The sequence below is a fragment of the Arthrobacter sp. ZGTC131 genome (genome assembly GCF_002929275.1).
Taxonomy (GTDB): Bacteria; Actinomycetota; Actinomycetes; order Actinomycetales; family Micrococcaceae; genus Arthrobacter.
In genome coordinates this window covers 1-115,343 of the sequence record NZ_PJIK01000004.1, presented here as the reverse complement: position 1 = coordinate 115,343, position 115,343 = coordinate 1, and the positions used below count along the sequence as shown (strand labels likewise).

Genomic DNA, 115,343 nt, shown 5'->3' with positions numbered 1-115,343 from the left:
CATTGAGGTTGGTCCCTGCAGGGGCGGTGATCTTGCCGCTGATGGTGCCGCCCTTGATCAGGGTTGCGTCAATGGCGGTCACGTCCTGGCCTTCGGTGACCGGCACCGTGGTGGCGGTGTCAATGGAGGAGGCGTTCTTGTACCACTGCGGCAGTGCTCCGGTGCCGAAGGCACTGAAGGAGATCTTGTAGTTCCCCGGCAACAGGCCGCGGAGTGAGTAAGTGCCATCGGCATTCGCCCAAGTGGAGCCGGCCATTGAGTTGTCGCTGGCCTTGTAGGCAGTGATGTAGGCCTCCGAGGAGTATCCGGCTGCCGGCAGCGTGACCTTGCCGCTGATGGCGGCACCCTTGGCAAGAGTGGCGTCAACGGCCGTCCGGTCCTCGCCCAACGTGAGCGTGATGGGCGTGGCCTCCGCCGCGGTCTGGACGTTGTTGTACCACTCGTCCAGGGCCCCGGAGTTGTAGCTTGAGAACTTTACTTTGTAGGTTCCCGCGACAAGTCCTTTGATCGCGTACGTGCCATCCGCGTTCACCTGCCCATACGTGCCGTTGGCGCTTCCCTCTGCGGTGGCGGAGACGTTTACCATCGTCAGGTCGACGCCGGCGGGAACCGTGATCTTGCCCGTGATGGACGCGCCCTTAGTCAGAGTCGCGTCGATGCCGGTGAGATCCTGGCCTGCGGTGAGGGGCAGCAGCGTGGCGGTTTCCATGGTGGTTCCGCTCGCATACCACTGGGTCAGCGCGCCCGTGTCATAGCCCGAGAACTGGACCTTGTAGTTTCCGGCGCGGAGGCCCGTGACCCTGTACGTGCCGTCGGCCCGAACCTGGGCGGTCACGGCGGATGCCCTGAAGTTGTCTGCGTTGTACACGCGCGCCGTAACCGCGGAGAGGTTGACCCCAGCCGGAGCTGTGACATTACCGCTGATGGTGGCGCCCTTGACGAGGGGCGTGTCGCTCAGAGCCAGGTCCTGGCTGTCCGATACGGGGACGGTTGTGGCCGCACTGTGCGACAGACCGCCGTACCACTGGTCGAGTGCCCCCGAGGTTCCCGCTGCGAACTGGACCTTATAGGACCCGGCTGCCAGGCCGGCAAAGTTGTAGGAGCCGTCGGCGGCGACGTCGACGGAGGCTGCAAATGAGTAGTAGCTGTCCGATGTGTACAGATAGGCCTGCACTCCGGACAGGTTGATGCCGGCCGGTGCGGTGACCTTGCCGGAGATTGACGCGCCCTTGACGAGGGTGGCGTTGATGTCAACATGATCCTGACCCGCTGTCAGGGTGACGGGCGTGGCGGCCTCAAACGATGCGGCGCCGGCGTACCACTGCACCAGCGCGCCCGTGTTGTACCCGGCGAACTGCACCTTGTAGCTGCCTGACGGGAGACCGGCCACCTTGTACGTGCCGTCGTCGTTGACGGAGGAGGAGGCTACGTAATTGGGGTTCGTTCCGCCGGCCTGGTAGACCGTGGCCTGGATGGAGGCCGGATTCACTCCCGCCGGTGCAGTTACCTTTCCGCTGATCGACGCGCCCTTGACGAGGATGGCGTCGATCCCGGTACGGTCCTCGCCCGCGGCGAGCGTCACGGGCGTGGCCGTGGCTTCGGAAGAGGCGCCTGCGTACCACTGGTCCAACGAGCCGCCACTGTTCCCGGAAAACTGCACCTTGTACGTGCCCGCAGGAAGGCCCGTTACCTTGTAGGCGCCGTCGGCACCGATTTGCACCGAATTTTCCCAGTTCCCGTCCGGCAGGACGAAGTTTACCTGGCCGGCATTAGGGTCTAGACCCGCAGGTGCAGTAACCGTGCCGCTGATGGAGGCGCCCATGGCCAGGGTAGGACTGATGCCCGTGAGGTCCTGGCCCGCCCCGAGGACGACGGGGGTGGCGGCAGAGGACGTTGCGCCCCCGCCGTACCACTGGCTTGCCGCACCCGAGTTGTTTCCGGTGAACTGGACCTTGTAGGGTCCCGCCGCAAGTCCGCGGAGTGTGTACGTGCCGTCCGCATTCACGCGGCCGTAGCCGTTTTGCCACGGGCTCTCCGTGGCGAGGGCCATGACACCAACGCCTGTGACGTCGGCACCAGCCGGCACCGTGACCTTGCCGCTGATAGAAGCGCCCTTGACCAGGACCACGTCGATGCCCGTGAGGCCTTGGCCGGATGTGAGGGTGACGGGTGTGGCTGCGTCGAAGGACGTTGCGCCGGCGTACCACTGATCGACGCCTCCGGAGTTGTTTCCGGTGAATTGGACCTTGTAGGAACCAGCCGGAAGTCCGGTGACGGTGTAGCTGCCGTCATCATTGAGCTGGCCGTGGCCAGCGCCCGAATACCCATCGGCGGTGTAGGCGTAGACATTTGTAGCGGTGAGATTGACGCCAGCAGGGGCCGTCACCTTGCCGCTGATGGAAGCATCCGACAAGTCTGCTGCGTTGGCCGGCGCAAGGCCGAACAGCACCAGCGCTGACAGAACCGATAATAAAACGGCTAACCGGAAACGGAATCGCCTGCTCAAAGTGAGCATTTTTACCCCCCATGGGTCATGCAGCGGCTGGGCCGCATCATTTTTTTGATTGTCAAAGAACGCCTCAGTGTAACTGTTTAAATCCGAATTCAATGCCGGGATTTTCATTATTTCCGCTGTATGTCCAATTGAGTTAGTAACCGGTAGCGGGTGTCTGTCAAAATAGCAGCGTGCCTAAGCGCCATGGCCATAGTGAAGTAACTTTGGGTGAAAGGTCACCAGCCCCGCATGAAGCAAGCGATTACCCGGCTGCCCGCGCTCTGCATCATCCTGATGGCAGGGTCAATCCTGGTCTTTCAACCCGGAGGCCTGTTCAGGTTCGTCTGGATCAAACTCGCGGTGGTGATACTTGCTGTCCTCGCCGGCCTGCTGTCTCCGCTGAAGGCACGGATTCCTCTTCTGGTGCAGACGGCGACCGCCGCCTGCTTGGTGTGGATCGCCGTCGCCATGTTCTTGTCTGATACTCCGCTGGCCAGCATGGCCGGACGCTGGCCGCGCTACGAGGGCCTTCTGACGCTGGGCGTGTATGTGGCCGTATTTCCGGTGGGCGCGAAGGTGCTGGGCGGGGATTCTTCCGGCCCGCGCTGGCGGATTCTGCGCCTGGCGCTGGCCGCGGCTGCCGTGGTCCTGTTCGTGGTTTCCCTCCTCGAAGGCACGGGGTTGCGGCCGCTGGGTGGCGCCACCGACGTGCGGCCAGGGGCGACGCTGGGCAACGCCACGGACCAGGGCCTCATCGGCTTTGTCATCGCAGGTGTGCTGTCCGCCGGCGGTAGCCCGGAGCGTGGGTGGCAGGTGTGGCTGCACCGGGCCGGCCTGATCGCCGCTGCCGCGGTGGCGATCCTTTCCGGCTCCCGGGCGGCGCTGGCCGGGCTGCTGATCGTGGCATTGTTTGCTTCCTTCATGTGGATGAGGAGCCGGTCCTGGACCCGCCTCAAAATCGTGGCGGGCGCATTGCTGGCTGCGGCGGGCGTTGCCGCGGGAGTCCTGCTGGTGCCGGCCGCCCGCGACCGGCTGCTTTCCGCCGGGACCGTGGACGGGCGATGGCTGCTATGGGACCGGAGCCTCCGCCTGATCGACGCCGATCCGGTCTTCGGCGTCGGCCCGAGCGGCTTCGTTGATGCGCTGCCGGCGTATCTGAACGAGGAGTGGGCCCGATCCGTGGGCGACAGTTTCGCCGCCGATTCGCCCCACAGCTGGCCGCTGCAGGCACTCTCGGCAGGCGGCGTTCCGCTGCTGTTGCTCGTTCTGGCGCTTGCTGCGGTGGCGTTGTTGGCAGTGATTCGGCGGATCCGGGGTGCGGAGAGTTCCGACGAACGGCGCTACCTTGCGGTGGTGCTGGTGACGGTGGCCGCGTACGGAATCGCCCTGCTCACCCATTTCACGTCCATCGGCACCACGGCCCTGGTGGCATTCCTCTGCGGGGGACTGGTGGGCCGTGACGGCGCGGTCCTGCCGGGTTCCCGCGCCGGCATGACGGCCACGTCGGCTGCGGGCAAGCTCCGCTCGGCTGCCCCGCGGGCAGCGGGCCTGGTCCTGGCCGCCGCGGGCCTCGCAATCACCGTGCCCGCAGCAACGGCGGAATGGCCGATGGGCGCCGGGGTCAGGGCCCTGGAATCGGGCGAGATTGCCTCGGCGGAGCGGTCCTTCCAGCAGGCGCGCCAGCTCAGGCCGTGGGACGGCGACACCGCACTTCTAGCGGCCCAGGCGTTTGCCGGCCCGGCGACGGCGGGGGACCAGCAGGCGGCGCAGCATGCCATTGAGTGGGGGAGCCTCGCGCGCGAACGTTCGCCGCGCTCGCAGGAGGCGGGGACGGCGCTCGCCATCGGTTACCTCTACAGCGGGGATCCGGGCGCGGCCAAAAAACTGCTGGACGGGCTGGTCAGGGAGGCGCCGTACTCCACCGGGCTCTATGTTCACCGGGGCGTGGCACAGTTCGGTCTGGGGCAGGCCGCCGGGGGGATCGCGGACCTGGAGCGTGCGGCAGCCCTGGATCCTGGCCTGGAAACGCCCTGGCGCATCCTGTCGAACATCCATCAGCGATTGGGCAATGCCGAAGCCGCCCAGGCCGCGAGGCAGCGCGCAGACAAGTTGTCAGGAGGCTAGCTCAGGGGAATTCCGGGCGACCTCGATCCGGGACGCACAAGTTCCCTGTCCGAGTGCAAATTCACGGACAATAAACTGAACTCTTCATAAACATTCCGAAATGAGAAGTTGTTTTCCTGAGAATGCCGCAAGATTAGATAAAGTTAAGCGCAGTTTTCCGGGAAAGGCCCTAGATAATATCCGGCGGTGTTATTGTTCGGCGGTTGGCGGTTCCTAGGTGGTGCGGTATTGCGCCCCGTCCGGAAACAGCGCAGACACACAAGGAGCACTTTCTCGAAACCCTGTAGAAAACTTCATGCGGCAGGCTGGCTGTATTGAGCCGGACCGTGGAAGGGGACACAACAATGGCTGCAGATGAGGACCTTGAGGTGCATTCGTGCGCGGAGCTCTCGGCGGGGGAAGTGATCGAGGCCTGGCACCGGGACCGCCTGGTACACCGGGGGACCGTGAGCAGCACGTTAGAGGAGATCGACCTGTTCTGGATCATCGATTCCCGGACCGGTGCACGCCGGCTGCTGGATCTTGAGCAGCTCAGCATCAAGCGCGTACCGGTGGGAAAGCCAGCCGCCGCCGTCGCGATGACGAAAGAGGCCGCCGTCGGGAAGCTGTTGCCGGCCGCCACGCGGAAGCGGGAGCCGGCGTCCGCCGTCGGGAATCGGAAGCCAGCGGCCGCCGTCGCAGAACGGAAGCCTGCCGTTTCCGTGAAACCGAAGCCTCCCGCCAGCCTGCGGCAGGTCGCCTTCATAGAGGCGGGGTGACGCCCGTCAGGTGAGGTTGCTGAATCTCTCTGCCTGGGTTTTGCTGCCCTGGACAATGATCTGGTCCTCCTCGTAGAGGACGGTCTGGGCCGTGGTGTGGCCCCAGATCCCGCCGGGGCGTTTGACGGCCACGATGGTGATCCCGTACTTGTCCCGGAGCCCCAGCACGCCGAGCGGGCGGTCCTGGGCTTCCCTCGGCGGGCTGGTGCGGATCATCACGAAGTCGTCCTCGAACTCCACGTAGTCGAGCAGGGAGCCCCGGACCAGGTGGGCCACGCGTTTGCCCATGTCGTGCTCGGGCCGGATCACGTGGTCCACGCCGAGCTGCGCCAGGATCTCGGCATGCGGTTCGCTGATGGCCTTGGCCCAGATCTGGGGTTTTTTGAAGGTGAGGAGTCGGGACGTGGTGAGGATGCTGGCCTCGATGTCCGTGCCGATGCCCACCACGGCCCGGTCGAACTCGTGCACCGAGAGCTGGCGCAGCACCTCTTCCTTGGTGGAGTCCGCCCGGACCACGTGGGTCAGGCGGCCGTTGTAGGACTGGACGATCTCTTCGCTCGCGTCGATCCCGAGGACTTCGGTGCCCTGCGCCTCCAGCTCGAGTGCCAGCGCGCCGCCGAAGCGGCCCAGCCCGATCACGACGACGGAGTCCGCCTGCGCCGCGCTGCCGGCCGGGCGGGAGAAAATGTTCTTAGCCAATGAGGGGCCTTTCCTTCGGGTATTCGTAGAGCGGCGGGCGTTCCCGCAGTGCGAGGGCGGCGCCCAGGGTGACCGGGCCGAGGCGTCCGATGAACATGAGCAGGATCAGCACCACCTGGCCGGCCGGCGGCATGGCCGCGGTGATCCCGGTGGAGAGTCCCACCGTGGCAAACGCGGAAACGACCTCGAACAGGATCCGTTCCTGCCCGAAGTCCGTGATCATCATGAGGAACATGGTGGAGCCCACCACCAGGGCGATGGCCAGCAGAACCACGGTGATGGCCTGCCGGTGCACGGCCCGTGAGAGGCGCTTGCCGAAGATGTTCACGGCCGTCCCGCCCTGGAGCTCCGTGGCCAGGATGAAGAACAGCACGCCGAACGTGGTGATTTTCAGGCCGCCCGCGGTTCCGGCAGGACCGCCGCCGATGAGCATCAGGATGTCCATACCCATCCAGGACACGGGGTACATCTGCCCGATGTCGATGCTGTTGAATCCCGCCGTGCGCGTGATGACTGACTGGAAGAAGCCGGCCAGGACGCGCTCGCCGGGCCTGAGGCCTCCCAGCGTTGCGGGGTTGGACCATTCGACGGCGGTGAGGAAGACGGTGCCGCCGGCAAGGAGCACGGCGGTGCCCACCAGGACCAGCTTGGTGTTCATGCTCCAGTGGATGGGCTTGCGGTACTGCCGGCCGAGTTCGAACAGCACCGGGAAACCGAGGCCGCCGATGATCACCGCCGCGGCGATGGGCAGGCAGATCCAGGGGTCGCCGGCGAACCCGATCAGGCTGTCTGTGTACAGGGCGAAGCCGGCGTTATTGAATGAGGACACCGAGTGGAACACGCCGTGCCAGAGCGCACGGCCGGGCGCGTACCCGTACCCGGCCACGAACCGCGCGGCGAGGATCCCGGCGAGGATGACCTCGACGGTCAGGCTGATGGCGAGCACGCCCAGAAGGACCCTGCGAACGTCGCCGAAGCCGGTGCTTTTGGTCTCGGCGGCCGCCGAGAGGCGCGAGCGGAGGCCCAGCCTGCGGGCCATCAGCACGCCGAGCAGGGTTCCGAAGGACATTACGCCGAACCCGCCCACCTGGATCAGGGCCAGAATGACCACCTTGCCGAAGCCGCTCCAGTACACCGGCGTATCAACGGTGATCAGGCCGGTCACACACACCGATGAGGTGGCGGTGAACAGGGCGTCCAAGAAGGGGGCGCCCTCCGGCCCGTTCCGCGAAACGGGCAGCATCAGCAGCAGGGTTCCCACGGCAACCGCCGCGGCGAAGCCCAGCACGATCACCTGGGCAGGGTGCTGGGGCGACAGCACGTTCAGGATGACCGGAAACGCCTTCGACGCGCGATGCCAGTGGCCGTGGCGGACTCCGCCGGAGGCGTCTTGCCGCTTTTGGGCACCCGGGACGTCGCGCATAAGCGTCACGCTACCACCGCGAATCCACCGCGGATGGCCGGAACGAGGTGGCCGTTAAGAAAGCGTTAAGATCCCGGGTTCCGGCCCGATGCGGGATGTGGCCGGTGCTACGCTCCCGTGGTCATCAGCAAAGTTTCCACTCGAATCGAAGGGCCCCGTGGCCACCACAAGCGCGAAAGCGGCGACCGGCCATGTTCGCTGATTACGCCCCCTTGCTCCTGCTAATTCTGGGCTGCGCCGTGACCGGCTACATGATCTACCGGTTCATTAGGGCAACCAAGTAGCCCCCGCCGTCGCCCGCTCCCAGCCTGAACCGACGCAACCGGAACCCCAGAAAGACTCTTCATGACCGCACCAACCCAGTATTCCGTTCCTGCCAGCGTTCCCAATCCGGAGCGGGAGGCCGGCCCCGGCAGCCCCCTGACGCGGTGGCTGCTGGAGCACAAGGTGCACCAGCCGACGGGGCCGGAAGTGGCCGAGGCCGGGGCGCACGAGCAGCCCTGGTGGAAGGTGATGTGCCTGACCGGCGTGGACTATTTCTCGACGCTGTCCTACCTTCCCGGCATCGCCGCGCTGGCCGCCGGGGCACTGTCACCGCTGGCCACCCTGCTGATCGTGGCCCTGACGCTGCTGGGCATGCTGCCCATGTACCGGCGGGTGGCCCATGAAAGCCCGCACGGGCAGGGCTCCGTGGCGATGCTGGAGAACCTGCTGTCATTCTGGAAGGGCAAGGTCTTCGTCCTGATCCTGCTGGGGTTCGTGGCCACGTCCTGGATCATCACCATCACCCTGTCCGCCGCGGACGCCACGGTCCACATGCTGGAGAACCCCTACCTGCCGCCCTTCCTGGAGGGACAGGCAGTCCTCATCACCGTGGTGCTGCTCCTGATCCTGGGCGGCGTGTTCCTGCTCGGCTTCTCCGAGGCGGTGGCCGTCGCCATCCCCCTGGTGGCCGTCTTCCTGCTGCTGAATGCCGTCATTATCGGCGCCGGAATTTTCGACGCCGTCACCCAGCCGGGTGCCATGGCCGCCTGGACCGATGCGCTCACCGCTTCCGGCGGCGGCTTCGGCAGCATCGCCGGCCCCGCCCTGCTGGCGTTCCCCCTGCTGGTGCTGGGGCTCTCCGGCTTCGAAACGGGCGTCAGCATGATGCCGCTCGTGGCAGTCAAGGGTGCCACTCCCGCGGAGCGGCTGGCCTCGAAGATCAGGAACACGCGCAAGCTCCTGACCACGGCTGCCGTGATCATGAGCGTATACCTGCTCGGCAGCAGCTTTGTGACCACGGTGCTGATCCCGGCCGAGGCATTCCAGGAGGGCGGCGAGGCCAACGGCCGCGCCCTGGCCTACCTGGCCCATGAACGCCTGGGCAACGGCTTCGGCTCCGTCTATGACGTCAGCAGCATCCTGATCCTCTGGTTCGCCGGCGCCTCCGCCATGGCCGGGCTTATTAACATCGTTCCGCGCTACCTCCCGTCCTACGGGATGGCCCCGGACTGGTCCCGGGCGGTGCGGCCGGTGGTCCTGGTCTACACGGCCATCAGCATCCTGATCACCATCGGCTTCAACGCCGACGTCAACGCCCAGGCCGGCGCCTATGCCACCGGCATCCTGGCCGTGATGGTCTCCGGCGCCCTGGCCGTGAGCATTTCCGCCGCCCGGAGCAAGAGGAGCAGGGCCGCCGTCGGCTTCTCCGTCCTGACCCTGATCCTGCTGTACGCGCTGGCCGCCAACGTGATCGAAAAGCCGGACGGACTGGCCATCTCCGGGTTCTTCATCCTGGGCATCGTGGTTGTCTCGCTGGTCTCCCGGGTGAGCCGGACCACCGAACTGCGCGTGGACAAGATCGAGTTCGACGAGACCGCCCGCCGGTTCATCACCGACACGCTTGAGTTCGACGGGCGGATAAACCTCATCGCCAACCGCCCCCAGGCCCGCGACGCCGCCGAGTACATGGACAAGGAGGCCGTGCAGCGGGAAAACAACCCCGTGCCCGGCACTGCCGACGTCATATTCCTGGAGATCGATATCACGGACCCCTCCGGGTTCAGCGAGGTGCTGGAGGTCCGGGGCGTGGAGGTGGACGGGCACCGGGTGCTGCGCGCGGACAGCCCGGCGGCGCCCAACGCCATCGCCGCGATCCTCCTGGCCCTGCGCGATGCCACCGGAGTCCGGCCGCACGCGTACTTTGAGTGGGCTGAGGGCAATCCGCTGGCGCACCTGATGCGTTACCTGCTGCTGGGCCGCGGGGACACGGCGCCGGTGGTCCGCGAGATCATCCGCGAGAACGAGCCTGACCCCGAACGCCGGCCTGGCATCCACGTGGGCTGACCCGCCCGGACGCTCTCTCACTTGCGGTCGCTTCTTTCCTGACGCTCTCTCACTTGCGGTCGGGTTTTTCCTGACGCTCTCTCGCGTGGATTCGCTCACTCCTTGACACATGCCGACTTCAGCAGCCTGCGCCAGGAGCTGCCGGCGTCATGCGCCGGGGACTGGGATAGGCTCGCTTGGGACCGGAACAAGCATTGATTCCAACTGTGAGGGCGGGGAATTCCTTGGATCTACTGGGCGGCATGAGCCGCGACGACCTCCGCATCTTTACCTGGGTTGCGGCCACCGTCTTCGCGCTTGTGGCCGGCGTCTGGCGGCCGCGAAGACTTCATTGGACTGCGCTTGGTTCAGTCCTGCTCTTCGCGGCCCTCAACGCGGGTGCCGGGATCTACGTCCTGAACCATTTCCGTGATTCGCGCTGGTCTGCAGGGGGAGAACCGCCGCTGAGCGCCCCATCACTTTCCGGAACGCCTATCGTGGGGCAGTTTCTGGGCCCCCTAGACTCCGCTATGAACGGAGTGGTGGGCGGGGTGAACGAGTTCCTGGCATTCAAGCAGGCGCTTCCCGTAGCGCTGGACTTCCTTGCCGCGTCCGGCTGGGCCCTGCTTGTGGCGTTCCCGCTTGCCATTCTCGCCGCCGGCATCAGTTACGCCGTGGCTCGGCGCCGAACGGCGGAGTTCGAAAAATACCGTGCCACCGTCGACCTGCTCAAAGATGAGCTCGAGCAGGTCAAGCGGCAGATCTCGTCCGCGGCGTGACGTCGGACTCCTTACCTGCTTCAACGGAATACCGAGGAGCCCAAGGGCCTTGTTCTAACTGGGCGCCGAACGACCGGCTGCCTCGTGAAAGGACCTCTTGCCCTCTTTTATCCCGTTCAACATGCGCGCTACGGTCCGCGAAGACCACAAGCGCTCCTTCCGCACCGATATTGAACGCCTCACTTCCGGCCACCGTGGTTGGGCGCCCCTGGACGTGGTCAAGTCCACGAACACCCAGGCGCTGCTGCGCGGAGCGGTCCCGGAAAGCGTTCACACCGCCACCGACGCGAGTCTTGCCCGTTACCTCCAGGACCGCCTTGTGGCCGACGACGATATCCACGTGGACCTCACCGTCATCATCGAGCGCTAAAACGCGGCCCACGCGAGCCCCGGACCTCTCAGGTCCGGGGCTTTTTCCATGGCCGTTCACCGTGGCGTCAGCCTCCGGTGGGGCAGCGTTAGCAAGCGCGGGGCAGTGTGGTGGGGCACGCCGTCGGGCCTTCCCATCAGGGAGGCGGGCGGCGACCCATCCCCGCACTGAAGGAGAACCCTGTGCTGATCAAAAGCACCGTCACCGCACTCGTTGCCCTCACGGCCCTGGCCGGCATTGCCGCCCCGTCCTCGGCGGCGCCGGCGACCGAGGTCGTCCTGGGGCAGCCGCACGCCGCAGCCCACGCGCACAACGACTACGAGCATGGCCGTCCGTTGCTGGACGCCCTGGAGCATGGCTTTACCAGCGTGGAGGCGGACGTCTGGCTGGTGGACGGTGAACTCCGCGTTGCCCACGACCTCGTGGATGCCAAGGCCGGCGTCACCCTGGAGAGCCTGTACCTCGACCCGCTGGACGAGCTGGTCCGCCAAGAGGGCCACAGCGTCTACCCCGGCTGGGACGGTAGCCTGCAGCTGCTGATCGACATCAAGAGTGAAGGCGAGGCCACGTACGCCGCAGTGGAGAAGGAACTGGCAGAACACCCGGCCATCATGAGCCGGTTCGCCAACGGCAAGGTATCCACCGGACCGGTCACGGCCGTCATCAGCGGCAACCGCCCGCTGGCCACCATGAAGGCCCAGACCAAGCGGTACGGTTTCTACGACGGCCGCTCGGACGACCTCGCCTCCGGCATGCCGGCCGGGCTGATGCCGCTGGTCAGCGACAACTGGACCAAGCTCTTCACCTGGCAGGGCGTCGGCCCGATGCCGGAGGCCGAGCGGACCAAGCTGCGCGCCTACGTGGAAACCGCCCACGCCAACGGTTACCGCGTCCGCTTCTGGGCCACCCCGGACCAGGCGGGCCCGGCACGCGACGCCATGTGGACCGAGCTGCACAACGCCGGTGTTGACCACATCAACACGGACGACCTCCCCGCGCTCGAAAAGTTCCTGAGCGCCCGCGGATAGTAGGTTCCTGCTCCCGCCGCCACGCAACGCAATTGACCCTCCCGCATGCCAATTGCGGGAGGGCCAATCGGTGTTTGCGCGGTGGCGCGTGGGACAGACGTGCACCCGTTTTGGCAGGTCATGTTCGAAAAACTGAGCCTCTTCTATAGCCGCGGCTGTCAGGCGGGGCTAGGCTTCAGGCTCAAGACGGTGCTTCAGCCTGAGGGTGCCGGCGTGACATGAGAGTTACACTCTCGGACGCTGTAGGGGGACCAATGGCTGCAGAACGGCATGATGATTTGGTCATGCAGTCGCTGCTGCTCGATGAGATCGGGCAATCGGTCATCGGGATGGACAGTGAGTGGCGGATCACGTACTGGAACCGTGCCTCTGAGCGGTTGTATGGGTTCAGCCCGGGCCAGGTTTTGGGGATGACAATCGCGGACCTCGGAATCATCGGCGGCGCTGAGTCGCCCGGGCCGGATGCCACCGACCAGGAGATAGCGGACAGGCTGGCGCATGGCCGGGACTGGGCCGGCGAGCTCTGGATGCGACACCGCACCGGCAGGGAGTTTCCGGTCCACGCCACGGTCAGCCCAATCCGTGGCCGGCACACAGTGCCCGTCGCGGTCGTAGCGATCTCCAAGGACATCACCGACCGAAAACACAGCGAGGCCATTCTGCGCCGGCTCTCAGCCATGGTGGAATCCTCCGGGGATGCGATCATTGGCGCCGACCTGACCGGGAAGATTTCCAGTTGGAATGCAGGCGCTACCCGGATGTTCGGTTGGAGCTCACGGGAAGCTATCGGGCAGAGCTATCGCCTGCTGACCACCCCTGACGCAGCGGACTACGACAAGGAAGTCACAGCGCGCATAGGAAGCGGCAGCTTCGCGGCCGGAGTGGAAGCGCGGTGGCGTTGCAAGGACGGGTCAGTGATCGACGTTGAGCTGACCGTATCCCCGGTCTACGGTCAAGACGGCGCGCAGGTGGGATCGTCCGCCATCGCCAGGGACATCACGGAGATCCAGCGGCTGAAAGCAGCGGCCGGCGCCGAGCGGGAGCGGCTTCTGGCTGCCCAGGAGATGGCCCATGTCGGAAGCGTCGAATACACGGTCGCGACCGGGGAGACCTGGCATTCGGAAGAGTTCGCCCGGATTCTGGGTCTGGCGGCCGGTGCAGCTGCGACGAGGGATTCGTTGCTCGAGCTGACGCATCTGCAGGACCGCGACCTGGTCCGTCGGGTATGGAAGAGCCTGGAGGACGGGCAGGGATTCGCGGATTTCGAATACCGGATTATCCGCCCCGGTGGGGAGCAACGATGGCTGCATTCACGAATCCGGAGCATCAGCGGCCCGGACGGGAAACCGCTGAGGTTCCTTGACACGGTCTTGGACGTCACCGAACGCAAGAACGCCGAACAGGTTCTGGAGTGGCAGGCGCGTCATGACGCGCTGACCGGTCTGCCGAACAGATATATGATCACCGAAGTGCTCCAGGGATGCCTTGACCGGGCCTCCCGGCCGGTGGTGATGTTCGTCGACGTCGACCGGTTTAAATTGATCAACGACGGGATCGGCCATGGAGCCGGTGACACAATTCTGGTTCTCCTGGGGGAGCGGCTGAGGACCGCGGTCAGGGCCGGCGATACAGTCGCCCGGTTCGGCGGCGATGAGTTCGTCGTGGTCTGCGAGGACCTGCTCAGACGAGGAGCCAAGACGCTGGCCGAACGGATCAGGGATGCCACCCGAAATCCCTTTGAAGTCGACGGGCGCAAGATCTACCTGAACGTCAGCGTCGGCATCGCTCTGGCGGGCCCTGATGACACGGCCGAGTCGATGCTCAGCGGTGCGGACGCTGCCATGTACCGCGCCAAATCGGCCGGAGGCGATTCATCGGCCGTTCATGACGCTCGCCTCACCGGCCGGGCAGCGGGCCGGCTGAACTTGGAATCGGACCTCAGGCTGGCCCTGGACCGCGGAGAGCTTTCCCTGAATTACCAGCCGGTCATTGACATCACCACGGAACGCACCGTCGGCTTCGAGGCGCTGTTGCGGTGGCGCCATCACGAACACGGCCTGATCATGCCGAACACGTTCATTCCAATCGCCGAGGAAACGGGCCTCATCCTTCCTATCGGCGGCTGGGTTCTCCATGAAGCGCTGCGCCAGGTGCAGCGGTGGCGAATCCAGCTTCCAGGTGCGGAAAGCCTCTCGGCAGCAGTGAACATCTCGGGGCGACAGCTCGTGGCGGGTGACTTTCCCGACGTCGTGGAAGCAGCAATTCTCAACTCCGGCATCGATCCAGCCGCTGTCCACTTGGAAGTTACCGAAACTGTACTCATGGATCAGCCCGACCTGCCCAAGGAAACCCTGCAACGGCTCTCCCATTTGGGCGTGGGACTTTCTATCGATGACTTCGGCACCGGCTACTCATCCCTGAGCTACCTGAAGTGGCTCTCGGCCCGGACCTTGAAAATCGACCGCAGCTTCGTACAAGAGCTCGGTAGCGATCCTCACGGTGCGACGATCATCGAACTCGTCATGGGCATGGCTGGCAGCCTGAATCTCGACGTCGTTGCCGAAGGCGTGGAAACCACGGCCCAGCTCAACGAACTCCGGCGCCTGGGCGTACGCCACGCCCAAGGCTACCTGTGGAGCAAACCGTTACCTGCGGAGACCATCCCGGGGTGGCTCGCTGCCCTCCCGGCCGGCCCTTACGGGCGAGTAACGACCAAGGAACTGGCGTGACAGACCACCGGGCCCAGCCGGAGTGCCTACCCCAGGAGGAACAGCCGATGTCCAAGGACGAGTCGTCGCTTCCGGCAGCCGCCGGCGCAGAATCCAGTCCGGGGCCCGGGGGCCAGGACTCACCGCCACAGGACGCGGAGGGGCCTACTCTCCGCTGCCAAGTACTGGAGCTGATCAACGATGTCCTGACGGATACGGCCCCGGAGGGGGAGTGGGCCAGAGCTCAGCTGCGGCGCTTGCTGACGGCGAACCCGGACGAGCCGGAACGTGCGCTGTTGCAGCACCTGATCACCGTGACGACCACGGACCTCACAGACTCCCCGGCTGATGATGCTGCACCACACCAGGGACTCCGCCCGGGCCAGGACTCGATGGTGCCGGTGAACCCCCGGGACCTTCCCGCGTCCCGTGACCGGCGTGGCACAAAACGCATCAGAGCTGTCTTGGGGAGCAGGATGCTGCTGACCGCTTTCCAACCCATCAGGGAGTTGCCGGTCGGAAACGTGGCCGGGTTCGAGGCGTTGGCACGGTTCGTCAGCCGGGACGGGGCCAGCGCTGACACTTGGTTTCGGGAAGCGGCGGCCATCGGTTTGGGTGCGGACTTGGAAATCGCTGCCCTGCACAGCGCGCTGTCGGCGGCCCGGGAGATTCCAGCTCACCTGTTCGTTGCCTTCAATCTCAGCCCGGCAACTTGCATGGACCCGCGCGTTCAGGCGCTGCTGGAGAGCGGGCAGGTCGCTCTGGACAGGATCGTCATCGAGCTGGCGGGCCGTGTAGTAGGCCCGGAGCTAGATGGATTGATGCGGGCGTTGGGGCCGCTGCGTCAGCGGGGTCTGCGCCTGGCGGTTGACGGCTCCGGTGCCGGTGCCGCGTCGCGGGACCAAATCCTGCAGCTAGTCCCCGACATCATAAAACTCGACCGCAATTTCATCAAGGGACTCATTGACCCGGGGGAGGCGCAGTCGCTCGGTGTGGATGTGGTTGAGCTTGCGGAGCAAACCGGGGCGGCGCTGTCGGCCGAAGGCATCGAAAGCCAGGCAGAACTGGCCGCCGTCACGCGGGCTGGCATGGCCGTGGGGCAGGGCTATCTGCTGGGCAGGCCCTCCGTGCATCCCCTTGACTGGTCCGCGTGGATCATTGAGGCAGCTACTGCCGACGTCCAGGGCTCGGCCGGATACGGGAATCCTGGACGACCTTGATCCGATCCTGAGATTTTGTTGCCGGATTATTGACGGGGATGACGGAAAGTAATCTGGAGCGCAGAGAAGGAAGCTGCGCTGCTCTGTTTGACCAGATGAAAGAAGCCGCCGCAAGCATGTAGTTAATCCCCCGACCTGCCGGTGATTTAGAAACCTCAAGACAAACTGCCCGAGTCCTGTCCTAATCCTTGCTTAAACCTGAAGTTAATCCTGAGATTCGGTTGACAAGGTTGGGACTTCGCGCACAAAGCCGCGGACCTAATACTTTTAGTCTCAGGGGGACTTTCACATGAACAAGGCAATCAAGGGCGCAGTCGCCGCCGGCGCAGCGGGCATTCTTCTTCTCGGTGGGGCTGGAACGTTCGCGTTGTGGAATGAGTCTCAGAATGTCAACGCCGGTCCGGTCTCCACGGGTGTGCTCGACCTAGAGCTGGGCTCCGGAGCTTGGTCCGATGAGACGGCGACTTCGGCTCCGATCAGCGATATTTCGACCTTCAACATCGTGCCCGGCGACACCCTGGTCTACACCACCTCCGCCACGATCCACGCCCAAGGTGACAACCTCGCCGGCACCCTGACAATCGCCGAGAGCGGGTTCACCCTGCCCACCGGCGCCACCGCCGTGATCGCCACGACGGAGGCCGAAGACGACCTCCTCAAGGTCGGCAACGTCCTCACCTTCGCCACGGCCGGCGAGTACACGGTCGACATCACCCTCACCGTGACGTTCGCCGCCGACGCCCAGGTCAGCCAGAACACGTCCATTGACCTTGACGGGATGGCACTGACCCTGCAGCAGACCGCCTGATACCACCGTTAACAGGAACGCCGTGAAGAATCGGCTGTGGCCGGTTCTGGCCGCCGGGGTGGGACTGGTCGTCATGATGGCGGCCAGTCCCACCGGCGCGCTCTGGCGCGACGAGGCCCTCACAGACCCGGGGGACATTAGCACCGGGATCCTGCGGCTGACGGCAGGGGGACAGGAAGACTACGTGTTCGACGCCCTCAGCACCGCGAATCTGGTCCCAGGCCAGTCAGTACGGGCCCCGTTGGCGGTCAGCAATGCCGGGTCCACGGAAATGCTGTACGGCCTCACCGGAGCAGCGGCAACCGCCGGAACTGCAGCCGATCACGTCTTCGCGGCGGGATTACTGCTGCGGGTGACTGACGACACCGCCTGCGGCCACTCCGAGAGCGGAGGAGCGGTCACCCTGTACGAAGGGCCGCTGGGACCGATGGCGACATTCACCGGCAGGGAGCTGCCGCCGTCGGGTTCCGAAACGCTGTGCATCACCGTCACGCTGAACAGCAGCACCCCGGCGACGGCTGCCGCCGGCACCACGCAGGTAGTTTTCAATTTCAGGGGGGATCAGTGGCTGTGATGAGGGCCAGGGGACGACGCAAAGCGTCACGGACAGGTGCCGGGTGGTGGGTCCGCCAGACCGTTTCATGGTTTGTCCTGTTCTCCGTCCTTGGCGTGTTGCTCGCTGCCGTGGTTGTGCCGCGCCTGACCGGGTCATCGGCCTACACGGTGCTGACCACGTCGATGCGTCCGTCCCTGTCCCCAGGAACACTCGTGATCACCAAACCCGTCGCGCCCGAAGACCTGAAGGTCGGCGATGCCGTCACCTATCAGATCCGCTCCGGGGCACCGGACGTGGTGACACACCGGATCACCTCTGTGTCCCCGACGCTGGGTGCGGAGCTGCTCTTCACAACCCAGGGGGACGCGAACCCTGCTGCGGACGAAAAGCCGGTGAAGGCCGGCCAGATCCGCGGCGCCGTCTGGTACAGCATCCCCCTGGTCGGATTCGTCAACAGCTGGCTCTCGGGCGAGCAAAGAATCTGGGCGGTGGGCATTGCGGCGGCAGCGCTCCTTGGTTACTCGGCCTTCATGTGCATCGGGGCGGTCGCCGAAGCGACTCAGAAGAGACGCCGTGGCGTGGCCCGGCCGACGGCGGAGGCGCCATGACCCGCCGGGGTGCTGCCGCCGTCGGCATGGGATTGGTGCTCGCTTATTCCACGGCCTTACCCGCCGCGGCGACCGACGGACTGCTGTTCAGCGCGGACGGGCAGACCTGGGACGGGGGGCTGAGCCAGCCGCTTTTCGGCCGGCCCACTCTCGTTCCCGGCGATCAGGTCAGCGGGACCTTCTGGGTTCGCAACGGAAGCCGCGACCGGGCTGACCTTTCCGTCTCGGTGATCGGCAGCGACCCCGCCCCTGTTACGGCAGGGCAGGACCTGTGGATCTCGGCCACATCGGAACCGGCACCGTCACAGCAGACCGGTGCAGACGGCGCCGTCGTGTTGCGTGTGCCGCGGATGGAAGCGACCGAAAGCAGAAAAGTCACCATCACCGTCGGCCTGAACAAAGACGCAACCAACGCACTGCAGGGCCAGTCCAGGGCTGTGGCTTTCCAGGTCAGGATGAGCCACTCCGTCATCCCGGGCGCCTCTGTGGGTCCCGGTGATCCGAAGGCCTTGCCAGACAACCCCGACCAGGCCGGCCTTGCCTACACCGGACTCGCCGGGTTCTGGCCGGTCATACCGGCACTGGCGATGATCGCCGGAGGAACACTAGCGGTCCTGCGGGTACGGGCGAACAAGAAAGCGACAGAGGAGAATCATGGGACGCCGTAATGCCATCCGCCCCAAGGGCCTTTCCAGCCCCCGGGGAGTACGCATCAGGGCGCTGCTGTGCATTGGAACAGTCCTCGGCCTCGGAGCCGTGGGAACACTCGCCGCCTGGACAGACGAGGCTACGGCCACAGCCACCTTCAGTGCCGGTACCTTGGCCCTCAAGCTCGCCGCCGTCCCCGGCGGAACCCTCGCAGACAGCGTGGCGGTCACCTCCATGAACATGACAGGCATGTACCCGGGTGTTAGCCGTGCAGGCATGGTCGAGGTCGCGAATTCCGGTACGGTCCCGCTGGCCTACCTGCTGGCCGGAACAGCGTCCAACGGCGCAGGCGGTCTGGGCGGTGACCTCGGCAGCGCGCTGACGGTGAGCATCTATACCGGCGGCACGGCCACGAACAACGGGCTGGCCGGCACGTGCTCCGGAACCTTGATCGGAACGGCAAACATCCCGCTCGCCGGGCCGCTGCTCGCCACCGCACGCCCACTCGCACCGGCAACCACCGAAGCGCTGTGCTTGCTCGTGGCACTGCCCGCCGCCGCGGCCACCGAGCTACAGGGGACAACCACCACTGCCACCTTTACCTTCACCGGAAGCATCGGAAGCTGACCTGCGATGCGGACGCTCACCCGAACCCAAAACTTCCTGCTCACCGTCGGTGCTACGTTGGGAACGCTCTGCCTGCTGACGGCCCTTGCAGGGATCCTCCTCGGCGCGAAACCCCTGATCTTCCGGTCCGGGTCCATGGAACCGGCCATCGCCACCGGTTCCCTCGCGCTCAGCCTTCCCGTCGATGCAACCAGCATCCGGCCCGGGGACGTAGTCAGCGTGACGAACGCGGCAGGTGTCAGGATCACCCACCGCGTGCTCGACTCCGTTCCGGCGGGGGATTCAGCGCGGTTGAAGCTCAAGGGAGACGCCAACACCGTCGCAGACACCGAGCCATACACCGTCACCGCCGCCGACAAGGTGGTCTTTTCCGCACCGCTGCTGGGCTATGGCGTCTCCTGGCTGAGCAGCCCCGCCGCCACATTCCTCGCCGGGATCGTCACCGCCTACCTGCTCTACGTTTCCTTCCGGTACGGGCGGGGCCAAAAGTCCCGGGGCGGCCGCAGGGCAGTGCCCTCGCCACCGGCGCCGCCGCCTCCGCCTGCCGAAGGCGGTCGGCCACGGGCTTCCGGCGGCCGGCCACGGGCTTCCGGCGGTCGACGCAGCAAAGGCGCCCGCGGCGTGGCGGGCCTGACAGTTCTTGCTCTGGCAGGGACGACTTCGGTCGCGCTCACGCACGCGCCAGAGGCCCGGGCTGCGTTTACCGACGCCGAGAACATGGCCACGGCAACGTTCACAGCCGCAACGCTTCCCGCGCCTACGCTCGGGTGTACTCAGAACACAGTTCTTTTGCTGCCGGACAACAGCACCGTGGACCTCGCCTGGTCTCACAACAACGGCTCCACCGGAGCCACCGGATACCGGTTCACCACGCAAACCGGAAACGGCCCCGAGTCGTCCCCGATCGAACTCGGCGCGGCAACAACAGCCAGATCGGTCACTGCCAACGAGACCTCCTCCGCAGTGCAGGTTGTCGTCACGTTCAGAATCTACTCGAAGTACCAGTTGTGGAGATCGCCCTTGGCGTCGTCAACCGCGAGGTACACGCCCTCGGCACTCGGGGGACTCATCCCGGCCACCCTCACTTGCTGAACCAGTTGGGCTCACGGTGCGGCGTCGCTAAAGGCTCACTCCTCGATCTGCCCGCCCATAGCGCGGAGGTGCTGGCGGAAGGTTATCTTTGCATCGGAACTCCGGGCCGCGAGGTACTCGTCAAAGTTTGCCTGGCTTCTGAGCGAGGTGCCCATGTGCATCCGGGCGGCTTGGGCGCGTTCGGTGTCGCGGATGGTGGCGGCTACCTCTGCTACATCGGCAGCGCGGTTCAGGGAAATAAAGGAGGACGCCAGCGTCGTCGCCCAGAACGAAGTCGTCGGCGGTGACCTGTACGGACCACACATGGCGGATGCGAGGGCAACCGCAGCCTGCGCGCGTTGGAGCAGTCCGGCGCCATCAGCGGCTACCAGGCCCAGCTCGACGCCGAGGCCCTGGGCCTCATGTTCGACGCGCCGTCTTCGTGACGATGCGGAACGCAGACAGGGACACCGTCGAGGCCTTTGAACAGGCTGTCGCCACGATTCCTAACGTTCTGACCGCTCAGCGGCCTTTCAGCGATCCCGACTACCACCTGCAGGTCGTCGCCCGCGACCTGCGCGCTTTCCAAAAGCTCTACGACGAGCGGATCTCCACCCTCTCTGACCGGTTCTACGGGAGGGTTCGTTGTTTCGCTGAAGGAAGTGCGAGAGGGTGCGTTGTTTCGCTGCAGGAGGTGGAAGGGGGTTGGCCGTTGACACGCGGGAGGTGGGAGAGGGTTGGTGGTTTCGCTGCAGGAAGTGGAGCAGGCCCGGGCTACCGGCCGGCGGGGGACGCCGTGACCACCACGTTCTTGCCCCACGGGTCCTCGGTGTAGCAGCTGATGAGCACGATCCTGTTGGGCACCACGTTCCAGATGTCGCTGTCCTTGAGGGTGTCCTTGCGGTGCGTGGTTACCGAATCCACCACGTAGTCCAGGGTTCCCTTGGCCGTGGTCACCCGGACTGCCTTGCCCACGAGGGACTGGTCGCTCAGCCGGTTGAAGGGTGCGTCCTTGCCGTCCCAGCTGTGCCCTGCGATGTACGTGGTGTTCGCGGAGCCCGATCCCGGCACCCCGTAGTTGGTCAGCCAGTAGGCATCGAGCGTGAGCGGCGGGACGAGGGACTCGGCGGAGAGTTCGTCCGCGCTGGGCGTCAGCGGACGCACCCTCACATCGATGTCCGCGGCCTTGATGGCGATCCGGGTGGGCGCGGCTGCGGCCGGTCCGGCAGGTTTCGCCGCCCGGACGGCGGGGGCACTCGGACCCGGCGCGGTGGTCGCTGCGCTCGCGGCGGGGGAGCCTGACTGCCCGACGGCGGGGCTGCCGCCGTCTGTGGGCGGAGCCAGGAGCAGGACGGCCGCCAGCCCGGCGGCGGCCACGGCGGGCACCGCAAGCCAGCGCCGGCGGAATGGCCGGCGCTGGGCTGCGGTGTTGTTCGGGTCCATGGACGTGCGGGCTAGCTGCGGGTCCGCTCCAGGCGGCGCATCCTCAGCGCCACGACGGCGGGGACCGCAATGCCGGCAGTCAGCAGCCCGGCCAGCAGCGCCAGGCCCGGGTGAACGCCGGGTTCGGCCGCGGCCGCAGTCTGCACGTTCAGGCCCTTGTTCGTGGCCACCACCCCAGCGGCGTTGCCGGCCCCCGCGGGTGCTGCCGTGACCGGCTTGGCGACTACCGGCGTCGTGCTTCCGGGCGAGGTGACAACGGGGTCAACGACGACGGCGTCCTCGTTGCAGGCCGCAAGGAACGCATCGAAGAGGCCCGAGAGCTCCGCGGCGGTGGCGTCGTCGAGCGAGACGGCGGCGAGGGCGTTCTCGAAGTTGGCGACTGCGGTGTCCATCGCGCCCTGGGCGTCAAGGATTGGCTGGGTGCTGATGGCGGCGTTGTAGGCGGCCTCGAGATCCAGCACCGCCTGTTCAGCGGCATCCTCGGCGGTCTCGGCCGCGTCCTTTGCGATCTCGGCTTCCTCGATGGCGGTCGCGTCGCCGGAAACCAGGGCATCTTCGAGTGCGTCCTCGGCGGCATCCTGTGCGGCGCTGGCAGCTGCCAGCCCGGCCGTAGCCTCGTCCAGGGCAGCCCTGGGTCCCGCGGCTGCCGCCTCGAACAGCGCCAGGTAGGCGGCTTCGGCTTCAGCCGCGGCCCGGGAGGAGGCTTCGAGCAGAGCAACGGAGGCCTCGGTGATGCCCGCGGCGGACAGCGCTGCCTCGAACTGCGACGACGCCTGCAGGCATACGGCATCCCCGGGCGCGGCGACGGCCGCCGGTGCGCCAAGAAAGAGTCCCCCGGCAAGAACAGCCGCTGACGAACCAGCGGCAACCCATTTCGATACTGCGCTCATAATGTGTGCATCTCCTGAAACACGAAGCTGGCCGCCGGGACAGCCCCGGCGGTTTCAGCGCGCAGTCGAGGGCTCATTGTGGTTTCGTCCATTGACCCCGGATGATCCAAGCAGGAGACACACTCGTACTGCTGATCATCCGGTAAGACGGCGAGACCTCAGAATTACCTGAATGCCGTCCGAAAGATCGCTGTGAGAGCTAAAAATACAGAGCAAACGGGATTGTGGCAAGCATTACGCCTAGGGCTTTTCCGGAACCCGGACCACTTCGAAGGCCAGGGGATCCAGCAGCTTCCGGGTCCCGGTCCTCGAGTCGAGGATCCAGAACATGTCGAGGACCGGTACCGTCTCCGTGACCTTCCCCTGGTAGTACATGAGTCCGTTGTAGCGCGCCTCGACGACGTCGCCGGGGGAGAGGTCACCGCAGTGGGTGATCCTTCGCGTCGATACCTCGTTCATGGCGGGCTCCATCCTGGCGTTTCTGGCGCGTTGACTCTGCGCCCCTCGATCCCTGCGCGCCCTGACCCTTGGCGTCCGGTGGCGCTCCGCGCCGATCGGCGTCTCTTCAGGATGGGGCCTCCACATTGCCGCGCCGTTTCGGCCAGGTGATTTCCCCGTGTCCAGTTTCCGCGTGTCCTACTTCTTCATACGGCACACCCAGCGCGCAGAGCTCCTGCCCTTCAACATTACGCGCGCGGCGGGCTCCCTGCACGCCCCGAACCGCGGGTTCCCCGCGCGCGTCGCGGCCGCCGTGCAGGCACGGCCCCGGGAGCCGCCGCCGGCGCTATCCCAGGTGCTGCCGCCGCCTCTGACCCAGGCGCTTCACCAGGGGCCGACGCCGGTTCCGTCCCCGCCGCGGGGTTGCGGACCTGCGCCAGCACGGCCAGGGAGGGTGCGATGGACAGGTTGGGCTCGTGCCGCGTCAGGTCGCGGGCGCGGAGCACCGTCATGGACCGCGCGGCGACTTTGAGCACCGAGCCGGCCACCAGGGGCGTGCGCTCCACCCCGTTCCCGGCGGTGTTGATCACCATGTCCCAGGACGCGGCGAACTCGCCGGCCGGAAGCGTGAACTTAATGTCGTCGTCGTGCGCGTTGAAGTAGAGCAGGAAGTTCACGTCCGTGATCTGGCGGCCGCGGTCGTCCCGGCCCTGGATCCCGTCGCCGTTCAGGAACGCGCCGATGGTCCGGCCGAACCCGCGCCCCCAGTCCTCGGGCAGCATCTCCGCGCCGTCCTCGTTCAGCCACACGATGTCCGGCAGCTTGTCGTCCTTGCCGAGGCGGCGCACCGGCCGGCCGTCGAAGAAGGTGCTGCGGCGGAACGTGGGGTGCGCGGCGCGGAGCCTGCTCACCGCCGCCGTGAACTCCATGAGCGGCTGGTCAATCTCATCCCACTTCACCCAGCTCAGTTCCGAGTCCTGGCAGTACACATTGTTGTTGCCCTGCTGCGACCGGCCCAGCTCATCGCCGTGCGCGATCATGGGCACGCCCTGCGAGAGCAGCATGGTGGCGATGAAGTTCCGCTGCTGCCGGGCCCGCAGGTTCAGGATTTCCGGGTCCTCCGTGGGCCCCTCCGCGCCGCAGTTCCACGACCGGTTGTGCGATTCGCCGTCCCGGTTGTCCTCCCCGTTCGCCGCGTTGTGCTTCCAGTTGTAGGAGACCAGGTCCCGCAGGGTGAAACCGTCGTGCGCGGTGACGAAGTTGATGGACGCCACCGGCCGCCGCCCCGAGCGTTCATAGAGGTCCGACGAGCCCGTCAGGCGCGACGCGAACTCGCCCAGCGTGGCCGGCTCGCCCCGCCAGAAATCCCGCACGGTGTCCCGGTACTTGCCGTTCCATTCCGTCCACTGCGGCGGGAAATTGCCCACCTGGTAGCCTCCCGGACCCACGTCCCACGGCTCGGCAATCAGCTTGGCCTGCGACACGATGGGGTCCTGCTGGACCAGTTCGAAGAAGGTAGAGAGCCGCTCGACGTCGTAAAACTCCCGGGCCAGCGCCGCGGCGAGGTCGAAGCGGAAGCCGTCCACGTGCATCTCCGTGACCCAATACCGCAGCGAATCCATGAGCAGCTGCAGCGAATGCGGGTGCCGCACGTTGAGCGTGTTCCCGGTGCCGGTATAGTCCATGTAATGTTGCCTGGCGCCGTCCACCAGCCGGTAATAGGCCGCGTTGTCGATGCCCCGGAAACTCAGTGTGGGCCCCAGATGGTTCCCTTCCGCCGTGTGGTTATAGACGACGTCGAGAATCACCTCGATGCCCGCACGGTGCAGTGACCGGACCATCGACTTGAAGTCCTGCACCTGCTGGCCCATCTCGCCGATGGAGCTGTACGTGTTCTGCGGAGCGAAGAACCCGATGGTGTTGTAGCCCCAGTAATTGCCGAGGCCCTTCTCCCGCAGCGCGCCGTCGTTCACGAACTGGTGCACCGGCATCAGCTCGATCGCGGTGGCCCCCAGCAGCTGCAGGTGCGCTATGACGGCGGGATGCGCGACGGCGGCAAACGTGCCGCGCTGCTCTTCGGGGACCTCCGGATGCAGCTGGGTCAGCCCCTTGACGTGGGCCTCGTAGATGACGGAGCGGTGGTATGGGGTCCGGGGCGGATGGTCCCCGGCCCAGTCAAAGAACGGGTTGATCACCACACCCAGCATGGTGTGCGCGGCAGAGTCCTGGTCATTGCGGGAGGCGGGATCACCGGCGTTGAACGAGTACAGCGACGGGTGCCAGTCCACCTCCCCGGCGATGGCCTTCGCGTAGGGGTCCAGCAGCAGCTTGTTCGGGTTGCAGCGCTGGCCCTTGGACGGATCATAGGGGCCGAACACCCGGTACCCGTACTTCTGTCCGGGCTGGACCTGCGGGAGGTAACAGTGCCAGACGTAACCGTCCACTTCGACGAGGTCCACACGGGACTCCGTGCCGTCGTCGGCCATCAAACACAGCTGGACGGCCTTGGCCGCCTCGCTGAACAGGGCGAAGTTGGTCCCCGCTCCGTCGAAGGTTGCACCCAGCGGATACGCGCGGCCCGGCCAGACTTCCATGGTCACTCCTGTGGCTTCAGTTTTCCCATATCCGGCCGGGTTCCGCGTGCCACGCCCTGAGACAATGCTAAGCAGACTTAGTAGATTCGCCAAGCGTTTTTGCCGGTCCGGGCGGAGGGAAGTGATTCCCGACTCTCCGGCCGTCCGCTTCCGGGGAGTCCGCGGGGCCCTCCCCGGGCGGCCTGCCTAGGATGAGGGGGATGACTCCGCCAGACAGACCGCCGCCCTTCAGCCTCCGCAGCATTGCTGTTCCGGCGTTCGGGCCGGCGCTCCTGTTCAACATCGGCGAAGGCGCGGTGCTGCCCGTGGTGGCACTGTCCGCCCGCGAACTGGGCGCCTCCGTGGCCGTGGCTGCCCTGATCGTCACGCTGATCGGCCTGGGCTCGTGGTTCTTCAACCTGCCGGCGTCCCTCATCACGCTGAAGTTCGGCGAGCGGTGGTCCATCGTGGGCGCCGCGGCTGCCGGCGCGTTGGCGCTGCTGGCCGCGGGGGTGTCCCTGATGATTCCGGACGGACTGTGGCTGCTCGCCGTGGCGATGGCCGTGGTGGGAATGGCCGCGAGCGTGTTCAGCCTGGCCCGGCAGAAGTACCTGACCGAGGCCGTGCCGGTGGAGTTCCGGGCCCGGGCCCTGTCCACGCTGGGCGGCGTGAACCGGATCGGCATCTTCATCGGCCCGTTCGTGGGTGCCGCGGTGATGCACTTCGCCGGCATCAGCGGCGCCTACTGGGTGGGCGTGGCCGGGATGGCGGCGGCGGCCGTGCTGGCCGTGACCATCCCGGACCTGGTGGTGGCGCCGTCGTCCTCTGCGGCCGGGCCGGAGCCCACGCTGCGGGGCGTGGCCGTGTCACACGCCGGCGTCTTCCTGACCGTCGGCGCCGGGATCCTGCTGCTCAGCGCCCTGCGCGCATCCCGCCAGGTGGTCATCCCGCTGTGGGCCGACCACGTGGGCCTCGACGCGACGCAGGCCTCCTTGCTGTACGGGCTTTCCGGGGCGATCGACATGCTGGTCTTCTACCCTGCGGGCAAGGTGATGGACCGGCGGGGGCGGCTCTGGGTGGCCATTCCGTCGACGCTCATCATGGGCGCCGCGCTGATGCTGATACCGCTCACCACGGGGTTCACCGGCCTGCTGCTCGTGGCCCTGCTGATCGGCTTCGGCAACGGCATCAGCTCCGGGCTGGTGATGACGCTGGGTGCCGACTTCTCGCCCGACCGAGGCCGCGGGCAGTTCCTGGGCCTGTGGCGGTTCATTGCCGACGCCGGCTCCACGGGCGGCCCCGTGCTCCTCTCCGCGGTCACGGCCGTTTCTTCCCTTGCCGCAGGCGTGACGGCCACGGGCGTACTGGGGTTCGCGGCGGCAGCCGTGTTCGCCGTCGTCCTCCCCAAACTGAAGCACCGCCGGAACTACTGACTTTCACCCAACTGACACGCAGTTGTGGCCGTTCTGGGCGCCCAAAAGGGCACCTATCAGTCAGTTGGGCGGTTCTGCCCGGCGCGTTCCATCGCTGCCCGGAAGTGGGGCAGGCTGCCCTCCACCATGTCCTCGCTGGCAGTGAGGGAAATCCGGAAGAATCCGGGCGTCTCGAACAGTGCACCGGGCAGCACGAACACGTCCTCCTGGGAGAGCGCCTCCGTGAACGCTTCATCGTCCGGGATGGGACAGTGGACGAACAGGTAGAACGAGCCCTCCGACGGGCGGAGCCGGTAGCCCATCGCACCCAGCTCCCGCACGAGCCGGTCGCGTTTGCGCTGTAGCTGGTGCACATCGATGGTGAACCGCTCCAGCCGGGGCAGCGCATACTGCAGCACACCGTTGGGGTAGATCCAGCCCATCGCCACCTGGAGTGCGCCGATGGCCAGCCCCAGCGCCCTGCGGTCCGGCATGGTCGGCGGCAGGGCCAGGTAGCCGATCCGCTCACCCGGGGCGAGATGGGTCTTGCCGTACGAGTAGGCCAGCAGTGTGTAGGGATAGAACTCCACCGGGCTGTGGAACCGGGCGCCGTCAAACACGATCCGGTTGTACGGCTCGTCGGACACCAGGTAGATGCGCCGGCCGTTGCGGGCGGACGCCTCGTCGAGCAGTTCCGCCAGGCTCTGCAGCAGTTCCGGCGGGTAGATCCTGCCGGTGGGGTTGTTCGGGGTATTGATGATGACCACCCGGGTGCGCGGCGTGATGGCGGCGGCGATGGCGTCCAGGTCCAGGTCAAAGGTCTCCGCGTTGACCCGCACCTTCACCGGCACCAGCCCGGCCTCGACCACGAGCGGCTCATAGAGGAACCACGGCGGCAGGCTGTAAATCACCTCGTCGCCCGGATCGGCCACCGCCTTGAGCGCCAGCGCGAGGGCGGTGAAGCCGCCCGTGGTGAGGTAGAGGTCCTCGGCTTCGAAGGGCACGTCCAGCAGCCGGCTAAGTGAGTCCGTTGCTGCCTCCCGGGCGTCCGCTTGGTTCGTCTTGTAGGCGAACCACTGGTCGTCGCGCGGAGTGACCGCGGACTGGAGCGCCTGCACATAGGCGTCCTGCGGCATCTGGTGGGGGTTGCCCAGCGTGAAGTCACAGATGCCGGGTTGGTACTGGCGGCGGGAGTACGTGGAGTTGCCGAGGAAGTCGTTGACCCGCCTTAGTGACGGGATGGACGCCACCTCCAGGGCACGACGAGAAGCTGGCGAGGGGCCGCCGGGAGGTTCCGTCACTGCCCGGCCTTGGCGTTGTTTCCGCTGCGCACCTTCTTGCCCGTGAGCAGCAGGTACTCCCAGTCCATCTGTGCCGGGGCATCGCCGTGCGCGTCGCTGAAGGCGTCTGCGAGCTCCGTGAGGGCCTTGTCCAGGGCTTTCACCTTGTCTTCGTCGCCGGCGAGGGACTTGTAGACGGAGATGGTGGGGCCGTAGTGGGACTTGAAGTAGCGCAGAAAGTCGTCCGGCTGGTGGAAGCTGCTGACGGTGACTCTCTGCTTGCGTGCCTGGATGTCCGTCACGCGGTCACCTAACAACTCGCGGACGTGGTCCTCGCTGCCCCACAGCGGCGGCGGCTCCGCGCCCGGCGGCGGCGGGGGAGCGAACGGCTTCATGGTCTTGAACATCTGTCCGATGAAGCCCTCAGGCGTCCAGCTCAGCAGCCCGATGGTCCCGCCCGGCTTGCACACCCGGACCAGTTCGTCAGCGCCCGCCTGGTGGTGCGGGGCGAACATGACGCCAAGGCAGGAGATCACGGCGTCGAACTCGTTGTCCGGGAACGGAAGGGCCTCGGCGTCGCCTTCGACCCATTCCAGCTCGACGCCGCGATCGGCTGCCTGGCGACGGCCGGCGTCGAACATCTCCGGGGTCAGGTCGCTGGCCACCACCTCGGAACCCATCATGGCCGCGGGAATTGCCGCGTTGCCCGCGCCGGCGCCGACGTCCAGCACCCGCTGGCGCGGTTTGAGCCGGCACGCCTCCACCAGAATGGCCCCGAGGTCCGGAATGAGCTCGTTGGCCAGTGCGGGGTAGTCGCCCTGCGCCCACATGGCCCGGTGCTTCTCCTTCAGGACGCGGTCCGCATCGGCCTGATCAGCCTGATCGTTCATGTCGGCACCCCTCTGCTCGTGCAGGATTCGGTGACAGCGCGCTGCTCCAGTGGAGGCTGTGGTGCGACTTATTGTGGGCGCCGCCGCAGGGGATGTAAAGACGGTGCGGCTACCACTCCTGTCAGCCCCGCCGTCCGGCCGCGTGCGCGAACAGCGACGTCGTGGCCACGGTGGCCAGATACCCGGCGATCACGATCAGCGAAATGCCGGCCCAGAAGTAGTTGGTGGTGCTGCCCTCCTGGCTCAGGCCCGGGGCGATCTTGATCAGCGAGTACACGGCCACCGCGGCCGACGCCAGCCCCAGCAGCACGGGCAGCGCGATCCACAGCCGCGCCGAGGCCCAGTGCCCGTTAAAGCCGTCCCAGACGCTCCATTCGTGGCTGTCGTTGCGAATGATCAGCCAGCCCGCCGGGATCATGAAGCAGCCCACCAGCAGGAACGCCGCCACCACGTCCGCCGGCCGGTGCCACTGGTTGACCAGGGTGGACATCCCCGACGCAATCGCGAAGCTGCCGCCCACGAAACCCGCCAGCGGCCGCCATCGCGGCGAAGCCATCAGGAACACGGCCGCAGCCGCCGAGGCCGCCAGGGTGGTGTGCCCGGACGGCAGCGAGTTCAGCTCCAGCGTCTCAACGCCGCGGTACGGCCTCGCCGGCAGCAGGTCCTTGAGCACCTGCGTGGCGATGTTCGCCGCCACGCAAGCCGTCACCGCAATGCCCGCGGCCCGCCATCGGCGGTGAATCACCGTCACCAACAGAACCACGACGGCGGCCATCACCAGTGAGATGGTGGGCAGCCAGTCCAGGAACCGGGTGGTGACCTTGCCCGCAGGCCCGTGGATGTCCACAGCCTCCACCAGCGCGGACTCGTCGATGAACTGCCCGGTGGTGGTGCGGACAAAGTAGTAATAGGTGGCCGCGAGCCCGGTGGCACAGGCCAGGGTGGCCACGGCAAAGAGGAAGCCGGTGCCCCTGGCGAGGCGAGTCCGGCCCGCTGCCTGCTTGCGTTGGGGATCCCTGAGCTGGAAAGTCATCGTAACAAGGGTGTCACAGTTTGCTGGGAGCTGCCTGTCCGCCGGGTGGGTGCACGGAGTGCCTGTCCCTTCCCGCGGCCTGGTGCCCAGGACGGCCCATTCGGCGCCGGCTGGCCGATAGAGTTGGAGCATGGCCGGACTGGTGGATGCGCTGGGGCCCATCCTGGAATTGATGACGTGGGTGGGGTTTGTTCCCGGTGTGCCGCTGCTCGTCTGGGGCCTCATCATTGCCCGGCGGCGCTGCGCCTGGACCACCACCACGGGCGAGGTCTACACGGCCGGCGGATTTACCGGATTCCGCTGGACCGACCAGGAGGACGTGCCGCGCCAGACCCTCGTGGACGCCGACGTCGCCCGGGGACTCGTGGCGGGCAACGAGGTGGAACTCCACTACGACCTCTGCCACCCCTCCCGCTGGGGCCTGGGCCCGCCCAAGCATGACAACACCGTCCTGATCCTGGGCTGGATCCTCACCTCAGTGGGCATTCTGTGCACGGTGGGGGGCTTTGTGCTGCTGCTGTTCTGACTGCTGGTGGGCTGTAATGGCTTGGGTATGCGGGGTTCCGCTAGGCGGGAATGGCTTGCGCTATGCGGGTTCCGCTAGGCGTGCGGATCCAGGCTCGGGCCGCGCCCGCCAGCGCGTGACCGCCCGCCGCGGCGGTTCCTGTCCCGCAGATGATCCAGGAGCGCCTGCTCCGGATGACCCGGATTCTCCGCCAGGTGGCGCAGCAGCCGGCGCCGAACCTCGGACCGGGCGTCAGTGGTGGCCAGCACACTCTGGATGATGTCCAGTACCTGCTGATGGAGTTCCGAATCATCGACAGTCACGGTGGACGGCTGGCCGAGTTGACCCGCGCCGGCATGACCCCATCGCTCCGGCGGAATCGGTTCGTACAGATCGCGAAAGTCGGTGTGCATCACGGGCTCCTTCGTGAGAGGGGAATCTGCTTCAGGCTTCCGCCGCGGGCTCTTAGTCATTGCTGCCACCTCCGGTGCCTTTGTTTCCGGAGAGGCCGCCTTTGTCATCGGGGATGGTGCCCGACGTCGAGTCATCGAGGTTGCTGGACGACTTCGAGTCATTTCTTGACGTTGAGTCGTCGGTGGGGGCCACCGCGGGGGAGGTGACCTGCGCAGGTTCCACGCGCTCCACGATGACCGAATCGTCCGGAGCTGAGTTGCCGGCGTCCGGCGCCTCGGTGGCCTTTGAGGCGGGCGAGGTCGCGGGGCTGAGCGGCTCCGACTTGAGCGAGGGTGATTTTGGCTTGGGCGTGGCAAGAGGGGCCACGCCGGGGCGCTTGGTGAAGCCGTCAATGTTGAGGACGGAGTCCCGCGGGGAGGGTTCGCGCACAACCACGCCGGAGAACTGGTCAGCCGGGGCGCCGGCGACGGCCTGTGCCCAGACCGAAACGCTGGCAAGTCCGAGCAACGGAATGCTCAGCAGGGACCACTTCTTCATCGGCTTGCCTCCCCTCATTCGTGTCTCCACTCTGAGGGGCGAAGGTGAGGCAAGGATTAGACGCGGATGAGAGTCTTCTCATCCACCGCCTACACGGCGGCAGGCTCCTGTCCGTTGGGGTCGCCGTTGCGGTCCCGGCTATCGGGCTGGTCGCCCGGCTGGTCCGAGGGCCAGTCGCCGGGCCGGTCGCCGGAGCCCTCAGCGCCGCGTGGGCCGCCGGCGGCGCCGGGCGCGGTGCCCCCGGCGCCGCCGGACGCTTCGCTGCCGGGCGTTTCGCCGGCCACCTTTCCCGCCTCCGGGGCGGGCGTGCACATGAGGCGATAGCCCACGCCCCGGATGGTCTGGATGCGTTCGGCGCCCAGCTTGTGCCGCAGGTACCGGACATAAACGTCAACGACGTTTGAGGAACCCTCAAAGTGGTAGCCCCACACGCGGCTAAGGAGCTGTTCGCGGCTCAGCACCCGGCCCGCGTTCTCCATGAAGGTCCGCGCCATGACGAACTCCCGTGCGGACAGGTCGATCACGCGGCCGCCGATTTCCGCGGTGCGCAGGTTCACGTCCAAGGTCAGGTCGCCGCAAACGAGGGAGGGTGTGGCGGTCACGCCTTGGGTCCCGCGCAGCCGGAGCTTGACGCGGGAGAGGAGCTCTTCGAACCTGAAGGGCTTGGTCATGTAGTCGTCCGCCCCGCCGTCGAGCGCGGCCACCGTGTTTTCCAGGCTGTCGGCAGCGGTCAGCACGATCACCGGAACGGTGGACTGCATGGCGCGGAGGTTCCTGAGGACCGCCAGGCCGTCCATCCGTGGCATCCCGATGTCCAGGATGATCAGGTCGAACTCGCCGGAGGTGGCGTAGTCCAGCGCCTTCACGCCGTCGAACACCTGGGTGGTGGTGTAACCGGCGGCCGTAAGGCCCTTGGCGAGGAAGGCAGCAATGCGAGGCTCGTCGTCGGCGATCAGAATCCGCGTCACGGCGTGCCCCCGGCCTGGGTCAGGATCTCAGTGCCCGACGACGGCCCCCTCACCTGCAGATGGACGACGTCGTCAGCGGCGCTGTCCGCCTCACCGGTGCTTTCTTCGCCGCTGCTGTCACCACCTCCCGACGGAATGATCAGCACGAAGCGGCTCCCCTGGCCCTCCTCGGATTCGAGCCGGACCCTGCCGCCGTGGGCCTCGGCTATGGCTTTCACGATCGACAGGCCCAGGCCCGAGCCTTCGGTGCCGGCGGAATTCCTGCCCTTCCCGAAGCGCTCGAAAATGCGCTCGTGATCCTCGGCGGGTATGCCGGTGCCAGTGTCCGCCACCCAGATCTCCAGGTTCTTCGCAAGGCCAGGCCGTGCGCCCGGCGGTGTGTCGCCGTCGTCGTTCTCCGCCCAAGCAGCTCCGACCGAAATCCGGTCCGCCTCCGACGTGTGCTTCACGGCGTTCGCCGCGAGCTGCTCTACGGCCTGGGTCAGCCGCCGGCGGTCCGCGCGGAACAGGCCGCCGGGCGTGGCGTCCAGCTGCCAGCGGCGCTCGCCGAGGACCTTGACGCGGTTCATGACGCCTACCAGGAAGTCATCGGTTTCGATCCAGTCCGGGGAAATGAAGTCGGGACGTCCGCTACGGGCGAGGATCAGCAGGTCATCCACCAGCTCCTGCATCCGGTCCAGCTCGTCCAGCAGCAACACCCGGGTCTGGTCGACGTCGGCCGGATCCCCGGCGCGGAGCAGTTCCAGGTAGCCGCGGATGATGGTCATGGGAGTCCGGAGTTCATGGCTGGCATCGTGCACGAAGCGGCCCTGGTTCTCGAAGCCGGACTCCAGCCGCTCCAGCATGTGGTTGAAGTTCATGGCCAGCTGAGCGACGTCGTCCGTGCTCGCCGGCACCTCGACGCGCTTGGTGAGGTCCTCGAACGTGGTGCTCTGGGTGGCCTCCCGCAGCCGCCGGATGGGACTCAGCAGCCGGCCGGTGACCAGGTACCCCACCACACCCGCCAGTGCCAGCGTTGCCAGGGAAGCCAGGCCGTAGATCCACATGGACTGGATGATTTCCGCGCGCTGGACCCCGATCTCGTTGGAAACCACCAACAGCCCCTGGTCAGGCCGGCCCTCCAGGGAGACAGAGGTGATGGCGAGCCGGACCTGCCTGCCGTCAATCTGCGTGTCCCTCAGCACCGTCTGGCCGGCAACCCGCCAGTCCCAGACACGCTGGATGACCTCACGAGAACCCAGATTGGTGCGCTGTTGCTCGATGGGCAGGATGATGTTGCCACCCCGGACCAAGGTCATGACCGACTCGTAACCTCCGGGCGAGCCGCCGCGCAGGTAGGTGGTAAAGAGCTCCTCCAGCGAGGTGTAGCCCGCGCCGCCGGAGTTTGGCCGGCCCCGCTGGGCCAAGGCGTCCAGGTTCTTGCTGGGTACCTGGAGTTCCGTGTTGACGTAGTCATTGAGGGTTTTCAGTTGCGCGGCGTGGGTGAAGGCGCCGGATACGAAAAGCCCCACGGCCATGAACACCAGCAGCGTGGCCAGCACCCGGAAGCGGACGGAGTGGATCTCCGCGCCCAGCGCGCTGGACGGGTTCACTGGTCTGCCTGTGGATGTCGGAGTGGTGCCGGCAGGGCTACATTTGCCGCTATCTGTTGCCTGATTACCTGCCGGTAGTTTTGCGGCAAACACGAAATGGCCCGTTCAGCAAAAAATTTTTGACCGCAGAAGTCGCCCGGGACGCCCCTCAACGCCGGGTACTTGGAATACTTGGTTGTACCCGCCACGGCCATGTTCCGCGTCATTGGATCACCCATTTCATGGTTATTTGGCGGTCCTCCGGGGGCCAGGATCGCCTAATTACCGCTGGAACTGCGGTAATACAAAACTAACCCCGTGTGCTTGGGAAAAACTTGGTGTTTCCGCACCCCCACGGACGCCCTACCCCAAGTCCTCAGGGGGTCCCCGGGCAGGCAGCAGGCAAGTGGTCGCCCCCGGCCGCAAGAGCATCCAAGTAGTCCTGCCGGCAAAAATCGAGTACTCGCTACTCGTGCCCCTACTTGGCCGAGTGACAAGTATGAGGACAAGCCATTCATGGGGAATGCAGTTCATGGGGATAGTAGGTGCACAGATGGTTCAGACAGTTGCAGAAGACACTCGCTGGTCGGGCAGAGTCGCTCACGAAGACGAGTACCTTCCACCGACTTTGGCAGGTGGGCAGTCAGCACGACTGTCCATAAACATCCTGGGTCCGCTCCGGGTCCGCCGCGGCGACGTGGTGATCGGATCGCATGAGCTGGGCGGACCCAAACCCCGGCAGGTGCTGGAGCTCCTGTTGCTCAAGCTGGGCACACCGGTGTCCAAGAACCACCTGATCGACGTCCTGTGGAACGGGCAGCCTCCGGCCGAGGCCCTGTCCACCCTTGAAAGCTATGTCAGTGTCCTGCGGCGCCACCTGCAGCCGGGCTCCGGCAAGGGCGGCGCGCTCCGCACGGTCACCGGCGGCTACATGATTGACCGCACCATGGTGGACCTTGACCTGGACCGGTTCGATGACCTCCTGAAGCAGGCCGGACATGCCGGCTCGGAGGAATCCTTCCGGCTGCTCGAGAAGGCACTGGAGATCGCCTCGGTGCCGCTGCTCGGAGATGAGCTCCTGGCAGGCTGGGCGGAAGAGGAACGCACACTGCACTCGGCGCGGGTGGCCAGCATCAAGGCCCGTGCCGCCGAAGCCGCCGTCACCGTGGGCCAGCCCGAACGTGCCGTGGCGCTCGCCAGCGAACTGCTGCTGGATGATCCCATCAACGAGCGGGCCTGGACCGCGCTGGTCCTGGGGCTGGAGGAATCCGGACAGTACATGGAAGCGCTGCGGGCCTACGGCCGCTGCCGCCGGGTCATGGACCAGGAGATCGGCTGCCTGCCGGGGCGTGCCCTCCGCGACGCGCACGCCAGGCTGCTGCAGGCAACCGCCGCCACTGACGAGGACACCTCTGAGATGGCCGACGGCGACGCACCGCTGCCGGCACTGTCCGTGCAGAACGCCCGGGAAATCAGCATCCTGACGATCGACGACCACAGCACGTTCACCGAGCTGCTGACCGCCGCCCTGGACCGCGAGCCGGACCTCCGCAGCGTCGCGTCGGCCACCACCGCCAAGAGCGGCGTGGAGCAGAGCATGGCGCTCAAGCCCGACGTCGTCATCATGGACTACCACCTGCCCGACGGCGACGGCCTCACCGCCGCTGCCCGCATCCTGGCCGATGCGCCGAACACCCGGATCGTGATGCTGACCGGCGACCCGACGCCGGATGCGCTGCGGACCGCCGCTTCGATGGGCATCTGCGCCTTCCTGCCCAAGGGTGGTTCGCTCTCCACGCTGCTGGATACGCTCCGGTATGCGCGGGCCGGGAACATGGTGGTCCACCCGTCCCTGGTGGCCCAGCTGGGCATGAGCACGCCGAAGCCGGCTCCGGCCGTACGGACGGTGGAACTGGGAGGTCCGGTGCTGACGCCCCGCGAGCTTGATGTCCTCCGGCTGATGGCAGGCGGGCACGGCTCCAAGGAGGTGGCCAGCAAGCTGGACATCTCACTGAACACCTGCCGCGGCTACGTGAAGGCCATCTTCGCCAAGCTGGGCACCCATTCGCAGCTCGAATCGGTAATGGAAGCGTCACGGCGCGGCATGCTTGAGCAGCCGTCCCATGGCTAGGCCCTCCCTTCGAAAGCCTGCCCTGTTCCGCCCGTTTGAATCGCCGGCGTCCGAGAATTCAGAGGTCTTCAAGGCCGTCCGGCGGTTCCTGCTCATGGGCCTGGTTGCCCTCGTCATCGTCACCACTCCGGTAGCTTTCTGGATCTGGTCCGAGGCCGAACACCATGCCCTGCAGAACTCGAAGCAGGCCACCGAGCACCTGGCGAGCAACGTCGTGGGGCCGCTCCTGGACGAAGAAGTCCTGGCGGGGAACCCGACGGCGGTGGAGCGCCTTGACGAGCGGCTCCGCCCCTGGATGGGGGATACATCGGTTTTCGAGATCAAGCTATGGGACAAGGATGGGCGCATTGTCTATTCGGACGACCTTAAGCTGATCGGCCAGAAGTTCGGCCTTCCGCACGAGGCAGCGGAGGTGTTGGCCGGAGGCCTCGTGCCGCCGAATCTGGAGATGCAGAAGGACGAGGTGAACACCCCCAATGCGGCTCCGGAGGAGCTGGTGGAGGTTTACGTCCCTGTCATCGCCCCGGACGGCCAGAAGCTCGTGTTCGAGGCCTACTACGACGACGACGAAGTGCGTGCGGAGCAGTCTGCGGTCTTGTTTGGCATGGCACCGCCGTTCCTCCTGGCCCTCGGCGTGCTGCAGCTGGCACAGCTTTTCCCGGCCGTAAGGCTGGCCCGCAGGATCCAGGCACATGAGGCGGCACGGAGCCGCCTGCTCCGCCGGGCGATCGAGGCCTCCGAACTGGAGCGCCAGCGCATTGCCCGGGATCTTCACGATGAAGTGATCCAGGAACTTTCGGGCCTGTCCTATGTGCTGGAATCCGAAGAGCGCCACGGCCCCGAGGCGCAGCGCGCGCTCTTCGGCGATGCGCGCAGGATCCTGCAGGACAACGTCCGGAGCCTCCGGGCAATGACCACCGAACTCTATCCGCCGGACCTCAACAGGCTGGGGCTCAACGGTGCCCTGGCGAGGCTGGGGGATCCGCTCGAGGAGCGCGGGATCAGCCTCGAACTCGAGCTGCCGCCCGAGTGCGAGCTGGACCGGGACCGCGCCGCGCTTTTCTACCGTGTGGCCCGGGAGGCCCTGGCCAATACGGCCAAGCATTCCAAGGCGGCCACAGCCCAGCTACGGCTCAGCCAGGACGGCAACCGGGCGGAAATCCGCATCCACGACGACGGCTGCGGCTTCGACCAGAGCCTGGGGTCCCCGGAAGGCCACTTCGGCCTGCGCATCATGGAGGACACCATCGGCGAGGCCGGCGGAACCCTGCAGGTGATGTCGGCTCCAGGGCGCGGGACCACCGTGATCGCGCGCTTCGGAGCCGAAAATGATGCCATCGTGCGTGGCATCCCGCAGCCGGTGTCATAGCGCCGGCCCCACAAGCCGCCGGCCCCTCCAAAGGCGTAGGGGCCGGCGTAACACCCGGAAAGAAATTTGATGTCCCCGAAACCGCCCGAAGGGCCTGCCGGACTGCAACACACACGGTTCGCGCGCGCTTACGCGAGGGCCGTCGTCGGCATGAACCGGCGCGGCGGCACAGCCCACCGGCGCCGGCTGCTGGCCGGCCTGAGCGGGAGCGTCATCGAGATCGGCGCGGGGGAGGGGTCCTCGTTCGGGCTGTACCCGCGAGAGGTTACTGACGTGCTGGCACTCGAACCCAACGACTACCTGAGGAACCTGGCCCGGCCGCGTGCCGTGTCCGCTTCCGTGCCGGTGGTCCTGGTGGCCGGAGTGGCGGAGCAGATCCCCGCCCCCGATGCGGGCGCGGACGCGGTGGTCACGAGCCTGGTCCTATGCAGCGTGGCGGACCAGGCCAAGGCGCTGGCGGAAATCCGCCGGGTGCTGCGTCCGGGCGGAACGCTGGCCTACTACGAGCACGTCCGGTCTGTTCACCCTTTCCTGGCCGCGGCTGAGGACCTGCTGACCCCGGCCTGGCAGCGGATGGCGGGCGGCTGCCATCCAAACCGGGACACCCTCGCGGCCATCACGGCCGCCGGTTTCCGGGTCCAGGACAATGAGCGCTTCGGCTTCGGCGGCCATCCGCTGGCGCCGAAGATTGCCCACATCCTGGGCCACGCGACGAGCCCGGATGCGTAGGGGCGCTGGGGCTTGAGGGCTGCGGCCCGTTGAGGGCCGCGGCCGGAGATGCCTCATCCGGTGCTTGTCCGAGGTTGTCCACATAGCAGCATCGGGGCCGAGGGGGCGGCCGGGCCCACCGGTACAGTGAATTCATGCCTGCCGCATCGCCTCCAGGGGCCCCCAAGTTTCCGCCGTTCCGAGCGTCTGCGCTGCCGTCGCGGGGCGGAATGCCGCCGCTTGAGGAACTGCTCGGCAGCGCCCGCGTGGTGGCGCTCCCCATGCGCGTGAAGTTCCGCGGCATCCTGGAACGCGAAACGCTGCTGCTGCGAGGACCGGCGGGCTGGGGCGAGTTCGGCGCCTTCCCCGAGTATGGCGATGCCGAGGCCTCCCGTTGGCTCGCATCAGCCATCGAAGCCGGGTGGCACGGCTTCCCGGAGCCGCTGCGGGCCAGCATCCCGGTGAATGCCACCGTGCCGGCCGTTCCTGCCGAGCGTGTGCCGGACATCCTGGCCCGGTTCGGCCGCGTGGACGCCGTCAAGGTCAAGGTTGCCGAACCCGGCCAGTCCCTAGACGACGACGCCGCCCGGGTTGCCGCCGTCCGTGCCGAGCTGCCGGAGGCCGCCATTCGGGTGGATGCCAACGGAAGCTGGGACGTGCCCGGGGCAGTGGAGGCGCTGACCCGGCTCGCCGCCGTCGGGCTGGAGTACGCCGAACAGCCCGTGCCTGACATCGAGGGCCTGGCCGAGGTGCGGCGCCGGCTCCGCGCGGCCGGCGTGCCGGTGCTGATCGCCGCCGACGAAAGCGTCCGCAAGGAGGAAGATCCGCTCAAGGTGGCCCGCGCCGGGGCTGCCGACCTGATCGTGGTGAAGGTGGCGCCGCTGGGGGGAGTGCGGCGCGCGCTGGACCTCGTGGCGCAGGCCGGCATGCCCGCCGTCGTGAGTTCGGCGCTGGACACTTCAGTGGGGATCCGCGCCGGGCTGGCGCTCGCCGCCGCGCTGCCGGAACTGCCGTACGCCTGCGGACTGGGGACGGTCTCGCTGCTCGCCGCTGACGTCTCCACGGATCCCTTGGTGGCCGACGACGGCGCCATCCGCCTCCGCGACGTGGTCGCCGACGAGGAGCTGCTGGAGCACTACGCCGCGGGACCCGAGCGGAGGGAGTGGTGGCTCGCGCGGCTGCGCCGTGCCTATGCGGAGATCGCCTGAACCGGGCAGCCTTTCACGCGGATGGACTCGACCGCGCTGAACCCTTGACGAATATACCCCCTGGGGGTATATTCATCGTGTTGTCAGTGAAGTGGTTTGTCCAGGCCTGCGGACAGCAGGCCGTTACAGCCGTTCAACCCCAGCATCCACATAGCCTCTTTCCTTGAAGGAATGAACTGACATGTCTGGATCAGAAGTAACAGCCCGATCTGAATCAACACCTCGGTCAGAATCACCAGCTCGGCCTCCCGAACGCGGAATACCGGCTCGCCGCGGCGCTCACGGCGCCGACACCCCGGGCGGGGCGGGGCACGGAGTCCACGGGTCGCCGTCGGCCGGGGCGCACGCCGAACATCTTGACGACGACCACACAGTGCACGCGCACGGCCAGCACGCCGGCCACAGCACGGCCATGTTCAAGAACAGGTTCTGGCTCACGCTTGCCCTGTCCCTTCCCGTTGTTTATTTCAGCCCCATGTTCGGACACCTCCTGGGATACATGCCGCCCGTGTTCCCCGGTTCCGCGTGGATTCCGCCGGTGCTCGGAACGGTGATCTTCCTCTACGGCGGCCAGCCGTTCCTCAAAGGCGGCCTCTCTGAGCTCAGGGCCCGGCGCCCGGGCATGATGCTGTTGATCGGAATGGCCATCAGCGTCGCATTCGCCGCATCCTGGGTCACGAGCCTCGGTATCGGCGGCTTTGACCTGGACTTCTGGTGGGAGCTGGCCCTGCTTGTGACCATCATGCTGCTCGGCCACTGGATCGAAATGCGCGCCCTCGGTTCTGCCCGGGGAGCTCTTGACGCACTCGCCGCGCTGCTGCCGGACGAAGCCGAGCGGATCACCGGCGGCGTTACGGAAGTTGTCAGGGTCTCGGACCTCCAGCCAGGCGACACGGTGCTGATCCGCTCGGGTGGACGGATGCCCGCGGACGGCACAGTCATCACGGGCGCGGCCGAGTTCGACGAATCCATGATCACGGGTGAGTCCAAAACGGTTCTCCGTTCTGCTGGTGACCGCGTGGTGGCCGGGACCGTGGCAACGGATAATTCGCTGCGCGTCCGCGTCACGGCCGTCGGTGGTGACACAGCGCTGGCAGGGATCCAGCGGCTTGTCGCGGAGGCGCAGGCGTCATCGTCGAGAGCACAGGCTCTGGCCGACAGGGCAGCGGCATTCCTCTTCTATTTCGCGGCCGGCGCCGGGGTTGTCACGTTCATTGCCTGGACGTTGCTTGGCAGCATTCCCGACGCGGTCACGCGCACCGTCACCGTGCTGGTGATCGCCTGCCCACACGCTTTGGGCCTGGCCATACCGCTCGTGATCGCCATCTCCACCGAGCAGGCGGCCCGGGCCGGGGTGCTCATCAAGAACCGGATGGCGCTGGAGCGCATGCGGACCATCGACGTCGTGCTGTTCGACAAGACGGGGACGCTCACCAAGGGCGAACCCGAGCTGAGGGCCCTCGCCGCTTCGGGCCCCACCGGCCTCACCGAGCTACTGGTGCTTGCTGCCGCAGCGGAATCGGACAGCGAGCACCCCGTTGCCCGTGCAATTGTCCGGGCCGCGCGGGACCAAGGCCTGAAGCTTCCGCCGGCCACGGACTTCACGTCCCTGACGGGCCGGGGGATCCGCGCCACCGTCAGCGGCAGGCGCATCCACGTTGGCGGTCCTGCACTGCTCAGGGAGCTTGGCCTCGCTGAACCGGCTGAATCCGCCACGGCGGCTGAATCCCCTGCGCTCGCTGAAGCTGCTGCTACAGCTGAGTCTGCTGCTCCGGCTGAGTCTGCTGGACTGGCTGAGAAGACACGGGAGTGGGCTGAACGCGGTGCGGCGGTCCTCTACGTCGTGGAGGACGGCAGGCTCCTTGGAGCGTTGAGCCTGGAGGATGCAGTCCGGGAAGAATCGAGGCAAGCTGTCGCCGCCCTGCGGAACCGCGGCATCAAGGTGGCAATGGTTACCGGTGACGCCCGGCCGGTTGCCCGTGCCGTGGCCGCCGAGCTGGGCATCGACGAAGTGTTCGCCGAGGTCCTGCCTGCGGACAAGGACAAGAAAGTGGCGGAGCTGCAGGGCCGCGGGCTGAAGGTGGCGATGGTCGGGGACGGTGTCAATGATTCCCCGGCACTGGCGAGGGCCGAGGTGGGCATTGCGATCGGCGCCGGCACGGACGTGGCCGTGGAGTCGGCCGGCGTGGTCCTAGCCGGAAACGATCCAAGGGCCGTGCTCTCCATGGTGGACCTTTCCCGCGCGAGCTACCGCAAGATGTGGCAGAACCTCGTGTGGGCCACGGGCTACAACATTATTTCGGTTCCCCTGGCCGCAGGTGTGCTGGCCTTTGCGGGCGTCGTTCTCTCGCCAGCGGCGGGCGCTGTGCTGATGTCGGTTTCCACGATCGTCGTCGCCCTCAACGCACAGCTGCTGCGGCGGCTGAAACTGAACCCGGCCACCGTCCGTTGACCAGGCCATTGACCACTGGGGACGAGGTTGTCCACCCGTCCGTAGCCGCGGAACCCCGTGGTTGCCCCCCGCCCCGAATCGATGATCGAAGGACCCGAATTCCATGAACAAGAAGTTTCTGACCATCGGCGCTGCCGCCTTTGCGGCTGCCATCGCTCTCGCCGGCTGCGCAACTCCCGGAGCCGGCAGCGGCAGCACGCCCGGAAGCACCCACGGCAGCCCAGGAATGGACCACGGCACACCCGCCGCTTCCGAACACACCGCCCCCGGCAGCAGCGCGCCTGCCGCCACGGAGCACAATGCGGCCGACACCGTGTTCGCCCAGTCGATGATCCCGCATCACGCCCAGGCCGTTGAGATGAGCGGCATCGTGCTCGCCAAGAAGGAGCTGCCCGCGGCGGTGAGGTCATTGGCCGAGCGCATCAAGGCTGCCCAGGCCCCGGAAATAGAGGTCATGACCGGCTGGCTCAAAGACTGGAACGAGCCGGTCCCCAGCAGCACGGGCATGAGCGGCCATGACATGGGCGGAGGCAGCTCCGCCATGGCGGGCATGATGTCCGAGGCCGACCTGGACAAACTCAAGGCCGCGCAGGGAACCGAGGCAGCCCGGCTATTCCTGACCCAGATGATTGCCCACCACGAAGGCGCGGTGACCATGGCCAAAGCCGAGGCCGCAGGCGGGTCAAATCCGGGCGCCATCAAACTCAGCCAAGGCATCGCTGCGACCCAGCAGGGTGAGATCCAGGAGATGAGGAAACTCCTGGCCGCGCTCTGATCTGACATCCGGAGCCGCACCGATCCAGCTGGAAGGGATCGGTGCGGCTCCTTCGCCGCCTCCGTTTGTGTACAGAGTGGCCAGTGATGTTCACCGGCTCGTAACCAGAGTGTCCTCTCATCTTTGGTTATCGCTGACAGGGTGGGCGGGACCGCATCTCACCCCTTGGCGGGTAGGCGGGATCGCATCTCACCCCTTGGAAGGTCTCTCTCCATGTCTGAAATCTCCGGACGCAAGTTTGCCCTGCTGCCCATGCTCGGCCACACCAAAGGCAAGCGCAGCCCTGTTACCTGTGCGCTCAAGTGCGACAACGCCTGCGCGGGCGACGTCTGCAACACCAGCTCCAACAGCTACTTCCGTGACATTGCCTCCACCACGCTGTCGCGCCGCGCCGCCCTGGGCTTCGGCGCCGCCGGAGCGCTCGCCGTCGTACTCGGAGGTGCCCTGACCTCGTCCGAAACCGCAGTGGCCGACGGCGGGTCCCGCCTTTCGCCCGCCGCGAAAAACGGTTACCCCGGGGGCGCCTCCAAGCTGCAGTTCACTGCCATCCCCTCCATCAAGGCCGACGTCGACGCAGTGACCGTTCCGGCGGGCTTCACCTGGCAGCCGGTCATCCGGTGGGGCGATCCGATCTTCAACGACGCCCCGTCCTTCGATCTCGAAAAGCAGACTGCCGCGGCCCAGGAGCGCCAGTTCGGCTACAACAACGACTACTCGGACATCCTCGAGATCCCGGGCAGCAAGGGACGCCGCGCGGTCCTGTTCGCAAACCACGAGTACACGAACGAGAACATCATGTTCCCGGCCACCATGCCGGCCGCCGAGATGCGGGCCGTTGGCGCCGCCGCCCACGGCCTCACCGTGGTGGAACTGGAGCGCGCCAACAAGACCACGCCGTGGAGCTACGTCAAGGGTGCCCGCCTGAACCGCCGCTACCTTAACAGCACCCGCTACGAGCTGACCGGTCCCGCTGCGGGATCGGCCCTTGTCAAGACCACGGCCGACCCCGCAGGCCGCTGGATCAAGGGCACACTCGGCAACTGCGCCGGCGGCACCACCCCCTGGGGCACCATCCTCTCCGGTGAAGAGAACTTCAACGGCTACTTCGTGGCCCCCGGCACGTCCGCCTCTGACAAGCGCTACGGCCTCACCAACAAGCCCACCGCACGCCGGTGGGAACTGGACGATCAGCGCTTCAACACCAACAACCCCGGCTACGAGAACGAGGCCAACCGCTTCGGCTGGATCGTCGAGATCGACCCGTTCGACCCCACGTCCACGCCGAAGAAGCACTCCTCCCTGGGCCGCTTCAAGCACGAGGGTGCCAACGTGATCGTGGCGAAGTCCGGGCACGTCGTGGCGTACTCCGGCGACGACGAGCGTTTCGACTACCTCTACAAGTTCGTCTCGAAGGGCAAGTACCGCGAGGGCGACCGCAAGCACAACATGACGCTCCTCTCCGAGGGTGACCTGTATGTGGCCAGGTTCAGCGGCGATTCCCCCGCTGCCGAGATCGACGGCAAGGGCACGGTACCGGCTGACGGTTCGTTCGACGGCCGGGGCGAATGGCTGCCCCTCGTGGTCGGCGGCAAGTCGAAGGTCGCCGGCATGACGGTCGAGGAAGTCCTCGTGTACACCCGTCTGGCCGCCGACAAGGTGGGCCCCACCAAGATGGACCGTTGCGAGGACGTCGAGCCGAGCCTGCACACGGGCAAGGTCTACGTGGCCTGCACCAACAACTCGGACCGCGGCAATCCCGGCAAGGAAGGCGCCACGGAGGTCAACCCGCGCAACCAAAACCGCGACGGCCACATCGTGGAAATCACCGAGACCGGCGACCAGACCTCAAGGAAGTTCACCTGGAACCTCCTGATGGTCTGTGGCGATCCGGCCCAGGGCGACGTCACCTACTTCTCGGGCTTCCCCGTGGACCAGGTCTCGCCGATCTCCTGCCCGGACAACCTCGCCTTCGACTCCGTGGGCAACCTCTGGATCTCCACCGACGGCGCCCCCTCGGGCATCGGCCGCGCGGACGGCCTGTTCAAGGTGACGCTGGATGGTGCAGAGCGCGGACGCGTCGAGCAGTTCCTGGCTGTGCCCCGCGACGGTGAAACCTGCGGACCCATCATCCACGACGACGAAGGCCACGTGTTCGTCTCCGTCCAGCACCCGGGCGAGGACGGCACCTTCGCGGCGCCAAACTCGTACTTCCCGGACTACGTGCCGGCCGGTGCGTCGGTGAAGCCCGGCCAGGCCCGTGCCCCCCGCCCGTCCGTGATCCAGGTTTACCGCACCGACGCGTAGCGGTTCCTGCCCCTCAGGGACGCGCTATCACTTCCTGCGGGTTTTCGGCCGATCCTCTTGCACTTCCTGCGGGTTTTCGGCCAACGCTCCCGCACCTCCCGCTGCTTCCGCGGCTGGAGGTGCGGGAGCGTTGTGCGTTGTGCGACGCTCTCGCACTTCCTGCGGGGTTTTGGGTGACGCTCTCTCACCTCCCGTGGGGTTTTGGGATACGACCGCACATGACGGCAGGGATGAGAGAGCGTTTCTCCTTCTTGGTGCAGGAAGTGAGAGAGCGTGCGGCCCGCGTTCGCGCCGTAGTGCCGCACCCCGCAACGTGATGCTTGACACGTGTTAGGTCGGTCCTCTACTGTTCCTAACACGTGTTAGGAAGGAAATTGACATGACCGGAGCCACAGACGGGCACCTGCGGGAAATCACCCGCCGTACCGCCCTCGGGGCCCTCGGCGCGGGAATTATCGGAGCGACCGCGGCATCGTGGCCGCGTCTCTCCGGGACGGACATTCCGGGCCGCGGGGACAACAGCCTCAGCATCGCCATCATGGGCACCGCCGCGGACGCCGCCGCCCGCCAGCGCGCCATCGACGCTTTCACCCGACTCCACCCGGAGATCAAGGTCAAGGTCCAGGCCATCCAGGCCGTGGACTGGAAAGACTTCTTCACCAAGATCCTTACCATGGTGGCCGCGGGCACGCCGCCGGATGTTGTCTACGTGGCTACCGAAGGCGCCCAGCTGTTCGCGGAAAAGCTCGCCCACCCGCTCGACGAGTACGTGCGCCGCGACGCCGCGGACATGACCGAGTTCTTCGACGACGTCCACCCCAGCCTGGTGGAGGCCTTCATGTACAAGGGCAGCCTGTACCAGCTCCCCATGGACTGGAACGCGGCCAACATGTACTACAACACCACCGCGTTCGCGCAGTCTGGGCTGGAGCGCCCGGCGGATGACTGGACCCACGTCGACTTCCGCAACAGCCTGGCTGCCATGCGCAAGGCCCGCACCTCGGACTTCACCCCGTACTACTGGACCAACCGGCTCTTCGGCGGTGTGGTGCCGTGGCTCTACGCGAACGACACCAGCTTCCTGAAGGAGACCAAGTCCACCGGCGGGGAGTGGCTTTGGGACGGCTTCTACGCCAACGATCCCTCCCGCGGCCTCCGTTCGGGCGGCTACCAGTGGCTGGAGCCCAACGCCAATGACGACCGAGTGTTCGAGACCTTCGACTACCTCCGCGGCCTGGTCAAGGACGGGCTCGGTGTCCGTCCGGAGGAAGGCGGCGGCAGTTCGCTCGTCGGGCTGTTCGCGTCCAACCGCATCGGGACGACGCCGGCCGGCGGCTACTGGGTGCAGGGCCTGCACGAGGCCGGGATGGGCGAACGCGATTTCGACGTCCAGTTCTTCCCGCGCTGGAAGACCCAGCGCCACCAGTTCGGCACCGCCGGCTACGCGATCATGAAGACCGCCAAGGACAAGGACGCCGCCTGGGAGTGGATCAAGTTCAGCTCCAGCCGCGAGGCGATGGAACTGATCTTCCCCAACCCCATCACCACCCCGGCGCGGCGCTCCATGGTCAACGAGCAGCTCTATTCCGGCAAGGGGCCCGCCAATTGGAAGGTCTTCTACGACACCCTGGACAGGTTCCCCACCACCGGCCCCATTCCGGCCCCACCGCAGCAGGCCGCCGTCGAAACGGCCCTGATGAAGAACGTATCGCTGGCTGTCAGCGGAGACGAGCGCCAGCTCAAGCAGGCCCTCGCCTCCATGCAGCGTGACCTTGAACTGGCCCTGAGGAGGCAGCCATGAGCACCACCACCCCCCGCCTGGCAGGGGAGTCCGGGAAGAGGCAGTCCGGCAAGGGGGCAGCCGGCGGCGTAACGACGCCGCCTGACGCCAACGCCCCGGCCCAGCACCAACCCACCGCCAAGTCGCGGCACAGCCAACGCTGGCTGGCCTGGATCTTTCTGGCCCCCACCATCCTCGGCATGGGTCTGTTCACCCTGGTCCCGATCGTGGCCTCCGTGGTCCTTGCCTTCTTCCGTTGGGACATTATTTCGGCTCCGACTTTCGTGGGCTTCGACAACTTCTCAGAGGTGGTCCAGGACCCCACCGTCCGGGTGTCCTTCCTGAACACCATCTTGTTCGTGGTAGTGGCCGTGGCCTTCCAGCTGGGGCTAGCCCTGGCGCTGGCCGTCATGGTGCAGGAGAAGATGCCGGCCTGGCTGCGCGTGTTCTTCCGCTCGGCCTTCTTCTTCCCGCTGATCCTGTCCGCGGCCTCGGTCTCCATCTTCATGCGGTACCTCTTCAACGAACAGTTCGGCGTGGTCAACTGGTTCCTGTCCCTCGTGGGCATCCCCGCAGTGCCGTGGCTAACCACTCCGGGCGGGTCCGCCGCCGTCGTGATCCTTGTCTATGTGTGGCAGAACTTCGGCTTCTCCTTCCTGCTGTTCATCGGCGGCCTGGCCTCCATTCCCGTTGAGACGTACGAAGCCGCATCGATCGATGGCGCCACCGGCTGGCGCAAACACCTGTACGTGACGCTGCCCCTGCTGAGCCCCACCACACTGGTGGCCTCGGTGATGGCCATCATCAGCGCCCTGCAGGTGTTCGACCAGCCTTACGTGCTGACCCGCGGCGGCCCCGGCGATTCCACCCGCACCGCCGTCATGGTCATCTTTGAATCGGCCTTCCAGCGCCTCGAGTTCGGTCAGGCCTCCGCCATCGGCGTGCTTCTCACCCTGATCATCATGGCCATCACGGCCGCGCAGTTCCGACTCAGCAAGCGATTCGTTTTCTACCAGTAAGGCCAGCCATGACAACCGCAACAGACCAGGGCCTGGCTGGGCATTCACCCCGGCTCTCCGAAGGCCTCCCGGAAACGTCACCCAACCGGCGCAGGTTCAGCTGGAACTTCGCCCTCCGCATCGTCCTGCTGCTGATCGCGGCCGCGCTGACGCTGGGCCCGGTGCTGTGGACCCTGTCCACGTCGCTGCGGTCGCCGTCGGAATCCTTCAAGCTGCCGCCGTCGTTCTTCCCGTGGAACCCGGACTTCACGTCCTACGGTGAAGTATTCCAGCAGCTGAATATCTTCCTCCTCGTCCTCAACAGCGCCTTGGTAACCGGACTGATCGCGGTAGGCCAGATGGTGACCGCGGCGATGGCCGGCTACGCGTTCGCGCACCTGAAGTTCCGCGGCCGGGGCGCACTCTTCTCGATCGTGCTGGCCACGATGATGGTGCCGGTGCAGGTCACGATCGTGCCCGTCTTTATGCTGATCCGCGGCATGGGCCTCTCCGACACGCTGCTGGCACTGATCCTGCCTGCCATTCCGACGGCGTTCGGCACCTTCCTGATGCGCCAGTACTTCATGGGGCTCCCCGCCGAGCTGGCCGAGGCCGCCTCGATCGACGGCGCTTCGCCCTGGCGGACGTTCCGTTCCGTATATGCGCCGCTGGCGATGCCCGGCATGGCGATCGTGGGAATCCTCGCGTTCAACTTCCACTGGAACGAGTTCTTCCGCCCGCTCATCCTGACCATCTCCGAGCAAAACTTCACGCTCCCGCTGGGACTTGTCTCGCTCCAGGGCAACCTGGGAACCGGCAGCATCTCCGTGGTGCTCGCGGGCGTGGTCCTGTCCATGATCCCGGCGCTCGTGGTTTTTATGTTCGGTCAGCGCGCACTCCAGGACGGTCTCACGGCCGGCACCGGAAAATAAACCTCCTCACGGAAAGGCCCCCGCCATGCCCTCCCCGGACCTCGCCGCCGTCCACTTCGACGACGTCGCCGCCAGTCACGCCGACCCCGCCTTCCCGCGGTTCCACCCCCGCCCCGCGCAGGGCTGGATCAACGACCCCAACGGGGTCAGCCTCATCAACGGCCGTTACCACGTGTTCTTTCAGTACAACCCGGACTCGGCCCGGCACCACCGGATCGCCTGGGGCCACGTCAGCTCCGCCGACCTGGTGCGCTGGGAGGAACACCCGGTGGCGCTGCGCCCGCAGCCCGGCGGGCCGGATGAGTACGGCTGCTGGACCGGTGTGGTGACGGACGACGGCGGTGTTCCCACCGCGGCGTACTCGGGCGTCCGCGGCGACGGGGGCCACTCACAGGTGGTCATCGCCCAAGGCTCTTCCGATTTGGTCACCTGGGAACAGACGGGTCACGTGGCTGCCACCATGCCCGACGACGGACAGGTCACCGCTGTGCGCGACCCGTTCATCTTCCGCTTCAACGGCAAGCGGTACGCCATGCAGGGCGCCGGCCTCGCCAACGGGCACGCCGCACTGCTCCTCTACACGGTGGAGGACATGTCCGACTGGAAGTACCAGGGCATCTGGCTGACCTCGGAGAACCCGGTGGCCGCAGAATCTACTCCGGCCGAGATTTGGGAATGCCCGCAGCTGGTCCGGGTGCCCGATTCCTCCGGGGACTCCGGGTCCGGGCCGGCAAGCGACTCCGGAACCTGGCTGATGATGTTTTCGCTCTGGCTCTCAGGTGACGCGCACGAACACGCCAACGGAGTCGGACACCTTGTCGGCTCTCTGACCGAGGACCCGGAGACCGGGTTGCCGGTCTTCACGCCGCGCGGCGGCGGGAAGTCCGACCTCGGGCGCGACTTCTATGCGCCCCAGATCGTAGCGCTCAAGGACCGGGCCCTGCTGTGGGGCTGGGCCAATGAGGGACCGGGCCGCGACGGACGCCGCGGCCGTAGCCAGGACGAAATTGACGCCGCCGGCTGGGCAGGTGTCCTGACCTTTCCGCGTGAGCTCTCGGTGGTCGACGGTGCCCTTGCCGTCAGCCCCGCCCCCGAAATCAACGCCTACCGTGGAGCGCCGACCGCCAGCCAGGCGGGCGGATCCGTTGTGCTGCCGGCGTATGCCGAAGCCGTGGTGACTGCTGGGGAGGTTGGTTCTGCTGGTGGGGCGGGTGCTGGCGGCGGGGACAACGCCGTCGAACTCCTGCTCGTGGGAGACGGCGGCCGGCAGACAGTGTTCACCGGAACTATCGAGCCGGGGGAGGAGCTGCGGGTCTTCGTGGATGCCTCTCTGGTGGAGGTCTACCGGGCCGGCTCCGTGGCCACGACGCTGCGCGCGTACCCGGCCGCGGGGGAGGAATGGCAGCTACTCCTTCCGGCCGGCGCCACGGCGGAGGTCTGGGAACTGGAGCAGCCCTCGGCGTAGGGCCGAGAGGTCTGAGGCCCCGGGTGCACCCGCCTGTTTAGGCGAGTCGCCCGGGGCGCCTTGCTGTTGGCGGGGTCTTGGAGCCGTCCGGGCGTCAGCGCCCGGACGGGACGGGGCCCGTGGATTCCCGGACCACCAGCCGGCACGGAACCATCGTCTCAGCGCTGGTCGCGGGCTCAGCGCTGGCCGCGGGGTCAGCGCCGGCACCCGAGCCGCCGTCGTCGTTCTTCCCGTTCGGAGTGGCCTCCACCTCGGCGAGCAGCGCGGTCATGGCCGCGGCACCCATCTCCCGGAGCGGAAGGGCCATGGTGGTGAGCGCGGGGACCATGGCCTTGGCGACGCGGAATTCGTCGTCGTAGCCCATCACGGAAACATCCTGCGGGACGTTCAGCCCGAGCCGGTAGCAGGCCAGCACGACGCCTATGGCCAGACGGTCGTTGGCGCACAGGATCGCGGTGGGGCGGGTGGACGGTTCCACGCCGTCGAGGAGCTTCATGGCGCCGTGGAAGCCGGTGTCGATGTCCCAGCCCACCTGGATGACCCGGTCCTCGTTCACCGGCAGGCCCGCGGCATTGAAGGCATCGCGGTAGCCTTCGATCCGGCGGGGCGCGGCGGGAGTCAGGGAGTCACCGGCGAGGAAGGCGATGTCCCTGTGGCCGAGGGCCATCACGTGTTCCGCGGCTTCCCGCCCGCCCCGGACCTCGTCCGGGATGACGGCCGGAAGGCCTGCATCGGGGCGGTCATCGAAGCAGTTGGCCAGGATCGACGGGACCCGGGCCATGTTCGGCGGCACGTTCAGGGGACGCAGCCCCACCGTCACGTACATGAGCCCGTCCACCTGCCGGTCCAGCAGGGTTTCCACGGCACCTTCGTCCCGGGACTCGTCGTGCTCCGTATCCATCACCACGGTGACAAAGCCGTGCGACCGCGCCACGGCATCCGCGCCGGCGATGATGTTGCCGTCGAACGGGCTGGTGACCACCTGGTCCGACACGATGCCGATGACCCGCGACTGCTGGTTCCGCAGGCTCAGGGCAATCTTGTTGGGCGAATAATTGAGCGCGGCTGCGGCTTCCCGGATCCGCTGCTGGCTTTCGAGGGCAACGTTGCCGTCCCCCCGCCCGTTGAGCACGAGCGACACAGCGCTACGCGAGACACCCGCCAGCTTGGCGACGTCCAGTGCGGTGGCCTTGCGGTTCATGGGTTGTTCCTCTGCCTGCGAAATCACTGCTTTGCTGCAGTTTACCTAACTCGTGTGAGCTAGCACGGATGATCTGCCACTCCCTGCGGTTTGCTTGAGACTCTCTCTCACCTTCAGCGTCTGAGGTGCAAGACGCGAGAAAGCGTCCCGGTTTTCGGCGACAGGATGTGATGGAGGGTTGTGGGTTGGGCGGCGGGATGTGATGGAGGGTTGTGGGTTGGGCGGCGGGATGTGATGGAGGGTTGTGGGTTGGGCGGCGGGATGTGGTGGAGGGTTGTGGGTTGGGCGGCGGGAGGGGATGGAGGGTTGTGGGTTAGTGGCAGACTGGTTCGGTGACTTCCGAGGACCAGACCGAGCCTTCCGCCGCCCCCGTAAACCCTGCTGTGCACCCTGCTGCAGACCCCGCCCTGCACCCTGCTGCGAATCCTGCAGACCCCGCCCTGCACCCTGGTGCCAAGACTGCTGCAAACACCGGTGGGAACCCCGAGGCCGGCCCGCAGCACACGCTGACCTCGCTCGGCGCGGCCCGGATCGCCGTCGCGGCACTGCTCGACGGCGGCGTCCGCTCAGTTGTGGTTTCGCCGGGGTCGCGCTCCGCGCCCATGGCGTACGCGCTGGCCGAGGCGTCGGCGGCCGGGAAGGTGGAGCTGCTGGTCCGGATCGACGAGCGCTCGGCCGCCTTCACCGCACTGGGCCTTGCCCTGGCGACCGGAGCTCCGGTGGCCGTGCTGACCACCTCGGGGACCGCCGTCGGAAATCTCCTGCCGGCAGTCATGGAGGCTAACCACGCCGCGGTGCCGCTCGTGGTGGTTTCGGCCGACCGGCCGGAAGAGCTCCGCGGAACCGGTGCCAACCAGACCACCGTCCAGCTGGACCTTTTCGGCGAGCACGTGCGTTTCGCCGTCGACATTCCCGCCGGCGACAACCCGCAGCGCGCCGTCGACACGGCCCTGGCCGCGGCCACTGGGGCCTTCGAGGACACGCCGCCCGGGCCCGTCCAGCTCAATCTCGCCTTCCGGGATCCGTTGGTTCCCGAGGCGGGGGAGCGGCTGCCGGAGCAGCACAGCCGCGGCACGTTCCGGGTAGCCACCGAGCCGCTCACCATGACGCTGACCCACACCACGGCCGACCTTCCGGAGCTGCGCACCGTGGTCCTCGCCGGGCACGACGCCGGGCCCGTCGCCGAGGCCTTCGCCCGCGCCCACGGCCTGCCGCTTCTTGCCGAGCCGTCGTCCAACTCACGCTTCGGCCCGAACGCCGTGGGCCCGTACCGGCTGCTCCTGGAGCACTTCGGGGCGGACGCTGCGATGCCGATCGAGCGCGTCGTGGTCTTCGGGCGCCCCACACTTTCACGGCCCGTCTCGGCGCTGCTGGCCAGGACCGACGTCCCCGCCGCCCTCTACGAACCCGTTCCCGTGGCCTGGTACGAGCCCGGCCGCCGCCGCGAAATCCCGATCGCCAGCCTGACCGAGCTGGCGGAATTCGCCGGGCGCGGTGCGTCAGCGTGGCTTGATGCCTGGCTGCTCGCCGGCGCCGCCGCCCAGCATGCCCTCGACGGCGTGCTCGCCACAGCCGACGCAGCAACCGGCCCGTCCGTTGGCGCCCACGTCTGGCAGCACTCCCGCGGCCAGCTGGTCCTTGGCTCCTCCAACGGCATCCGCGACGTCGACCTCGCCGGACAGCCCGCCTCCGAACCCGCGGCCACGGTCTTCGCCAACCGCGGCCTCTCCGGGATCGACGGCACCATCTCCACGGCTACGGGCATCGCGCTCGGCGGCCGCCAGGAAACCACCCTGTTTCTCGGCGACCTCACCTTCCTGCACGACGCCGGCGGCCTCCTCCTCGGCGCAGGGGAGGGCGAGCCGCAGCTGCGCATCGTGGTGCTCAACGATTCCGGCGGCGCCATCTTCAGCCTCCTGGAGCACGGCGCGGTGGCCGAGGCAGGCGGCTACGGAGACGCCGTCGAACGCCTCTTCGGCACCCCACACTCGGTGGACATCGCGGCACTCGCCGCAGCGTACGGCGTCGGGCATTGCGCGGTAAGTACGACGGCGGGACTCGCCGAAGCGCTTGCCGCGCCGTTCGCGGGCCGCACCATCATTGAGGTGCGCACGGACCGGCACGAGCTGCGGGCGCTGCATCGGCGGATCAAGGCGGCGGTCAGCGCAGCCGTCGGGGGCGTGCTCGCGGAGTAGGTTCCGCCCTGGTTTCGGACTTCCGCGCCGGTGTCCGGTGCGAGCTTGTCCACATACGGCCGGTTGCCAATGTTCAGCGCACAAATGCGGGGTGAGCATCGAAGCATGCCTCAACCAACCCTGATCCTCACCAGCGAATATGCCAGGCTGGGCGGGGATGCCCGGCAATTGGCACGGCTCCAAGCTGCCGGCGAGCTCAGCAGAATCCGGCAGGGTGTTTACGTGCCGGCCGCGGAGTGGCGTGCCCTGGCCGTGTGGGAACGGTACCCGCTGTTGATCGAGGCGGCCGCGTCCACGCTGCGGAGCACCACTGTGTTCTGCAGGCAGTCTGCCGCCTGCGTGTGGGGCGTCCCATTACTGGGCACTCATACGCTGGTCCACGCCTGCACTGACGACGGCCGGGGCGGGCGGTCCCGTGCCGGGGTTCGCCGGCATCGCGTGAACACCGAATCCCTGGAGATCGAAGAGCGGTCCGGCTTCCTTGTCACCAGCCGAACCCGGACCGTGCTGGATCTGGCCGCGTTCGAGTCATTTGAGCAGGCCGTCGTGGCGTTTGATCATGTTTTGAAACCGGACCGGTCGCGTGGCCTGATGGCTCTAACCAAACACGAGCTCGCGGCGGGACTGGCACCGTATACCGATGCAGCGGTGCGGCGAATCCATGCGGCCTTGGAATTTGCTGATCCGGCGTCGGGGTCACCGGGGGAATCTCTGAGCCGGGCCTACATGCAGCGTACGGGCTTCAAACGACCGATGCTGCAGTCGGAGATCCGTGATGCCGGCGGGTTCGTTGGCTACCTTGATTTTGAGTGGCCGGAGGACGGGCTAGCAGGAGAGTTCGATGGCATGGTCAAGTACCAGAAGGACGAGTATTTGCGGGGAAGATCCACATCGCAAGTGGTGATCGAAGAGAAGCGCCGCGAGGACCGAATACGCGCGACCGGACGCCGCGTCATCCGCTGGACCTGGTCCGACCTGGCGGACCCAAGGAAGTTCGCGGCCTTCCTCGACCTGGCCGGGGTGCCACGGGTCAGGCGGCCCTCGTGCTGAGGGTGGGCCGGCGCCTCATCCCCATTTTCGCTACGAGAACGGACAGCCGCTACGTGGATCCACGTAGCGGCTGTCCGAAAACGTAGCGGCTGTCCGAAAACGGCGCGCGGCACGGAATAAGGGAACCTACTCCGAGATCTCGATGTGCGTCGGGTCCAGCACACGCTTGAGGAATTCCTTGGTGCGGCCCTGGGTCGGCGTGCTGATGACCTTTTCGGCCACGCCTTCCTCCACCACCACGCCGCCGTCCATGAACACCACGCGGTCGGCCACTTCACGGGCGAAGCCCATCTCGTGCGTGACCACCAGCATGGTCATGCCTTCCTTGGCCAGGTTCCGCATGACGGAGAGCACGTCGCCCACCGTTTCAGGGTCCAGGGCCGAGGTGGGCTCGTCGAAGAGCATCAGCTCCGGGTCCATGCTCAGCGCCCGGGCGATGGCCACGCGCTGCTGCTGGCCGCCGGACAACTGGTCCGGGAAGCGGTCTGCGAGGTGGCCCAGGCCCACGCGGTCGAGGTTGGCCTGGGCCACCTTGTCCGCCTCGGACTGGGAGCGCTTGAGCACCTTGGTCTGCGCGATGGTGCAGTTGCGCAGCGCGTTCAGGTGCGGGAACAGGTTGAACTGCTGGAACACCATGCCCACCTTGCGGCGCATCTTGTCGATGTCCACGTCAAGGTCGGTGGCCTCGAAGCCGCCCACATGGATGGTGCCTTCGTTGGGCTGCTCCAGCAGGTTGACACAGCGCAGCAGCGTGGACTTGCCCGAGCCGGACGGGCCGATCAGGCAGACAACCTCGCCCGGGGCAACCTCCAGGCTGATGCCCTTGAGGACCTCGTTGGAGCCGTAGGACTTGCGCAGGTCCTTGATCGAGACCCCGGCGGCATGGACAGGCCCGGTGTGGTTGCGGGAGGGAATTACGACGTCGTTCATGACTTCTCTGCCTATCGCTTGGTCCGCGCGGAGCGGCTTTCGAACTTCCGGGCCAGGAGGCTCAGCGGGATGGTGATCACCAGGTAGAAGGCACCGGCAACGAGGAGCGGCGTGAGGCCTGCGCCCAGGCTGGAGATGCCGTCGCGGCCGAACTTGGTGAGCTCGTACTGCGAGGCGGTGAGGCCCAGCACGTAGATCAGCGAGGAGTCCTTGGTCAGCAGGATAACCTCGTTGGTCAGCGGCGGCAGCACGATCCGGAAAGCCTGCGGGATCACGATGGTGACCATCGCCCGCCACTGCGGCATGCCCAGCGACCGGGCGGCTTCCACCTGGCCCTTGGGGACAGCCTGCAGGCCGGCGCGGAGCGTCTCGGCGATGTATGCCGCGGCCACCATGCCCAGGGAAACCATCACCACGACTGTCACGTTCCACTGGACGCCGAAGGCGAGCGGAACGCCGTAGCCGAAGGCGATGAACACCAGCAGTGCCGGGATTCCACGGAAGAATTCGATGTAGCCGGTGGCGATCCAGCGGTACAGCGGGAAGCTGGAGAGCTTCATGAGGGCCAGCAGGAGGCCGCCGGAGAGGCCCACGATGAAGCCAAGGAAGGTGTAGATCAGGGTGTTCTTCAGGCCGATCAGGATGATGTCCGGGAACATCGGGCCGATCTTGGCGAAGTTGAAGACGTTGTCCGTGACGGTCTTCCAGTCGGTGGCCAGGATCAGCGCGGCCACGGCCACAACGAAAATCCCGGCCTGGACGTAAAGACTTACTCTGGCTCGCTGTCGTGCGGTCATTGCCATGGTGTACTCACATTCGTTTTGCGCAGTTGAGGCCCCGTACGGACTGCTGAACAGATCCGGAACGGGGCCCCTGCTGCGTAGGTGTCAGGCGCGCCGGTTACTTGGCGGCTTCGCCGAACCAGTTGGTCTCGAACTTCTTCAGGCTTCCGTCGTCGGTCAGGCGCTTCAGTGTGGTGTTGACCTGGCCGAGCATGGCGGAGTTGCCCTTCTTGACCGCGATGCCGAGCTTTTCACCGGTGGCGTAGTTCTCCACGCGCTTGAACTTGGAATCATCCTTGATGGCGTAGCCGAGGACTGACTGGTTGCCCAGCGCGGCGTCAATGGTGCCGGCCTTGAGAGCCTGGACCAGGAGTCCCGTGTCCTCAAACTGCTGGGCGTCGAGGCCCTTGTCCTTCGCGTACTGGGCGCCGGTGGTGGCCTGCTGCACGCCCACCTTCTTGCCCTTGGCGCCGTCGATGTTCGTGATGCCTGACGCCTCGGTGGCCACCAGGGTCAGATCGTCATTCAGGTACGGGTCGGAGAAGTCCATGACGGACTTGCGCGTGTCCGTGATGGAGATCGAGGAGATGGAAACGTCGCACTGGGTCAGCGCGGTGCCGGTTTCGATGGCTTCGAAGGAGCTGTCCACGACGTTGAGCTCGGCCTTCATGTCCTTGGCCAGCTCGCCTGCGATGTCCATGTCAAAGCCGACGATCTTGCCGTCCTTCTGGAATTCGAACGGCTCGTACGGGACGTCTGAGCACACCGTGAGCTTGCCGGCATTGATCAGCTGCACCCCGCCGCTGGTGGTGGCGGCAGGGGTGGCGCCGCCGCCTCCGCAAGCGGTGAGGCTGAGGGCACCGACGGCGAGGATTGCGGCTGCCTTGGCGCTGAGTTTGGCCGTGGCACGGGACTTGAGCTGCATTTTCTTACCTTTTGTTGCAGGGGTATGCGGAACTAAATCGGTTTATAGTGTAGCGCCGAACAAGAGATGTACATCACAGAAAACTAAGTTTCACTATTGGATAACTAAACCACACGGCATTTCAAGGCCTCAGACCTCCGGCGTGTCTGGAATCCCGGATTCCCGAAGCGCCACACTAGCGGCGCACGGGCGTGCGCCACCGCGGCATCTGGGCTCACACGTGCCCTCCGCTTCACTACGGCTAGCTGCTGATGCCCAGCGATTCCAGCATCGGGCGGAACTTGGCCCAGGTCTCCGCCAGTTCGGCCTCGGGATGCGATCCCTCGACTATTCCGCAGCCGGCATATAACCGGACGGTGTTTGGCGATTCGATCACGGCGCCGCGCAGGGCGATGCCCCATTCGCCGTTCCCCGCGGCATCGAGCCACCCCACCGGCCCCGCGTACGGTCCGCGGTCCAAATGCTCGAGCTTCCGGATCAAGGCACCGGCCACCTGGGTGGGGGTGCCGCACACAGCCGCCGTGGGGTGGAGCGCGTTGATCAGGGCAAGGCACGTGGGGACGTGCCCTTCCACCTCCGTGAGCTCAGCCTTGACGTCCGACGCCAGGTGCCACACATTGGGCAGCTCCAGGATGAACGGTTCGCTGTGCGCGTTCATGGCCTCGGAGAAGGGAGCAAGCTGGGTGGTCAGCGACTGGATTGCGATCTCGTGTTCGTGCCGCTGTTTCTCTGACCCGGCGAGGACCCGCTCGGCATAGTCCAAAGGCAGCCCGACCTCGCCCAGGGCGTCGCGGCGGTCCAGCGTTCCCGCCAGCACGCGCGCCTGGGCAGTACGGCCCTCCACCTGGATCAGCATCTCCGGAGTGGCCCCCACCAGCCCGTCCACGCCGTACGTCCAGCATTCGCGGTACCGCACGGCCAGCTGCCGCAGCACCTCCGCGGCATTGACGCCCTCCGGCAGGGTGGCCACCACGTCCCGCGCCAGCACCAGCTTTTCCAGCCGACCGGTGCGGATCTCGGCAACACCGGCGGCGACGGCGGCCATCCAGTCCTCTTCGCTGAGGGAACCGGTCTCCAGCGTGGCGGGCCGTGAAAGCACGACGGCGGCACCCGCCTCCGCGAGCACCCCACCCGGGGCAGCACCCGGGGCAACAGCGCCGGAAGCAGCCGCAGCGCCGGAAGCAGCCGCAGCGCCGGAGGGCGACTCCAGCCACCGGTTCAGGGCGGCGAGGGCGCCCGCTTCGGTGAGTTCGCCGTCGTCGGTCCTGATCTGGGTGAGCCAGGTGCGGCCGTCACGGACGCCCACAACGATCTCCGGCACGATCAGCCGGGATTCATGGGCGGAAACCTTGGAGAACGCGAACGAGCCAAAGGCGACGGGGCCGGTGCCGGGGCACTCCACGTGGTCGATGATGTCGGCCTCGATGACCAGGTGCCGCCACCAGATGTCCGCCTCGAGGAACCGTTCAGGTCCTGTGGCCGTGAACCGCGCCACCTCGCCGAAGCCCACCAGGCCGGCCTCGCGGCGGGTCCAGCAGAGGACATCGTCCCGCACCAGATACGACGGCAGCCCCCCGGGAGTCGATTCTCCATCCAAAGGGACTGTCAAGGTGCGGAGCGTTCTGGTCATGATGGGTCAACACTACTCCGCACAGTAACTTCAAGTGATCTCCGGTACTTTTGCCGGCTGCGGCAACGGTCCGCTAGGTACTTGAAAGTACTTGGCGGCAACGGCCCGCTAAGTACCTTCAAGTACCTGACAGTAGATTCGGGTAGATTGTCAGGGTGAACCGAGCATCCTTGGATAAGCGTCCGGACGAAGTAGCCACGATGTTTGACGACGTCGCACCGAAGTACGACGTCGTCAACGATGTCCTGTCGATGGGGCAGACGCGCCGGTGGCGCAAGGTTGTGGTCGAGGCCATGGATGTGCGGCCCGGCCACCGCGTGCTGGACCTGGCGGCCGGAACCGGAACGTCCAGCGAGCCATATGCCGATGCCGGCATAGATGTGGTGGCCTGCGACTTCTCCCTCGGCATGCTCAAGGTGGGCAAGCGCCGCCGCCCGGACATCGACTTCATCGCCGGAGACGCGACCAACCTGCCGTTCGCGGACAACACCTTCGACGCCACCACCATCTCCTTCGGCCTGCGCAACGTCAACGAGCCCAAGAAAGCGCTGGCCGAGATGCTCCGTGTGACCAAGCCCGGCGGCAAAGTGGTCATCGCCGAGTTCTCCCAGCCGGTGGTTCCGCTGTGGCGCACCATGTACACCGAATACCTCATGCGCGCCCTCCCGGCCATCGCCGTCAAGGTGTCCTCGAACCCGGACGCCTACGTCTACCTCGCCGAGTCCATCCGCGCCTGGCCAGACCAGGACCACCTCGCCGCGTGGCTGCAGGAAACCGGCTGGGAAGACGTGACCTACCGCAACCTGAGCGGCGGCATCGTGGCCGTCCACCGGGCCCACAAGCCGCTTGATTCAACGCCCGACGGCGGGGCTGCCGCCATCGCCGCCCACACCGGGCCGGTGGCCAAGCTGCGCCGCAACATCCCGCGGTCCGCCCGCTGACACTGTGAAAGTACTGATTGTCGGCGCGGGCCCGGCCGGATCCACCGCCGCGTATTACCTCGCCAAGGCCGGCATCGACGTCACGGTGCTGGAGAAAACCAGCTTTCCGCGCGAGAAGGTGTGCGGCGACGGTCTCACGCCGCGCGCTGTCCGGGAGATCCAGAAGCTCGGCCTGCCGCACCACGAGGCGGACGGCTGGCGCCGGAACATGGGCCTGCGCCTCCTCGCCGGCGGCCGCTCCATCGAGCTGCCCTGGCCCGAGGTGTCCGACTTTCCGCAGTACGGTCTGATCCGCACCCGGCTCGGCTTCGACGAGGAACTGGCCCGCCACGCCCAGGCCGCGGGCGCCGTCGTGCTGGAACGCCACAGCGTTACCGAAGCGCTCCGCAGCGAGGACGGCCGGGTGACCGGCGTCCGCGCAGCGCTCCTGGACGAGTCCGGACGCAAGACGGGGGAGACACTCGACTTCAGTGCCGACGTCGTGCTCGCGGCGGACGGAAACTCCACCCGCACAGCCGTGTCCATCGGCATCCAGAAGCGCGACGACCGCCCCCTCGGCGTCGCCGTGCGCACGTACTTCACCTCCCCGCGCCATGACGACGACTGGATGGAGGGCTGGCTGGAGCTCCCCGGGCGCGACGGCAAGCTGCTGCCCGGCTACGGCTGGGTGTTCGGCGTGGGCGACGGCACATCCAACGTTGGCCTTGGCATCCTCAACTCATCCAAGGAATTCGGCAAGCTGGACTACAAGCAGGTGCTCCGCGAGTGGACCGCCGGGATGCCTGCCGAGTGGGGATTCACGCCGGAAAACCAGGTGGGCGAGATCCGCGGCGCCGCACTGCCCATGGGCTTCAACCGCACGCCGCACTACTCGCCCGGGCTGCTGCTTCTCGGCGACGCCGGCGGCATGGTGTCCCCGTTCAACGGCGAGGGCATTTCCTACGCCATGGAGTCGGCACGGTTTGCGGCCGAGTTCGTCATCGACGCTTCTCGGTCTGCTTCCAGCGGGTCCGCCTCGGGCGGCTGGTCCACGCACGACGCCGATGCCCGCCTCGAAGGGTACGCGGACTACGTGCGGGAGCAGTGGGGATCGCACTTCACGCTGGGCCGCGCATTTGCCGCGCTGATCGGCAAGCCCGCGGTGATGAAGCTCGCGCTGCGGACCGGAATGCCCATCCCCGTGTTGATGCGGTTCGTGGTCCGGCTCCTGGCCAACCTGACCGATCCGGCCGCCAGGGGGTTCGAAGACCGCGTGATCCGGGTCCTGGAACTGCTGGTTCCCGCCACCTCCAATACGTCCGCCCAGGCTCCCACCGGCGTCCAATCAGCGGTTTCCGCAACAAAAAGTTAGGGTTAACCCGTGACCAACTCCGCGAACCACAGCTGGACGCACGCCGGGCATGGCCTGCCGGCCTCCGAACCCAGCCTCAACACCACCGCCATCGCCACCGGGCTTCAGCTGCCGGCAGGCTTTGCGGCCATCGCGGGGGACCCTGAACTCGGGCCTGCGATCACCAACAACCTGGCCCGCGTGGAGAAGAAGCTGCGCCAAGCCATCGCCAACTCCGACCCCTTAGCCGACGCGACGTCGCGTCACCTGGTGGAAGCCGGCGGCAAGCGCATCCGCCCCCTGCTCACCCTGCTCTGCGCGCACCTCGGTGACGCCTCGCTGCCCGCGGTGGTGCAGGCCGCCGTCGTGGTGGAGCTGACCCACCTGGCAACGCTGTACCACGACGACGTGATGGACTCGGCCCCGTTCCGCCGCGGCGCCCCCACGGCGCACGAGGTCTGGGGCAACTCCGTGGCAGTCCTCACCGGCGACCTCATCTTCGCCCGCGCCTCCATCCTGGTCTCCGAGCTGGGCTCCCGCGCCCTGGGCATCCAGGCCCGCACCTTCGAGCGGCTGTGCCTGGGCCAGCTGCACGAAACCGTGGGCCCGCGCCCGGACGAGGACCCGGTGGAGCACTACCTGTCGGTCATTGCGGACAAGACCGGTTCGCTGGTGGCGGCCTCCGGCCAGCTCGGTGCGATCTTTGCCGGCGCCGACGAAGCCTACGAGGGCGTCCTGGTGGAGTACGGCGAAAAGGTGGGCGTGGCCTTCCAGCTGGCCGACGACGTCATCGACGTCACCGGCGTGAAGGTCAAGTCGGGCAAGTCCCCTGGAACCGACCTGCGCGAAGGCGTCCCCACCCTACCGGTGCTGCTCCTGCGCAACGCCGCGGCGCAAGGTGACCAGTCCGCCGTCGAGCTTCTCACGCTGATCGACGGCGACCTCTCCTCCGATGAAGCCCTCGCCGAAGCCGTGGCCGGCCTGCGCGAGCACCCCGTGACCGCGGCGTCCTGGGTGGTTGCCCGGGCGTGGTCCGACGAGGCCATCGCCGCGCTGGCGCCGCTGCCCGAGGGCGTGGTCAAGGATTCACTGACCAGCTTCGCCCGGGCCGTGGTGGACCGCGCGAGCTAGGGCTTTCGCCTCCTAGAGAACACGTCCTGACTGGGCACGGCCTAGCTGGGCGGCTTAACGGAACGGCCCGGGCCCGCTAGGCACGCCGTGGCTGGGGAGGCTTAAACGGAACGGCCCCGGTTCCTTGCAGCGTTACGAGTCATACGCTGCATGGAACCGGGGCCGTTTCTCCGTTCGCATCAGATCCACCGGAGGCATTTAGTGGATCCGTGAAACAGTCTATGACAGGTTTGTCACACAACACAAGTCCGTTGTTAACGCGCGTGTCACAACGTTGATCCGTCCGTGCCTCCCCCGTCCCGACCCTGTTTGGTCTCCGTCTCTGAAGGACACGCCGACGGGGTGGCGCGCCGTCGGCAGCCAGCCGCGAAAGTGGGGCACGACCCGGGTTGGTTGTGCACATAGGCAAGTCCATGGCTGCCCACGTCCGCCGGGCCCGGGGATCGTGGAGTGATGGACCTTCAGACGTTCCTGACGCGAGGCGGCGGTGCGGCCCGGAGGAGCGACCTCCTGAGCGCGGGCTTCCCCCGGCCCATGCTTGAGGCCGCTGTCGATGCCGGCCGCCTGTACCGGCCGCTGCGGGGTGTGTACGCGCTCCACAACGCGGACGACGGCGTCCTGGCCGCCTATAGGTACAACGGCCGGCTCACCTGCGTGTCGGCAGCGCGCTACTACAGCTTGTGGGCCCTGCACCCGCCGCAGGAAGTGCACCTGAGCTGCGGCAACGGTGTGCCCAAGCCGCGTGTGATCGACCATGCGCCGTGTTCGCACGCCCGCCACCCGGCCTATCCGGTGGCGGGGCTCGCCGATGTGCTCCTTCATGCGATGCGATGCCTGCCGGAGCTCGAAGCGTTGGCGTTGGCGCAGTCAGCCACCGGGCGAGGCCAGATTTCCACCGACTTCCTCAGAGGCAAGCTCGTCGGGAACAGGAACGGCCGCGCCCGCGCGGTGCTGGATCTGCTGATGCCGCGAGCTGACTCCGTGCTGGAAATCCTGGCCCATACGCACTTTGTCCGCGCCGGCCTCAAGGTCCGCATGCACGTCCAGGTGCCGGGCGTGGGCGAGGTGGATTGCCTGGTCGAGGAGTGCCTGGTGGTGGAACTGGACGGCTCCACACACTTTGAACCCCGCCAGGTCAAGAAGGATCAGCGGCGGAACAACGCCGGCATGCTCGGAGGGCACCTCACGCTGCGCTATTACTACGACGACGTGGTGCATCACCCCGAGGCCATGGTGGAACAGGTCCTAGCGGTGCTCCGTCTGCGGGCACTGGGCAGGTTCGCACCCGAATGACGCCCAGGTGAGTACCGCTCGCCCAGGTGAGTGCCGCCGTCGTGACCCTCTTTGCAGCCGTGGTTCCCAAGACACGCAGGCTCAGCGGCGAGTCGCGGCCCGTCGGCGGCCAAACAGGGTCAGGACGGCGAGCGGCGCCAACCAGCAGAAGGCGAGGTCAGTCGTCGTCCTCGTTGAAGGCCCAGTCGAACATGTCGAAGACGAATTCCGAGAAGGTGCCCTCTTCGCTCTTCCACTGCCCGCGCAGGTTGTTGCGGCGGTACACGATGGGGTCCGGGACGCTGAGATCGCCAACGCGGAAGCCCCAGGTGAACTGTTCCTCCTCGTCTTCAAGGAACATGAGAAAGCCGTCGTCGTCCACTTCGAGTTCCTCGGGGTCCCAGAAGTAGTGGTAGGCCTCCATGAGGTCCTCGCAGCCGCCGAGGGCCAGGTAGAACTCGCGGAGCACGAGGGGAACGGTGAACTGATGTTCGGCAAGTGCGGAATCGAGCTCCTCGGCGGGCAGCCCGTCCTCTTCCTGCCATTCGTCTTCGAGATACTTCGGAACGAGCGCGCGGAACTTCTCGAGGAACATGTCAGTCATGGCTCTTATCCTAGCTAATCCCGGCCCCTCGAATTCCCGGTGTCCAGCCCCAGCCGGTGCCACCCGCGTACGGCCAGCGGAGCGTGCCACGAACGGCGCCACGCCAGCACGCGGAAGGTGAACACGACGGCCGCCACGGCACACGCGGTGAGCGCGTTGAACGAACCCGAAACCCAGAGCAAGGTGGTCAGCGCGGCGCCGGTGAATGCGGGCAGGGCGTAGAGGTCCCGGGCGTCGAACAGCTGTGGCACCTCATTGGCCGTGATGTCGCGCAGCAGGCCTCCGCCCACCGCCGTCGTAACCCCCAGCAGTACCGCCGCGACGGGATTCATCCCGGAGGACAGCGCCTTGAGCGTGCCGGTAATGCAGAACAAAGCCAGGCCGCCGGCGTCGAACAGCATCAGCAGCGAGGTGAAGCGCTGCACGCTGGAGAACAGGAAATAGACCAGCACCGTGGCCAGCAGCGGCGGGGCGAGGTATGCGGGGTTGGTGAAGGCTGCGGGCGGCCCGGTGTTGATGATGATGTCGCGGATCACGCCGCCGCCCAGCGAAACCAGGGAGGCGAGCAGGAGGGAGCCGATGATGTCGAACTGTTTCCGCGCCGCGAGCAGGGAGCCGGAGACTGCGAAGAAGAAGACGCCGGCCAGGTCCAGCCAAACCAGGGCGATGTCAAAAGGGAATGTCATGGAGCGTCCCGGCTAATTTCAAGGGGCGGACAGTGCGGCTCCAACGTTACGCTAGCCCGTATGAACAGCCCGATCATGATCGCTTGTGCCCACGGGACCTCCAACGCCCAGGGAGCCGCCGAGGTCAACGCCCTCCGCGCCGCCATCGCCGCGCTCCGCCCCGGGCTGGACGTCCGCGAGGCCTATGTGGACGTGCAGCAGCCCGACCTGGTGGACGTGGTGGCGGGGCTTCCCGCGGATCCCGGAGCCGGGGAGTCCGGCGACGCGGTTTCAGACGGCGAGACTCCGGTTCCCGGGGCTTCCGGCGAAGCGGGACAGGGCACGCCCGACGGCGGACCGGCACCTTCCGCTGTGGTGGTGCCGCTCCTGCTGAGTGTGGGATATCACGTGAAGGTGGACATCGCCCGGGCCGTCAAGAGCCGGCAGGGGACCCTCGCCGCCGCGCCGCTGGGACCCGACCCCCGCCTGGCTGCCCTGTTGGACCAGCGGCTCCGCGAGGCTGGAGTCACTGACAACGACGCGATCGTGCTCGCAGCCGCCGGCTCCTCCAACCCCAACGCCGCCGTTAGCGTCGAGAGGCTCGCCGAGCAGCTCGGAGCCCTCCGGTTCAACCGGATCGTGCCCGCCTACGGCGCGTCCGCCAAGCCGTCCGTGCCGGAGGCCGTTGCCATGCTCCGCGAGGAGGCCGCCGGCGGTGCCGGGGCGGGGGAGTCCGCCGGGGCAGTGGACCTCGGCGGCCGGGTGGTTATTGCGTCTTACCTCCTCGCGCCGGGCTTCTTCCATGACCAGCTGGCCAAGGCGGGCGCGGACCTCGTGACGGCACCGCTGCTGCCGTCACCGGTGCTCGCGGAGATCGCGCTGGAGCGTTTCGACGCGGCGCTGGCCGCGCACACGGCTGCCGCCTGACGCCGCGCCGCCGGAGCACCCGGCTGTGGCCTGACGCCGCGCCGCCGGAGCACCCGGCTGCGGCCTGACGCCGCGCCGCCGGAGCACCCGGCTGCGGCCTGACGCCCCGCCGCCGAAGCGCAGCGACCCGGCCCCGGAGCACCCGCCCACGGCCCCGCCGCCGATGCACAGCGGAGCGGACCGTTCAAGGCCTTTCGGCGATTCATGACGAAATATTTCCCTAGGTGACTTAGCGTTTCTGGGGCCTTTGTGACGGGTTTCCGGGCGGCCCTACAGTCGATGCATGACTGATACAGCTCTAGCCGGAGCGGCCACGGACAAGCCGGCGCGCCCAGCCCGTGCCTCCCGCCCCGCCGCAAAGCCTCACGGCCAGTGGAAGGTGGACGGAACCACCCCGCTGAACGCCAACGAAACCTGGAAGCAGGAAGACGACGGCCTCAACGTCCGCGAGCGTATCGAGTCCATCTACTCCAAGGACGGCTTCGACTCCATCCCGGGCCAGGACCTGCACGGCCGCTTCCGCTGGTGGGGCCTGTACACCCAGCGGAAGCCCGGGATCGACGGCGGCAAGACCGCCACGCTTGAGCCGCACGAGCTTGAGGACAAGTACTTCATGCTGCGAGTGAGGATCGACGGCGGTGCGCTCACCACCGAGCAGCTGCGCGTCATCGGCAACATCTCGGTCGACTTCGCCCGCGACTCCGCCGACCTCACCGACCGCCAGAACATCCAGCTGCACTGGATCCGCGTGGAGGACATCCCCGAGATCTGGACCCGCCTGGAGGGCGTCGGCCTGTCCACCACCGAAGCCTGCGGCGACGTGCCGCGCGTCATCCTCGGCTCCCCGGTGGCCGGCATCGCCAAGGACGAGATCATCGACCCCACCCCGCTCATCGCCGAGCTGGGCGAACGGTTCATCGGCAACCCGCTGCTGTCCAACCTGCCGCGCAAGTACAAGACCGCCATCACCGGGCACCCCAGCCAGGACGTGGTGCACGAGATCAACGACTTCGCCCTCGTGGGCGTGAAGCACCCCGAACTCGGCATCGGCTACGACCTCTGGGCCGGCGGCGCGCTCTCCACCAACCCGATGCTGGGCAAGCGCCTCGGCGCCTTCGTCACTCCCGAGCAGGCAGCCGACGTGTGGCTCGGCGTCACCAGCATCTTCCGCGACTACGGTTACCGCCGCATGCGGACCAAGGCGCGCCTGAAGTTCCTCATGGCCGACTGGGGACCGGAGAAGTTCCGCCAGATCCTCGAGGACGAATACCTCGGCTACAAGCTGGCCGACGGCCCCGCCGCACCCAAGCCGACCACCCCGGGCGACCACATTGGCGTGCACGAGCAGAAGGACGGCAAGTTCTTCATCGGCGCCACCCCGGTGGCCGGCCGCCTGTCCGGCGCCCAGCTGGTCAAGCTCGCGGACACCCTCGAGGCCCGCGGCTCCCGCCGCCTGCGCACCACGCCGCACCAGAAGCTGGTTGTGCTGGACGTTCCCAAGGACGAGGTGGAGCCGCTGGTGGCCGAGCTCGACGCCCTGGGCCTCTCCGCCCGGCCGTCCGTGTTCCGCCGCGGCACCATCGCCTGCACCGGCATCGAATACTGCAAGCTGGCCATCGTGGAAACCAAGGTCACTGCGGCCACCGCCGTCGCCGAGCTGGAGCGCCGCCTGGCCGACCTCGCTGACAGCGGCCAGCTGCCCCACGCCCTGTCCCTGCACATCAACGGCTGCCCCAACTCCTGCGCCCGCATCCAGACCGCGGACATCGGGCTCAAGGGCATGATGCTCCCCACGCCCGACGGCGACCCCAGCCCCGGTTTCCAGGTCCACCTGGGCGGCGGGCTGGCTTCGTCGGACCGCGAAGAGGCCGGCCTCGGACGCACCGTCCGCGGCCTGAAGGTGTACGTTGCGGACCTGCCGGACTACGTTGAGCGCGTGGTGCGGAAGTTCGTGGCGGAACGCGCCGAAGGCCAGACCTTCGCCGAATGGGCCCACGCGGCGGATGAAGAGGCACTGCAATGAGCAAGCACGCCCTAGGAATTGATCCGGTGGTTGAGCCTGCTGCAACCCCGAACCCGGCCAGCGGCGCCGCAGCCCCTGCCTCGGCAACCGTGACCAAGCGCTCCGTCGAGGAGCTCAAGGCCCTGGCCGACGCCGGAGCTGCCGAGCTCGGCTGGGATGCCCCCGCCCGCGACGTGATCGCCTGGGTGGAGCGCAACTTCGACATGCCCGCCGTCGCCGTCGCCTGTTCCATGGCCGACGCCGTCCTACCGGCGCTCGTCGCGGACCAGCTTCCCGGCGTCGACGTCCTGTTCCTTGAAACCGGCTACCACTTCCCGGAAACCTACGCCACGCGCGACGAGGTGGCCGCGAACCTCCGCGTCAACGTGGTGGACGTGCTTCCGGAGAACACCGTGGAACAGCAGGACCGGCTCCTGGGCAAGGACCTCTTCGCCCGCGACGCCGCGCAGTGCTGCGCGCTCCGCAAAGTGGCCCCGCTCCGCCGCACCCTCGCCGGCTACGAGCTCTGGTTCACCGGCGTCCGCCGCGACGAAGCCCCCACCCGCACCAACACCCCGCTGGTCACGTTCGACGAAGCCAACGGCCTGGTCAAGGTCAATCCGGTGGCCGCCTGGACGTTCGACCAGCTGGTGCAGTACTCCGATGACAACCTCCTTCCCGTCAACCCGCTCCTCTCCCAGGGCTACCCGTCCATCGGCTGCCAGCCCTGCACGCGCAAGGTGGCTCCGGGCGATGACCCCCGCGCCGGCCGCTGGGCAGGATCCAACAAGACAGAATGCGGACTACACGTATGAGCACTTTCCTAACTGAGGAGCCCACCCTGGTGAACGACGCAGCCGTTTCAACGCGCCTCTCCAGCCTGGACACCCTCGAATCCGAAGCGATCCATATCATCCGCGAAGTCGTCGCCGAGTTCGAGAAGCCTGCGCTGCTGTTCTCCGGCGGCAAGGATTCCGTGGTCATGCTGCACCTCGCCACCAAGGCCTTCTGGCCGGGCAAGGTCCCGTTCCCGGTGCTGCACGTGGACACCGGCCACAACTTCCCCGAGGTCATCGACTTCCGCGACCGCACCGTTGAGCGCCTGGGCCTGAAGCTGGTTGTCGGCTCCGTCCAGGAGTTCATCGACCGCGGCGAGCTGGCCGAGCGTGCCGACGGCACCCGCAATCCGCTGCAGACCGTCCCGCTGCTGGACGCGATCCAGTCCAACAAGTTCGACGCCGTCTTCGGCGGCGGCCGCCGCGACGAGGACAAGGCCCGCGCCAAGGAGCGCATCCTGAGCCTCCGCGACGAATTCGGCCAGTGGGACCCGCGCAACCAGCGCCCCGAACTGTGGAACCTGTACAACGGCCGCCACACCGTGGGCCAGCACGTCCGCGCGTTCCCCATCAGCAACTGGACCGAGCTGGATGTGTGGCGCTACATCGAGCGCGAAAACATCGAGCTGCCCGGCCTCTATTACGCGCACGACCGCGAGGTGTTCGCCCGCGACGGCATGTGGCGTGCCGTGGGCGAGGTGTCCCAGCCCCGCCCCGACGAGAAAGTCATCACCAAGACCGTCCGCTACCGGACCGTGGGCGACATGTCCTGCACCGGCGCCGTTGAGTCGGCCGCCGCCACGGTGCGCGACGTCGTGATCGAAGTTGCCGCCTCCACCATCACCGAACGTGGCGCCACCCGTGCGGACGACCGCATTTCCGAGGCCGCCATGGAAGACCGCAAGAAGGATGGCTATTTCTAATGAGCACCGAAATCGACACCGCCCGCGCGGCTGCCCTTCTTGACGAAGCACCCCTCGCCTCAGCCTCCCTCTTCCGCTTCGCCACCGCCGGATCGGTCGACGACGGGAAGTCCACGTTGGTGGGCCGCCTCCTGCACGACTCCAAGGCGATCCTTGCTGACCAGCTCGACGCCGTTGCACGCACCTCCGCGGACCGCGGCTTTGGCGGCTCGGCCGGCGGCATCGACCTGGCGCTGCTGACCGACGGCCTGCGTGCCGAGCGCGAGCAGGGCATCACCATCGACGTCGCCTACCGCTACTTCGCCACGGACCGCCGCAGCTTCATCCTCGCGGACTGCCCCGGCCACGTTCAGTACACCAAGAACACGGTGACGGGCGCGTCCACCGCGGATGCCGTCGTCGTACTCATTGACGCCCGCAAGGGTGTCCTGGAGCAGACCCGTCGGCACCTGTCCGTGCTGCAGCTGCTGCGTGTGGCGCACGTGATCGTGGCCGTGAACAAGATCGACCTGGTGGACTTCAGCGAGTCCGTGTTCCGCGAGATCGAAGCCGACGTGCAGAAGGTGGGCCGCGAGCTCGGCCTGGGGGCGGACGGTATCACCGACCTGCTGGTGGTCCCCGTTTCCGCGCTCGACGGCGACAACGTGGTGGAGCGCTCGGAGCGCACCCCCTGGTACAGCGGGCCGGCGCTGCTTGAGGTGCTGGAGACCCTGCCCGCCGCGGACGAACTCGAAAGCCACCTGGAGAGCTTCCGCTTCCCGGTGCAGCTGGTGGTCCGGCCGCAGGGCGCGCTGGCTCCTGACGCCATCGCCGGCGGGCTCGACGCCGAGGCGTACCGCGACTACCGCGCCTACGCCGGGCAGATCACCGAGGGCTCGGTCAAGGTGGGGGACAAGGTCAGCGTGCTGACCCCCGGCCAGGACCCGCGCACCACCACCGTGACCGGCATCGACTTCGCCGGTGCGGAACTGGCCGAGGCCGCGGCTCCGCAGTCCGTGGCCCTTCGCCTGGCCGATGAGTTCGACGTGGCCCGCGGTGACACCATCGCCGCAGCCGGCACCGTCCGTGAAAGCTCGGCCGACCTCTACGCCGCCCTGTGCTGGTTGTCGCCGAAGCCGCTCCGCGAGGGCGCCAAGGTGCTGGTCAAGCACGGCACGCGCACGGTCCAGGCTTTGGTCCGCAGCGTCAGCGGCAAGCTGGATCTCGCCACGTTCAAGCTCGAGGGCGCGTCCAGCCTGGAACTCAACGACATCGGCCACGCGCAGCTCCGGCTCGCCGCCCCGCTGCCGCTGGAGAATTACCTGCACCACCGCCGCACCGGCGCGTTCCTGGTGATCGATCCGCTGGACGGAAACACCCTGGCCGCGGGCCTGGTCAAGGACCACCCGGGCGACCACGAGGACGAGCGCTACTCAATCTAATCGCTCGGCTCCCCGCTCTGAACGTTTGACGACGGAAGGCCTCGGCCCGGAATTATCCGGACCGGGGCCTTCTGGCGTTCCCGCACCACCGGCCCTGCCCCGCATGACCGGCCGTGCCCCGCATGACCGGCCCTGCCCAGGGCCGCGCGTGCGGGGGAGGGCCGGTCAAGCGCAGTGCGGGCTTCACGCCGGGAACGAGTCTGTGCGCTACGGACTGTTGACAGCCGCCTCTTGGTGCACAATAGTTTCTCCGTGATGGCCCCGAAACGGGACATCCCCAAGGCAGGCCTCCGGGCCGCGAACAGTGCGGGGACTAAGTGGCAAGCAGCATGCAGTTAAAGCAGCGACAGGAAGCACTCCTGCCGTTGCTGGGTGCTGCCGTCGAACAGCTACCCGCCACCCGCCGTCGCCATGGGTTGATTGTGCGCTAGAGCCTGTATCCAGCAGGCCCTCAGCCCCGCAACCAGCAATGGTTCGGGGCTTTGTCTTTGGATCCGGACGATCCCCGAACCTCTTTGTTTCACCGGAACGCCAGTTCCACCGAGATGCCCGTGCCGCCGAACCGCGGAACGGCAAGACGAGAGGAAATCGTGGAAACCATCAACAGCCGGCTCATCAACTGGGCATCCATCCTGGATGACAAGACCCGTGAGCAGGCCCTGGCAACCTCCCGGCTGCCCTTCATCTACCCGCATCTGGCGCTGATGCCGGATGCACACCTTGGCAAGGGCGCCACGGTCGGATCCGTCATTCCCACCCTCGGCGCCATCATCCCGGCCGCCGTCGGAGTGGACATCGGCTGCGGCATGATTGCGGTCAGGACCCAGTACTCCGTGACGGACCTGCCCCGCGACCGGAAGCGGCTGCGTGAGGCCATTGAGCGCGCCATTCCGCTGTCCGCCGGCCATAACAACCGGACCGTCGTGGCTACGGCAGTGCCCCGGATCGCCGAGCTGCAGAAGCTCGCTGAGAAAGCCGGCTTCAACCCCGCCCAGTACACCGGGAAATGGGAGCTGCAGCTTGGCTCGCTCGGATCGGGAAACCACTTCATCGAGGTGTGCGCGGATGAGACGGACGTCGTCTGGCTCTTCCTGCACTCGGGCTCGCGGGGCGTGGGCAACAGGATCGCGCAGCACCACATCAAAGTGGCGCAGGGCGTGGCCCGGCAGAAGCGTGTCTCGCTGCCGGACCCCGACCTCGCCTACCTCGAGGAGGGCACGCCCGAATTCACCCGGTACATCAAGGAGCTGCGCTGGGCCCAGCACTTCGCCCTGCTGAATCGCGAGGAAATGATGGACCGCGTGATCCGGCAGTTCAGCGAGTGGGTGGGCGGCAGCGTGACGGAGAAGGAGCGGATCAACTGCCACCACAACTTCACCCAGCAGGAGACCCACTACGGCAAGTCCGTCTGGGTGTCCCGCAAGGGCGCGATCCGGGCCGAGGCCGGGGACCCCGGCCTGATTCCCGGGTCCATGGGCACGGCGTCGTACGTGGTGGAGGGACTCGGCAACACGGCCTCGATGAATTCCTCGCCGCACGGCGCCGGGCGGGAGTATTCCCGGACGGCGGCCCGCAAGACGTTCTCGTTGGAGGAGCTGAAGGAGGCCATGCACGGCATCGAATTCCGCGCCACGGAGGCCTTCGTGGATGAGATCCCCGCCGCATACAAACCGATCGACGTCGTGATGCGCGACGCGGAGGACTTGGTCAAGGTGCGCCACCGGCTGCGGCAGCTCATCAATGTCAAGGGGGACTGAGCCCTAAAATCCCTGGTCCGCAAGGGGGACGCCGGGGGCATGGAGATTTGTGTGGCCGAATGTGACGCTGCATGAACCTGCATGACCCCCGGTTTCCGGCTCATTGAACCGGGTTTATGACACTCCCTATGGTGAATCCATGACTAGTTCCAGGCCGGGTATGACCCGCATTGTGGCCGGCGAAAGCCAAGTGCCCAAGCGCCGGCGCGCCCTGGAGATCGCTTTGGCCCTTGGTTTGGTCCTGCTGATCAGCGTGGGCGCCGTAGTGGCCTCGGCGGTCTCGCGGGGTTCCGACGCCACCGCCGCGTCAACGTCCGCCGCCGGCCCGGCCGCGGAGCTGAGGCTGGGCTACTTCGGCAACATCACCCACGCCGCGGCCCTGGTGGGCGTGAAGCAGGGCTTCATCGAGAAGAACCTGGGCGGCACCAAGCTCTCCACGCAGGTGTTTAACGCCGGGCCCGCGGCCATCGAGGCGCTGAACGCCGGCGCGATCGACGCGACCTATATCGGCCCGAACCCGGCGATCAACTCGTTCGTCAAGAGCAAGGGCGAGTCGGTCAGCATCATCGCCGGCGCCGCGTCCGGCGGGGCGCAGCTCGTGGTCAAGCCCGAGATCAAGACCGCTGCGGACCTTAAGGGCAAGACCCTGGCCTCCCCGCAGCTGGGCGGCACCCAGGACGTGGCGCTGCGCGCCTGGCTGGGCAAGCAGGGCTTCAAGACCAACACCGACGGCGGCGGGGACGTGGCGATCAACCCCACCGAGAACGCCCAGACGCTGAAGCTGTTCCAGGACGGCAAGCTCGACGGCGCCTGGTTGCCCGAGCCCTGGGCCTCCCGGCTGGTGCTCCAGGCCGGCGCGAAGGTCCTGGTGGACGAGAAGGACCTGTGGGACGGATCGCAGACCGGAAAACCGGGCGAGTTCCCCACCACCATCCTGATCGTGAACAAGAAGTTCGCCGCCGAACACCCGGCAACCGTCGAGGCGCTGCTCAAGGGCCACGTCGAGGCGGTCAAGTGGCTCAACGACACCCCGGCCGCCGAAAAGGCCGCTGTGGTGAATGCGGGCCTGAAGCAGGACTCCGGCAAGGCGCTGCCGCAGGACGTCATCGACCGCTCGCTGCAGAACATCGTGTTCACCGTCGACCCGCTGGCCGGCACGTTCACCAAGCTCCTGCAGGACGGCGTGGACGCCGGCACCACCAAACAGGCCGACATCAACGGCCTTTTCGACCTCCGGACGCTGAATTCCGTGGCCGAGGACAAGACCTCCGCAGCAGGGCTGGGCCAGGACTAGCCGCAGCCTGAACACGCTCCACCGCACTCCAAGCATCACGCACCACGAACAAAGGACGGGACCATGCCAGTCGTACTGGAAAACCTGGGCAAGCGCTTCGGTGACGGCGCCCCGGTGCTGGACGACGTCAACGCCACCATCGGCAAGGGCGAGTTCGTCGCCCTCCTCGGTGCGTCCGGCTGCGGCAAGTCCACCCTGCTGAACATCATGGCGGGACTGGAGGTCCCGACGTCGGGCGCTCTTGAGGTGCCCAGTGACGGCGCCGCCTTCATGTTCCAGGACGCCGCACTCTTCCCGTGGCTGACGGCCCGGGAGAACATCGAACTCGCCCTGCAGCTGCGCGGCGTGGGCAAGGCCGAGCGGCGCATCAAGGCCAATGAACTCCTTGAGCTGGTCCACCTGGCTGGTGCCGGCGACAAGCGCCCCCACGAGCTCTCCGGCGGTATGCGCCAGCGCGTTGCCCTGGCCCGTTCGCTCGCGCAGGACCGCCAGCTGCTCCTCATGGACGAGCCGTTCGCGGCCCTGGACGCCATTACCCGCGACCTGCTGCACGACGAACTCGAACGCATCTGGAAGGAGACCGGCCGGACGATCGTGTTCGTGACGCACAACGTTCGCGAGGCCGTCCGCCTCGGCCAACGCGTGCTCTTGCTGTCCTCCCGGCCCGGCCGCGTGGTGCAGGAATGGAACGTCACCGAGGAACACCGTACCGACGCCGGTCTTGCCGGACAGCTGACCGGGGTCATCACCGCCCGGCTGCGAGAGGAGATCCGCCGCCATGCGAAATAATTCATCACCCGTGGCGGATACGCCCGAGGCAACCGAGACCCCGGTTTCGGCAGGCTCGACCGGCGGGCACAATTCGGCGGGCTCGACCGGCGGGCACGAAGAGACACGGAAGGTCCACGCGGCCCTGACCCGCTCCTCCACCGGCTCCGCTGACCTTCGCGAACTCGAATCCGGCCTGGACTCGCTGCAGTCCGACGCCGTCCGCAAGGCGCGCGTCGACTGGAGCCGCATCCTGCTTCCGGTGGCCGCCGTCGTGGTGCTCATCATCATCTGGCAGGCCTATGTCTCGCTCGGCCTTAAGCGCCGCGACCTGGTGCCCGGGCCGCTGGATGTGGCCGGACAGTTCGGCACCCTCTGGGCCGAGGGTGCGCTGCAGGAAGCCGTGTGGACGTCGCTGCAGCGCGGGCTGGTGGGCTTCCTCATCAGCGTTGCCATCGCCACGCCCATCGGACTGCTGCTGGCCCAGGTGGCCCCGCTCCGCCGGGCGTTCGGCCCGCTCATCTCCGGGCTCCAGGTGCTGCCGTCCGTGGCGTGGGTGCCCGCGGCTATCATCTGGTTCGGCCTCACGGACGCCACCGTCTACTTCGTGGTATTCATGGGCGCCATTCCGTCCATCATCAACGGCCTGATCTCCGGCGTGGACCAGATCCCGCCCCAGTACCGCAGCGTCGGCACGGTCCTGGGCGCCTCACGCCTGCAGATGGCCGTGCAGATCGTCCTGCCCGCGGCCCTTCCCGGATACCTGGGTGGGCTCAAACAAGGCTGGGCCTTTTCGTGGCGTTCGCTCATGGCCGCGGAAATCATCGCGGTTGGCGGCACCATCGGCTTCGGCCTCGGCTCCATGCTGAACCAGGGCCGCGACCTCGCCGACATGACCATCGTGATGTCCGCGATCCTGCTGATCCTCGCCGTAGGCATCCTGATCGAGCTCCTCGTGTTCGGACCGATCGAGAAGCGTCTTCTCCAGCGCCGCGGCCTCCTGGCCGGCAGCACCCGCTAAGCACCTCCGCCCGCACTTCACCCGAAAGCCCGACGGCGACCAGTTCACATCGCCGTCGGGCTTTCCGCTGTCCGTTTCGCTGCCTCTTTGGTCTGCCCGGTGGCAGCCGTCCGGGCGGCGCATGCGCCACCACCCGTTGGAGCCCGCGGACACTTGTCCCTGTCATGCCCCGTGCCTAGACTCGCGACTAGGCCGGTACCCGGCCCATCTCGATAAGGATTTGAGGGGATAGCCGTGGCACCGAAATTTGGCTTGCTGGCACTGGTCGAGGCCAAGCCCGGGAAGGAACAGGACGTGTGGGACTTCCTCAACGCAAGCGGCGAGGTAGCGCTCAACGAGCCGGGCACCAGGACCTGGTACGCATTCCGGATCACCGAGGACACCTTCGGCATTTTTGACACCTTCGACACCGAGGAGGACCGGCAGGCCCACCTCGACGGGGCCTTTCCTGCCGCCTTGCGCGAACGCGGTCCTTCGTTGTTCGCCATAGATCCCTACATCCGGCCGATTGAACTCATCGCCGTGAAGTAGCGGGCCGGGGGCGGCCATACGCCGCCCCGCGCCTATGTGACGCAGCGTTACCTTACGTGAACTGGTGTTTCCGCGCCGTTGGTCCGGTATATGACGCGGCCCTACCGTTGATTCATGGCAATTCAGGACATCTACCCAACGGCACTGCGCCTGCTCGGCCGCCCCGTGCTGGTGGTGGGCGGCGGACCCGTGGCCACGCGCCGCGCCAAGGGCCTGCTCGACGCCGGTGCACGCGTCACCGTTGTGGCCCCTGACGCCTCCGCCGGGCTCCGCGACCTCGCCAACGCCGGCCTGCTCACCTGGGAGCCGCGCACTTACTCATCGTCCGACGTCGACGGCGTCTGGTTCGTCCAGACCGCCACCGGCGATCCCGCCGTGGACGCCCAAGTCTCCGCCGACGCCGAAGCGCAGCGCGTCTGGTGCGTCAACGCCTCCGACCACGAAGCCTCCGCAGCCTGGACCCCCGCCGTCGCCGTGGTGGACGACGTCAAGATCGCCGTCAACGCCGGGGGAGACCCGCGCCGCGCCATGGCCCTCCGTGACGCCGTCGCCACCGCGCTGGAATCCGGCGACCTGCCGCTGCGCCGGCGCCGCGCTTCTGCCGGCTCCGTGGCCCTCGTCGGCGGCGGACCCGGCGACACAGGCCTCATCACCGTGCGCGGCCGGCGGCTCCTAGGCCAGGCCGACGTCGTGGTCGCAGACCGCCTGGGCCCGCGGGAACTGCTGAACGAACTGGCCCCGGACGTCCGCATCATCGAGGTCGGCAAGACGCCGGGCCACCACCCCGTGCCGCAGGCCGAGATCAACCGCATCCTCGTCGAAGAGGCACAACAGGGCCACCGGGTGGTGCGCCTCAAGGGCGGGGACCCGTACGTCCTGGGCCGCGGCGGCGAGGAAGCAGAGTTCTGCCGGCACCACGGCGTCGAAGTTGAAGTGGTTCCCGGCGTCACGTCCGCCATCTCCGTGCCCGCCGCCGCCGGCATCCCCGTGACGCACCGCGGCCTGGCCAAGGGCTTCAGCGTGGTCACCGGCCATGAGGAGCTGTCCGAGGTTCCGGCCCGCGCCGACCACACCGTAGTACTGCTCATGGGGGTGGGCCAGCTGCGGGAATCGGCGGCCGCCCTGGTCCTCGCGGGTCTGCCCGAGGACACCCCGGTTGGTATTGTGGAGAACGGCTACCTGCCGAACCAGCGCGTGACGATCGGCACGGCCGCGACCATCGCCGACCAGGCCGAGGCCACCGGCGTCGCGAATCCTGCCGTGATCGTCATAGGTGACGTCGTCCGCGTGAGCCCCTTTGCGCCGTCGCACTTCAAGACCGCTGACTACAGCACCACCAGCCCCAACAAGCCCCGTACCACCCCGAACACCACCCGCGTTCTCACCCCCTGAAACCCATCGACTGTTCCGTAACGGCCCTTGTGAAGCCTCAAAAGGGCAGCTACGGAGCAACCGATGCAGAAGAAAAGGAACACAGCCGTGTCAACCAGCACCACCGTAGGAACCGCTGCCCGCCCGTTGCGTGTGGCCGTCGTCGGGTCCGGCCCGGCCGGCGTCTACGCAGCGGACATCCTCACCAAGAGCGAGGCCGTCAAGAGCGGCGAGCTGACTGTGAGCATCGACCTCTTTGACCGCTACCCGGCCCCCTACGGCCTGATCCGCTACGGCGTTGCCCCGGACCACCCCCGCATCAAGGGCATCGTCAACGCCCTGCACAAGGTCTTGGACCGCGGCGACATCCGGTTCTTCGGCAACGTGGACTACGGCACCGACCTCTCCATCGAGGACCTGCGCACCCACTACGACGCCGTCATCTTCGCCACCGGCGCCATCAAGGACGCGGACCTGAACATCCCGGGCGTCGAGCTGGACGGCTCGTACGGCGGCGCGGACTTCGTCTCCTGGTACGACGGCCACCCCGACGTGTCACGCGAATGGCCGCTGGACGCCAAGGAAATCGCCGTGATCGGCAACGGCAACGTGGCCCTGGACGTGGCCCGCGTCCTGTCCAAGCACGCCGACGACCTCCTGGTCTCCGAGATCCCGGATAACGTCTACGCCGGCCTGAAGAACTCGCCCGTCACGGACGTCCACGTGTTCGGCCGCCGCGGCCCCGCGCAGGTCAAGTTCACCCCGCTTGAGCTCCGCGAGCTGTCCCACTCCAAGGACGTGGACATCATCCTCTACCCGGAGGACTTCGAGTTCGATGAGGAATCGGACCGCCAGATCCAGAGCAACAACCAGATCAAGACCATGGTGGGCACGCTCACCAACTGGATCGCCGAGCAGCCCGAGGACCTCTCCGAACTCACAGCCTCCCGCCGCCTGCACCTGCACTTCCTGCACAGCCCGGTGGAAATTTACGACGACGCCGAGAACCCCGGGCGCGTCAGCGGCATCAAGTTTGAACGCACCGAACTGGACGGCACGGGCAACGCCCGCGGCACCGGCGAATACATCGACTATCCGGTCCAGGCCGTCTACCGGGCGATCGGCTACTTCGGTTCGGCACTGCCGGAGATCGAGTTCGACCACAAGAAGGGCGTCGTTCCGAACGCCGGCGGCCGCGTGCTGGACGCGTCCGGCGAGCACGTTCCGGGCATCTACGCCACTGGCTGGATCAAGCGCGGGCCCGTGGGCCTGATCGGGCACACCAAGGGCGACGCCTTGGAGACGGTGACGTACCTGCTGGAAGACCGCGAGAACCTGCCGGTGGCCGAGGCGCCCGCGGCCAGCGCCGTCGTCGACCTCCTGGAAAGCCGCGGCGTGCAGTACACCAGCTGGGAAGGCTGGCTGGCCCTGGACGCCCACGAGCTCGCCCTGGGCGCCGAGGCCACCGCCGCCGGCGGATCGCACGGCGTCGAGGTCAAGCGCGAGCGCATCAAGGTTGTGCCGCGCGAGGACATGGTTGCCATCTCCCGCGACGGCGTTGCCGCCAGCGTCTAGCGTCTCCGCAGTAACGAGGGCTTACACCCGCCCGGTTCCCTTGGCCGAGCTTGCAAGGCCAGGGGCGGGTGGGGAGGGGCCGCTCCCTGCCCGTTGCCGGGCGAGGGAGCGGCCCCTCGTTGCCTTAACCGCCGCTAGGCTCCTGCGCCCCCGGCGGCCATGAGTTCGAGCCGCTTCAGGGTCTCCGTATTGCGCACCGTGATCAGCGGATCCCGCAGCGCCTTGGGAATGGCGAGGCCCGGTCCGCGGACGGCGTCCTCGGAGATGGTGACGCGGCACTGTGGCCCCATATCCTCGAGCGTGATGACCACCTTGGCCTCGCCCAGGGGCCAGCCGCGCGCGATCAGCTCCAGCCTCCTGCCGGGTTCGGCCGCTGTGACCTTGGTGGAATCGTTGATGACCAGGGGCCACACCCCCACGGAATGATGGAGCCGCGCGTCAGTTTCCGGCCAGTGCGCGTCCACGGAGCGGATCCTCGACGCGCCCACGACCCAGCCCGCGTAGAGCCAGCCGTCAGCTATCACTTTCCAGACATCCGCTGCCGGGGAATTGAAGACCTGGGTGACCGTTGACATGGCGTTCCTTTCGTCGGGCTGCGCTGGGGTCCTTCGGGGCGAGGTCTCAAGCGGCGCAGTCTCAAGCCGCGCCGCCTTCAGCGGCGCAGGCCGCCGGGCCGCGCGGTAGGAGCGTTCCCGGAGCCGGCGCGCCCATGGATAGGTCCCGGCTCCTGGCAAGGGATGCTCCAACGGATCGAAACGGGCTGCGGTGTCACCGGAAGCCGGGGCTGCGCGCAGCCGCAGCACGCCGGCGGGTAGCCAGTGGCCTGCGGGGGTGGCGAAGGAAAGCGCCAGAGACCATTCGCCCGCGGCCAGCGACTCCTTGAAGTTGCCGCCGGTATCGGCCCGGCCCGTGGCGCCGGAGGGCAGGGAGAGCGTCCGCAGCCCCAGGAGCACGGGCCCGTCCCCGCCCTGGTAGGGCATCAGCGTGGTGAACCTGGCGGAGCCGACGTCCAGCTTCGGGGTCAGCAGGAACCGGGCAGGGAAGCCCCAGCCGGTGGACGCGAACAGGATATCCGCCGGCTGATCGTCCGGACCGGTGCGGAGGGCCAGGCCCAGAATGTCCGGCAGCGCTTCGGGCAGGCCCACCGACCGGGAGAAACGCGCCTGCACCTGGTCGGTTCCGGCCGCGTCCAGCCAGCCGATCCCGCTTCGCCCATCCGGGAACCCGGCGGCGGCGCGCCCCTCGGCACCGGTGCGGGTGAGCTCACCGATCAGGCTGATGCCCCGGGGGTGGATCGGGCGCACCGGACGAACCGCCTTGATGGCGCGGAAAACCGCCGCGAAGGCCTGCCCGCCGAGATCCGCGGCACGTCCGCCCGGATCCGCCCAACCGGGTAGCCGTTGACGTCGTTTTGACGGCTCAGAACGGCGTGATCTGCTACCTAGTCGGGGAAAGGTCCGCGGCCTGCCGGCGGTGTCGCTTGCCTGCCTGGCGAGCTCACGGAACTCGCGGGTCATACTGCGCCTGCTCATGATTCACATCCTGCCGAACTTTGATCGAACCAGGGCAAAAAAGCCGTAGCAAATGAAGCCGGCGCCGATCGCCAGCAGAAGGTACGGCCCGTAGGGGTGATCGCGCAGCGCCTTGAGGCTGCCGTCCAAGCCGGTGGATTCTTCGGGGGACTGCTTGGCGGCTGCGATCACGAACAGCAGCCCGGCCAGATTCAAGGCGATGCCTTTGGCCACATGGCCTGTTACGCCCAGGGAATCAATGATCTTTCCGCGCCGCGTGCCGTTGAAGTGGAAGAGTTCCTCCTTGAAGCCGCGCCGGAGCCCCTTCACCACAAAGTAGACGCCGATGCCCATGACGGTAAGCCCCAGGGCACCCAGCACCGGCACGCCAAAGGGGGTACTGATGAGGGCGGAGCTGATGTCCCGGGTTGTCTCGCCCGAGTCGCCGCGCAGCCCCACGGCAAAGCCGGCGAAGGTGAGCCCCACGCTGCCGTACGCAACCGCGAGGAACCCCGACGAGATCAGCTTCCCCACGCGTTCCTTCTTCGGCTTGCGCCGGGCCCGGAGCGTCGCCTCGCTGAGCTGCCACAGGGCCAGGCCCGCGCAGCCGAGCATGCAGGCCCACATGACGGCCGGACCCCACGGATCGGCGGCAAGCTGCTCTATGGCCCCGGTGGCTTCGGCCTGACCGGGCTGTCCCAGCGCCAGGGCGATCGAGATCGTGCCGACCACCATGTGGAGCAGCGCCATCACGGCAAAGCCTGAACGCGCGACGACGTCCAGGGCCTTGGTGTTCGACGCCGCCTCTGCGACGTCCGCCGCTTCGCCGATGGTGGACTCCTCTTCGCTCGGGGGCCGGTCAGCCGTTCATCGGTCCTTCGGCGTGGATACTCTCTGATCCCTCACCGACGAGTTTCACCGTGCAACGGACCACCAGGCTGTCCGGTGCCGTGTCCACATCCACCAGGGCATCGCCGGCGCTGAGGACGGTGAAGACCTCCGAACCGGGCTCAACGTCGAAGCCCTTGGACTTTGCTGCTTCTGCCGCGTTGCTCAGCGCTTCCCGCTTGAGCTCGCCGACGTAGGCGGCATCGTCCTCGCGCGCAGAGTCCCCGAATGCCCAGCCGAACAGTGTTCCAGTTGATCCCATGGCGTTGATTTTACGCACAGGACCACCGATGTGACGGGCTACCGTAACGTTAGTAAGTGTGCTTACCATACATGCACCATGACTTTGGTGCGGCGAGCGGACTCCGGTGAAACCGGGGCCGCGGAAGCCAACAGTTCCATCTTGCAGGGTTTGATCTCTACGTTAGGAAACACATCATGGCAGGAAATCTTTTGGCCCGGTCCGTACACGACCTGACGGCGGCGGCCTGGTTCGGCGGTTCGCTCATGGGCGCTATCGGCCTCAACGGGGCAGCGGCGGAAGCCAAGGACCCCGCCGAACGCACCGGCTCTCGAGCCGCGGCTGGATGAAATGGGCTCCGATTCAGACCGCAGCCTTCGCTTCACACCTCGTCGCGGACCTCGCGATCGCCTGGGAGAACAGGGAACGCATCGCCAAGCAGGACAGCGTTGGGGCGGACACCATCTACAAGACGGCAGTCACCCTGGCGGGTGCGGCGGTGACGCTGTATGCGGGCGTCCTTGGCAAGAAGGTCGAAAAGCTGGCAGGCGAGGGTGCCGAAGGCGCCACCGAGCCCGGCGCCGGCGCGTCCGACCAACTGCAGGCGGCGCAGAAGCAGCTCAAGGCGCTGCAGTGGACCATTCCGGTCTTCGCTGCCTGGGTCATCGTCCTCGGCGCCAAGCACGGCGAGATGCAGCGGCCCAAGAACGTGTTCAAGGGCCTCCGCTAAGACCGGTTCCTTCTAAAGGGCCGCCCTTTTAGCGGGCCACCCTAAGAACGACGGCGGCCGGGCACCTCAGGTGCCTGGCCGCCATTTCGCGTTTCCGCGGTTGCTCTGATGCCGGACTGAGCGCGAAGCCAAACTGGCCGCGGCGGGCGCGCTGGCCACCCCGGGTGCGGCCCGCCGTCGTGGGCTGGCTACGCCGGGGGATGGCTACGCGGGCTGGCTGTTGGCAGGGGGCAGTTCCGGGTTCATGGGCTCAAGGGTAGGATCTTCGGCGGTCCAGACTTGGATGATCGCCCAGGTCACAGCCGCCAGCGGCACCGAAAGGACGGCGCCAACGATGCCCGCCAGGATGGTGCCCGCCGTCAACGCCATCAGGATGACAAGTGCGTGGAGCTGGAGCGCGTTGCCCATCACGATCGGCTGCAGCAGGTCACCCTCGACCTGGTTGACGACGATCACCACGGCCACCACGATCAGGGCCACCACGGGTCCGTTGGCCACCAGGGCCACCAGGGCGGCGAGGATCCCGGCCACAGTGGCTCCCACGAGCGGCACGAAGGCGCCGATGAAAACAATGATCGCCAGCGGGATGGCCAGTGGTACCTGCAGGATCAGCAGGGCGGCCCCGATGGCCACCGTATCCACCAGCGCCACGATGGCGGTGCCGCGGACGTAACCGCCCAGGACCTCGAGGGTCCGCTGGCCGGAGCGCCGCAGCATGGCCTCGCGGCGGCCGGAGAACGGCCGCAGGAAGAAGTTCCAGATCTTGGCGCCGTCCTTCAGGAAGAAGAACAGGATCACCACCATGAGGGCGGAGCCCGCGAGGAATTCGGTGACCACGGACAGCCCCGTGATGGCTCCGGAGCGCACCTGGCTGCTGGCCGCGAACTGGATTAGTCCCTCACGTGCCTGATTCAGCTGCTCGCGGTCGAGGGGCACGGGGCCGGTGAGCAGGAACTTTTCCAGTTCGTCCAGGCCGGAGGTTGCCTGCTGGGCCAGTTCGCCCCATTGGCTGCGGACGGACAGATAGATCACCGTGCTGACTCCGGCCAGCAGGAGCAGCAGGGCCACGAAGGCCACGCCGGTGGCAACGCCGCCCGGCAGGCCCCGGCGCCGCAGCACGTTGACGAACGGGCCGATGGCCGCGGCCAGGATCAGCGCGATCACGATCGGTATGACCAGGAGCCTGACCTGCAGGAGCCCGTAGGTGGCCACGACGGCGACGGCCAGCACCAGCAGGACCTGCGCGCTCCGGATGCTAACCCTGCCGAAGCCGTCGGCCCAGAGCTCACCGGGAGACTTCCTTTCCCGCGCAGGCTTGCCTTTCCGCGGCTGCGGGAGCTGGCCTGATGATTGCTGCCCAGTGGAATCCTGCCCGGGCGATTCCTGCTCAGTCGATTCGGGTCCGGTCGGTTTGTGCCCGGGCGATTCCTGCTCGGACAGTTCAGCTGATCGGGCCATTGGAACTCCTCGTCATCAGCGGGCAGCGGGGAGCATCGAACCCCCCGGAATTGACTCCCCGGCTCAGGTAGTAAGCCTACTGAGGTGTCCGGAAATGGTGAAACACGCGCTGCCGGGCCTGCGCCTTAGAACCCGCCTCAAAACTCGGCGTTGACGAACCCGATGACGATCGCCGTCCACCAGCACGCCTGCGAAATGCCCAGGCAGGACAGCATATGGAACCGCTGGCCAGGCGTCAGCGCGTTGAACGTGGTAGTAGGTGGCATGACCAGAAGGCGGCGCATGAGGGGGATCAGCATGATGCCGTTGAGCATGAGGACCAGCACGGCAACGAGCTTGATCACGGTCAGCGGATTGGCCAGGTTGGGGCTCAGGAACACGCCCGTGAACAGCAGGCCGACTATGCCCGTCCAGATCAGGGGACTCGCGGCATCGTCCAGCCGGATGGTTTCGAAGAGTTTTCGCTTCCCGATGAGCCACAGGAAACCGTGCCAGTCCACCAGCACGATGGCTCCAAAAGCCACCACCATTGCGAGGATGTGCGAAGCAACGGCCAGGACCCGGAGGGCGCCCTGGGCGGTGATGTACGTTCCCGTCACCACCGCCAGCGTCCAGGCGGCCGCGGCACCCAGGCACAGGATGGCAACCAGGCGCCGGGATGACCTGTGGGGGAGCGGCATGGCACGGCCGGCTGATGCGCTGTAGGTCATGGTGTACCTCCAATTGCCTGAAGGACTACGTCCACGGCCCGCCCGTGTTGCCGCTGGGTAAACCGCTGGCACCAGAGTCAAACGGCGACCCCGCGAAAACCTTGGAAAAACCTTGGAAAACGGCCCTGCACCCCTCGGGAAGGTCCCCCAAACGGCGGGGTGCGGGGCCGGAAAGCCGCCTTGCCGGCGGTCCGCCGTTCGCCAAATGTTTACCGCAGCCGCCACCCCCAAGCCGCACCCGCACGCCGCACCCACGCGCCCCACGCCCGCCGGCCGCGCGGTAACGGGCGCTACTCCCGGAGCCACTCCGCGCAGGAATTGAGGTTCCGGTGGACGCTGGCCACAGCGGCGTCGCCGTCGTGCGCCTCGATGGCGTCCACCAGCTCGCCGTGGCCCTCGTGCGGCAGTCCGTTGAAGCCGCTGCGCCGCTGCTGCTTCAGCAGGTCGTTGTGGAAGACCTCGCCGAAGCTGACGTAGAGCTCGTGCAGGAGCGGGTTGCCGGAGGCCTGTGCCACCTGCTCATGGAAGCCCCAGTCTGCCCGGGCCCAGCGCGCGTAGTCGGCTGCGTGCCACGAGTCTTCGCGTTCGGCGAGCAACGCACGCATGGCGGCGACGTCGTCGGCGGTTGCGTGCCTGGCGGCAAGGCGTGCCGCCTGGGTATCCAGACCCACCCGCACTTCGAGGATGTGCTCATCCGTATGGTCCTGGTACAGCCGCCGGGCCGCGCCGGAGATCTCGCTGGTGGCGCGGACGTAGGTGCCGTCGCCGCGGCGCACTTCGAGCATCCCGCTGTGGGCCAGGGCCTTGATGGCCTCCCGCAGCGTTCCGCGGGAGACGCCCAGGCCGGCCATGAGCTCGGTTTCGGACGGGATGCGCTGTTGCATCGGCCACTCGCCCGAGTGGATCATCTCCCGGAGTTTGGCGGTGATTTCGTCCGCCAGCGGCGGGCGGTGCGAGGTGCTCAGGGTCATGGCGTTCTATTCCTTCGTTCCGGCAGTGGTCGGCGTCCGGGCCACGCGGCCGCCGCTCAGGAGGTGGGCCACGACGATCTGGGTAATCGCGATGGCCAGCAGCAGCGCCAGCGGAAGCGTCCAGCCGCCTGTTGCACTGTGCAGCAGGCCCATGCCGAACGGCCCGACCGTAGCCAGGAGGTAGCCGGTGGACTGCGCCAGGGTGGAGAGCGCCGTGGTCTCGGCCGTGGTCTGCCCGCTGCGGCTGATCATCACCATGACCAGGGGGAAAATGCCGAGGCCGAAACCCAGCAGGACGGCGGGGATGACCGCCAGGGCAACGGGCAGGAAGAGGAGAGCGGCTACCCCGGCGGTCATGGTGAGGGTAGCCATGTAGAAGGCCGGGCGCAGCATGCCCGGGCGGGAGCCGACGGCGATCAGCACCATGCCGGCAGGGACGGAGACGAGCTGCATGAGCCCGTACATCAGGCCGCTCTCCGCCGCGCTCAGCCCCATGGTGGTCAGCATGTAGGGGAACCAGCTCAGCAGTGCGTAGGCGAGCAGTGCCTGCAGCGTGAAGATCGCGGTGATCAGGAGCCCTTTCCGGGTGCGCAGCAGCGGCCACGGAGAGACATGGCCAGCGGTTTTCCGGACGCTGTTGCGGTGCGCGTGGAGCGCCACCGGCACGAAGCCGAGGAAGGCCGCCACCGCGAGGATTCCGATCGCGCCCACACCCGCCGACGGCGAGCCAAGCAGCTGGGCCAGCGGTACCACCACAATGGCAGTGACCGTGGCTCCGCTGGTCATGGTCACGGTGTACAAGCCGGTCATGAGGGAGGTGCGGCCGGCAAAGTGCTCACGGATGAAGGACGGCATGGCAACATTGCAGACCGCCAGGCCGGACATCCCCAGCACCGTGCCGGCCACCAGCATGCCGGTCGACGGAATGCCGCGGACCAGCAGTCCTGCCGCCAGCATAGCGAGGGACAGCAGGATGGACTTCTCGACGCCGAGCCTCCCCGTGAGCCACGAGGTTGCCGCTCCCGCCACCGCGAAACACAGCGTGGGAATGGAGGGAATGATCGACGCGACCAGCGGGCCGTAGCCCAGGACGAGCTGAAGATCGTGCAGCAGTGCCGACGCCCCGGTGATCCCGGCGCGGAGGTTGAGCCCGATCAGCACGAGTGCAATGACGCCGGCGACGACGGCGGCACGCGGCCGGGGCAGGGCGGCTGCCGTCACCGGGGGAGCGGAGGAAGTGGTGGCCATCCCTTAACGTTAGACGTTAGACGTTTGATGTCTAAGGTTTTGTGGCGAAACTCTCGCGGCCCTGCGGTCCTCGGCATAGACTCAGGCCACGGAGACATCCGGGCCGGAGCGGCCCGCCGATGGGAAAGGATGCCGTGCGGCCATGACTGCCGAGGGCACTGAAACCGAGAAGAAGTACGACGTCGACACCGCGGCTCCACTGCCGGCCCTCAAGGACATTCCGGGCGTCGGGCGCGTGGGCGAGCCCTACGAGGCGCGCCTGGACGCGGTGTATTTCGATACGGAGGACCTGGCGCTCGCCGCCCGCCGCATCACGCTGCGGCGCCGGACCGGCGGGTCCGACGCCGGCTGGCACCTCAAGTTGCCGCAGGCGTCCATGGCAGCATCAGAAGCCGGGCAGCGCCAGGAGATCCACGCGCCGCTGGGCCAGCCCGACGTCGTGCCTGACAAACTGCTGGCCCACCTTCACGCCTACCTCCGGGGCTCCGGACTCGCCCGGGTGGCCAGGCTGGACACCACGCGCACTACCATCGCCCTTTACGGGCACGACGGCGTGCACCTCGCCGACTTTGCCGACGATCACGTGGACGCCGAGGTGCTGACGGGGGAGGCAGGCGCCGGGGATGCCCGCGCGCCGAAGCGGGAGTGGCGCGAATGGGAACTCGAACTTGTCCACGGGAGGCCGGAGCTTTTTCCGGCCGCCGCGGCATGCCTGGCTGCGGCAGGCGCGCGGCCCGCACCGCACGAGTCCAAACTGGGCCGGGCGCTGGGGAAGGCGTGGCCGCAGAGCGCGGAGGCGGCACACGACGGCAGCGCACCGGCGGAAGGGGCACCGGCGGAAGGGGCGGCGCTGGCGGAAGGGGCGCGAGCCGCAAAGAAGCCCGGCAAAAAGCGGCCCGGCAAGAAGTGGCCGGCGTCCGCCGTCGTTACCGCATACCTTGGCGGGCAGATCGACGAGCTGCTGGTACAGGATCCCCGCGTTCGGCTGGAGGAACCGGACGCCGTGCATGCCATGCGCTCAGCGGCCCGCCGGATGAGGTCGGCCCTGGCCGTCTACCGGAAGCTCTTTGGCGCAGCGGCGGTGCGCCGGCTCAGGGATGAACTGCAGTGGATCGGCCGGATCCTCGGTACGCCCCGCGATGCGGAAGTCATGCTTGACCGGCTGCGGGAGCACGCCGCCGAGCTCCCGCAGGACCAGGCCGGGGACGTCGTGAAGGAGCGCGTGGAACGCGAACTGGGCACCAGGTTCAACGCCGGCTACACGAAAGCACAGGAAGTCCTGCTGACCGATCGCTACTTCCGGCTCTTGGACGACCTCGAGGGATTCCGCGACCACCCGCCCGTCCGTCCCCTCGCGTCAGCGCCGGGGCGAAAAGTGGCCGGCAAGTTGGTGAACAGGACGGCAAAGCGGCTGCGCCGCGCGCAAGCGGCAGCACGTTCCGCGGAGGGCACGGCGCGCGATGCCGCGCTGCACCAGGTGCGCAAGGACGCCAAGCGTGTCCGGCATGCCGCGGAATCGGTTGGCCCGGTCTACGGCAAGCGTGCCTCGAGACTCGCCAAAGCCGCGCAAAAGCAGCAGAAGATCCTCGGCGATCACCACGACAGCGTCATCGCCCGGGAAGTGCTCGGAAAGCTCGGATCGGCCCCGGACCTTCCCGAGCCCGTGGCCCTGGCCTACGGCTCGCTGAAGGAGCGGGAGGAGCGCGTCGCCGCCGCCAACGAAGGCAAATACCGCAAGGCCCGCAGGAAGGCCGGCAAGCTCCTGAAGCGCGGCGTCAAGTAGCCCGTTACCGCCTGCTTGCCCGGCACGCCTCAGGCGTGCCGGGCCCCGAGCCGCGAGACTGCCAGCGCCAGCCAGAGCTGCACGCGGTCGGCGGTGACGGAGGGGTCGTAGCCGGTGAGCTCGGTGATCTGCGCGAGCCGGTACCGGACCGTGTTCCGGTGCAGCGTGAGGGCCTCCGCCACGGCCGCCACCGAGCCGTTGTTGTTCAGGTAGCTCTCCAGCGTGGCCATCAGTTCGGCGCCGTGGGCGGCGTCGAAGGAACGGAGCGGAGTCAGCGATTCGTTGGCCATGTCCGCGAGCGGTACGTCCTCGCTCGCGAGCAGCAGCGATGTCAGGCTGAGCCGCTCGGGCTCGTTGACCGGGAGCCCGTGGCTCGCCGCGTCGCGCGCCTCGAAGTAGCTCCAGCGCAGGCCGTTCGGCTTTGTGTAGGCGCCCCCGATGCCGATCGTCGCGTGGATGCCGGCCTCGGCCAGGTGATCGCTAAGGCTCTTGGCCAGCGCTGTGGCGCCGCGGCCGTCGTCGGGAATCACCGTAATCAGGTCCTTCCCGACGACGGCGGTCACCGCCTTTTCGAGGGCCCGCGGCAGCGATGAGGTAACGAGCTGCTTGTGGTGCGCCTCGGAGCCGGCGAGTATCACCACGTTTTTGCGGGTGCTGTTGATGCCCGTTCCCGCGAGCCGCCGGGTGGCCTCGCTCGGGTCCAGCGTTCCGTGAATCACGTCCTCGAGCACCTGGCCGCAGAGCGCGCGCTCGGCCTGGCGCTGCTTCACCATGTTGTTGAGTTCCACGCTGATGAGGTTCTGCGCGTATCCCACGATGCCCGAATCTTCGAACGGCTGCTTCACCCACAGCGTGCACGCGTCCCGGCGGCCCGTGGGAATCGGATAGGACGCCCAGGACTCTGCCGACGGCGGCTCGGTGCTGCTGTTGTAGAGCTGCGCCGTGAACTGGGTCAGGACGATGTCCGTGCGCAGCATGCCGCCCAGGTGTCGGAGGAGCTCGGCCAGGCCGCCGCCGGTGAGCAGGGCGCGGGCCAGGATCTGGTGCCCGGCGATGAGCCGCTCCAGCTTGGAGTAATGGTCGGCCGACTGCGCGTCGGCCACCAGCTTGCCGATGGCGATGAACGGCGTCTCGTACGGGACCTCAACAATGGGCAGTCCCCAGCGGTTGGCTTCGGCGATCAGGGCCGGCGGAACGGCGTCGTGCGTCAGTCCCACGCCGAACCCGATCCCCACCGCGCCGGCACGCTGGACCTGACGGACGAACCGCCGCTGTTCCGGTGCGCTGCGCAGCCGCATCCCGGTGGTGAGCACCAGTTCGCCGCCGTTGAGGAAACGCTGCGGATCCTCCTGCTCGGTGACCGCCACCCAGTGGATGTCCTGGTGGGAGGTGGTCTCTGCCAGGCCGGCTTTCTTGAGCCCCAGAGAGTGCACGGCGAGCAGCGCCGCGAGGGAAATTGCCATGCATCAAGGGTAGCCGGATGCTGGCCAATCGCACTAAAGCTTCACGCCAAGGGTGTGCAGGTGGCTATTCCACGGCTTGCCGGGCTGGCATAGGCTCGAAGCAGCCGCATCACATCATCAGCACGAAAAGAGGTTGTACACCGTGGTTCAAACCTTGCAGAACTTCATCAACGGCGAGTTCGTCACGCCCGCCGGCACCGGACTGCTTGACATCGTGAATCCCGCGAGCGGTGAAGTGGTGGCCAAGTCGCCCATCTCCGTCGCGGAGGACGTCGACGCCGCCATGACGGCCGCCAAGGATGCCTTCAAGACCTGGAAGCACGCCACCCCCGGCCAGCGGCAGCTCATGCTCCTCAAGCTGGCCGATGCCATCGAGGCCAACAGCGACGAACTCGTTGAGGCGCAGCACCGCAACACCGGGCAGGTCCGTTCCCTGATCGCGTCCGAGGAAGTTGCCGCCGGCGCCGACCAGCTCCGCTTCTTCGCCGGCGCGGCCCGCATCCTCGAAGGAAAATCGGCCGGAGAGTACTTCGAGGGCCACACCTCGTTCGTCCGCCGCGAACCCATCGGCGTTGTTGCCCAGGTGGCGCCGTGGAATTACCCGTTCCTCATGGCCATCTGGAAGATCGGCCCCGCGCTCGCCGCCGGCAACACCGTGGTCCTCAAGCCCTCGGACACCACGCCGGAATCCACCCTGGTGCTGGCCAAGCTGGCCAAGGACATCTTCCCGGCCGGCGTGCTCAACGTCGTCCTCGGCACCGGCGAAACCGGCGCCATGATGGTGGAGCACAAGGTCCCCGGCCTCGTCTCCATCACCGGATCCGTCCGCGCCGGCATCGCCGTTGCGTCCGGCGCCGCGAAGGGACTCAAGCGTGCCCACCTGGAGCTCGGCGGCAAGGCCCCGGCCATCGTCTTCAAGGACGCCGACATCAAGAAGAGCGCCGCTGCCATTGCCGAGTTCGCCTTCTTCAACGCCGGCCAGGACTGCACCGCGATCACACGCGTGCTGGTCGAGGACTCAGTGCACGACGACGTCGTGGCGGCCATGGTGGAGCACACCAAGACGCTGCACACCGGTTCGCAGAACGACGAAGACAACTACTTCGGCCCGCTGAACAACGTCAACCACTTCAAGGCGGTCAGCGCCGTTGTCGAGTCGCTGCCGGAAAACTGCCGGATCGAGACCGGTGGCCACCGCGCCGGCGACAAGGGCTTCTTCTTCGAGCCCACCATCATCACCGGCGCCAAGCAGACCGATGACATCGTGCAGAAGGAAACCTTCGGCCCCGTCATCACCGTGCAGAAGTTCAGCACGGAACAGGAAGCCGTGGACATGGCCAACGACGTCGAATACGCCCTGGCCTCAAGCGTCTGGACGTCGGACCACGGCACGGCCATGCGGCTGAGCCGCGATCTCGATTTCGGCGCGGTCTGGATCAACACCCACATCCTGCTCACCGCCGAAATGCCCCACGGCGGCTTCAAACAGTCCGGCTACGGCAAGGACCTCTCCATGTACGGCGTCGAGGACTACACGCGCATCAAGCACGTCATGAGCGCACTTGATGCATAACGCAGACGCTTACTCCTCACGCGAAGAAAGGCCAACTTCATGACCACCACCGCAAGCGAAATCACCTACCGTCTCGAGCAGAAGCGGCGCGTCCAGGCCGACTTCCCCGGCCCGAAGTCCGTGGCACTGTCCGAACGCCGTAAGGCCGTGGTTGCCGCCGGAGTCGCCTCCAGCGTTCCGGTTTACGTCGCGGACGCCGACGGCGGCATCATCCACGACGTCGACGGCAACTCCTTCATCGACCTCGGCTCGGGTATCGCCGTGACGAGCGTCGGCGCGTCCGATCCCGCCGTCGTCGGCGCCGTGAAGGAGGCCGTGGAACACTTCACCCACACCTGCTTCATGGTCACGCCGTACGAAGGGTACGTCGCGGTCGCCGAGCAGCTGAACCGCCTCACCCCGGGCGACCACGAGAAGCGAACCGTCCTCTTCAACTCCGGTGCGGAGGCCGTGGAAAACGCCGTCAAGGTGGCGCGGCTCGCAACCGGACGGGACGCCGTCGTCGCCTTTGACCATGCCTACCACGGCCGCACCAACCTGACCATGGCGCTGACCGCCAAGGCCATGCCGTACAAAACCAACTTCGGACCGTTCGCGCCCGAGGTGTACCGCATGCCCATGAGCTACCCGTACCGCGAGGAAAACCCCTCGATCACCGGTGCCGAGGCCGCCAAGCGCGCCATCACCATGATCGAAAAGCAGATCGGCGGCGAATCTGTTGCCGCGATCATCATCGAACCCATCCAAGGCGAGGGCGGCTTCATCGTTCCGGCCGACGGCTTCCTGCCGGCGCTGGCAGCGTGGGCCAAGGAGAAGGGCATCGTCTTCATTGCGGACGAGGTCCAGTCCGGCTTTTGCCGCACGGGCGAGTGGTTCGCCGTGAATCACGAGGGTGTCGTTCCGGACATCATCACCATGGCCAAGGGGATCGCCGGCGGCATGCCGCTGTCCGCGATCACAGGCCGGGCCGACCTGCTCGACGCCGTCCACCCGGGCGGCCTGGGCGGCACCTACGGTGGCAACCCGGTGGCATGCGCCGCCGCGCTGGCCTCCATCGGGTCCATGAAGGAATACAACCTCAATGCCAGGGCGAAGCACATCGAGGAACTGGCGGTGAGCCGCCTCAGCGAGCTCGCAACCGAGCTTGCTGAGCGTTCCGTGATCGGCGAGATCCGCGGCCGCGGCGCGATGCTGGCCATCGAACTGGTCCAGGCCGGGTCCAAGGAGCCCAACCCGGAGCTCACTAAGGCCGTGGCGGCCGCCTGCCTCAAGGAAGGCGTCATCATCCTGACCTGCGGCACATACGGCAACGTCATCCGCCTGCTGCCGCCGCTGGTCATCAGCGACGAACTCCTGACGGACGGGCTGAACGTGCTGGCCGCTGCCATCAAGGCCAACGCATAGTCACTGCAGGATGGAGCACAGGCGGACAGAAGCGCGAACGGGCAGATAATGCCCCCGGCAGGCGCTGAACTGGGCATTATCTGCTCGTTCGCGCTGAGCCGTTCGCGCCGAGCTCGTTCGCGCTGAGCTGCACCAACCGGTGGGCCGGGCACTTTCACAGGTGCCCGGCCCGTCGTCGTTTCCGCGGGTAGAGTCAGTCTCACCACTGCACCACATAACGCAGACCGCGCAGCGACGCCGGGAATCCGGGCGGCGCTGCCGTCTGCCCTGACCCGAAAAGGGGGTTCCCATGCGATACGTAGTCGGCTACACACCCACCGAGCGCGGCGCGGACGCCGTCGCCCTGGCCACGTCCATGGCGATGGCCCAGGGTGCGCACCTGGACCTTGTCTATGTCGTCAAGAAGGGCGCCCCGTACGTGGCGCTGAACCCCCAAGGCAGCCGGGTGAGCGCCGCCGAGCAGGAGGTGCTGACGGCCGAACGGGTGGGGATGGGCCAGGTCCCCGAGGGCCTCGACGCCAAGTTCCACGTCCGGGAAGCGGATTCCTTTGCCAGCGGGCTCATAGACGCCGCGGTGGAGTTCAAGGCAGGGCTGATCGTGGTGGGCGCGGCCAGCAACGGCCTGTTCAAGCGCTATTCGGTGGGCAGTGTGGCCAACGCCCTGCTGCACGCCTCGCCCGTGCCGGTGGCCCTGGCGCCCCGGGGGTACCAGCGCAAAGCGCCGGTGACCCGGCTGACAGTGGCAGTGGGCCAGCGCGCCGGGGCCGATGCCGCGATCGACGTCGCCATCGACGCGGCGAAGCGGCGCGGCGTTCCCCTGCGCCTGGTGTCACTCGTGGAGCTGGACGCCGCCGCGGGCGATGCCGGCGAGGCGGTCAACGCCGCACACATCCACGCCAACACCGTGCTGGCCGACGCCGCCGGAAAGCTGCCTGGCGGGCATGGTGTCAGCGTGATCGTGGCCCACGGACGCACCATCGAGGAAGCCATTGACGGGCTCGAATGGGACGAGGCGGAGGTCCTGATCGTGGGCTCCTCACGCCTGGCGCAGAAGAACCGCATGTTCCTCGGCAGCACGGCCAACAAGGTGCTGCGTGCCCTGCCGGTGCCCATGGTGGTTGTTCCCCGGGATTACGAGCGGGTCGGCCCAACCCACGAGCTCTGACCCCCTCCACCAAGCGCGAACGAACACTTGAGCCCCGGCTCCCGAGCGCGAACGAGCAGATAATGCCCTCAAAACGCGGAAAACCGGGCATTAAGTGCTCGTTCGCGCTGGGGTAGTGAAGGCGTGCAGGGCGTTAAGTGCTCGTTCGCGCTCAGGGGCTTAAGTGTTCGCTCGCGCTTCCCGCAGGGACTGTTTCTTGGCTACGGAGTTCTTCCGGGCGACGGCCAGCATGTCCACCGTGAGCACCAGCAGCGCCAGCCACACGACGCCGAACCCGATCCAGCGGTCCAGCGTCATGGCCTCGTGGAACACCGCCAGGGCAACGATGAACTGCAGCACCGGCGCGAAGTACTGCAGCAGCCCGATGGTGGTCATCGGCAGCCGGCGTGCGGACGCGCCGAAGAACAGCAGCGGCACCGCGGTGATGACGCCGGACGACACGAGCAGCCAGAAATGCCCGGCGCCGTGGCTCGTCAGCGACGCGCCGCCGCTGACCGCCAGGAAAATCATGGTGGCGGCCGCCAGGGGAGCGAGGACGATCGTCTCCACTGTGAGGCTGGTAACCGCGTCGACGCGCGGCCCCACCCGCTTCTTGACGAACCCGTACAACCCGAAGCTGACGGCCAGCGTGAGCGCGATCCACGGCAACTTGCCGTAGGAGAACGTCAGCACGATCACGGCAATAAAACCGATTCCGACGGCGGCCCACTGGAGGGGCCGGAGCGTCTCCTTGAGCACGAAGACGCCCAGAAGGACGGACACGAGGGGGTTGATGAAGTAGCCCAGTGAGGCTTCGACGGCCTGTCCGGTGGTCACGCCGTAGGTGTACGTCAGCCAGTTGACCGCAATCAGCCCGGCGGCAATCGCCAGGGTGAGGAGCACGGAACGGTTCCGGAACGCCGCACCCAGGACCCGCCAGGTCCGTGTAACGGTGATCAGCAGCGTGCAGAAGAGCAGGGACCAGACCACCCGGTTTGCCACGATTTCGACGGCGCCCGCCGGCTGGAGTACGAAGAAGTACAGGGGAAGCAGCCCCCACAGTCCGTAGGCGCCGACGCCGAACAGGATTCCCGCCGTCGTCTCCTTGTCCACGGCCTTCAGGCCGCCCGGCTTGTCGGTCTGCCCGCCGCCCGGTTTGCCGGACTGGCCGCCGCCGGTCTGCCCGCTGCCGGGGCTACCGGCGGGGCGGATCGCGTCGGATAGCGCTGCGCCGGGAGCGGCGGCAGCCGGGACGGCGGAGGACACGGGTCCGTTGGGCTTAGGCACAAGACCAATAACACCACCCGGAGGGCAGGTATTCCGCCTGCCCGGAAGCGTGTTTGCCTGCGGCCGCGGAATAGTCAGTAGGCTTGTCATTATGAGCATGACGCCCCGGCAGGAATCGGCCCGATGAGGCTCCGGCACAGCAACGCGTCCGGCCGCGGATACCGCAGGGTGGCGGCCGGAACCGGATTCAGTTACCGCGACCTCGACGGGAAGACGCTGCCGCCGGGGCCGGTGCGGGACCGCCTCGAAAGCATCGGCATTCCGCCGGCCTGGACGGACGTGTGGATTGCGCCGTTTGAGAACGGCCACATCCAGGCCACGGGGTTGGACGCCGTCGGGCGCCGCCAGTACATCTACCACCCAGCGTGGCGCGAGCGGAAAGACCGCGTGAAGTTCGACCGCGCGCTCCAGCTCGCCGAGTCGCTGCCGGCGGCGCGCCGGCTGGTCACCATGGATCTCAGGAGCGAGGGCGTCACCCGGCAGCGCGTCCTGGCCGCCGCCTTCCGGATGCTGGACAGCGGATCGCTGCGAGTCGGTTCCGAGCGCTATACCAACGAAAACGGCAGCCATGGCCTGGCCACCCTGCTTTGCGCACACGTCCACGTGCGCAAGGACCGCCTGCAGCTCAGCTTTCCGGCCAAGAGCGGCAAGACCTGGGAGTCGGAATTCACCGATCCGGACCTCGCAGCCCTGGTCCGGGTCCTCAAGAGGCGCGGCCCCAACGCGCGGTTGCTGGCCTACAAGGAGGGGCGGAACTGGCATCCGCTGACAAGCGCCGACATCAACGGCTATGTCAAGGAACGCACGGGCTCCGACTTCACGGCCAAGGACTTCAGGACCCTGCGGGGAACGGCAGCCGCGGCGGTGTGCCTCGCGCAGGGCGGGCCGCAAAAAACCGTGGCCGCGCGGAAGGGCGTCATCAGCACCGCCATGCAGGACGCGGCCGTGGCACTGGGGAACACGCCGTCGATCGCGCGGAAAAGCTACGTCGACCCTCGCCTGCTGGACCATTTCTCGGCCGGCGAAACCATCGACCCCAAACGGCTGGACTCGGTGGAATCTGAGCTGCGCGCCCTGCTCTATGCCGAAGGCGACGTGGTGGCATTGCGCAGCAGCGGCGGCTGACGCCCGTCGCCCGGCGGCTGACGCCCCGCGCCCGGCAGCTGACGCCCGATCCTCGCCCGGCACCTGACGCCCCGCGTCACGGGTTCACCGCGGAATTGCGCGGACAATTAGAATTGAAAACTGCGCGCCCCGATGATCGGGCGCGGCCTCCCGTTCCAGAAGGGCTCCAGGTGTCCAACTCAGCTGAATCCGCCGCCAAGCGGCCGCTCCGCGTCGCGATCGTCGGGGCGGGACCCGCCGGTGTCTACGCTGCGGACATCCTGACCAAGTCCAACGAGGTGAAGGGCGGGGACTTCGAGGTCAGCATCGACCTTTTCGAGGCCTACCCCGCGCCGTACGGCCTGATCCGCTACGGAGTGGCGCCCGACCACCCCCGGATCAAGGGCATCGTCAACGCGCTGCACAAGGTGCTGGACCGTGGCGACATCCGCTTCCTGGGCAACGTCACCTACGGCCGGGACCTCACCCTGCATGATTTTCGCGCCTTCTACGACGCCGTGATCTTCTCCACGGGGGCCATCAAGGACGCCGACCTGGACATCCCGGGCGTGGAGCTCGAGGGCTCGTTCGGCGCCGCGGACTTCGTGTCCTGGTACGACGGCCACCCCGACGTCCCGCGCGACTGGCCGCTGGACGCCAAGGAAATCGCCGTGATCGGCAACGGCAACGTGGCGCTGGACGTAGCGCGCATGCTGGTCAAGCACGCCGAGGAACTGCTGGTCACCGAGATCCCGGACAACGTCTACCAGGGCCTGAAGAACTCGCCCGTGACGGACGTCCACGTGTTCGGCCGCCGCGGCCCGGCCCAGGTCAAGTTCACGCCGCTGGAGCTGCGTGAACTCAGCCATGCCAGGGACGTGGACATCGTTTTGTACCCCGAGGACTTCGAGTTCGACGAGGCCTCCGACGACGCGATCCGCAGCAACAACCAGACCAAGACCATGGTGAACACCATGACCAACTGGCTCGTGGAGGAGCACGCCGAGGCTGAAGAGCCGTCCTCCCGCCGCCTGCACCTGCACTTCCTGCACAGCCCGGTGGAGATTTACGACGACGGAGGCTCCGGCAAGGTGGCGGGCATCAAGTTCGAACGGATGCAGCTGGACGGGACCGGCAACGTCAAGGGCACGGGGGAGTTCATCGACTACCCGGTGCAGGCCGTGTACCGCGCCATCGGCTACCACGGCTCCGCGCTGGACGAGCTGGAGTACGACGCCAAGCGCGGCGTCATTCCCAACGAGGGCGGCCGGGTCCTTGACGCCGAAGGCGAGCCCGTTCCCGGCATCTACGCGACCGGCTGGATCAAGCGCGGACCCGTGGGCCTGATCGGCCACACCAAGGGCGATGCCCTCGAAACCATCGGCTTCCTCCTCGAGGACCGGCTGACGCTGCCTCCGGCGAAGAACCCCGACCCGCAGGCCATCATCGATCTCCTGGAAGAACGGGGCATCGAGTACACCACGTGGGAAGGCTGGAACAGGCTGAACGCGCACGAAGCAGCCCTCGGCGCGGCGTGGTCGGAATCCGCGGCGTCAGACGGCGTCGTGCGTGAACGCATCAAGGTTGTCCCGCGCGAGGAAATGATCGAGATCTCACGCGGCTAAGGCCCCGATGAACAGCGCGAACGAACACTTGAGGTCCGCAACAGGGGCCGCAACTGTTCGTTCGCGCTCTAGGGTGCCGTGCTCAGCTGCCCCGACTCGTGCTCTGGCGGGTGCCGAGGTACGCGATTAGACTTGCCGGACGGAGCGCGCGGTCCCACGGTGGCGTGCGCCCGGCGACGGCGCCGATGCGGGCGCAATGAACGGGCAACGGGAGTTCGATGAGGAACCTGATCCAGCCGGCAGCACCCCGCGGGGAAGCCACGGAGTTGGCGCAGCGGCATGCCTTGGCGGCCCACGAGCAGCTCGACGCCCACGCGTTTCCCGATGCGCCGGAGATTCCCGGCCTCCGCCGCCTGATCCGCGAATCCTGGCAGCGCTCGGCGCAGCTGCAGGCCAACCCGGACCTCCCCGAGGCGCCGCTGGCCATGGACCGGGACGTGCTGGAGGAATACCGCCGCCAGCACCCCCTCGCCACCATCATGCCCGTGATCCACAAGCTCCTCATCCAGCCCAGCCACGACAGCGGCCTGCTGGTTGCCGTCGGCGATGAAGTGGGCCGGCTGCTGTGGGTGGAGGGCGACCCCGTGATGCAGCGCCGCGCCGAGGGCATGATGTTCGTGCCGGGCGCGGACTGGTCCGAGGCCCAGGTGGGAACCAGCGCACCGGGAACCGCTCTCGCCCTAGGCCGCGGCATCCAGATCTCCGGCGCCGAGCACTACAAACGTTCCGTCCACCCGTGGAGCTGCACGGCCGTTCCGTTCCAGGACCCGGATTCGGGTGCGCTGCTGGGCGTCGTGGACATCACCGGCACGGAGTCGGCGGTTGCGCCCCACACGCTGTCCCTCGTGGAGGCCACCGTGGCGGCGGCGCAGGCGCAGCTGCGCGTCGAACGGCTCCAGCTGGCGGCGGCCCAGGCGCGGACGCCGGCACGACGGCGGAGCCCCGGTTCCGCTGCCAAGTCCGGGTCAGCGCCGGAAGGCAGCCTGTACCGCAACAGCCTGCAACTGCTGGGCCGGGACCAGGCCCTGCTCAGCATCGGGGGCCGGACCGTGGCACTGTCCGCGCGGCACAGCGAAATCCTGGCCCTGCTGAGCGCCCACCCGGACGGCCTCAGCGCAGAGGAGCTCAGCACGCTGCTATACCCCGGCGACGGCTCCAGCATCACCCTGCGCGCCGAGATGGTGCGGCTCCGCAAGGTCCTCCAGCAGCTCAGCCCTGCGGCAGTGCCGGAGTCCCGGCCGTACAAGCTGACCATGGACCTCGTCCCGGACAGCGGCCAGGTGCTGACCTGCCTCCAGCGCGGGGCCCACAAGATCGCCCTCGAGATCTACCGCGGGGCCGTGCTCCCTCGGTCCGAGGCGCCCGGCGTCGCGGAGCTGCGCGACCGCGTCTCCGCGCTGCTGCGCGAGGCCGTCCTGACGGACGGCAGCGCCGAGTCGCTGCTCAAGTATGCGGAACTCCCGGAGGCGAGGGACGACGTCGGCGTCCGGCTGGCCGCCCTGAAGCTCCTGCCGCCGCGCTCGCCCAAGCGGGCCGCCGTCGTCGCCGACCTCGAACGGCTGGAAACGGAACTGAGCGCCTGACCGGCGCGCCGGGAGCGCAGTCTTCCGCGAGAGCTGGCTCCTCCCCACCTGCCCCCTGGCCCCGCAACCCCGGCCAGGTAACCGTGCGTGATCTGGCTCACGCAGTTGCAACCTGCCTGCAACCTTCCCCCTCCTACGCTGGGTGCAACGGCGATCACCATGCGGATCGCCACGATGTTGCAGAGCAAAGGAGCCAGCAATGACCGTTTACGCCCAGCCCGGTACCGAAGGTTCGAAGGTCACGTTCAAGGACCGCTACGAGAACTGGATCGGCGGCGAGTGGGTGGCCCCCGTCAAGGGCCAGTACTTTGAAAACATCACGCCCGTCACCGGGAAAGTCTTCTGCGAGGTGGCCCGCGGCACGGCCGAGGACATCGAGCTCGCCTTGGACGCGGCACACAAGGTTGCGCCGTCCTGGGGCAAGACGTCCGTCGCGGAGCGCGCGGCAATCCTGAACAAGATTGCCGACCGGATCGACGAGAACCTCGAATTGCTGGCCGTCGCCGAATCATGGGACAACGGCAAGCCGATCCGCGAAACGCTGAACGCCGACATCCCGCTCGCGGCAGACCACTTCCGCTACTTCGCATCCGCGGTCCGCGCCCAGGAAGGACGCCTCTCACAGCTCGACGACGACACCACCGCGTACCACTACCACGAGCCCCTTGGCGTGGTCGGCCAGATCATTCCCTGGAACTTCCCCATCCTGATGGCCGTCTGGAAGCTGGCGCCGGCCCTCGCGGCGGGCAACGCCGTGGTCCTCAAGCCCGCTGAGCAGACGCCGTCCTCCATCCTGGTCCTGGTTGAACTTATCGGCGACCTGCTGCCGGCCGGCGTGCTCAACGTGGTCAACGGCTTCGGCGTCGAGGCGGGCAAACCGCTGGCCTCGAGCCCGCGGATCCGCAAGATCGCGTTCACCGGTGAGACCACCACGGGCCGCCTGATCAGCCAGTACGCCAGCCAGAACCTGATTCCGGTCACCCTTGAACTGGGCGGCAAGAGCCCGAACATCTTCTTCAACGACGTCGCCGAGTCCAACGACGCGTTCTACGACAAGGCCCAGGAAGGCTTCACGCTCTTCGCTTTCAATCAGGGCGAGGTCTGCACCTGCCCGTCCCGTGCCCTCGTCCAGGAGGACATCTACGACTCCTTCATGGCCGACGCCGTGGCCCGGGTGGAGAAGATCATCCAGGGCAACCCGCTGGACACCGAAACGCAGCTCGGCGCCCAGGCCTCCAACGACCAGCTGGAAAAGATCCTCTCCTACATCGATATCGGTAAGCAGGAGGGCGCCAAGGTGCTCACCGGCGGCGCCCGGGCCGAACTGCCTGGGGACCTGGCCGGCGGCTACTATGTCCAGCCCACCATCTTCGAGGGCCACAACAAGATGCGGATCTTCCAGGAGGAAATCTTTGGCCCGGTGGTGTCCGTGACGCGCTTCAGCGACTACAACGACGCCATGGGCATCGCCAACGACACCCTTTACGGCCTCGGCGCCGGCGTCTGGTCCCGCAACGGCAACGTCGCCTACCGCGCCGGCCGCGAGATCCAGGCCGGCCGCGTGTGGGTCAACAACTACCACGCCTACCCGGCAGGCGCCGCGTTCGGCGGCTACAAGTCCTCCGGCATCGGGCGTGAAAACCACGCCATGATGCTGGACCACTACCAGCAGACCAAGAACCTCCTGGTCAGCTACAACGAAAACAAGCTCGGCTTCTTCTAGGCCGCGCCCCTCTGGACCGCAGCCCTCGGGCAGCAGCCCAAGCAGCGGTCTAAGCTGCGGCCCCGCCGGCCGGCGTCGCATCCGATGCCGGCCGGTCCACCATCCCGGGCGGGGCGGATGAGCACCCATCTGCCCCGCCCGTTTCCACCCTGGCCACCCCTCAGGAAGGCAGCACCACCGTCTCGACACCATGTTCAACACCGATCTAACGACGCAAGGATTTCGCCAATGACGACGACAATGCAAGCAGCCGTAGTAACCGAATTCGGTAAGGACCTTCAAGTCCTGACCATCCCCGTTCCGACGCCCGGCCCCGGCGAGGCGCTGGTCAAGGTACTGACCACCGGCGTCTGCCACACCGACCTCCACGCCGCCGAAGGCGACTGGCCCGTCAAGCCCTCACCCCCGTTCGTCCCGGGCCATGAAGGAGTCGGAGAAGTGGTGGCCCTCGGCGAAGGCGTCACCGACCTGGCCGTCGGAGACATGGTGGGCAACGCCTGGCTCTGGTCCGCCTGCGGCGACTGCCAGTACTGCCGCACCGGGTGGGAGACGCTCTGTGAGGCGCAGAAGAACGGCGGCTACAGCGTGGACGGCTCGTTCGGCGAGTACATGCTGGTGGACACCCGCTTCGCCGCCCGCATCCCTGCGGGCTCGGACCCGGTGGAAGTTGCCCCCGTGCTATGCGCAGGTGTGACGGTCTACAAAGGCCTGAAAATGACCGAAACCAAACCTGGCCAGTGGGTCACGATCTCCGGCATCGGCGGCCTCGGCCACATCGCAGTCCAGTACGCCGTGGCCATGGGCCTGCGAGTTGCAGCGGTCGACATCGCTGACGACAAGCTGGCACTCGCCAAACAGCACGGCGCCGAGCTGACGGTCAATGCCCTGCATGAGGACCCGGCAGAGGTCATCCAGCGAGAAACCGGCGGTTGCCATGGCGTCCTGGTCACGGCTGTCCACCCCTCGGCGTTTGGCCAGGCGATCGGCATGGCCCGCCGCGGCGGAACGATCGTCTTCAATGGATTGCCGCCCGGCGACTTCCCGGCGCCCATCTTTGAGATCGTGCTCAAGGGCCTGACCGTCCGCGGTTCCATCGTGGGCACCCGGCAGGACCTGGAAGAGGCCCTGGATTTCTACGCCCAGGGCAAGATCCACCCCACGGTTTCGACCCGCGAGTTGTCCGAGGTCAACGCGGTCTTCGACGAGATGAAGCACGCCAAGATTGACGGCCGCGTGGTGCTGAGATTCTGATGAGCGGATCCGGTAATGACTGAAGCCAGTCTTGACGCCGCGGTGACGCAGCCCGGAGAGGACTTCTCCCGGGTGGCGCTCACGGCCGAGGCCGTGCAGCTGCTCAGGAAACTGTGGACGCAGCACGGTCCGCTCATGTTCCACCAGTCCGGCGGCTGCTGCGACGGTTCCTCGCCCATGTGCTACCCGGCCGGGGAGTTCCTGACGGGGGATGCGGACGTCCTGCTGGGGCTGTTCGACATCGCCGACGGCGTGCAGCCGCAGCCCCTGGAATTCTGGATGTCCAGGGAGCAATTCAACTACTGGAGCCACACGCATCTGACCGTGGACGTGGTGCAGGGCCGGGGGAGCGGCTTCTCGGTGGAAGCCCCGGAAGGGAAGCGTTTCCTGATCCGATCCACGCTCATGGTCTGGCCGGCGTGACGGGCTGGACCGGAGCGTAGGTTTCGACGCTCCGACGCCCGCTAACTGAAGCCCGGGCGGGGCCGCAATTTAGCGGCCCCGCCCGGGCTTCGCGGGTTAAAGCCCCTGTTGGGAACCCCCAATTTAGGTGGCTTAGTACAAGTGGGAACACTACGCGTCGGGTGCTTCCACAAGGTTTTCACGGGCGCCCCAACGCACGATGGCACGGTTACATCCCTCCTAGCGGCAGGTGTGCCATGAAACTTCTCACTCGAAAGGACGGCGGATCCGCAGAAAATTCTGCGGCCGGCGCCAGTAAACCCTTACATCGCGGTCTCCGATTCGGCAGGCCAGGAAAGACTCCGGCCCCCTTACGGCTCATAGCAGCAGCAACGACGCTGGTGCTCCCGATCGCGGTCGGACTGCCTGTAGTGGGCGCCCCGATCGCGGCAGCGGCAGTTGGTCAGGGATTCACCGTGACCCCTTCGGACCTGTCCTTCATTCTGAAGCAGATAAAGATCGCCGAGGCCCATGTGGCCAACACGACCTCAGCCACCGGCCCTTGCGGGGCGCTGTTGGGCACCGGTCCCAACCAGCTCGCCAGCCCTCTCCTGTCCTACGGTCTGCGGACCGTTGACGGCAGCTGCAACAACCTCCAGGCAGGCCAGGAGAACTTCGGCGCTGCCGACCAGACGTTCCCGCGGCTCGGGTCCAAGTCCTTCAGGGACGCGGAGCAGGGATCCGTTTTCGGTCCCCCGACGCCGACCAGCTACGCGCAGAAGTCAGGAAACGTCTTTGATTCGCAGCCGCGCACCATCAGCAACCTGATTGTTGACCAGACGTCCACCAACCCGGCAGCCGTCCAGGCGGCCGGCTTCCCGGTCAGGACCCAGGGCAACGAAGGCGTGGTGCCTTGCACCACGGATCCAGACAACACTGTTAATCCGCCCGTCGCCGGGGCGCCCGCCGGATGCGTGCCGTCACACGAGACGCTGTTCATCCCGAACGTGACCACCGACGTCGGGCTTTCCCCACCCTACAACTCGCTGTTCACGCTCTTCGGCCAGTTCTTTGACCACGGCGTGGACCAGACCGTCAAGGGCGGCGGAACCGTCTTCGTGCCGCTAAAGTCCGATGACCCGCTGGTCGCAGGTCCGGACCACGTCTTCGGCAACGCGGACGACCTCAGCCCGAACCTTCGCTTCATGGTGCTGACCAGGGGCAAGAACCAGCCCGGCCCCGACGGCGCCTTGGGTACCGCGGATGACATCCAGGACGCGAACAACACCGACTCGCCCTGGGTGGACCAGAGCCAGACCTACACGTCCCATTCCTCACACCAGGTCTTCGTGCGGGAGTACGTGAACAACAGTGCAGGCCGGCCCGTCTCCACCGGCAAGCTCCTCGGCGGACCCGCCGGCCCCACCGAAGGTGGCATGGCCACCTGGGCCGGGGTCAAGGCACAGGCAGCTACCCTGCTTGGCCTTCAGCTGACGGACAGGGACGCTCTTGACGTTCCGATGATCGCCTCGGACGCCTACGGCAAGTTCATCCCGGGACCTGCACGCGGCCTGCCGCAGTACGTCACGGAAACCGGCCTGGTTGAAGGCAACACCGCAGCCCCGGTGGCAGTTCCGGCGAACGTCAAGCATTTCGACACTCCGTTCCTGACTGACATCGCCAACAACGCCGTGCCAAACCCCGGCTTCACTGCCGATCCGGACAACGTGGTGACGCCCGGCCTCGTGCCTTGTGTCCAGCCCGGCTTCCCGACCGGCTGCGTCAACCAGTACGACAACGAAATCCTGGACATGCACTTTGCGGCCGGCGACGGACGCGTCAACGAAAACATCGGCTTGACGGCCATCCACCAGATCTTCCACTCCGAGCATGACCGCCTCGTCGGCGACATCAAGAACGTCCTCACCAACGACACCTCGGAAAGGGGTGTGGCTGCCCTGGCCGAATGGAAGCTTGCCCTGGGAGCGGACGGCTGGAACGGCGAGCGCCTTTTCCAGGCCGCACGTTTCATCACCGAGATGGAATACCAGCACCTGGTCTTCGAAGAGTTTGCCCGCAAGATCCAGCCTGGCATCAACCCGTTCGAGCCGTTTGCCTTCACGCAGTCGGATATCAACCCCGCAGTCAAGGCTGAGTTCGCCCACGCCGTGTACCGCTTCGGCCACTCCATGCTGACCGAGACGATCGCCCGGACCAACGAGGACGGCTCAAGCAACGACATCTCACTGCTCAACGGCTTCCTTAACCCGCCCGCTTACACGGACGGCGGCTCTGCAGGCCCTCTCACGTCGGAGGAGGCTGCCGGAAGCATCATCATGGGCATGTCCGACCAGGCCGGCAACGAACTCGATGAGTTCGTCACCGACACGCTGCGCAACAAGCTCCTTGGCCTGCCTCTCGACCTCGCCGCGATCAACATCACCAGGGCACGGTCCGAGGGCATTCCCACGCTGAACGTCCTGCGGCGGGAACTGTTCTCGTCCACCAACGACGGTGCACTCACGCCCTACAAGAGCTGGGTGGACTTCGGCGAAAACATGAAGCACCCGTCGTCGCTTATCAACTTCGTGGCGGCTTACGGCCAGCATGACTCCGTCAAAAACGCAACGACGCTGCAGGCGAAGCGGGCTGCCGCAAAGGAGCTCGTGAGCCCCTCTGCACTTACTCCCGGCGGCCCTGTACCCCCGGCTGACGCTGCGGACTTCATGAACAGCACGGGCGCCTGGGCCAATGACGGAGTCAACTCGAAAACCGGCATTGACCACATCGACCTGTGGATGGGCGGCCTGGCGGAGATGACCACTCCGTTCGGCGGGCTGCTCGGCTCAACGTTCAACTACGTCTTTGAGAACCAGCTGACGGACCTGCAGAACGGTGACCGCTTCTACTACCTGGCACGCACCCCCGGGATGAACCTCCGGGCAGCACTCGAAGGAAACTCCTTCGCCGAGATGATGATGCGGAACACCACTAATGTTCACACCCTGAAGGCCGACGCCTTTGCGACGGCTGACTGCAAGTTCCAGCTGGGCAACCTGGCCGGAACCCCAGCAGGCTACGCCACATCCGGCAACACGGTGGCGAACGATCCTTCGTCCGATTGCGACGAGGCCGCGCTGTTGATCCGTCAGCCTGACGGAACCATCCAGTACCGTGCGTTCAACAGCGTTGATCCATCCGGCATCAACGGCCAGAGCGTATTCAACGGCACCCCCGGAGTAGACCGGGTCCGTGCCGGCAACGACAACGACACCATCTGGGGTGGCGACGGCAACGACGTCATCGAGGGCGGCTCCGGAGCGGACGTTCCGCTGGGAGGCGAAGGAAACGACATCATCACGGACCTCATCGGTGACGACGTCCTCAAGGGCGGTGCGGGTAACGACGCGATGGACGGCGGTCCGGGCCTTGACATCCTGATGGGCGCAGACGGCCAGGACTTCATGAACGGCGGCGCCAATGCCAACGAGACCTTTGCAGGCGAAGGCGACGACTTCATCATCGCAGGCCAAGGTTTGGACGTTGTCTTCGGCGATGGCGGAAACGACTGGCAAGAGGGCGGGGACCAGCCGGACCTGCTGATCGGTGACTCCAGCAACCTGTTCTTCCTGGACGACTCCCAGAAGCCCGGCCACGACATCCTGTTTGGCCAAGGCGGCGACGACGACTACGACATGGAAGGCGGCGACGATATCGGCCTGGCAGGCCCCGGCGTTGAGAAGGTCGCGGGAGCTTCCGGCTACGACTGGGAGAGCGGTCTCCACGATCCTCAGCCGCAGGACGCAGACCTCAATCTGCCCATCCTGCCCCTGGACATCCTCCAGGTGGGCGTCCGCGACAGGTACAACGAAGTCGAATCGCTGTCAGGCGGCCCGCTGGACGACAAGCTCCGCGGTGACGACGTTGTTCCCAGCGCGGTGGGCGGCGGAGGCTTCATCGGCTGCAGCGTCCTTGACCAGGAGGGCGTCAACCGGATCGCAGGCCTGAACGAACTGATCCCGACACTGCCGACTCCGTTGGCTGACGTGGTGGCGGCATCGGCTTCCAAGGACTGCCCGATCCTGAGCGGCACGCACGTCTGGGGCGATGGCAACATCCTCCTCGGCGGCGGCGGCAGCGACACCCTCGAAGGCCGCGGCGCCAATGACATCATCGACGGCGACCGTTACCTCAACGTCCGGCTGAGCGTCCGCAACGCGGCCGGCACGGAGATCGGCAGCGCCGCCAGCATGACGGCGAAGTACCTGCGGGACGGAGCAGGAGCCCTGACCGGCCCGACGCTCCAGGAAGCGGTCTTCGCGGGCACCGTGGACGCCGGCAACATTGTGGCCGTCCGCGAGCTCCTGTCCACCGGCGGCGGAACGGACTCCGCCGTGTTCTCCGACGTTGAAGCCAACTACACGGTGACCACCACCGGCGGAACCGGCGAACTGGGTTCGCCCGGTTCAGTGACCACCGTGGTCCACAACGGCGGCGGCGTCGACGGTACCGACACCCTGAGGAACATCGAACGCCTGGTGTTCTCTGACAGTGTCACGCCCGCCACGCCCGTCCTCGGCGCCCTGATCGCCGGCAACAACCAGGTGACGGTCAACTTCACCCCGGCAGGAGGGGCAGCAGCCACGGCCTTCCAGGTGCGGGTCGTCAACGCGGCCGGTGACCAGGTCGGAGCCATCCGGACCGCAGATGCGGGCACGACCAGCCTGGTCGTGAACGGACTGACGAACGGCACGGCCTACCGGTTCCAGATAGCGGCTGAAAACGCCATCGGCACCAGTGCCTTCTCGGCACTGTCCAGCCCTGTGACGCCGTCGGCTCCCGTCTTTGCGGGTGCTCCGGCGATCGGGACGGCGACGGCCGGCAACGCGCAGGCCACGGTTCGGTGGACGGCCCCCGCGGCTGTCACCAACGCCACCGCGGTAACGCAGTACCGGGTCCGCATCTTCGTCGGCACCGCAGCCACCGCCACCCGTGAGGTGATCGTGGGGAACCTCACGAACACCGTAGTGACCGGGCTGATCAACGGAACGGGCTACACCTTCGACGTCTCGGCGATCAACTCGGCGGGCACGGGAGCTCCTTCAGCCCGCACCCCGCTGATCACTCCGCGGACCGAGTTCGTGGCCCCGACGATCACGGCCAGGACGCCTGCGGCGGGCGCCACGTCCGTCAGCCAGACGAACAACCTCACGGTCACCTTCAGTGAACCGGTGGCGAACGTCGGGACTGGCACGGTGGTTCTGCGGCTCAACGGCAACGCGACTCCCATCCCGGCTGCGGTCACGTACAACAACACGACGAGGACGGTAACCATCAATCCGAACGCGACGCTCCTCGCCGACCGCACGTACAACCTGGCATTCTCATCGATCCGGGACACTGCTGGTAACTCGATGGCCCCCTCGCCCTCGCAGTTCACCACCGGCCCCGCTCCGACCGTCGTCTCCGTATCACCGGGCATCGGTGCAACGGGCGCGAGCCGGACGGCCAACGTTACAGTCCGTTACAGCGAGCCTGTGACGAACGTGACCACCGGCACCGTGGTGCTGAGGAGGGGCGGCCTGACCGGAGCGGTTGTTACGGCAACCGTGACGTACAACGCTACGACGCGGACAGCGACGCTGAACCCGTCGGCGACGCTCGTGGCCAACACCACGTACACCGTGGCGACGTCCTCGGTCCGGGATCTGGCGGGCAACCCGCTGGCCTTCCGCTCCTGGACGTTCAGGACGGGTGCCGTGTAATTCAATAGGCCGGCTGGCGGCTCCCGCAAAGAGCCGCCAGCTGTTCCACCCAAGACACCACGCCCGACCCTCCACCACCGCGCAGCCGCAGCGCGGGGAGGGCCGGGCGTGGTTTTGTGTGCGCGGCGTCTCACCATGCGGGACAAATATGGCCGTCCACTGGATGGACACTAGGATTGATAGGTCTGTTTCCAACCCCAACCAGGATTGTGGACTCCCTATGAATCTTTTCCGGACCAAATCTATCGAGCAGTCAATGGCCGACGCCGATGAACCCGGACGCCAGCTGAAGCGCTCCCTGAGCACGTGGGACCTGATGATCATGGGCGTGGCAGTTGCTGTCGGCGCCGGCATCTTCTCGGTCGGCGCAAAAGCTGCGGCTAACTTCGCCGGCCCCGCCGTCACAGTCTCCTTCATTGTCGCTGCCGTCACGTGCGCCCTGGCGATCATGTGCTACGCGGAGTTTGCCACCGCAATCCCGGTGGCAGGGTCGGCCTACGTCTTCACCTACGCGACCATGGGCGAGGTGCTGGCCTGGATCATCGGATGGAACCTCATCCTGGAGCTGTTCACCGCGGCGGCCGTGATTGCCAAGTACTGGGGCATCTACCTGAGCAAGGTCTTCGCCCTCATGGGCGTCGATATCCCACCTGCCCTCTCCCTAGGCGGCGTCGACCTGTACTGGGGCGCCTTCCTGATCGTGGCAATCTTCACCGTATTGCTCGTGCTCGGAACCAAGCTTTCGGCCCGCGTCGGCAACATCTTCACGCTGATCAAAATCGGCGTCGTGATCTTCGTGATCGTCGTCGGCTTCAGCTACGTCAAGCTCTCGAACTACACCCCCTTCGTTCCCGCCTCCGAGCCCACTGCCGGTACAGGGGCCGCGGACGTCATGAAGCAGTCCTTCTTCGGGTTCCTTACGGGTGCCGCGCCCGCGCAGTACGGAACGCTGGGCATCTTCGCCGGGGCCGCCCTGGTCTTCTTCGCCTTCATCGGCTTCGACGTGGTGGCCACCTCCGCCGAAGAGGTCAAGAACCCGCAGAAGACCCTGCCGCGCGGCATCTTCGGCGGCCTGGCCCTGGTCACGCTGTTGTACATCCTCGTGTCCCTGGCCCTCACCGGCATGGTGTCCTACAAGCAGCTCGCGGACGTCAAGAACCCGACGCTCACCACGGCTTTCGAAGCGGTGGGCAACACCGATGCAGCCAAGGTCATCGCCTTCGGCTCACTGGTGGGCCTGACCACCGTGATCATGGTGCTTCTCATGGGACTCTCCCGCGTGGTGCTGGCCATGAGCCGCGACGGCCTGCTGCCGCGGTCCCTGTCCAAGACCAGCGAAAAGCGTTCGACGCCGGTCCGCCTGCAGGTCATCTGCGGTGCTGCCGTTGCCCTGGTTGCCGGACTGACCAACGTGGACCTGCTCGAGGAAATGATCAACATCGGCACCCTCTCTGCATTCGTGATGGTCAGCCTGGGGATCTTGGTGCTGCGCAAGAAGCGCCCCGACCTGAAGCCTGCCTTCCGGGTGCCGTTCGGCAAGGTGCTGCCCGTCCTGTCGGCAGTCCTGTGCCTCTACCTGATGACCAACCTGGCCGTGGAGACCTGGATCTTCTTCGGTATCTGGCTGGCCCTGGGCCTGGCGATCTACTTCGCCTACGGACAGCGGCACTCCCGGCTCAACGAGAAGTTCGCCGAGGCCAAAGCCGCGGTGGACGGCCCGGCCGAGGCCCTCGGAATGGATGAGGACGACGACCGGGACGTCCTGACGAAGGTCTGAGTTTCTGCAGATCTCACAGATCTCACCGGGCTGGTCGGAACGCCGTTCACGGAGCGGCGTTCCGACCGACCCAGTCGACCAGCGGGCGCAGCTTGTCCCATAGCCGGGCGATCTCTTCCTCCGCGTCCGGGGAGGACAGCCAGTCGGGCTGCCCCAGAGCGACGCTCGCTGAGAGCGATTTGTGTTTGAGCAGCTCCGCGCGCGGGTGCTCCCGCGGGAAACCCCGCGGCACAGTCTTGAGCTTCTCGCCCTCTACCGTGAATCCTGCGGCGGCGATTGCCTCCACAATGTGCTGCAGCTGCTCGCCGGTGCCTGTCGCATCGACGGAATTCCGGTAGCGGGCCAGCTGGGCGGGCGAATGGGAGTGGTAACCCCCGCCAACGAGGAGCCCGTCGGCGCTCAGCTGCAGGTAGTAGCCCACGCCCTCTTGAAACGAAGCGAAGGCCCCCTGGGCAGTCTTGTACGGTGACTTGTCCTGCGAGAACCGGACGTCACGGTGCGGCCGAAAGATCTTGCTGGGGCCGAATTGCGGTTCCAGCCGGGCCAGAAGCGCAGTGAGGGGCTCCTTGACGGATTCCTGATACACGGTGGAATGGGCCTGCCACCAGTCCCGGGTGTTGTTTTCTTCCAGTTCGGTGTAGAAAGCCGCCGCTCTGGCGACGGGGATGCCCTCGAATGTGCTCATGACTGAAGCCTAGGCACCGGCACCGCGACGGGCTACGGGCGCGGCCGCCTGTGGAAAACGCGGCTCGCCCCGTTATCCCGGCTGGCGGCAGGCAGTGATCCGGTACAGGGCGCGGCGGTCGTCGGACGCGATCCTTTCAAAGCCCAGGTCGGTGGGCACATTGTAGAAACCGGGCCACCGCTTCAGGCTGGCACTGCCGTGCGCTGCGCCCGGTGCATCCTCATAGAAGTGCGTCGCGCCGACCTTGAGCACGGCCTCGCAGATCGACTTGTCTGTCCTCAGCCGGTTGAAGCCGGTGCGGAGCAGCTCCTTCGCCCGGCTCCCGGCCGTCGGGGCGCCCAACTGCGTGTACACCACATGCCGTCCGGTGAGGGCGTAGAAGTACGTTTCGCCGTTGAACGGGTCACCGATCACCACTGCGTCGGGCGGAAGCATCGCGCCGGCGCGCTCGATGAAGTCCTGTTCGCCCGTGGAGAGGACGCCGGTTCCGGGATTGCCCGATACCACGTAGTTCTGTGCGGCCACCGCCACCCGCTCCGCGGACCGGTAACCCCCCGAGCCCCAGTAAATTCCGTAGACCATGACGGCGACGGACAGGGCAACGAGGATAGCGGGGACAGGCCACCTGCCGCCGGTGCGAGCCGAGGGCTGCCGCGTCGACACCACACGCCTGACGGCCCTCGCCAGCACGGCGATGGCCAGGGCCGCCAGGAGGCTGCCCGTCATCGCGATGAAGGGGGCGATCCTTTGCGTGTCCTTGTACCAGAAGCCTGTCAGCCACCGGAGCCCGTTTTCCGGTCCGGCCGCCAGCACGTAGAGTGCCACAAAGGCCAGCCAGGTGACGGCGAGCGGCCTCGCCCCCCTGACAAAGACAGCCACAGCCGCGCCGGCCATCACCAGCAGCCCCACCGCGAGGTTGAAGTCGTCCGGGGCCGGCGGGGACAGGGCGGGGAACCGCGGAAGGTCGAAGAACGCCAGGTGCAGGGAATCCGGGATTTCGGCACGCACCGCCCGCCGGTAGGCCATCACGCCTGCCAGCAACCGGGAGTTCGCCAGGACTGAATACGCAACCGCCGCCGCAGCAACCGCGGCCACCGCCGCGGCCGCGGCACGCCAGGGATTGCGGCGTGCACCCCGCGCAAGTATCGACAGCAAGAGGGCCGCCACGAAGGGAAGAACGGCCACGGCCGTGGCAAAGACGGCACTGGGGTGCGCGGCGACGCAACCGCCGAGGAGTGCGGCCAGAATTACGGCGAGGAGGACATGTTCCCGTGCCGGGGTCTCGGCCCGCTCGGCGGACCCCAGGCGCCGCAGAAGCACCACGATCACGGCCAGAGTGGCCGGGACCAGGGCGGTGGCGAGCCCGTTGGGCCACTGGCCGCTGCGGAGGAGCTGGGAAAAGGGGAAGCTGACGAACGAGGCCGCTATCAGCGGCGTCAGCGCCCAGGCCGCAGGGTGCCGCGGGAGGACCGCGGAGGCCAGAAACGTGAGGCCGATCGGCCAGATCATGCCGCCGATGACGATAGAGGACAGATTGGCTGTCTCCGTCACGCTGCCCGGGACGAGTGCTACCGCGCTGTGCCAGCCCGCCGGGTAGTACGTGGGCGGGCCGGCACCGAAGATCGGGGCGATGCCCCACGGAGACGCGCTGCCGGATTCCTGGATCCACCGCAGCACATTCAGATGGAAAATCGGATCCCAGCCCTGCGAGGCTGTGGCCGGATCGCCGATTCCGCGCATCAGCGCCAAACACGTCACCGCCGAACCGATCGCCACGCCCGCGCCTACCGCAACTTTCGCAGGCAAACCGGCGACGGCGGGCGACAAGGGCGTGCTGAAGCTGAACTGCCGGCCTGCCAGCCAGGCGGCAAGGATGGGCGGGAGAGCAACGACGGCGGCCGTGGCGGCGTTCCAGGGTACGCCCACGGAGTCTGCCAGCAAGCTTCCGGCCAAGTAGATCAGGAGGGTGACGGCCGGACTGAGGGCGGTGGCGGCCGGCCAGCCCGGCTTCAGCGGCAGGAGCACCAACAGGCCCGGCAGAAAAAATGCCGCGACAAGGAGGACAACGGTCAGAGCATGTGGAAGCAGTTCAAGAAGCCAATGGAGCATGGGCGTGTCAGCGCGCTCCGGGCCGGGTCTTGTTCCTCAGCGGGGCGGCCAGGGCCTTGTTGAAAAGCTTGGCGGCGCCGGCTGTCAGGGATCCGGCCTGGCCGTTCAGCGGCGGATAGATCCTGCCGGCCTCTGCACGTTTCTGCGCCACGAGTGCAGGCAGTTCATGGTTCAGGGTTCCCCGGTACTGAGGCATGTCCGGCTCCTCAGAGTCCGTGGTGAGCGACCAGCCACTTCCCAGCGCGGTCAGTGACTCATGCTTTACGTCGTAGTAGCCCGGCTTCATGCTGACGGCGACGCCGCGGGCACCCGCGGCCGCGGCCAGCAGGTGGAAGTGGAACCGGCTCGTGATCCAGGTCTGATTGCGTGAGAGCGGCAGGCCGTGAGCCCAGATGTGCGAAAACGGCAAGAACCGTTCCTCCGGAATGAGGTCGGCCAAGTGGTCGTAAGCGACGCGGTCTGCGCCGGGAATGGCCTCGATGTAGTACGCCTCAGTTCCCTGCTGGCTGGCCTTTTCCACGGCCTTGCGTGCCGTCGCCACCGCCGTTTCGAAACGCTCGGGGTCGGCGGTGTCGCTTTGGATGCACACGAACAGGCCTGACAGTGGTTCAGTCCTGGCAATTTCCTCCGATACGCCGAGAAAGGCGTCATCCAGACCCAGGGATACCCTATAGGCCTCGGCGCCCGCCTTATCCCGCGATGTGACGTGGCTGAAGCCTTGGAATAACGGCATCTCGGCGGGAGCGGATGTCACCGCCGGCATGAGTCCCTGGCCGGTTGCGATCAGCCGGGCGCCGGTCAGCTGGTGGACGGCCCGCATTCCGACGACCAACCCGGCGTGATGGGACCAGTTCTCATTGATGAAGCCGCCGCCGATCAGGTGCAGGGATTCTGCTTCGCGCATCTTGAGGATGCCAAGGTCGTAGGAGGGCGAGCCCAGCTCTGTCACCCGCGCCCTGATCGTTTCCGCGGCAGTTTCAATCGGGACGTCGGCATTTTCATGAACCAGCCGCCAGAGCGTATTCGTGACCCGCAGGCGCGGATGAAGTCCGTCGAAAAGGACCTGCGCGAGGCCCGGCTGGGGGCAATCAAGCCACACCTCGGAGTCCGGCCGCTCAACGGCAAGATACCTCAGCCATGCGGCGGCGATGAACTCGTCGCCGAAATTGGGGTTGCCCGAAGGGCCGATCAGATAAATGAGGCCCGACTGCATGCTGACGACTATATCGCCCCGCCGGCGGGGAAGGCGCGTCGGGCGGCCGACTCCGGCGGATGATGACGCGCGGGGCGGGACGCAAAGAACCCCGCCGCGGCAGTGCCGCGGCGGGGTTCCTGTCAGACTGGCAGGCTATTAGCCGATCTTGTTGGCGGCCTCAGCGTCGGAGCTGGTGCCCGCCGGGGCTGCGCCCAGGTTGGCGCGGAGCTTGGCGCCGAGTTCGGCGTCAACGTTGGTCCAGTACTGGATGGCGCGTTCCTTGATGCCCGGGCTCTTCACGCCGCCCACGGCGCCGGTGATGGTTTC

93 protein-coding genes and 1 pseudogene (1 of these 94 running past the window's edge) are annotated in these 115,343 nt (G+C 67.0%); 59 read left to right on the top strand and 35 right to left on the bottom strand.

Going from position 1 to position 115,343, the window contains the following annotated elements; translation table 11 throughout:
• Window positions 1–2,506, bottom strand: the 5' portion of a protein-coding gene (locus CXQ90_RS22310; RefSeq protein ID WP_181038463.1) for an S-layer family protein. Its footprint begins 2,456 nt before the window's first position; the window shows 2,506 of its 4,962 coding nt (coding positions 1–2,506); the start codon lies at window positions 2,504–2,506; its stop codon lies beyond the left edge, outside the window.
• Window positions 2,507–2,743: 237 nt separating this feature from the next.
• Here CXQ90_RS22310 and CXQ90_RS07355 point away from each other — a divergent pair, with 237 nt between their 5' ends.
• Together CXQ90_RS07355 and CXQ90_RS22305 are read left to right on the top strand one after the other, a co-directional pair.
• Window positions 2,744–4,618: an O-antigen ligase family protein gene (locus CXQ90_RS07355; protein WP_104138093.1), complete on the top strand. Its 1,875-nt coding sequence runs from the start codon at window positions 2,744–2,746 to the stop codon at window positions 4,616–4,618.
• Window positions 4,619–4,962: 344 nt separating this feature from the next.
• The gene (locus CXQ90_RS22305) at window positions 4,963–5,376 is read left to right on the top strand and encodes a hypothetical protein (RefSeq protein ID WP_181038462.1); all 414 of its coding nucleotides are present in this window, start codon (window positions 4,963–4,965) and stop codon (window positions 5,374–5,376) included.
• Between the two features lie 6 nt (window positions 5,377–5,382).
• On the opposite strand, the gene CXQ90_RS07345 is transcribed toward CXQ90_RS22305, so the two are convergent.
• Both CXQ90_RS07345 and CXQ90_RS07340 read right to left on the bottom strand, forming a co-directional pair.
• A complete protein-coding gene (locus CXQ90_RS07345; RefSeq protein WP_104138091.1) occupies window positions 5,383–6,075 on the bottom strand; it encodes a TrkA family potassium uptake protein in 693 nt (230 codons plus the stop codon).
• The gene (locus tag CXQ90_RS07340) at window positions 6,068–7,498 is read right to left on the bottom strand and encodes a TrkH family potassium uptake protein (protein WP_258064404.1); all 1,431 of its coding nucleotides are present in this window, start codon (window positions 7,496–7,498) and stop codon (window positions 6,068–6,070) included. Before CXQ90_RS07340 ends, CXQ90_RS07345 begins: the two co-directional genes overlap by 8 nt.
• A gap of 345 nt (window positions 7,499–7,843) precedes the next feature.
• On the opposite strand from CXQ90_RS07340, the gene CXQ90_RS07335 reads away from it, so the two are divergent.
• The 12 genes from CXQ90_RS07335 to CXQ90_RS07280 all read left to right on the top strand — a co-directional run bounded on the left by CXQ90_RS07335 (window position 7,844) and on the right by CXQ90_RS07280 (window position 20,249).
• Window positions 7,844–9,826: an APC family permease gene (locus CXQ90_RS07335; protein WP_104138090.1), complete on the top strand. Its 1,983-nt coding sequence runs from the start codon at window positions 7,844–7,846 to the stop codon at window positions 9,824–9,826.
• A gap of 242 nt (window positions 9,827–10,068) precedes the next feature.
• Complete coding sequence (locus CXQ90_RS07330) at window positions 10,069–10,584, top strand: hypothetical protein (protein WP_104138089.1); 516 nt, start codon at window positions 10,069–10,071, stop codon at window positions 10,582–10,584.
• A 97-nt stretch (window positions 10,585–10,681) separates the two neighbouring features.
• On the top strand, window positions 10,682–10,954 hold the full coding sequence (locus CXQ90_RS07325; RefSeq protein ID WP_258064403.1) for a hypothetical protein: 273 nt from the start codon (window positions 10,682–10,684) through the stop codon (window positions 10,952–10,954).
• Window positions 10,955–11,136: 182 nt separating this feature from the next.
• The gene (locus CXQ90_RS07320; protein ID WP_104138086.1) at window positions 11,137–11,982 is read left to right on the top strand and encodes a phosphatidylinositol-specific phospholipase C/glycerophosphodiester phosphodiesterase family protein; all 846 of its coding nucleotides are present in this window, start codon (window positions 11,137–11,139) and stop codon (window positions 11,980–11,982) included.
• Between the two features lie 254 nt (window positions 11,983–12,236).
• The gene (locus CXQ90_RS07315) at window positions 12,237–14,711 is read left to right on the top strand and encodes an EAL domain-containing protein (protein WP_104138084.1); all 2,475 of its coding nucleotides are present in this window, start codon (window positions 12,237–12,239) and stop codon (window positions 14,709–14,711) included.
• A complete protein-coding gene (locus tag CXQ90_RS07310) occupies window positions 14,708–15,910 on the top strand; it encodes an EAL domain-containing protein (protein ID WP_258064402.1) in 1,203 nt (400 codons plus the stop codon). Before CXQ90_RS07315 ends, CXQ90_RS07310 begins: the two co-directional genes overlap by 4 nt.
• 289 nt (window positions 15,911–16,199) lie before the next feature.
• Window positions 16,200–16,718, top strand: coding sequence for an alternate-type signal peptide domain-containing protein (locus CXQ90_RS07305; protein ID WP_104138083.1), 519 nt, complete (start codon window positions 16,200–16,202; stop codon window positions 16,716–16,718).
• Between the two features lie 22 nt (window positions 16,719–16,740).
• Window positions 16,741–17,292, top strand: coding sequence for a hypothetical protein (locus tag CXQ90_RS07300; RefSeq protein WP_104138081.1), 552 nt, complete (start codon window positions 16,741–16,743; stop codon window positions 17,290–17,292).
• A complete protein-coding gene (locus tag CXQ90_RS07295; RefSeq protein ID WP_104138080.1) occupies window positions 17,292–17,882 on the top strand; it encodes a signal peptidase I in 591 nt (196 codons plus the stop codon). Before CXQ90_RS07300 ends, CXQ90_RS07295 begins: the two co-directional genes overlap by 1 nt.
• On the top strand, window positions 17,879–18,550 hold the full coding sequence (locus CXQ90_RS07290) for a hypothetical protein (RefSeq protein ID WP_104138078.1): 672 nt from the start codon (window positions 17,879–17,881) through the stop codon (window positions 18,548–18,550). Before CXQ90_RS07295 ends, CXQ90_RS07290 begins: the two co-directional genes overlap by 4 nt.
• Window positions 18,537–19,157 carry a SipW-dependent-type signal peptide-containing protein gene (locus CXQ90_RS07285; RefSeq protein WP_104138077.1) on the top strand — a complete coding sequence of 207 codons (621 nt, stop codon included), beginning with the start codon at window positions 18,537–18,539 and terminating at the stop codon, window positions 19,155–19,157. Before CXQ90_RS07290 ends, CXQ90_RS07285 begins: the two co-directional genes overlap by 14 nt.
• 6 nt (window positions 19,158–19,163) lie before the next feature.
• The gene (locus CXQ90_RS07280; protein ID WP_104138075.1) at window positions 19,164–20,249 is read left to right on the top strand and encodes a signal peptidase I; all 1,086 of its coding nucleotides are present in this window, start codon (window positions 19,164–19,166) and stop codon (window positions 20,247–20,249) included.
• Between the two features lie 35 nt (window positions 20,250–20,284).
• On the opposite strand, the gene CXQ90_RS07275 is transcribed toward CXQ90_RS07280, so the two are convergent.
• Window positions 20,285–20,554: a hypothetical protein gene (locus tag CXQ90_RS07275; protein ID WP_181038461.1), complete on the bottom strand. Its 270-nt coding sequence runs from the start codon at window positions 20,552–20,554 to the stop codon at window positions 20,285–20,287.
• Between the two features lie 5 nt (window positions 20,555–20,559).
• On the opposite strand from CXQ90_RS07275, the gene CXQ90_RS07270 reads away from it, so the two are divergent.
• Window positions 20,560–21,063, top strand: a complete 504-nt coding sequence (locus CXQ90_RS07270) for an Lrp/AsnC ligand binding domain-containing protein (protein ID WP_308470546.1) — start codon at window positions 20,560–20,562, stop codon at window positions 21,061–21,063.
• On the opposite strand, the gene CXQ90_RS07265 is transcribed toward CXQ90_RS07270, so the two are convergent.
• From CXQ90_RS07265 to glgX, 4 genes are all read right to left on the bottom strand, one after another.
• The gene (locus CXQ90_RS07265) at window positions 21,003–21,671 is read right to left on the bottom strand and encodes a class F sortase (protein ID WP_104138073.1); all 669 of its coding nucleotides are present in this window, start codon (window positions 21,669–21,671) and stop codon (window positions 21,003–21,005) included. The two genes, CXQ90_RS07270 and CXQ90_RS07265, sit on opposite strands and share 61 nt — an antisense overlap.
• 11 nt (window positions 21,672–21,682) lie before the next feature.
• Window positions 21,683–22,561, bottom strand: coding sequence for a hypothetical protein (locus tag CXQ90_RS07260; protein ID WP_104138072.1), 879 nt, complete (start codon window positions 22,559–22,561; stop codon window positions 21,683–21,685).
• Between the two features lie 240 nt (window positions 22,562–22,801).
• Complete coding sequence (locus CXQ90_RS07255; RefSeq protein ID WP_104138327.1) at window positions 22,802–23,020, bottom strand: hypothetical protein; 219 nt, start codon at window positions 23,018–23,020, stop codon at window positions 22,802–22,804.
• A 227-nt stretch (window positions 23,021–23,247) separates the two neighbouring features.
• A complete protein-coding gene (glgX, locus tag CXQ90_RS07250; RefSeq protein ID WP_104138070.1) occupies window positions 23,248–25,593 on the bottom strand; it encodes a glycogen debranching protein GlgX in 2,346 nt (781 codons plus the stop codon).
• A gap of 200 nt (window positions 25,594–25,793) precedes the next feature.
• On the opposite strand from glgX, the gene CXQ90_RS07245 reads away from it, so the two are divergent.
• Window positions 25,794–27,005: an MFS transporter gene (locus CXQ90_RS07245; protein WP_104138068.1), complete on the top strand. Its 1,212-nt coding sequence runs from the start codon at window positions 25,794–25,796 to the stop codon at window positions 27,003–27,005.
• A gap of 56 nt (window positions 27,006–27,061) precedes the next feature.
• Here the strand turns inward: CXQ90_RS07245 and CXQ90_RS07240 are convergent, their stop codons facing one another.
• From CXQ90_RS07240 to CXQ90_RS07230, 3 genes are all read right to left on the bottom strand, one after another.
• Window positions 27,062–28,285 carry an aminotransferase class I/II-fold pyridoxal phosphate-dependent enzyme gene (locus tag CXQ90_RS07240; protein WP_258064401.1) on the bottom strand — a complete coding sequence of 408 codons (1,224 nt, stop codon included), beginning with the start codon at window positions 28,283–28,285 and terminating at the stop codon, window positions 27,062–27,064.
• Window positions 28,282–29,154, bottom strand: coding sequence for a class I SAM-dependent methyltransferase (locus CXQ90_RS07235; RefSeq protein WP_104138067.1), 873 nt, complete (start codon window positions 29,152–29,154; stop codon window positions 28,282–28,284). Before CXQ90_RS07235 ends, CXQ90_RS07240 begins: the two co-directional genes overlap by 4 nt.
• 121 nt (window positions 29,155–29,275) lie before the next feature.
• Window positions 29,276–30,187: a phosphatase PAP2 family protein gene (locus tag CXQ90_RS07230; RefSeq protein ID WP_104138065.1), complete on the bottom strand. Its 912-nt coding sequence runs from the start codon at window positions 30,185–30,187 to the stop codon at window positions 29,276–29,278.
• Between the two features lie 130 nt (window positions 30,188–30,317).
• Between CXQ90_RS07230 and CXQ90_RS07225 the strand changes: the two genes are divergently transcribed.
• Window positions 30,318–30,713 carry a hypothetical protein gene (locus CXQ90_RS07225; protein WP_104138064.1) on the top strand — a complete coding sequence of 132 codons (396 nt, stop codon included), beginning with the start codon at window positions 30,318–30,320 and terminating at the stop codon, window positions 30,711–30,713.
• Between the two features lie 74 nt (window positions 30,714–30,787).
• Here CXQ90_RS07225 and CXQ90_RS07220 read toward each other — a convergent pair whose 3' ends face one another.
• The 4 genes from CXQ90_RS07220 to CXQ90_RS07205 form a co-directional block, all read right to left on the bottom strand.
• On the bottom strand, window positions 30,788–31,105 hold the full coding sequence (locus tag CXQ90_RS07220; RefSeq protein ID WP_104138062.1) for a hypothetical protein: 318 nt from the start codon (window positions 31,103–31,105) through the stop codon (window positions 30,788–30,790).
• 52 nt (window positions 31,106–31,157) lie between these two features.
• Complete coding sequence (locus CXQ90_RS07215) at window positions 31,158–31,661, bottom strand: hypothetical protein (protein ID WP_104138061.1); 504 nt, start codon at window positions 31,659–31,661, stop codon at window positions 31,158–31,160.
• Window positions 31,662–31,732: 71 nt separating this feature from the next.
• Window positions 31,733–32,611: a response regulator transcription factor gene (locus CXQ90_RS07210; protein ID WP_308470545.1), complete on the bottom strand. Its 879-nt coding sequence runs from the start codon at window positions 32,609–32,611 to the stop codon at window positions 31,733–31,735.
• The gene (locus CXQ90_RS07205; RefSeq protein WP_104138059.1) at window positions 32,608–34,203 is read right to left on the bottom strand and encodes a cell wall metabolism sensor histidine kinase WalK; all 1,596 of its coding nucleotides are present in this window, start codon (window positions 34,201–34,203) and stop codon (window positions 32,608–32,610) included. Before CXQ90_RS07205 ends, CXQ90_RS07210 begins: the two co-directional genes overlap by 4 nt.
• A 532-nt stretch (window positions 34,204–34,735) precedes the next feature.
• On the opposite strand from CXQ90_RS07205, the gene CXQ90_RS07200 reads away from it, so the two are divergent.
• The 11 genes from CXQ90_RS07200 to CXQ90_RS07150 all read left to right on the top strand — a co-directional run bounded on the left by CXQ90_RS07200 (window position 34,736) and on the right by CXQ90_RS07150 (window position 50,304).
• On the top strand, window positions 34,736–36,313 hold the full coding sequence (locus CXQ90_RS07200) for a BTAD domain-containing putative transcriptional regulator (RefSeq protein ID WP_104138324.1): 1,578 nt from the start codon (window positions 34,736–34,738) through the stop codon (window positions 36,311–36,313).
• Window positions 36,306–37,682 (top strand): sensor histidine kinase, encoded by a 1,377-nt coding sequence (locus CXQ90_RS07195; protein WP_104138058.1) that lies wholly within the window; start codon window positions 36,306–36,308, stop codon window positions 37,680–37,682. Before CXQ90_RS07200 ends, CXQ90_RS07195 begins: the two co-directional genes overlap by 8 nt.
• Before the next feature lie 69 nt (window positions 37,683–37,751).
• Complete coding sequence (locus CXQ90_RS07190; protein ID WP_104138056.1) at window positions 37,752–38,411, top strand: class I SAM-dependent methyltransferase; 660 nt, start codon at window positions 37,752–37,754, stop codon at window positions 38,409–38,411.
• 209 nt (window positions 38,412–38,620) lie between these two features.
• Entirely contained in the window at window positions 38,621–39,598 is a 978-nt protein-coding gene (locus CXQ90_RS07185; RefSeq protein ID WP_104138055.1) for an o-succinylbenzoate synthase, read from the top strand.
• Window positions 39,599–40,010: 412 nt separating this feature from the next.
• Window positions 40,011–42,050 (top strand): heavy metal translocating P-type ATPase, encoded by a 2,040-nt coding sequence (locus tag CXQ90_RS07180; RefSeq protein ID WP_258064400.1) that lies wholly within the window; start codon window positions 40,011–40,013, stop codon window positions 42,048–42,050.
• 103 nt (window positions 42,051–42,153) lie between these two features.
• Window positions 42,154–42,825, top strand: a complete 672-nt coding sequence (locus CXQ90_RS07175) for a DUF305 domain-containing protein (RefSeq protein ID WP_104138052.1) — start codon at window positions 42,154–42,156, stop codon at window positions 42,823–42,825.
• 213 nt (window positions 42,826–43,038) lie between these two features.
• Window positions 43,039–45,129 (top strand): PhoX family phosphatase, encoded by a 2,091-nt coding sequence (locus CXQ90_RS07170; protein ID WP_104138050.1) that lies wholly within the window; start codon window positions 43,039–43,041, stop codon window positions 45,127–45,129.
• Window positions 45,130–45,508: 379 nt separating this feature from the next.
• On the top strand, window positions 45,509–46,930 hold the full coding sequence (locus tag CXQ90_RS07165) for an extracellular solute-binding protein (RefSeq protein ID WP_104138049.1): 1,422 nt from the start codon (window positions 45,509–45,511) through the stop codon (window positions 46,928–46,930).
• Complete coding sequence (locus tag CXQ90_RS07160; protein WP_258064399.1) at window positions 46,927–47,928, top strand: carbohydrate ABC transporter permease; 1,002 nt, start codon at window positions 46,927–46,929, stop codon at window positions 47,926–47,928. Before CXQ90_RS07165 ends, CXQ90_RS07160 begins: the two co-directional genes overlap by 4 nt.
• 8 nt (window positions 47,929–47,936) lie before the next feature.
• Window positions 47,937–48,839 carry a carbohydrate ABC transporter permease gene (locus CXQ90_RS07155; protein ID WP_258064398.1) on the top strand — a complete coding sequence of 301 codons (903 nt, stop codon included), beginning with the start codon at window positions 47,937–47,939 and terminating at the stop codon, window positions 48,837–48,839.
• 25 nt (window positions 48,840–48,864) lie between these two features.
• The gene (locus CXQ90_RS07150; protein WP_104138047.1) at window positions 48,865–50,304 is read left to right on the top strand and encodes a glycoside hydrolase family 32 protein; all 1,440 of its coding nucleotides are present in this window, start codon (window positions 48,865–48,867) and stop codon (window positions 50,302–50,304) included.
• 94 nt (window positions 50,305–50,398) lie between these two features.
• Here CXQ90_RS07150 and CXQ90_RS07145 read toward each other — a convergent pair whose 3' ends face one another.
• A complete protein-coding gene (locus CXQ90_RS07145; RefSeq protein WP_104138046.1) occupies window positions 50,399–51,505 on the bottom strand; it encodes a LacI family DNA-binding transcriptional regulator in 1,107 nt (368 codons plus the stop codon).
• Window positions 51,506–52,011: 506 nt separating this feature from the next.
• Here CXQ90_RS07145 and menD point away from each other — a divergent pair.
• On the top strand, window positions 52,012–53,700 hold the full coding sequence (gene menD / locus CXQ90_RS07140; protein WP_258064417.1) for a 2-succinyl-5-enolpyruvyl-6-hydroxy-3-cyclohexene-1-carboxylic-acid synthase: 1,689 nt from the start codon (window positions 52,012–52,014) through the stop codon (window positions 53,698–53,700).
• Between the two features lie 105 nt (window positions 53,701–53,805).
• Window positions 53,806–54,750, top strand: coding sequence for a hypothetical protein (locus tag CXQ90_RS07135; protein ID WP_104138045.1), 945 nt, complete (start codon window positions 53,806–53,808; stop codon window positions 54,748–54,750).
• Between the two features lie 126 nt (window positions 54,751–54,876).
• On the opposite strand, the gene CXQ90_RS07130 is transcribed toward CXQ90_RS07135, so the two are convergent.
• The 4 genes from CXQ90_RS07130 to CXQ90_RS07115 all read right to left on the bottom strand — a co-directional run bounded on the left by CXQ90_RS07130 (window position 54,877) and on the right by CXQ90_RS07115 (window position 59,017).
• Window positions 54,877–55,680 carry an amino acid ABC transporter ATP-binding protein gene (locus CXQ90_RS07130; protein ID WP_104138043.1) on the bottom strand — a complete coding sequence of 268 codons (804 nt, stop codon included), beginning with the start codon at window positions 55,678–55,680 and terminating at the stop codon, window positions 54,877–54,879.
• 11 nt (window positions 55,681–55,691) lie between these two features.
• Window positions 55,692–56,483 carry an amino acid ABC transporter permease gene (locus tag CXQ90_RS07125; protein ID WP_104138042.1) on the bottom strand — a complete coding sequence of 264 codons (792 nt, stop codon included), beginning with the start codon at window positions 56,481–56,483 and terminating at the stop codon, window positions 55,692–55,694.
• A 97-nt stretch (window positions 56,484–56,580) separates the two neighbouring features.
• Window positions 56,581–57,387, bottom strand: a complete 807-nt coding sequence (locus tag CXQ90_RS07120; RefSeq protein ID WP_104138040.1) for an ABC transporter substrate-binding protein — start codon at window positions 57,385–57,387, stop codon at window positions 56,581–56,583.
• A gap of 241 nt (window positions 57,388–57,628) precedes the next feature.
• The gene (locus CXQ90_RS07115; protein ID WP_104138038.1) at window positions 57,629–59,017 is read right to left on the bottom strand and encodes an isochorismate synthase MenF; all 1,389 of its coding nucleotides are present in this window, start codon (window positions 59,015–59,017) and stop codon (window positions 57,629–57,631) included.
• A 155-nt stretch (window positions 59,018–59,172) separates the two neighbouring features.
• Here CXQ90_RS07115 and CXQ90_RS07110 point away from each other — a divergent pair, with 155 nt between their 5' ends.
• From CXQ90_RS07110 to CXQ90_RS07095, 4 genes are all read left to right on the top strand, one after another.
• Window positions 59,173–59,958 (top strand): demethylmenaquinone methyltransferase, encoded by a 786-nt coding sequence (locus tag CXQ90_RS07110; protein ID WP_104138037.1) that lies wholly within the window; start codon window positions 59,173–59,175, stop codon window positions 59,956–59,958.
• A 4-nt stretch (window positions 59,959–59,962) separates the two neighbouring features.
• Window positions 59,963–61,309 carry a geranylgeranyl reductase family protein gene (locus CXQ90_RS07105; RefSeq protein WP_104138035.1) on the top strand — a complete coding sequence of 449 codons (1,347 nt, stop codon included), beginning with the start codon at window positions 59,963–59,965 and terminating at the stop codon, window positions 61,307–61,309.
• A gap of 9 nt (window positions 61,310–61,318) precedes the next feature.
• A complete protein-coding gene (locus CXQ90_RS07100; RefSeq protein WP_104138034.1) occupies window positions 61,319–62,419 on the top strand; it encodes a polyprenyl synthetase family protein in 1,101 nt (366 codons plus the stop codon).
• Window positions 62,420–62,872: 453 nt separating this feature from the next.
• Window positions 62,873–63,712 (top strand): type IV toxin-antitoxin system AbiEi family antitoxin domain-containing protein, encoded by an 840-nt coding sequence (locus CXQ90_RS07095; protein ID WP_104138032.1) that lies wholly within the window; start codon window positions 62,873–62,875, stop codon window positions 63,710–63,712.
• Between the two features lie 157 nt (window positions 63,713–63,869).
• On the opposite strand, the gene CXQ90_RS07090 is transcribed toward CXQ90_RS07095, so the two are convergent.
• Window positions 63,870–64,295: a hypothetical protein gene (locus CXQ90_RS07090; RefSeq protein WP_104138031.1), complete on the bottom strand. Its 426-nt coding sequence runs from the start codon at window positions 64,293–64,295 to the stop codon at window positions 63,870–63,872.
• A 14-nt stretch (window positions 64,296–64,309) separates the two neighbouring features.
• A complete protein-coding gene (locus tag CXQ90_RS07085) occupies window positions 64,310–64,981 on the bottom strand; it encodes a trimeric intracellular cation channel family protein (protein ID WP_104138029.1) in 672 nt (223 codons plus the stop codon).
• Window positions 64,982–65,041: 60 nt separating this feature from the next.
• Here CXQ90_RS07085 and CXQ90_RS07080 point away from each other — a divergent pair, with 60 nt between their 5' ends.
• The 12 genes from CXQ90_RS07080 (at window position 65,042) to CXQ90_RS07025 (ending at window position 79,386) form a co-directional block, all read left to right on the top strand.
• Window positions 65,042–65,887: a sirohydrochlorin chelatase gene (locus CXQ90_RS07080; protein WP_104138028.1), complete on the top strand. Its 846-nt coding sequence runs from the start codon at window positions 65,042–65,044 to the stop codon at window positions 65,885–65,887.
• 283 nt (window positions 65,888–66,170) lie between these two features.
• Complete coding sequence (locus CXQ90_RS07075; RefSeq protein ID WP_104138027.1) at window positions 66,171–67,910, top strand: nitrite/sulfite reductase; 1,740 nt, start codon at window positions 66,171–66,173, stop codon at window positions 67,908–67,910.
• Complete coding sequence (locus CXQ90_RS07070; RefSeq protein ID WP_258064397.1) at window positions 67,907–68,704, top strand: phosphoadenylyl-sulfate reductase; 798 nt, start codon at window positions 67,907–67,909, stop codon at window positions 68,702–68,704. Before CXQ90_RS07075 ends, CXQ90_RS07070 begins: the two co-directional genes overlap by 4 nt.
• The gene (gene cysD / locus CXQ90_RS07065) at window positions 68,701–69,648 is read left to right on the top strand and encodes a sulfate adenylyltransferase subunit CysD (protein WP_104138026.1); all 948 of its coding nucleotides are present in this window, start codon (window positions 68,701–68,703) and stop codon (window positions 69,646–69,648) included. Before CXQ90_RS07070 ends, cysD begins: the two co-directional genes overlap by 4 nt.
• Window positions 69,648–71,069, top strand: a complete 1,422-nt coding sequence (locus CXQ90_RS07060; RefSeq protein ID WP_258064396.1) for a sulfate adenylyltransferase subunit 1 — start codon at window positions 69,648–69,650, stop codon at window positions 71,067–71,069. Before cysD ends, CXQ90_RS07060 begins: the two co-directional genes overlap by 1 nt.
• Window positions 71,070–71,659: 590 nt before the next feature.
• Window positions 71,660–72,826 (top strand): RtcB family protein, encoded by a 1,167-nt coding sequence (locus CXQ90_RS07055; RefSeq protein ID WP_104138024.1) that lies wholly within the window; start codon window positions 71,660–71,662, stop codon window positions 72,824–72,826.
• Between the two features lie 139 nt (window positions 72,827–72,965).
• On the top strand, window positions 72,966–74,120 hold the full coding sequence (locus tag CXQ90_RS07050; RefSeq protein WP_258064395.1) for an ABC transporter substrate-binding protein: 1,155 nt from the start codon (window positions 72,966–72,968) through the stop codon (window positions 74,118–74,120).
• Between the two features lie 63 nt (window positions 74,121–74,183).
• Window positions 74,184–74,909 carry an ABC transporter ATP-binding protein gene (locus tag CXQ90_RS07045; RefSeq protein ID WP_104138021.1) on the top strand — a complete coding sequence of 242 codons (726 nt, stop codon included), beginning with the start codon at window positions 74,184–74,186 and terminating at the stop codon, window positions 74,907–74,909.
• On the top strand, window positions 74,899–75,909 hold the full coding sequence (locus CXQ90_RS07040; protein ID WP_104138020.1) for an ABC transporter permease: 1,011 nt from the start codon (window positions 74,899–74,901) through the stop codon (window positions 75,907–75,909). The genes CXQ90_RS07045 and CXQ90_RS07040 overlap by 11 nt, the downstream gene beginning before the upstream one ends.
• A gap of 234 nt (window positions 75,910–76,143) precedes the next feature.
• Window positions 76,144–76,440 (top strand): putative quinol monooxygenase, encoded by a 297-nt coding sequence (locus CXQ90_RS07035; RefSeq protein WP_104138018.1) that lies wholly within the window; start codon window positions 76,144–76,146, stop codon window positions 76,438–76,440.
• A gap of 114 nt (window positions 76,441–76,554) precedes the next feature.
• Window positions 76,555–77,832, top strand: coding sequence for a uroporphyrinogen-III C-methyltransferase (gene cobA, locus CXQ90_RS07030; protein ID WP_104138017.1), 1,278 nt, complete (start codon window positions 76,555–76,557; stop codon window positions 77,830–77,832).
• Between the two features lie 87 nt (window positions 77,833–77,919).
• Window positions 77,920–79,386: an FAD-dependent oxidoreductase gene (locus CXQ90_RS07025; RefSeq protein ID WP_104138315.1), complete on the top strand. Its 1,467-nt coding sequence runs from the start codon at window positions 77,920–77,922 to the stop codon at window positions 79,384–79,386.
• Window positions 79,387–79,520: 134 nt separating this feature from the next.
• Here CXQ90_RS07025 and CXQ90_RS22850 read toward each other — a convergent pair whose 3' ends face one another.
• The 3 genes from CXQ90_RS22850 to CXQ90_RS07005 form a co-directional block, all read right to left on the bottom strand.
• On the bottom strand, window positions 79,521–80,918 hold the full coding sequence (locus CXQ90_RS22850) for an SRPBCC family protein (protein WP_258064394.1): 1,398 nt from the start codon (window positions 80,916–80,918) through the stop codon (window positions 79,521–79,523).
• A gap of 3 nt (window positions 80,919–80,921) precedes the next feature.
• On the bottom strand, window positions 80,922–81,647 hold the full coding sequence (locus CXQ90_RS07010; RefSeq protein WP_258064416.1) for a DUF1206 domain-containing protein: 726 nt from the start codon (window positions 81,645–81,647) through the stop codon (window positions 80,922–80,924).
• Window positions 81,648–81,756: 109 nt separating this feature from the next.
• Window positions 81,757–82,047 (bottom strand): hypothetical protein, encoded by a 291-nt coding sequence (locus CXQ90_RS07005; RefSeq protein ID WP_104138312.1) that lies wholly within the window; start codon window positions 82,045–82,047, stop codon window positions 81,757–81,759.
• Between the two features lie 176 nt (window positions 82,048–82,223).
• Here CXQ90_RS07005 and CXQ90_RS07000 point away from each other — a divergent pair.
• Window positions 82,224–82,756, top strand: a pseudogene (locus CXQ90_RS07000) (hypothetical protein).
• Window positions 82,757–82,960: 204 nt separating this feature from the next.
• Here the strand turns inward: CXQ90_RS07000 and CXQ90_RS06995 are convergent.
• The 4 genes from CXQ90_RS06995 to CXQ90_RS06980 all read right to left on the bottom strand — a co-directional run bounded on the left by CXQ90_RS06995 (window position 82,961) and on the right by CXQ90_RS06980 (window position 87,143).
• Window positions 82,961–84,214 carry an AI-2E family transporter gene (locus CXQ90_RS06995; RefSeq protein ID WP_104138014.1) on the bottom strand — a complete coding sequence of 418 codons (1,254 nt, stop codon included), beginning with the start codon at window positions 84,212–84,214 and terminating at the stop codon, window positions 82,961–82,963.
• A 137-nt stretch (window positions 84,215–84,351) separates the two neighbouring features.
• Window positions 84,352–84,924, bottom strand: coding sequence for a hypothetical protein (locus CXQ90_RS06990; protein WP_104138012.1), 573 nt, complete (start codon window positions 84,922–84,924; stop codon window positions 84,352–84,354).
• 290 nt (window positions 84,925–85,214) lie between these two features.
• On the bottom strand, window positions 85,215–85,895 hold the full coding sequence (locus tag CXQ90_RS06985; RefSeq protein WP_104138011.1) for a FadR/GntR family transcriptional regulator: 681 nt from the start codon (window positions 85,893–85,895) through the stop codon (window positions 85,215–85,217).
• A 6-nt stretch (window positions 85,896–85,901) separates the two neighbouring features.
• The gene (locus CXQ90_RS06980; protein ID WP_104138009.1) at window positions 85,902–87,143 is read right to left on the bottom strand and encodes an MFS transporter; all 1,242 of its coding nucleotides are present in this window, start codon (window positions 87,141–87,143) and stop codon (window positions 85,902–85,904) included.
• Window positions 87,144–87,285: 142 nt separating this feature from the next.
• Between CXQ90_RS06980 and CXQ90_RS06975 the strand changes: the two genes are divergently transcribed.
• The gene (locus CXQ90_RS06975; RefSeq protein WP_104138008.1) at window positions 87,286–88,926 is read left to right on the top strand and encodes a CYTH and CHAD domain-containing protein; all 1,641 of its coding nucleotides are present in this window, start codon (window positions 87,286–87,288) and stop codon (window positions 88,924–88,926) included.
• A 29-nt stretch (window positions 88,927–88,955) separates the two neighbouring features.
• Here CXQ90_RS06975 and CXQ90_RS06970 read toward each other — a convergent pair whose 3' ends face one another.
• Entirely contained in the window at window positions 88,956–90,389 is a 1,434-nt protein-coding gene (locus tag CXQ90_RS06970) for a PucR family transcriptional regulator (protein ID WP_104138006.1), read from the bottom strand.
• Between the two features lie 142 nt (window positions 90,390–90,531).
• On the opposite strand from CXQ90_RS06970, the gene CXQ90_RS06965 reads away from it, so the two are divergent.
• The 3 genes from CXQ90_RS06965 (at window position 90,532) to CXQ90_RS06955 (ending at window position 94,531) form a co-directional block, all read left to right on the top strand.
• A complete protein-coding gene (locus CXQ90_RS06965; RefSeq protein ID WP_104138310.1) occupies window positions 90,532–91,962 on the top strand; it encodes a gamma-aminobutyraldehyde dehydrogenase in 1,431 nt (476 codons plus the stop codon).
• A 39-nt stretch (window positions 91,963–92,001) separates the two neighbouring features.
• Window positions 92,002–93,366, top strand: coding sequence for a 4-aminobutyrate--2-oxoglutarate transaminase (gene gabT, locus CXQ90_RS06960; protein ID WP_104138005.1), 1,365 nt, complete (start codon window positions 92,002–92,004; stop codon window positions 93,364–93,366).
• A 289-nt stretch (window positions 93,367–93,655) separates the two neighbouring features.
• On the top strand, window positions 93,656–94,531 hold the full coding sequence (locus CXQ90_RS06955; protein WP_104138003.1) for a universal stress protein: 876 nt from the start codon (window positions 93,656–93,658) through the stop codon (window positions 94,529–94,531).
• Window positions 94,532–94,690: 159 nt separating this feature from the next.
• Here the strand turns inward: CXQ90_RS06955 and rarD are convergent, their stop codons facing one another.
• The gene (rarD, locus tag CXQ90_RS06950; RefSeq protein WP_258064415.1) at window positions 94,691–95,806 is read right to left on the bottom strand and encodes an EamA family transporter RarD; all 1,116 of its coding nucleotides are present in this window, start codon (window positions 95,804–95,806) and stop codon (window positions 94,691–94,693) included.
• Window positions 95,807–95,920: 114 nt separating this feature from the next.
• Between rarD and CXQ90_RS06945 the strand changes: the two genes are divergently transcribed.
• The 8 genes from CXQ90_RS06945 to CXQ90_RS06910 all read left to right on the top strand — a co-directional run bounded on the left by CXQ90_RS06945 (window position 95,921) and on the right by CXQ90_RS06910 (window position 111,027).
• On the top strand, window positions 95,921–96,922 hold the full coding sequence (locus tag CXQ90_RS06945; RefSeq protein WP_104138002.1) for a DNA topoisomerase IB: 1,002 nt from the start codon (window positions 95,921–95,923) through the stop codon (window positions 96,920–96,922).
• 170 nt (window positions 96,923–97,092) lie between these two features.
• Complete coding sequence (locus CXQ90_RS06940; RefSeq protein WP_104138000.1) at window positions 97,093–98,526, top strand: FAD-dependent oxidoreductase; 1,434 nt, start codon at window positions 97,093–97,095, stop codon at window positions 98,524–98,526.
• 218 nt (window positions 98,527–98,744) lie between these two features.
• The gene (locus CXQ90_RS06935) at window positions 98,745–100,109 is read left to right on the top strand and encodes a GAF domain-containing protein (RefSeq protein ID WP_104137999.1); all 1,365 of its coding nucleotides are present in this window, start codon (window positions 98,745–98,747) and stop codon (window positions 100,107–100,109) included.
• Between the two features lie 199 nt (window positions 100,110–100,308).
• Window positions 100,309–101,832 (top strand): aldehyde dehydrogenase family protein, encoded by a 1,524-nt coding sequence (locus tag CXQ90_RS06930; RefSeq protein ID WP_104137997.1) that lies wholly within the window; start codon window positions 100,309–100,311, stop codon window positions 101,830–101,832.
• 228 nt (window positions 101,833–102,060) lie between these two features.
• On the top strand, window positions 102,061–103,083 hold the full coding sequence (gene adhP, locus CXQ90_RS06925) for an alcohol dehydrogenase AdhP (protein ID WP_181038460.1): 1,023 nt from the start codon (window positions 102,061–102,063) through the stop codon (window positions 103,081–103,083).
• A gap of 15 nt (window positions 103,084–103,098) precedes the next feature.
• On the top strand, window positions 103,099–103,506 hold the full coding sequence (locus CXQ90_RS06920) for a DUF779 domain-containing protein (protein ID WP_104137994.1): 408 nt from the start codon (window positions 103,099–103,101) through the stop codon (window positions 103,504–103,506).
• A 455-nt stretch (window positions 103,507–103,961) separates the two neighbouring features.
• Window positions 103,962–109,250, top strand: a complete 5,289-nt coding sequence (locus CXQ90_RS06915; RefSeq protein ID WP_258064393.1) for a peroxidase family protein — start codon at window positions 103,962–103,964, stop codon at window positions 109,248–109,250.
• A 220-nt stretch (window positions 109,251–109,470) separates the two neighbouring features.
• Window positions 109,471–111,027, top strand: a complete 1,557-nt coding sequence (locus tag CXQ90_RS06910) for an APC family permease (RefSeq protein ID WP_104137991.1) — start codon at window positions 109,471–109,473, stop codon at window positions 111,025–111,027.
• A 46-nt stretch (window positions 111,028–111,073) separates the two neighbouring features.
• On the opposite strand, the gene CXQ90_RS06905 is transcribed toward CXQ90_RS06910, so the two are convergent.
• The 4 genes from CXQ90_RS06905 to CXQ90_RS06890 form a co-directional block, all read right to left on the bottom strand.
• Entirely contained in the window at window positions 111,074–111,712 is a 639-nt protein-coding gene (locus tag CXQ90_RS06905; protein WP_104137990.1) for a DUF2461 domain-containing protein, read from the bottom strand.
• A gap of 72 nt (window positions 111,713–111,784) precedes the next feature.
• On the bottom strand, window positions 111,785–113,821 hold the full coding sequence (locus CXQ90_RS06900; RefSeq protein ID WP_104137988.1) for a DUF6541 family protein: 2,037 nt from the start codon (window positions 113,819–113,821) through the stop codon (window positions 111,785–111,787).
• Window positions 113,822–113,828: 7 nt separating this feature from the next.
• Window positions 113,829–115,034: a polysaccharide pyruvyl transferase family protein gene (locus CXQ90_RS06895; protein WP_104137987.1), complete on the bottom strand. Its 1,206-nt coding sequence runs from the start codon at window positions 115,032–115,034 to the stop codon at window positions 113,829–113,831.
• Window positions 115,035–115,172: 138 nt separating this feature from the next.
• A partial coding sequence (locus CXQ90_RS06890) for a catalase-related domain-containing protein (RefSeq protein WP_308470548.1) occupies window positions 115,173–115,343 on the bottom strand: 171 nt, incomplete at its 5' end.

Excerpts from the sequence above, each read along its gene's own strand:
- CXQ90_RS07060 (WP_258064396.1), top strand. The coding sequence starts at position 69,648 with ATGAGCACCGAAATCGACACCGCCCGCGCGGCTGCCCTTCTTGACGAA.
- CXQ90_RS07215 (WP_104138061.1), bottom strand. The coding sequence starts at position 31,661 with ATGAGGGGAGGCAAGCCGATGAAGAAGTGGTCCCTGCTGAGCATTCCG.
- CXQ90_RS07330 (WP_104138089.1), top strand. The coding sequence starts at position 10,069 with ATGAGCCGCGACGACCTCCGCATCTTTACCTGGGTTGCGGCCACCGTC.
- CXQ90_RS07180 (WP_258064400.1), top strand. The coding sequence starts at position 40,011 with ATGTTCAAGAACAGGTTCTGGCTCACGCTTGCCCTGTCCCTTCCCGTT.
- CXQ90_RS07270 (WP_308470546.1), top strand. The coding sequence starts at position 20,560 with ATGCGAGGGCAACCGCAGCCTGCGCGCGTTGGAGCAGTCCGGCGCCAT.
- CXQ90_RS07305 (WP_104138083.1), top strand. The coding sequence starts at position 16,200 with ATGAACAAGGCAATCAAGGGCGCAGTCGCCGCCGGCGCAGCGGGCATT.
- CXQ90_RS06900 (WP_104137988.1), bottom strand. The coding sequence starts at position 113,821 with ATGCTCCATTGGCTTCTTGAACTGCTTCCACATGCTCTGACCGTTGTC.
- CXQ90_RS07125 (WP_104138042.1), bottom strand. The coding sequence starts at position 56,483 with ATGGCAATGACCGCACGACAGCGAGCCAGAGTAAGTCTTTACGTCCAG.
- CXQ90_RS07285 (WP_104138077.1), top strand. The coding sequence starts at position 18,537 with ATGGGACGCCGTAATGCCATCCGCCCCAAGGGCCTTTCCAGCCCCCGG.
- CXQ90_RS06985 (WP_104138011.1), bottom strand. The coding sequence starts at position 85,895 with ATGACCCTGAGCACCTCGCACCGCCCGCCGCTGGCGGACGAAATCACC.
- CXQ90_RS07295 (WP_104138080.1), top strand. The coding sequence starts at position 17,292 with ATGAGGGCCAGGGGACGACGCAAAGCGTCACGGACAGGTGCCGGGTGG.
- gabT (WP_104138005.1), top strand. The coding sequence starts at position 92,002 with ATGACCACCACCGCAAGCGAAATCACCTACCGTCTCGAGCAGAAGCGG.
- CXQ90_RS07165 (WP_104138049.1), top strand. The coding sequence starts at position 45,509 with ATGACCGGAGCCACAGACGGGCACCTGCGGGAAATCACCCGCCGTACC.
- CXQ90_RS07355 (WP_104138093.1), top strand. The coding sequence starts at position 2,744 with ATGAAGCAAGCGATTACCCGGCTGCCCGCGCTCTGCATCATCCTGATG.
- CXQ90_RS07045 (WP_104138021.1), top strand. The coding sequence starts at position 74,184 with ATGCCAGTCGTACTGGAAAACCTGGGCAAGCGCTTCGGTGACGGCGCC.
- CXQ90_RS07005 (WP_104138312.1), bottom strand. The coding sequence starts at position 82,047 with ATGGGATCAACTGGAACACTGTTCGGCTGGGCATTCGGGGACTCTGCG.
- CXQ90_RS07290 (WP_104138078.1), top strand. The coding sequence starts at position 17,879 with ATGACCCGCCGGGGTGCTGCCGCCGTCGGCATGGGATTGGTGCTCGCT.
- CXQ90_RS07010 (WP_258064416.1), bottom strand. The coding sequence starts at position 81,647 with ATGGCGCTGCTCCACATGGTGGTCGGCACGATCTCGATCGCCCTGGCG.
- adhP (WP_181038460.1), top strand. The coding sequence starts at position 102,061 with ATGACGACGACAATGCAAGCAGCCGTAGTAACCGAATTCGGTAAGGAC.
- CXQ90_RS07280 (WP_104138075.1), top strand. The coding sequence starts at position 19,164 with ATGCGGACGCTCACCCGAACCCAAAACTTCCTGCTCACCGTCGGTGCT.
- CXQ90_RS06895 (WP_104137987.1), bottom strand. The coding sequence starts at position 115,034 with ATGCAGTCGGGCCTCATTTATCTGATCGGCCCTTCGGGCAACCCCAAT.
- cobA (WP_104138017.1), top strand. The coding sequence starts at position 76,555 with ATGGCAATTCAGGACATCTACCCAACGGCACTGCGCCTGCTCGGCCGC.
- CXQ90_RS06905 (WP_104137990.1), bottom strand. The coding sequence starts at position 111,712 with ATGAGCACATTCGAGGGCATCCCCGTCGCCAGAGCGGCGGCTTTCTAC.
- glgX (WP_104138070.1), bottom strand. The coding sequence starts at position 25,593 with ATGGAAGTCTGGCCGGGCCGCGCGTATCCGCTGGGTGCAACCTTCGAC.
- cysD (WP_104138026.1), top strand. The coding sequence starts at position 68,701 with ATGAGCACTTTCCTAACTGAGGAGCCCACCCTGGTGAACGACGCAGCC.
- CXQ90_RS07070 (WP_258064397.1), top strand. The coding sequence starts at position 67,907 with ATGAGCAAGCACGCCCTAGGAATTGATCCGGTGGTTGAGCCTGCTGCA.
- CXQ90_RS07155 (WP_258064398.1), top strand. The coding sequence starts at position 47,937 with ATGACAACCGCAACAGACCAGGGCCTGGCTGGGCATTCACCCCGGCTC.
- CXQ90_RS07190 (WP_104138056.1), top strand. The coding sequence starts at position 37,752 with ATGTCCCCGAAACCGCCCGAAGGGCCTGCCGGACTGCAACACACACGG.
- CXQ90_RS07220 (WP_104138062.1), bottom strand. The coding sequence starts at position 31,105 with ATGCACACCGACTTTCGCGATCTGTACGAACCGATTCCGCCGGAGCGA.
- CXQ90_RS07040 (WP_104138020.1), top strand. The coding sequence starts at position 74,899 with ATGCGAAATAATTCATCACCCGTGGCGGATACGCCCGAGGCAACCGAG.
- CXQ90_RS07275 (WP_181038461.1), bottom strand. The coding sequence starts at position 20,554 with ATGTGTGGTCCGTACAGGTCACCGCCGACGACTTCGTTCTGGGCGACG.
- CXQ90_RS07115 (WP_104138038.1), bottom strand. The coding sequence starts at position 59,017 with ATGACCAGAACGCTCCGCACCTTGACAGTCCCTTTGGATGGAGAATCG.
- CXQ90_RS06920 (WP_104137994.1), top strand. The coding sequence starts at position 103,099 with ATGACTGAAGCCAGTCTTGACGCCGCGGTGACGCAGCCCGGAGAGGAC.
- CXQ90_RS06975 (WP_104138008.1), top strand. The coding sequence starts at position 87,286 with ATGACTGCCGAGGGCACTGAAACCGAGAAGAAGTACGACGTCGACACC.
- CXQ90_RS07080 (WP_104138028.1), top strand. The coding sequence starts at position 65,042 with ATGAACAGCCCGATCATGATCGCTTGTGCCCACGGGACCTCCAACGCC.
- CXQ90_RS07195 (WP_104138058.1), top strand. The coding sequence starts at position 36,306 with ATGGCTAGGCCCTCCCTTCGAAAGCCTGCCCTGTTCCGCCCGTTTGAA.
- CXQ90_RS22850 (WP_258064394.1), bottom strand. The coding sequence starts at position 80,918 with ATGAGCAGGCGCAGTATGACCCGCGAGTTCCGTGAGCTCGCCAGGCAG.
- CXQ90_RS07145 (WP_104138046.1), bottom strand. The coding sequence starts at position 51,505 with ATGAACCGCAAGGCCACCGCACTGGACGTCGCCAAGCTGGCGGGTGTC.
- CXQ90_RS06990 (WP_104138012.1), bottom strand. The coding sequence starts at position 84,924 with ATGACCTACAGCGCATCAGCCGGCCGTGCCATGCCGCTCCCCCACAGG.
- CXQ90_RS07135 (WP_104138045.1), top strand. The coding sequence starts at position 53,806 with ATGCCTCAACCAACCCTGATCCTCACCAGCGAATATGCCAGGCTGGGC.
- CXQ90_RS07090 (WP_104138031.1), bottom strand. The coding sequence starts at position 64,295 with ATGACTGACATGTTCCTCGAGAAGTTCCGCGCGCTCGTTCCGAAGTAT.
- CXQ90_RS07260 (WP_104138072.1), bottom strand. The coding sequence starts at position 22,561 with ATGAGCGCAGTATCGAAATGGGTTGCCGCTGGTTCGTCAGCGGCTGTT.
- CXQ90_RS06955 (WP_104138003.1), top strand. The coding sequence starts at position 93,656 with ATGCGATACGTAGTCGGCTACACACCCACCGAGCGCGGCGCGGACGCC.
- CXQ90_RS07120 (WP_104138040.1), bottom strand. The coding sequence starts at position 57,387 with ATGCAGCTCAAGTCCCGTGCCACGGCCAAACTCAGCGCCAAGGCAGCC.
- CXQ90_RS07085 (WP_104138029.1), bottom strand. The coding sequence starts at position 64,981 with ATGACATTCCCTTTTGACATCGCCCTGGTTTGGCTGGACCTGGCCGGC.
- CXQ90_RS06935 (WP_104137999.1), top strand. The coding sequence starts at position 98,745 with ATGAGGAACCTGATCCAGCCGGCAGCACCCCGCGGGGAAGCCACGGAG.
- CXQ90_RS07075 (WP_104138027.1), top strand. The coding sequence starts at position 66,171 with ATGACTGATACAGCTCTAGCCGGAGCGGCCACGGACAAGCCGGCGCGC.
- CXQ90_RS06930 (WP_104137997.1), top strand. The coding sequence starts at position 100,309 with ATGACCGTTTACGCCCAGCCCGGTACCGAAGGTTCGAAGGTCACGTTC.
- CXQ90_RS07185 (WP_104138055.1), top strand. The coding sequence starts at position 38,621 with ATGCCGCCGCTTGAGGAACTGCTCGGCAGCGCCCGCGTGGTGGCGCTC.
- CXQ90_RS07255 (WP_104138327.1), bottom strand. The coding sequence starts at position 23,020 with ATGAACGAGGTATCGACGCGAAGGATCACCCACTGCGGTGACCTCTCC.
- CXQ90_RS07160 (WP_258064399.1), top strand. The coding sequence starts at position 46,927 with ATGAGCACCACCACCCCCCGCCTGGCAGGGGAGTCCGGGAAGAGGCAG.
- CXQ90_RS07150 (WP_104138047.1), top strand. The coding sequence starts at position 48,865 with ATGCCCTCCCCGGACCTCGCCGCCGTCCACTTCGACGACGTCGCCGCC.
- CXQ90_RS07095 (WP_104138032.1), top strand. The coding sequence starts at position 62,873 with ATGGACCTTCAGACGTTCCTGACGCGAGGCGGCGGTGCGGCCCGGAGG.
- CXQ90_RS07225 (WP_104138064.1), top strand. The coding sequence starts at position 30,318 with ATGGCCGGACTGGTGGATGCGCTGGGGCCCATCCTGGAATTGATGACG.
- CXQ90_RS07230 (WP_104138065.1), bottom strand. The coding sequence starts at position 30,187 with ATGACTTTCCAGCTCAGGGATCCCCAACGCAAGCAGGCAGCGGGCCGG.
- CXQ90_RS07340 (WP_258064404.1), bottom strand. The coding sequence starts at position 7,498 with ATGCGCGACGTCCCGGGTGCCCAAAAGCGGCAAGACGCCTCCGGCGGA.
- CXQ90_RS07265 (WP_104138073.1), bottom strand. The coding sequence starts at position 21,671 with ATGGACCCGAACAACACCGCAGCCCAGCGCCGGCCATTCCGCCGGCGC.
- CXQ90_RS07235 (WP_104138067.1), bottom strand. The coding sequence starts at position 29,154 with ATGAACGATCAGGCTGATCAGGCCGATGCGGACCGCGTCCTGAAGGAG.
- CXQ90_RS07050 (WP_258064395.1), top strand. The coding sequence starts at position 72,966 with ATGACTAGTTCCAGGCCGGGTATGACCCGCATTGTGGCCGGCGAAAGC.
- CXQ90_RS07200 (WP_104138324.1), top strand. The coding sequence starts at position 34,736 with ATGGTTCAGACAGTTGCAGAAGACACTCGCTGGTCGGGCAGAGTCGCT.
- CXQ90_RS07170 (WP_104138050.1), top strand. The coding sequence starts at position 43,039 with ATGTCTGAAATCTCCGGACGCAAGTTTGCCCTGCTGCCCATGCTCGGC.
- CXQ90_RS22305 (WP_181038462.1), top strand. The coding sequence starts at position 4,963 with ATGGCTGCAGATGAGGACCTTGAGGTGCATTCGTGCGCGGAGCTCTCG.
- CXQ90_RS06980 (WP_104138009.1), bottom strand. The coding sequence starts at position 87,143 with ATGGCCACCACTTCCTCCGCTCCCCCGGTGACGGCAGCCGCCCTGCCC.
- CXQ90_RS07130 (WP_104138043.1), bottom strand. The coding sequence starts at position 55,680 with ATGAACGACGTCGTAATTCCCTCCCGCAACCACACCGGGCCTGTCCAT.
- CXQ90_RS07245 (WP_104138068.1), top strand. The coding sequence starts at position 25,794 with ATGACTCCGCCAGACAGACCGCCGCCCTTCAGCCTCCGCAGCATTGCT.
- CXQ90_RS06910 (WP_104137991.1), top strand. The coding sequence starts at position 109,471 with ATGAATCTTTTCCGGACCAAATCTATCGAGCAGTCAATGGCCGACGCC.
- CXQ90_RS07315 (WP_104138084.1), top strand. The coding sequence starts at position 12,237 with ATGGCTGCAGAACGGCATGATGATTTGGTCATGCAGTCGCTGCTGCTC.
- CXQ90_RS06945 (WP_104138002.1), top strand. The coding sequence starts at position 95,921 with ATGAGGCTCCGGCACAGCAACGCGTCCGGCCGCGGATACCGCAGGGTG.
- CXQ90_RS07175 (WP_104138052.1), top strand. The coding sequence starts at position 42,154 with ATGAACAAGAAGTTTCTGACCATCGGCGCTGCCGCCTTTGCGGCTGCC.
- CXQ90_RS07335 (WP_104138090.1), top strand. The coding sequence starts at position 7,844 with ATGACCGCACCAACCCAGTATTCCGTTCCTGCCAGCGTTCCCAATCCG.
- CXQ90_RS06995 (WP_104138014.1), bottom strand. The coding sequence starts at position 84,214 with ATGGCCCGATCAGCTGAACTGTCCGAGCAGGAATCGCCCGGGCACAAA.
- CXQ90_RS06970 (WP_104138006.1), bottom strand. The coding sequence starts at position 90,389 with ATGGCAATTTCCCTCGCGGCGCTGCTCGCCGTGCACTCTCTGGGGCTC.